At 35.0% G+C, this 115343-nt stretch carries 124 protein-coding genes, 1 pseudogene and 1 riboswitch (2 of these 126 only partly in view); of the genes and pseudogenes, 94 read left to right on the top strand and 31 right to left on the bottom strand.

Annotated features, from left to right (window positions below; translation table 11 throughout):
• The 3 genes from opp3b to R8749_RS08560 form a co-directional block, all read left to right on the top strand.
• On the top strand, positions 1 to 479 hold the 3' portion of the coding sequence (gene opp3b / locus R8749_RS08570) for an oligopeptide ABC transporter permease (RefSeq protein ID WP_317695979.1). The gene continues 466 nt to the left of window position 1, outside the view; the window shows 479 of its 945 coding nt (coding positions 467–945); the start codon falls outside the window, past its left edge; it ends in the stop codon at positions 477 to 479.
• The gene (locus R8749_RS08565; protein ID WP_317695976.1) at positions 469 to 1455 is read left to right on the top strand and encodes an ABC transporter permease; all 987 of its coding nucleotides are present in this window, start codon (positions 469 to 471) and stop codon (positions 1453 to 1455) included. Before opp3b ends, R8749_RS08565 begins: the two co-directional genes overlap by 11 nt.
• A 125-nt stretch (positions 1456 to 1580) precedes the next feature.
• A complete protein-coding gene (locus R8749_RS08560; protein ID WP_317695974.1) occupies positions 1581 to 2657 on the top strand; it encodes an Mbeg1-like protein in 1077 nt (358 codons plus the stop codon).
• A 7-nt stretch (positions 2658 to 2664) separates the two neighbouring features.
• Here R8749_RS08560 and R8749_RS08555 read toward each other — a convergent pair whose 3' ends face one another.
• A complete protein-coding gene (locus tag R8749_RS08555) occupies positions 2665 to 3906 on the bottom strand; it encodes an MFS transporter (RefSeq protein WP_317695972.1) in 1242 nt (413 codons plus the stop codon).
• Positions 3907 to 4335: 429 nt separating this feature from the next.
• Here R8749_RS08555 and R8749_RS08550 point away from each other — a divergent pair, with 429 nt between their 5' ends.
• Positions 4336 to 4494: a hypothetical protein gene (locus R8749_RS08550; protein ID WP_317695970.1), complete on the top strand. Its 159-nt coding sequence runs from the start codon at positions 4336 to 4338 to the stop codon at positions 4492 to 4494.
• A complete protein-coding gene (locus R8749_RS08545) occupies positions 4484 to 4930 on the top strand; it encodes an Rgg family transcriptional regulator (protein WP_331678449.1) in 447 nt (148 codons plus the stop codon). Before R8749_RS08550 ends, R8749_RS08545 begins: the two co-directional genes overlap by 11 nt.
• Before the next feature lie 61 nt (positions 4931 to 4991).
• On the opposite strand, the gene R8749_RS08540 is transcribed toward R8749_RS08545, so the two are convergent.
• The 3 genes from R8749_RS08540 to R8749_RS08530 all read right to left on the bottom strand — a co-directional run bounded on the left by R8749_RS08540 (position 4992) and on the right by R8749_RS08530 (position 7541).
• On the bottom strand, positions 4992 to 5276 hold the full coding sequence (locus R8749_RS08540) for an AbrB family transcriptional regulator (protein WP_317695966.1): 285 nt from the start codon (positions 5274 to 5276) through the stop codon (positions 4992 to 4994).
• Between the two features lie 287 nt (positions 5277 to 5563).
• Entirely contained in the window at positions 5564 to 6466 is a 903-nt protein-coding gene (gene murQ / locus R8749_RS08535) for an N-acetylmuramic acid 6-phosphate etherase (protein WP_317695964.1), read from the bottom strand.
• Positions 6467 to 6488: 22 nt separating this feature from the next.
• Positions 6489 to 7541: a MupG family TIM beta-alpha barrel fold protein gene (locus R8749_RS08530; RefSeq protein ID WP_317695962.1), complete on the bottom strand. Its 1053-nt coding sequence runs from the start codon at positions 7539 to 7541 to the stop codon at positions 6489 to 6491.
• A gap of 208 nt (positions 7542 to 7749) precedes the next feature.
• Here R8749_RS08530 and R8749_RS08525 point away from each other — a divergent pair, with 208 nt between their 5' ends.
• From R8749_RS08525 to R8749_RS08500, 6 genes are all read left to right on the top strand, one after another.
• Positions 7750 to 8625 (top strand): MurR/RpiR family transcriptional regulator, encoded by an 876-nt coding sequence (locus R8749_RS08525; RefSeq protein ID WP_317695960.1) that lies wholly within the window; start codon positions 7750 to 7752, stop codon positions 8623 to 8625.
• A 13-nt stretch (positions 8626 to 8638) separates the two neighbouring features.
• A complete protein-coding gene (locus tag R8749_RS08520) occupies positions 8639 to 10615 on the top strand; it encodes a glucose PTS transporter subunit IIA (RefSeq protein WP_317695958.1) in 1977 nt (658 codons plus the stop codon).
• A 170-nt stretch (positions 10616 to 10785) separates the two neighbouring features.
• Entirely contained in the window at positions 10786 to 11646 is an 861-nt protein-coding gene (locus R8749_RS08515; protein ID WP_317695956.1) for a helix-turn-helix domain-containing protein, read from the top strand.
• A gap of 115 nt (positions 11647 to 11761) precedes the next feature.
• Positions 11762 to 12028, top strand: coding sequence for a hypothetical protein (locus R8749_RS08510; protein WP_317695954.1), 267 nt, complete (start codon positions 11762 to 11764; stop codon positions 12026 to 12028).
• Positions 12025 to 12372 carry a type II toxin-antitoxin system PemK/MazF family toxin gene (locus R8749_RS08505; RefSeq protein WP_317695951.1) on the top strand — a complete coding sequence of 116 codons (348 nt, stop codon included), beginning with the start codon at positions 12025 to 12027 and terminating at the stop codon, positions 12370 to 12372. Before R8749_RS08510 ends, R8749_RS08505 begins: the two co-directional genes overlap by 4 nt.
• 286 nt (positions 12373 to 12658) lie before the next feature.
• A complete protein-coding gene (locus R8749_RS08500; RefSeq protein WP_317695950.1) occupies positions 12659 to 13360 on the top strand; it encodes a hypothetical protein in 702 nt (233 codons plus the stop codon).
• A 46-nt stretch (positions 13361 to 13406) separates the two neighbouring features.
• On the opposite strand, the gene R8749_RS08495 is transcribed toward R8749_RS08500, so the two are convergent.
• Positions 13407 to 13676, bottom strand: a complete 270-nt coding sequence (locus R8749_RS08495) for a type II toxin-antitoxin system Phd/YefM family antitoxin (protein ID WP_317695948.1) — start codon at positions 13674 to 13676, stop codon at positions 13407 to 13409.
• Positions 13677 to 13790: 114 nt separating this feature from the next.
• Between R8749_RS08495 and R8749_RS08490 the strand changes: the two genes are divergently transcribed.
• Positions 13791 to 14069, top strand: coding sequence for a hypothetical protein (locus R8749_RS08490; RefSeq protein WP_317695946.1), 279 nt, complete (start codon positions 13791 to 13793; stop codon positions 14067 to 14069).
• A 61-nt stretch (positions 14070 to 14130) separates the two neighbouring features.
• On the opposite strand, the gene R8749_RS08485 is transcribed toward R8749_RS08490, so the two are convergent.
• On the bottom strand, positions 14131 to 14871 hold the full coding sequence (locus R8749_RS08485; protein WP_317695944.1) for an alpha/beta fold hydrolase: 741 nt from the start codon (positions 14869 to 14871) through the stop codon (positions 14131 to 14133).
• 140 nt (positions 14872 to 15011) lie between these two features.
• On the opposite strand from R8749_RS08485, the gene R8749_RS08480 reads away from it, so the two are divergent.
• The 15 genes from R8749_RS08480 (at position 15012) to R8749_RS08410 (ending at position 29899) form a co-directional block, all read left to right on the top strand.
• Entirely contained in the window at positions 15012 to 16250 is a 1239-nt protein-coding gene (locus R8749_RS08480; protein WP_317695942.1) for a Fic family protein, read from the top strand.
• A gap of 26 nt (positions 16251 to 16276) precedes the next feature.
• A complete protein-coding gene (locus R8749_RS08475) occupies positions 16277 to 16408 on the top strand; it encodes a hypothetical protein (protein WP_317695940.1) in 132 nt (43 codons plus the stop codon).
• Between the two features lie 446 nt (positions 16409 to 16854).
• Positions 16855 to 17529: a PBECR4 domain-containing protein gene (locus tag R8749_RS08470; protein WP_317695938.1), complete on the top strand. Its 675-nt coding sequence runs from the start codon at positions 16855 to 16857 to the stop codon at positions 17527 to 17529.
• 227 nt (positions 17530 to 17756) lie between these two features.
• Positions 17757 to 18302, top strand: a complete 546-nt coding sequence (locus R8749_RS08465) for an RNA polymerase sigma factor (RefSeq protein WP_317695935.1) — start codon at positions 17757 to 17759, stop codon at positions 18300 to 18302.
• A complete protein-coding gene (locus R8749_RS08460; protein ID WP_317695932.1) occupies positions 18299 to 19681 on the top strand; it encodes a hypothetical protein in 1383 nt (460 codons plus the stop codon). Before R8749_RS08465 ends, R8749_RS08460 begins: the two co-directional genes overlap by 4 nt.
• A 137-nt stretch (positions 19682 to 19818) precedes the next feature.
• Complete coding sequence (locus tag R8749_RS08455) at positions 19819 to 20370, top strand: RNA polymerase sigma factor (protein WP_317695930.1); 552 nt, start codon at positions 19819 to 19821, stop codon at positions 20368 to 20370.
• Positions 20367 to 21896 carry a hypothetical protein gene (locus R8749_RS08450; RefSeq protein WP_317695927.1) on the top strand — a complete coding sequence of 510 codons (1530 nt, stop codon included), beginning with the start codon at positions 20367 to 20369 and terminating at the stop codon, positions 21894 to 21896. Before R8749_RS08455 ends, R8749_RS08450 begins: the two co-directional genes overlap by 4 nt.
• 233 nt (positions 21897 to 22129) lie before the next feature.
• Positions 22130 to 22717, top strand: coding sequence for a hypothetical protein (locus R8749_RS08445; protein ID WP_317695924.1), 588 nt, complete (start codon positions 22130 to 22132; stop codon positions 22715 to 22717).
• A 9-nt stretch (positions 22718 to 22726) separates the two neighbouring features.
• Positions 22727 to 23464: a hypothetical protein gene (locus tag R8749_RS08440; protein ID WP_317695922.1), complete on the top strand. Its 738-nt coding sequence runs from the start codon at positions 22727 to 22729 to the stop codon at positions 23462 to 23464.
• Positions 23465 to 23477: 13 nt separating this feature from the next.
• On the top strand, positions 23478 to 24170 hold the full coding sequence (locus R8749_RS08435; RefSeq protein WP_317695920.1) for a hypothetical protein: 693 nt from the start codon (positions 23478 to 23480) through the stop codon (positions 24168 to 24170).
• Positions 24171 to 24178: 8 nt separating this feature from the next.
• On the top strand, positions 24179 to 24895 hold the full coding sequence (locus tag R8749_RS08430; protein ID WP_317695918.1) for a hypothetical protein: 717 nt from the start codon (positions 24179 to 24181) through the stop codon (positions 24893 to 24895).
• A 133-nt stretch (positions 24896 to 25028) separates the two neighbouring features.
• Positions 25029 to 26597 (top strand): ATP-binding cassette domain-containing protein, encoded by a 1569-nt coding sequence (locus R8749_RS08425; RefSeq protein ID WP_317695916.1) that lies wholly within the window; start codon positions 25029 to 25031, stop codon positions 26595 to 26597.
• Between the two features lie 74 nt (positions 26598 to 26671).
• Positions 26672 to 27925 carry a hypothetical protein gene (locus R8749_RS08420; protein WP_317695914.1) on the top strand — a complete coding sequence of 418 codons (1254 nt, stop codon included), beginning with the start codon at positions 26672 to 26674 and terminating at the stop codon, positions 27923 to 27925.
• 11 nt (positions 27926 to 27936) lie between these two features.
• Positions 27937 to 28818 (top strand): ABC transporter ATP-binding protein, encoded by an 882-nt coding sequence (locus R8749_RS08415; protein ID WP_317695912.1) that lies wholly within the window; start codon positions 27937 to 27939, stop codon positions 28816 to 28818.
• A complete protein-coding gene (locus R8749_RS08410) occupies positions 28799 to 29899 on the top strand; it encodes a hypothetical protein (protein WP_317695910.1) in 1101 nt (366 codons plus the stop codon). The genes R8749_RS08415 and R8749_RS08410 overlap by 20 nt, the downstream gene beginning before the upstream one ends.
• Positions 29900 to 29908: 9 nt before the next feature.
• Here R8749_RS08410 and R8749_RS08405 read toward each other — a convergent pair whose 3' ends face one another.
• Entirely contained in the window at positions 29909 to 30658 is a 750-nt protein-coding gene (locus tag R8749_RS08405) for a hypothetical protein (protein WP_317695909.1), read from the bottom strand.
• Positions 30659 to 30898: 240 nt separating this feature from the next.
• On the opposite strand from R8749_RS08405, the gene R8749_RS08400 reads away from it, so the two are divergent.
• The 5 genes from R8749_RS08400 (at position 30899) to R8749_RS08380 (ending at position 34124) form a co-directional block, all read left to right on the top strand.
• The gene (locus tag R8749_RS08400; RefSeq protein ID WP_317695907.1) at positions 30899 to 31564 is read left to right on the top strand and encodes a response regulator transcription factor; all 666 of its coding nucleotides are present in this window, start codon (positions 30899 to 30901) and stop codon (positions 31562 to 31564) included.
• Positions 31546 to 32832, top strand: a complete 1287-nt coding sequence (locus R8749_RS08395) for a sensor histidine kinase (RefSeq protein ID WP_317695904.1) — start codon at positions 31546 to 31548, stop codon at positions 32830 to 32832. The genes R8749_RS08400 and R8749_RS08395 overlap by 19 nt, the downstream gene beginning before the upstream one ends.
• A gap of 64 nt (positions 32833 to 32896) precedes the next feature.
• Complete coding sequence (locus tag R8749_RS08390; RefSeq protein WP_317695902.1) at positions 32897 to 33436, top strand: DUF2975 domain-containing protein; 540 nt, start codon at positions 32897 to 32899, stop codon at positions 33434 to 33436.
• Positions 33437 to 33449: 13 nt separating this feature from the next.
• Entirely contained in the window at positions 33450 to 33650 is a 201-nt protein-coding gene (locus R8749_RS08385; RefSeq protein WP_317695900.1) for a helix-turn-helix domain-containing protein, read from the top strand.
• Positions 33651 to 33713: 63 nt separating this feature from the next.
• Positions 33714 to 34124 carry a YxeA family protein gene (locus R8749_RS08380; RefSeq protein WP_317695898.1) on the top strand — a complete coding sequence of 137 codons (411 nt, stop codon included), beginning with the start codon at positions 33714 to 33716 and terminating at the stop codon, positions 34122 to 34124.
• Positions 34125 to 34316: 192 nt separating this feature from the next.
• Here R8749_RS08380 and R8749_RS08375 read toward each other — a convergent pair whose 3' ends face one another.
• A complete protein-coding gene (locus R8749_RS08375; RefSeq protein WP_317695896.1) occupies positions 34317 to 34913 on the bottom strand; it encodes a type IV toxin-antitoxin system AbiEi family antitoxin domain-containing protein in 597 nt (198 codons plus the stop codon).
• A 181-nt stretch (positions 34914 to 35094) separates the two neighbouring features.
• Here R8749_RS08375 and mazE point away from each other — a divergent pair, with 181 nt between their 5' ends.
• From mazE to R8749_RS08350, 5 genes are all read left to right on the top strand, one after another.
• Positions 35095 to 35346, top strand: coding sequence for a type II toxin-antitoxin system PemI/MazE family antitoxin (gene mazE, locus R8749_RS08370; protein WP_317695895.1), 252 nt, complete (start codon positions 35095 to 35097; stop codon positions 35344 to 35346).
• Positions 35346 to 35528, top strand: a complete 183-nt coding sequence (locus R8749_RS08365; RefSeq protein WP_317698550.1) for a type II toxin-antitoxin system PemK/MazF family toxin — start codon at positions 35346 to 35348, stop codon at positions 35526 to 35528. The genes mazE and R8749_RS08365 overlap by 1 nt, the downstream gene beginning before the upstream one ends.
• A 210-nt stretch (positions 35529 to 35738) precedes the next feature.
• Positions 35739 to 36323 (top strand): hypothetical protein, encoded by a 585-nt coding sequence (locus tag R8749_RS08360; RefSeq protein WP_317695893.1) that lies wholly within the window; start codon positions 35739 to 35741, stop codon positions 36321 to 36323.
• A 296-nt stretch (positions 36324 to 36619) separates the two neighbouring features.
• The gene (locus tag R8749_RS08355) at positions 36620 to 36739 is read left to right on the top strand and encodes a recombinase family protein (RefSeq protein ID WP_317695891.1); all 120 of its coding nucleotides are present in this window, start codon (positions 36620 to 36622) and stop codon (positions 36737 to 36739) included.
• A 29-nt stretch (positions 36740 to 36768) separates the two neighbouring features.
• Positions 36769 to 36975 carry a recombinase family protein gene (locus tag R8749_RS08350; protein WP_317698548.1) on the top strand — a complete coding sequence of 69 codons (207 nt, stop codon included), beginning with the start codon at positions 36769 to 36771 and terminating at the stop codon, positions 36973 to 36975.
• Positions 36976 to 36999: 24 nt separating this feature from the next.
• Here R8749_RS08350 and aroD read toward each other — a convergent pair whose 3' ends face one another.
• The 8 genes from aroD to R8749_RS08310 are packed head-to-tail and all read right to left on the bottom strand — an operon-like array spanning position 37000 to position 44435.
• A complete protein-coding gene (gene aroD / locus R8749_RS08345; RefSeq protein WP_317695888.1) occupies positions 37000 to 37767 on the bottom strand; it encodes a type I 3-dehydroquinate dehydratase in 768 nt (255 codons plus the stop codon).
• Between the two features lie 2 nt (positions 37768 to 37769).
• Positions 37770 to 38645: a shikimate dehydrogenase gene (locus tag R8749_RS08340; protein WP_317695885.1), complete on the bottom strand. Its 876-nt coding sequence runs from the start codon at positions 38643 to 38645 to the stop codon at positions 37770 to 37772.
• Positions 38645 to 39154 carry a shikimate kinase gene (locus R8749_RS08335; RefSeq protein ID WP_317695883.1) on the bottom strand — a complete coding sequence of 170 codons (510 nt, stop codon included), beginning with the start codon at positions 39152 to 39154 and terminating at the stop codon, positions 38645 to 38647. The genes R8749_RS08340 and R8749_RS08335 overlap by 1 nt, the downstream gene beginning before the upstream one ends.
• Position 39155: 1 nt before the next feature.
• A complete protein-coding gene (locus tag R8749_RS08330; RefSeq protein ID WP_317695880.1) occupies positions 39156 to 40250 on the bottom strand; it encodes a prephenate dehydrogenase in 1095 nt (364 codons plus the stop codon).
• Positions 40234 to 41535 carry a 3-phosphoshikimate 1-carboxyvinyltransferase gene (aroA, locus tag R8749_RS08325; RefSeq protein WP_317695877.1) on the bottom strand — a complete coding sequence of 434 codons (1302 nt, stop codon included), beginning with the start codon at positions 41533 to 41535 and terminating at the stop codon, positions 40234 to 40236. Before aroA ends, R8749_RS08330 begins: the two co-directional genes overlap by 17 nt.
• Positions 41536 to 41543: 8 nt before the next feature.
• Entirely contained in the window at positions 41544 to 42071 is a 528-nt protein-coding gene (locus R8749_RS08320) for an amino acid biosynthesis protein (protein WP_317695875.1), read from the bottom strand.
• A gap of 10 nt (positions 42072 to 42081) precedes the next feature.
• Entirely contained in the window at positions 42082 to 43248 is a 1167-nt protein-coding gene (aroC, locus tag R8749_RS08315) for a chorismate synthase (protein WP_317695873.1), read from the bottom strand.
• A gap of 2 nt (positions 43249 to 43250) precedes the next feature.
• Complete coding sequence (locus R8749_RS08310; protein ID WP_317695871.1) at positions 43251 to 44435, bottom strand: MFS transporter; 1185 nt, start codon at positions 44433 to 44435, stop codon at positions 43251 to 43253.
• Between the two features lie 436 nt (positions 44436 to 44871).
• Here R8749_RS08310 and R8749_RS08305 point away from each other — a divergent pair, with 436 nt between their 5' ends.
• The 8 genes from R8749_RS08305 (at position 44872) to lepA (ending at position 51071) form a co-directional block, all read left to right on the top strand.
• On the top strand, positions 44872 to 45474 hold the full coding sequence (locus R8749_RS08305) for a hypothetical protein (protein ID WP_317695869.1): 603 nt from the start codon (positions 44872 to 44874) through the stop codon (positions 45472 to 45474).
• 44 nt (positions 45475 to 45518) lie between these two features.
• The gene (locus R8749_RS08300) at positions 45519 to 46286 is read left to right on the top strand and encodes a sensor histidine kinase (RefSeq protein ID WP_317695867.1); all 768 of its coding nucleotides are present in this window, start codon (positions 45519 to 45521) and stop codon (positions 46284 to 46286) included.
• Between the two features lie 3 nt (positions 46287 to 46289).
• Positions 46290 to 46853, top strand: coding sequence for a response regulator (locus R8749_RS08295; protein ID WP_317695865.1), 564 nt, complete (start codon positions 46290 to 46292; stop codon positions 46851 to 46853).
• Positions 46854 to 46876: 23 nt separating this feature from the next.
• Positions 46877 to 47026, top strand: a complete 150-nt coding sequence (locus R8749_RS08290; RefSeq protein ID WP_317698547.1) for a LytTR family transcriptional regulator DNA-binding domain-containing protein — start codon at positions 46877 to 46879, stop codon at positions 47024 to 47026.
• A gap of 101 nt (positions 47027 to 47127) precedes the next feature.
• Entirely contained in the window at positions 47128 to 47919 is a 792-nt protein-coding gene (locus tag R8749_RS08285; protein ID WP_317695863.1) for a hypothetical protein, read from the top strand.
• A gap of 76 nt (positions 47920 to 47995) precedes the next feature.
• The gene (locus R8749_RS08280) at positions 47996 to 48505 is read left to right on the top strand and encodes a hypothetical protein (RefSeq protein WP_317695861.1); all 510 of its coding nucleotides are present in this window, start codon (positions 47996 to 47998) and stop codon (positions 48503 to 48505) included.
• Between the two features lie 113 nt (positions 48506 to 48618).
• Complete coding sequence (locus R8749_RS08275; RefSeq protein WP_317695859.1) at positions 48619 to 49272, top strand: TetR/AcrR family transcriptional regulator; 654 nt, start codon at positions 48619 to 48621, stop codon at positions 49270 to 49272.
• Positions 49273 to 49274: 2 nt separating this feature from the next.
• The gene (gene lepA, locus R8749_RS08270) at positions 49275 to 51071 is read left to right on the top strand and encodes a translation elongation factor 4 (protein ID WP_317695856.1); all 1797 of its coding nucleotides are present in this window, start codon (positions 49275 to 49277) and stop codon (positions 51069 to 51071) included.
• Between the two features lie 186 nt (positions 51072 to 51257).
• On the opposite strand, the gene R8749_RS10905 is transcribed toward lepA, so the two are convergent.
• Positions 51258 to 51329, bottom strand: a complete 72-nt coding sequence (locus R8749_RS10905; RefSeq protein ID WP_486684824.1) for a putative holin-like toxin — start codon at positions 51327 to 51329, stop codon at positions 51258 to 51260.
• A 253-nt stretch (positions 51330 to 51582) separates the two neighbouring features.
• Between R8749_RS10905 and R8749_RS08265 the strand changes: the two genes are divergently transcribed.
• Together R8749_RS08265 and R8749_RS08260 are read left to right on the top strand one after the other, a co-directional pair.
• Entirely contained in the window at positions 51583 to 51747 is a 165-nt protein-coding gene (locus tag R8749_RS08265) for a hypothetical protein (protein WP_317695852.1), read from the top strand.
• Positions 51713 to 55000: a BspA family leucine-rich repeat surface protein gene (locus R8749_RS08260; RefSeq protein ID WP_317695850.1), complete on the top strand. Its 3288-nt coding sequence runs from the start codon at positions 51713 to 51715 to the stop codon at positions 54998 to 55000. Before R8749_RS08265 ends, R8749_RS08260 begins: the two co-directional genes overlap by 35 nt.
• Positions 55001 to 55151: 151 nt before the next feature.
• Here R8749_RS08260 and R8749_RS10845 read toward each other — a convergent pair whose 3' ends face one another.
• Positions 55152 to 55232 carry a putative holin-like toxin gene (locus tag R8749_RS10845; protein ID WP_425613229.1) on the bottom strand — a complete coding sequence of 27 codons (81 nt, stop codon included), beginning with the start codon at positions 55230 to 55232 and terminating at the stop codon, positions 55152 to 55154.
• 187 nt (positions 55233 to 55419) lie between these two features.
• Here R8749_RS10845 and R8749_RS08255 point away from each other — a divergent pair, with 187 nt between their 5' ends.
• Complete coding sequence (locus tag R8749_RS08255; RefSeq protein ID WP_317695847.1) at positions 55420 to 55764, top strand: winged helix-turn-helix transcriptional regulator; 345 nt, start codon at positions 55420 to 55422, stop codon at positions 55762 to 55764.
• A gap of 14 nt (positions 55765 to 55778) precedes the next feature.
• Here R8749_RS08255 and R8749_RS08250 read toward each other — a convergent pair.
• A pseudogene (locus R8749_RS08250) lies at positions 55779 to 56671 on the bottom strand (glycine betaine ABC transporter substrate-binding protein).
• A gap of 146 nt (positions 56672 to 56817) precedes the next feature.
• Between R8749_RS08250 and R8749_RS08245 the strand changes: the two are divergent.
• From R8749_RS08245 to R8749_RS08230, 4 genes are read left to right on the top strand one after another with little or no spacing between them, the layout of a single operon-like run.
• Positions 56818 to 57441 carry an ABC transporter permease gene (locus R8749_RS08245; protein ID WP_425613191.1) on the top strand — a complete coding sequence of 208 codons (624 nt, stop codon included), beginning with the start codon at positions 56818 to 56820 and terminating at the stop codon, positions 57439 to 57441.
• Entirely contained in the window at positions 57434 to 58201 is a 768-nt protein-coding gene (locus R8749_RS08240) for an ABC transporter ATP-binding protein (RefSeq protein WP_317695845.1), read from the top strand. Before R8749_RS08245 ends, R8749_RS08240 begins: the two co-directional genes overlap by 8 nt.
• Positions 58198 to 58827, top strand: a complete 630-nt coding sequence (locus tag R8749_RS08235; RefSeq protein ID WP_317695843.1) for an ABC transporter permease — start codon at positions 58198 to 58200, stop codon at positions 58825 to 58827. The genes R8749_RS08240 and R8749_RS08235 overlap by 4 nt, the downstream gene beginning before the upstream one ends.
• Positions 58824 to 59777, top strand: coding sequence for a zinc-binding dehydrogenase (locus tag R8749_RS08230; protein ID WP_317695841.1), 954 nt, complete (start codon positions 58824 to 58826; stop codon positions 59775 to 59777). Before R8749_RS08235 ends, R8749_RS08230 begins: the two co-directional genes overlap by 4 nt.
• On the opposite strand, the gene R8749_RS08225 is transcribed toward R8749_RS08230, so the two are convergent.
• Positions 59766 to 60236, bottom strand: coding sequence for a YbhB/YbcL family Raf kinase inhibitor-like protein (locus tag R8749_RS08225; RefSeq protein WP_317695840.1), 471 nt, complete (start codon positions 60234 to 60236; stop codon positions 59766 to 59768). The two genes, R8749_RS08230 and R8749_RS08225, sit on opposite strands and share 12 nt — an antisense overlap.
• Positions 60237 to 60358: 122 nt before the next feature.
• Here R8749_RS08225 and R8749_RS08220 point away from each other — a divergent pair, with 122 nt between their 5' ends.
• From R8749_RS08220 to R8749_RS08205, 4 genes are all read left to right on the top strand, one after another.
• A complete protein-coding gene (locus R8749_RS08220) occupies positions 60359 to 61111 on the top strand; it encodes an ABC transporter ATP-binding protein (protein ID WP_317695838.1) in 753 nt (250 codons plus the stop codon).
• Positions 61112 to 61123: 12 nt separating this feature from the next.
• Entirely contained in the window at positions 61124 to 62932 is a 1809-nt protein-coding gene (locus R8749_RS08215) for an FtsX-like permease family protein (protein ID WP_317695836.1), read from the top strand.
• Between the two features lie 122 nt (positions 62933 to 63054).
• Positions 63055 to 63735, top strand: a complete 681-nt coding sequence (locus R8749_RS08210; RefSeq protein WP_317695834.1) for an ABC transporter ATP-binding protein — start codon at positions 63055 to 63057, stop codon at positions 63733 to 63735.
• Complete coding sequence (locus R8749_RS08205; RefSeq protein WP_317695832.1) at positions 63735 to 65000, top strand: ABC transporter permease; 1266 nt, start codon at positions 63735 to 63737, stop codon at positions 64998 to 65000. The genes R8749_RS08210 and R8749_RS08205 overlap by 1 nt, the downstream gene beginning before the upstream one ends.
• Before the next feature lie 39 nt (positions 65001 to 65039).
• On the opposite strand, the gene R8749_RS08200 is transcribed toward R8749_RS08205, so the two are convergent.
• The 5 genes from R8749_RS08200 to R8749_RS08180 form a co-directional block, all read right to left on the bottom strand.
• Complete coding sequence (locus R8749_RS08200; RefSeq protein ID WP_317695830.1) at positions 65040 to 67328, bottom strand: ABC transporter permease; 2289 nt, start codon at positions 67326 to 67328, stop codon at positions 65040 to 65042.
• An 8-nt stretch (positions 67329 to 67336) separates the two neighbouring features.
• The gene (locus tag R8749_RS08195; protein WP_317695828.1) at positions 67337 to 68047 is read right to left on the bottom strand and encodes an ABC transporter ATP-binding protein; all 711 of its coding nucleotides are present in this window, start codon (positions 68045 to 68047) and stop codon (positions 67337 to 67339) included.
• A complete protein-coding gene (locus R8749_RS08190) occupies positions 68044 to 68649 on the bottom strand; it encodes a TetR/AcrR family transcriptional regulator (RefSeq protein ID WP_317695826.1) in 606 nt (201 codons plus the stop codon). The genes R8749_RS08195 and R8749_RS08190 overlap by 4 nt, the downstream gene beginning before the upstream one ends.
• A gap of 451 nt (positions 68650 to 69100) precedes the next feature.
• Positions 69101 to 69652 (bottom strand): DUF6994 family protein, encoded by a 552-nt coding sequence (locus tag R8749_RS08185; protein ID WP_317695824.1) that lies wholly within the window; start codon positions 69650 to 69652, stop codon positions 69101 to 69103.
• A 139-nt stretch (positions 69653 to 69791) separates the two neighbouring features.
• Positions 69792 to 70523 (bottom strand): CPBP family intramembrane glutamic endopeptidase, encoded by a 732-nt coding sequence (locus R8749_RS08180; protein ID WP_317695822.1) that lies wholly within the window; start codon positions 70521 to 70523, stop codon positions 69792 to 69794.
• Positions 70524 to 71263: 740 nt separating this feature from the next.
• Between R8749_RS08180 and R8749_RS08175 the strand changes: the two genes are divergently transcribed.
• From R8749_RS08175 to R8749_RS08155, 5 genes are all read left to right on the top strand, one after another.
• Positions 71264 to 72358, top strand: coding sequence for a sensor histidine kinase (locus R8749_RS08175; protein WP_317695820.1), 1095 nt, complete (start codon positions 71264 to 71266; stop codon positions 72356 to 72358).
• A 237-nt stretch (positions 72359 to 72595) separates the two neighbouring features.
• Complete coding sequence (locus R8749_RS08170) at positions 72596 to 73327, top strand: response regulator transcription factor (protein WP_317695818.1); 732 nt, start codon at positions 72596 to 72598, stop codon at positions 73325 to 73327.
• Positions 73328 to 73337: 10 nt separating this feature from the next.
• Positions 73338 to 73970, top strand: coding sequence for a CPBP family intramembrane glutamic endopeptidase (locus tag R8749_RS08165; protein WP_317695816.1), 633 nt, complete (start codon positions 73338 to 73340; stop codon positions 73968 to 73970).
• Between the two features lie 3 nt (positions 73971 to 73973).
• Positions 73974 to 74567 carry a CPBP family intramembrane glutamic endopeptidase gene (locus tag R8749_RS08160; protein ID WP_317695814.1) on the top strand — a complete coding sequence of 198 codons (594 nt, stop codon included), beginning with the start codon at positions 73974 to 73976 and terminating at the stop codon, positions 74565 to 74567.
• Between the two features lie 474 nt (positions 74568 to 75041).
• Positions 75042 to 76370 carry a sensor histidine kinase gene (locus R8749_RS08155; RefSeq protein ID WP_317695812.1) on the top strand — a complete coding sequence of 443 codons (1329 nt, stop codon included), beginning with the start codon at positions 75042 to 75044 and terminating at the stop codon, positions 76368 to 76370.
• Between the two features lie 256 nt (positions 76371 to 76626).
• Here the strand turns inward: R8749_RS08155 and R8749_RS08150 are convergent, their stop codons facing one another.
• The gene (locus R8749_RS08150; protein ID WP_317698545.1) at positions 76627 to 77280 is read right to left on the bottom strand and encodes an HAD family hydrolase; all 654 of its coding nucleotides are present in this window, start codon (positions 77278 to 77280) and stop codon (positions 76627 to 76629) included.
• Between the two features lie 743 nt (positions 77281 to 78023).
• On the opposite strand from R8749_RS08150, the gene R8749_RS08145 reads away from it, so the two are divergent.
• The 13 genes from R8749_RS08145 to R8749_RS08085 all read left to right on the top strand — a co-directional run bounded on the left by R8749_RS08145 (position 78024) and on the right by R8749_RS08085 (position 92785).
• Entirely contained in the window at positions 78024 to 78518 is a 495-nt protein-coding gene (locus R8749_RS08145) for a PTS sugar transporter subunit IIB (RefSeq protein ID WP_317695810.1), read from the top strand.
• The gene (locus R8749_RS08140) at positions 78518 to 79303 is read left to right on the top strand and encodes a PTS mannose/fructose/sorbose/N-acetylgalactosamine transporter subunit IIC (RefSeq protein ID WP_317695808.1); all 786 of its coding nucleotides are present in this window, start codon (positions 78518 to 78520) and stop codon (positions 79301 to 79303) included. Before R8749_RS08145 ends, R8749_RS08140 begins: the two co-directional genes overlap by 1 nt.
• On the top strand, positions 79296 to 80132 hold the full coding sequence (locus R8749_RS08135) for a PTS system mannose/fructose/sorbose family transporter subunit IID (protein ID WP_317695806.1): 837 nt from the start codon (positions 79296 to 79298) through the stop codon (positions 80130 to 80132). Before R8749_RS08140 ends, R8749_RS08135 begins: the two co-directional genes overlap by 8 nt.
• A gap of 14 nt (positions 80133 to 80146) precedes the next feature.
• Positions 80147 to 80566: a PTS sugar transporter subunit IIA gene (locus R8749_RS08130; RefSeq protein WP_317695804.1), complete on the top strand. Its 420-nt coding sequence runs from the start codon at positions 80147 to 80149 to the stop codon at positions 80564 to 80566.
• The gene (locus tag R8749_RS08125; protein ID WP_317695802.1) at positions 80559 to 82229 is read left to right on the top strand and encodes a glycoside hydrolase family 13 protein; all 1671 of its coding nucleotides are present in this window, start codon (positions 80559 to 80561) and stop codon (positions 82227 to 82229) included. The genes R8749_RS08130 and R8749_RS08125 overlap by 8 nt, the downstream gene beginning before the upstream one ends.
• Positions 82222 to 83226, top strand: a complete 1005-nt coding sequence (locus tag R8749_RS08120) for a LacI family DNA-binding transcriptional regulator (protein WP_317695801.1) — start codon at positions 82222 to 82224, stop codon at positions 83224 to 83226. Before R8749_RS08125 ends, R8749_RS08120 begins: the two co-directional genes overlap by 8 nt.
• Before the next feature lie 30 nt (positions 83227 to 83256).
• Entirely contained in the window at positions 83257 to 85299 is a 2043-nt protein-coding gene (locus tag R8749_RS08115; protein WP_317695800.1) for a glycoside hydrolase family 31 protein, read from the top strand.
• A gap of 71 nt (positions 85300 to 85370) precedes the next feature.
• Positions 85371 to 85539: riboswitch (M-box (ykoK) riboswitch) on the top strand.
• A 107-nt stretch (positions 85540 to 85646) separates the two neighbouring features.
• Entirely contained in the window at positions 85647 to 88292 is a 2646-nt protein-coding gene (gene mgtA / locus R8749_RS08110) for a magnesium-translocating P-type ATPase (RefSeq protein WP_317695798.1), read from the top strand.
• A 12-nt stretch (positions 88293 to 88304) separates the two neighbouring features.
• Complete coding sequence (locus R8749_RS08105) at positions 88305 to 88493, top strand: hypothetical protein (RefSeq protein ID WP_317695796.1); 189 nt, start codon at positions 88305 to 88307, stop codon at positions 88491 to 88493.
• Positions 88494 to 88640: 147 nt separating this feature from the next.
• Positions 88641 to 89303, top strand: coding sequence for a flavodoxin (locus R8749_RS08100; protein WP_317695794.1), 663 nt, complete (start codon positions 88641 to 88643; stop codon positions 89301 to 89303).
• Between the two features lie 9 nt (positions 89304 to 89312).
• On the top strand, positions 89313 to 90593 hold the full coding sequence (locus R8749_RS08095) for an FAD-binding oxidoreductase (protein ID WP_317695792.1): 1281 nt from the start codon (positions 89313 to 89315) through the stop codon (positions 90591 to 90593).
• A 29-nt stretch (positions 90594 to 90622) separates the two neighbouring features.
• A complete protein-coding gene (locus R8749_RS08090; RefSeq protein ID WP_317695790.1) occupies positions 90623 to 91597 on the top strand; it encodes a cyclophilin-like fold protein in 975 nt (324 codons plus the stop codon).
• Between the two features lie 15 nt (positions 91598 to 91612).
• Positions 91613 to 92785: an MFS transporter gene (locus tag R8749_RS08085; protein WP_317695788.1), complete on the top strand. Its 1173-nt coding sequence runs from the start codon at positions 91613 to 91615 to the stop codon at positions 92783 to 92785.
• On the opposite strand, the gene R8749_RS08080 is transcribed toward R8749_RS08085, so the two are convergent.
• Positions 92786 to 93661, bottom strand: a complete 876-nt coding sequence (locus R8749_RS08080; protein ID WP_317695786.1) for a LysR family transcriptional regulator — start codon at positions 93659 to 93661, stop codon at positions 92786 to 92788.
• 260 nt (positions 93662 to 93921) lie between these two features.
• On the opposite strand from R8749_RS08080, the gene R8749_RS08075 reads away from it, so the two are divergent.
• The 3 genes from R8749_RS08075 (at position 93922) to R8749_RS08065 (ending at position 94798) form a co-directional block, all read left to right on the top strand.
• The gene (locus R8749_RS08075) at positions 93922 to 94191 is read left to right on the top strand and encodes a hypothetical protein (RefSeq protein WP_317695784.1); all 270 of its coding nucleotides are present in this window, start codon (positions 93922 to 93924) and stop codon (positions 94189 to 94191) included.
• 11 nt (positions 94192 to 94202) lie between these two features.
• Positions 94203 to 94508: a hypothetical protein gene (locus tag R8749_RS08070; protein ID WP_317695782.1), complete on the top strand. Its 306-nt coding sequence runs from the start codon at positions 94203 to 94205 to the stop codon at positions 94506 to 94508.
• Between the two features lie 92 nt (positions 94509 to 94600).
• A complete protein-coding gene (locus R8749_RS08065; protein ID WP_317695780.1) occupies positions 94601 to 94798 on the top strand; it encodes a hypothetical protein in 198 nt (65 codons plus the stop codon).
• A 100-nt stretch (positions 94799 to 94898) separates the two neighbouring features.
• On the opposite strand, the gene R8749_RS08060 is transcribed toward R8749_RS08065, so the two are convergent.
• On the bottom strand, positions 94899 to 95543 hold the full coding sequence (locus R8749_RS08060) for a ribulose-phosphate 3-epimerase (RefSeq protein WP_317695778.1): 645 nt from the start codon (positions 95541 to 95543) through the stop codon (positions 94899 to 94901).
• A gap of 176 nt (positions 95544 to 95719) precedes the next feature.
• Between R8749_RS08060 and R8749_RS08055 the strand changes: the two genes are divergently transcribed.
• The 15 genes from R8749_RS08055 (at position 95720) to cas2e (ending at position 111100) form a co-directional block, all read left to right on the top strand.
• On the top strand, positions 95720 to 96178 hold the full coding sequence (locus tag R8749_RS08055) for a PTS sugar transporter subunit IIA (RefSeq protein WP_317695776.1): 459 nt from the start codon (positions 95720 to 95722) through the stop codon (positions 96176 to 96178).
• 19 nt (positions 96179 to 96197) lie between these two features.
• Entirely contained in the window at positions 96198 to 97544 is a 1347-nt protein-coding gene (locus R8749_RS08050) for a PTS galactitol transporter subunit IIC (protein ID WP_317695774.1), read from the top strand.
• A gap of 2 nt (positions 97545 to 97546) precedes the next feature.
• Complete coding sequence (locus tag R8749_RS08045; protein WP_317695773.1) at positions 97547 to 97837, top strand: PTS sugar transporter subunit IIB; 291 nt, start codon at positions 97547 to 97549, stop codon at positions 97835 to 97837.
• The gene (locus R8749_RS08040) at positions 97834 to 98358 is read left to right on the top strand and encodes a YjbQ family protein (protein WP_317698544.1); all 525 of its coding nucleotides are present in this window, start codon (positions 97834 to 97836) and stop codon (positions 98356 to 98358) included. The genes R8749_RS08045 and R8749_RS08040 overlap by 4 nt, the downstream gene beginning before the upstream one ends.
• Entirely contained in the window at positions 98351 to 98947 is a 597-nt protein-coding gene (locus R8749_RS08035) for a KpsF/GutQ family sugar-phosphate isomerase (RefSeq protein WP_317695771.1), read from the top strand. Before R8749_RS08040 ends, R8749_RS08035 begins: the two co-directional genes overlap by 8 nt.
• Positions 98940 to 99482 (top strand): 6-phospho-3-hexuloisomerase, encoded by a 543-nt coding sequence (gene hxlB, locus R8749_RS08030; protein ID WP_317695768.1) that lies wholly within the window; start codon positions 98940 to 98942, stop codon positions 99480 to 99482. The genes R8749_RS08035 and hxlB overlap by 8 nt, the downstream gene beginning before the upstream one ends.
• Before the next feature lie 15 nt (positions 99483 to 99497).
• Positions 99498 to 101342, top strand: coding sequence for a BglG family transcription antiterminator (locus R8749_RS08025; RefSeq protein WP_317695766.1), 1845 nt, complete (start codon positions 99498 to 99500; stop codon positions 101340 to 101342).
• Between the two features lie 388 nt (positions 101343 to 101730).
• Complete coding sequence (cas3, locus tag R8749_RS08020) at positions 101731 to 104487, top strand: CRISPR-associated helicase Cas3' (protein ID WP_317695763.1); 2757 nt, start codon at positions 101731 to 101733, stop codon at positions 104485 to 104487.
• Positions 104480 to 106168 (top strand): type I-E CRISPR-associated protein Cse1/CasA, encoded by a 1689-nt coding sequence (locus R8749_RS08015; RefSeq protein ID WP_317695760.1) that lies wholly within the window; start codon positions 104480 to 104482, stop codon positions 106166 to 106168. The genes cas3 and R8749_RS08015 overlap by 8 nt, the downstream gene beginning before the upstream one ends.
• Positions 106169 to 106176: 8 nt before the next feature.
• Positions 106177 to 106824: a type I-E CRISPR-associated protein Cse2/CasB gene (gene casB, locus R8749_RS08010; protein ID WP_317695757.1), complete on the top strand. Its 648-nt coding sequence runs from the start codon at positions 106177 to 106179 to the stop codon at positions 106822 to 106824.
• Entirely contained in the window at positions 106817 to 107911 is a 1095-nt protein-coding gene (gene cas7e / locus R8749_RS08005; RefSeq protein WP_317695754.1) for a type I-E CRISPR-associated protein Cas7/Cse4/CasC, read from the top strand. The genes casB and cas7e overlap by 8 nt, the downstream gene beginning before the upstream one ends.
• Positions 107892 to 108608: a type I-E CRISPR-associated protein Cas5/CasD gene (gene cas5e, locus R8749_RS08000; RefSeq protein WP_317695751.1), complete on the top strand. Its 717-nt coding sequence runs from the start codon at positions 107892 to 107894 to the stop codon at positions 108606 to 108608. The genes cas7e and cas5e overlap by 20 nt, the downstream gene beginning before the upstream one ends.
• Before the next feature lie 11 nt (positions 108609 to 108619).
• Positions 108620 to 109270, top strand: coding sequence for a type I-E CRISPR-associated protein Cas6/Cse3/CasE (cas6e, locus tag R8749_RS07995; protein WP_317695749.1), 651 nt, complete (start codon positions 108620 to 108622; stop codon positions 109268 to 109270).
• Position 109271: 1 nt separating this feature from the next.
• Positions 109272 to 110219, top strand: a complete 948-nt coding sequence (cas1e, locus tag R8749_RS07990) for a type I-E CRISPR-associated endonuclease Cas1e (RefSeq protein ID WP_317695747.1) — start codon at positions 109272 to 109274, stop codon at positions 110217 to 110219.
• Positions 110219 to 111100, top strand: a complete 882-nt coding sequence (gene cas2e, locus R8749_RS07985; RefSeq protein ID WP_317695744.1) for a type I-E CRISPR-associated endoribonuclease Cas2e — start codon at positions 110219 to 110221, stop codon at positions 111098 to 111100. Before cas1e ends, cas2e begins: the two co-directional genes overlap by 1 nt.
• Before the next feature lie 748 nt (positions 111101 to 111848).
• Here the strand turns inward: cas2e and R8749_RS07980 are convergent.
• Positions 111849 to 112142, bottom strand: a complete 294-nt coding sequence (locus tag R8749_RS07980) for a MazG nucleotide pyrophosphohydrolase domain-containing protein (protein WP_317695742.1) — start codon at positions 112140 to 112142, stop codon at positions 111849 to 111851.
• A 770-nt stretch (positions 112143 to 112912) separates the two neighbouring features.
• Between R8749_RS07980 and R8749_RS07975 the strand changes: the two genes are divergently transcribed.
• Positions 112913 to 113170, top strand: a complete 258-nt coding sequence (locus tag R8749_RS07975; RefSeq protein ID WP_317695740.1) for a helix-turn-helix domain-containing protein — start codon at positions 112913 to 112915, stop codon at positions 113168 to 113170.
• Between the two features lie 249 nt (positions 113171 to 113419).
• On the opposite strand, the gene R8749_RS07970 is transcribed toward R8749_RS07975, so the two are convergent.
• Positions 113420 to 114064, bottom strand: a complete 645-nt coding sequence (locus tag R8749_RS07970) for a putative bacteriocin export ABC transporter (protein WP_317695738.1) — start codon at positions 114062 to 114064, stop codon at positions 113420 to 113422.
• A 12-nt stretch (positions 114065 to 114076) separates the two neighbouring features.
• Positions 114077 to 114403, bottom strand: a complete 327-nt coding sequence (locus tag R8749_RS07965; RefSeq protein ID WP_317695736.1) for a hypothetical protein — start codon at positions 114401 to 114403, stop codon at positions 114077 to 114079.
• 620 nt (positions 114404 to 115023) lie between these two features.
• Here R8749_RS07965 and R8749_RS07960 point away from each other — a divergent pair.
• On the top strand, positions 115024 to 115343 hold the beginning of the coding sequence (locus tag R8749_RS07960) for a sensor histidine kinase (protein WP_317695733.1). It continues 727 nt past the right edge of the window; the window shows 320 of its 1047 coding nt (coding positions 1–320); it begins with the start codon at positions 115024 to 115026; its stop codon lies beyond the right edge, outside the window.

The following is a 115343-nucleotide window of genomic DNA, read 5'->3' as shown; positions in this document are numbered from 1 at the left end:
TTAAAATGAAAATATTTCCAATTGCTTTATGGGAGGGTTGGCGCTCAAGCGTTTTGCCATCGTTAGCATTAGCAGTTTCACCGCTCGCTCATATTGCTCGGTTTACTCGAACTGAAATGGTTGATGTTTTAAAAAGTGACTACCTTGAATTAGCGGTTGCAAAAGGTGATAGCAACTGGCAGGTCGTGACAAAACATGCGCTTAGAAATTCGTTGATTCCAGTAATAACAATCATCGGGCCATTAACTGCCAATATCCTAACAGGCTCAATGGTGGTAGAAAATATCTTTTCGATTCCCGGGATCGGGGAACAATTCGTTAAATCAATTATGACCAATGATTATCCGACGATAATGGGGCTAACCATTTTGTATTCTGTAATATTTATGAGTATGCTGCTGATCACAGATGTTCTTTATTCGCTTGCAGATCCACGGATACGATTAGGTGATACAGGAGGAATCGAAAGTGTCGGATAAGAAAATAAATGCAGAAGATTTTTCTTTTGCTTCATTTGACCAAAACATTCCTTCTTCAACGACATCCTTTTCAAGGATAAAACAAAATAAAGGAGCACTTATTGCTCTGATAGTTTTAGTAATAATGATCTGCTTGGCTTTTGCAGCACCCATTATTTCTCCTCGTGATCCGAATCAGCAAAATCCTGACAATTCCAATTTACCACCCAGAATTGCAGGCGTTAATATTCCGGGGTTTCGAGGAAAAATGAAAAATGCAAATGGCAAGGTAGTTGATGCATACAAAGAAAATAAAATACCCAAGAACAGAACTTACATTTTAGGAACTGACTATCTGGGTCGTGATCTATTTGCTCGAATTCTTTATGGTACAAGATTATCTTTAATAATTGCTTTTTTAGCGGCACTTGTTGATCTGGCGATCGGTCTGCCTTATGGAATTATTTCCGGTTGGTTGGGTGGAACTGTTGATATCGTTTTACAGCGACTGATTGAAATTATTTCAGCAGTTCCTAAAATGATTATTGCTATTTTATTGATGTTAGTTTTGAAACCGGGACTAAGTTCAATAATTCTATCGATTGTTTTTACCGGCTGGATTCCGATGGCACGATTGATTCGTGGTCAGACGCTTCATTTAAGGCAGCAGGAGTACCTGCAGGCTGCTCTAACTATGGGAATCTCGCCGCTTCGACTTACTTTTAAACATCTGATTCCTAATCTTTCTTCAACGATTATTATTCAAACGATGTTCTCAATTCCGAGTGCAATTTTCTTTGAAGCATTTCTAAGCTTTATTGGAATCGGTATTCCTGCACCAAATGCTTCTTTAGGGACACTTTTGTCAGACGGGCAGAAGGCTTTTCGTTTCCTTCCTTATCAGATGTGGGAGCCAGCTTTGGTGTTGTGTGTGTTAATGCTGGCATTCAATTTTGCTGCTGATGGTTTAAGAGATATTTTTGACCCGAAAGTGTAATATAAACATTTTTTATCGATTATTTTTAAAAAGTAGAAAATTATTTATAATTATTCTTTAATTTTTTTCATGATCAGAAAATTTGTGTGACAATAGATTTAATCATTCTTGAGGACGCATGTAAAATGTCAAATATTATTTCTTACCTTACAAGTTATGGAGATAAAACTTTTGTTGATGAACCGTTTAATGAATTAGATGCTGCAATTTTATCGCAGATATCGTATTTAGATTTTACTCAGTTTACGAAAAATGAATTTTCGCAGTTCTCTGATTTAAAAGGTCAGGAAGATTTAATTAAAGCGGCAGCTGAAGATACCTGGTTTCCAGTTGACAGCGAACAATTGGTATCTGATGTTGCTGGGAGTAAAAGGTATGGTCAGATTTCGTGGTCTGATTACCTTAATTTGGTGAATAAAAAAACTGAGCAGCAGTTCTCGGCAATAACTTTTCAATTAAGTCCAGATTTGTATTTTTTGGCTTTTGGAGGAACAGACTCTTCAATTCTTGGGCTTAAAGAAGATCTCAATATGTCTTATCAAAAGACCGTGCCTTCGCAGATATCGGGTTTGAAATATTTTAAAAAAATCAGTCAAAAGTATTCAGGTACATTTTTTCTTGGCGGGCATTCTAAAGGCGGCAACGTTGCAGTTTATGCAGGGGTACACGCTGAAGAAGAGCTTCAACAACTCATTGAAAAGATTTTTAATTTTGACGGTCCGGGTTTTGGCAAGGATAAAAGTTCGATTAAAATTAATGATAAAATTTTCAAGTTTATCCCGCAGTCTTCAATTGTAGGAAGGCTGCTTGATCCGGATAATAAATTTCAAGTTGTTAAAAGCGATGCGAAAGGATTTCGACAGCATAACTTATTCACTTGGCAAGTAACAGGCAGGAGTTTCGTTAGACTTGATGCGCCGGATGAGTTTTCTCAGTATGTAAGTGGTGCGACAAGTGAAATTGTGGATTTGATCGAGGATGACAACAAAGAGATCTTTATCAATGCGCTTTATGAACTGATAACTTCCACTGATAGCACTTCAATGACAGAATTAAAGAAAAATTGGTTTTCCAAAGCCATTTCGGTCTTGAACAATCTTAAAGATGTCGATCCAGAATTAAGGAAGGTTCTATTAAAAACAACAAAAAATTTAGCGGTAATTTCTTTTAAATCCACCCAAATTCTTTTTAAACGAAAATAAAGAAGCATTAAATGGCTTCTTTTTTTTGGCGAAGTAGATTTAAAGTAATTAATAAAATGATGCAGGCAGTAAACAGTACAGCATATAGCGCATAGTTAATATTAAAGATGCCTGAGATAGTGGTAAAAATTGTGGTCATGATCGGGGTAATGATTAATAAAATTGTATTTAGAAGTCCAATTGATGACGAGAGGATGGTTCGATCAACAGTAGTTACTAACCATTGAGTTAATTTTGGATTAATTGTTCCGACAGTCACTCCTAAAACAAATAGAACGGGCATAATAAAGAAAATATTTTTTAATAGAACGACGATTGCAGTAATAATACAAATTACACTAGCTACTACTGATAGCATGATGAGGGAAGTCTTTTTAAATACTTGAGGGCCAACGATACTCCCGAGAGCCATGCCGCAAGCAAGAGTTGCACCGATTAAGGCAATTGTAAAACTATAATTAAAAACAATCATCGTTTTGCGGCTGCCGGCTGTAACTATTGAGATTAAGGGTTCAATACTGCCAAGAATTCCATTTAGAAGGGCAAGGGTTAAGACCGTGGTCATTAATCCTTTGGCCTTTTTTACTTGTTTAAAAGCGTCAAGCATGGTGGAAAAATAGCCCTGTTGGTTTATCGTAGGCTGTTCGGTGATAGCTATATCTTTTTTGGTTTGAAGTCCCACGAGTCCAAAGAGCATTCCTGCTGCAAGGAATGTAAAGGCGTTAACAATTGCAAGGGATGAATAGGACATGAACAAAAGTAATCCTGAGCCAACGAATTGGGCAATCATCGAGATAATTTGATTAACCCCGCCGGTAAAACCGTTGGCCTCAGCTACTTCGTCAACTCCGACGATGTTTACAATTACGGGAGTTTGTAAACCGCCAGAATAAGAACCAATTAAATCTGAGATGAAGTTGATAACAATGACAATCATGACTAAGTTCCAGCCATTGATGTTTTGAGCAAATAAGATTCCAACTGTCAGGTATAAAAGAAATCTGATGACGGCGAATAAGACTAAATTCTTAAATTTGTTTTTGGTTCGATCGGCAAGATACCCACCAACGCTATCAAGAATTTTCGGAATTGATTCAGAGATGGCAATTAGTGATAACGCAAGCGAGTAGTTTTTTAACTTGCTGGCGTAGGTCATTAAAGCTAGATAAAACAAGATATCTCCAGCACTTGATAACATACTGGCTAAAGAAAATTTGCGAAAGTTTTTGTTTTTAATGAAGATATTCATGATTTTGTTCTCCTTCAGCCATTTTTATAAATACTTTGGAAAAATGCGATTAGACTTTATCATTTCGGCTCTTAATTGAGACTCGCGATAACTGTGATAACAGAAGTGACCATGAAATGGGTTTTGATTCAAACGTTTTTTAAAAGGGGCTTTTGCAAAAATATTCATAATTTAATTCCTCCGTGTATAATTAATTGATGTAATTATTAAATCGCGAATGAATGTTGGTCGGCAGAAAATGGCGTATTCGACAATTGGGAGGAAATATGACGATTGGCGAACTGTTAAAAAAGTATCGAATTTAAAATGTTAAGACCCAAGGAGAGTGGGCAAAAGACGTCGTAAGTCCTTCTTATTATGCAAAAGTTGAGAAGAATCAGCATCGCATAACAGCCTGAGGATCTGCTGGAAATTCTTCGTAAAAATGACGTGTTAGTACTCGGATTTTTTAGTGAACTGAATTATGAAGATAAAAAAGATCAAGATGATAATGAGGTCATTCAACATTTGATTGCTGAAGCGACTTATCGGCATGATGTTAAAGAGCTGAAGAAAATTAAAAGAATGGTTGAAGAGAGTGATATATAGCCACGATATCTTACTATTGCTGATTAAGATTTATGTTTCTGAGATGGATGAAAGTACCGAAAAGTTATCAGAAGCTGAGAAAGCTGAAATTAAAGAGAAAATTTTTAACTATTCAGGACTTGATACAACGAGCCTTGGGTTATATGCCAATTGCATGAGTATTTATGATTTAGAAGACAATCTGATTATTTCAAAAAGAATTATTAAGAAATTTAAGGATAATCAAGATTTAAAGATTCAAGAAGCTTTACTGACAATAATCGATAACCTCCTGTCTTCATGTATTGAAAACAAAAGAGAAGATGAAGCATCAGTTTTTATTCAATTCGCAGATCAAATTAAAACTCGGCAGGAGCTTCTTTTTGTGAAGAAATGCTTTTTTGTAATGAAAAAATTGATTGATTATCACAGAACTGGTGGATCCCGCAGACTTTGAACTTTGTGAAAGAGAAGTTAGTGATTTTGAATTATTGGGAATGAACGATTTTGGAAAAGATTTAAAAAAATTTATTTTTGAAAACAAATAAAAAGAACCCATATGTGTTTTCTGGGTTCTTTTTGTTCTCTAAATCAGTCATTAATTCGCCGTGATATTGGTAAAACTGATTGATAAATTTATCAATGTCATTTTCCTTGCTGAATGTTATTGATTTCCCATCAGCTGATATTTCCTTTTTTAATAAGGTGTTTTCGTAAAGGCCTAATAGTTTACAGTCTTTTTCACTGATTCTTAAATACAAAGAATCTCCTATTTTAAATGGCTTGATTATTTTTTCAGTCATTTTTAGTTAACCTCCGTACCACAATTTTATCGTTTTATAACTACGTAGGGAATATGAGGTTACGAAGAAAACAAGTTGTAATTTGTTTTACAATTTACATGTTGACAGCACTTAAAAAAATATATTATTATTTTGTGAAAGTCGGGTGTTTCCCTACCGTGAATGGGAACTTTAAAAGTCGGGTGTTTCCCTACCGTGAATGGGAGCTTTAAAAGTCAGGTGTTTCCCTACCGAAAATGGGAACTTTAAAAGGAGGCTGGTGACATAAAGTCACAGCCTCTATTTGTTTATTTTCCAAGCGCTTTTCGAATGAATCCATTCGCAACAGTAAGTTCTTTTTTTGCTTCTTTAGCACTTACTTGGTTAAGAATCATCACAATCGCAACTTTGACAGAATTGTTTGATTCCTTGAGGGCTGATTCAGCTGTCTTTTCATCGACACCAGTGACGGTGATAATCATTTTCTTAGCTCTTTCAACTAATTTTTCATTAGTAGGTCGAACATCAACCATTAGGTTTCCGTAGGTTTTGCCGATTCTAACCATGGAAGCCGTTGACAGCATATTTAAAACTAACTTTTGACTTGTTCCTGCTTTTAATCTAGTTGAGCCTGACAAAACTTCGGGTCCAGCAACGACTTCAATACCGACTTCTGCGTGTTTGCTGATTTCGGAATTGTGGTTGCAAGATAGGGCAATAGTCCCTGCGTTAATTTCTTTTGCATATTCAAGCCCCCCAATTACGTATGGAGTTCGACCGCTGGCAGCAATCCCCACAACGGTGTCATTTTCAGTTAATTGATGATCAATTAAGTCTTGTCTTCCAAGATCTATATCGTCTTCGGCACCTTCTACCGCAATGGTCATTGCTTTCATGCCACCGGCAATTAAACCTTGAACCATTTCAGGTTCCGTGCCAAATGTTGGAACGCATTCAGCAGCGTCTAGTACCCCTAAGCGACCGCTAGTACCAGCACCGATATAAAATAGTCTTCCGCCAGCGTTAAACCCTTTAACGATTAAATCAACAGCTTGTGCTATTTCAGGTAAAACATTTTGAATAGCTTTTGGTACGTTTTGATCTTCTTCGTTCATTATTGTAACAATTTCAAGAGCTGACATTTTGTCCAATTCAGATGTTTTCGGGTTACTTTTTTCGGTTGATAAACTTTCTAATTTTTTGAGATCCAATTTTAAAATATCCTTTCAAATGTTAATTTTCAACTAATTTGACTGCTTGGTTGGGTTTGAAAACATCTAATAAATTCAAGTCCTCTTTTACAACCTGGCCAACTACATTAACTGTTTTATCAGCTGGCAGATCATTTTTGATAAACTGAAGTTCACCTTCGTAACGTTTAGCATCGATATTATCAATAGTAATACTTCCTCGAGATCGATTTTGAGGCATGGCGTCGGGAGTAACAGTCCCTTCCTTAAGATTTCTTCCTTCAATAATTCTAATTGCATCACGAGCAAGGTCTGGTCTTTGATGTAAAACTTGTCCGAAATAAGTTGGAACTACATCACAGCATTTTACATTTAAAAGAATCGTATCATGTTTTGTGTATGCTTCAAATTGTTTGAGGGAAGCATCACTTAAAGATTCGTCTCCAATATATACTTTACTGATACCTTGATTCAGCATTTTAATCGCTGGTGCAAGCGGCCGTTGATATCGATCACTTTCTAAAGTTGGGAGAGTGGAAAAAACTGGACCACGCAGTTTACCATCACCTGGGACGAAAGCCATTACTTGAAGATCATGTTGAATTAACCATCGATTACGATCTATAAACCATTTTTGGTCAAGACCAGTATTTTTGCGAGGATAAAAATTATGCCATGCCTCAATATTATTAAAATCGGCATCATTCTTCCTTAATATTTCAAAGTCATTTTCGCTAATAGTACTGGCGTTTAAAGCAATTTTAATATTTTTTGATAATTCTGCGACTTCTTCCATCGAAAATCCATCATCAAGCCGTAATTGAGATATACCATAATCTAATAAGTTCGATAAATCATCTATGTTAAATTCGAGCCTTTTTAGTGCAGATTGAGAAATATCAACGGTTAACAAAAGATCATTTTCTTGGCAGATGTTACCCAAAGTAAAAAGTCTTTTTAATAAATATTGTGGATCATCTTCTGGTAAATTAAGCGAGGAAAAAACTCCTTTAAATCCGGCATCAGTCATCTCTTTAATTCTAGTTTTAACTTCAGTATCTATTTCTTGGTGCAAATAAATTGAAAATCCAAGCATGTATGTAAACTCCATTCAATATTTTAAAACAAAATAGCGCTTGACTGAAAACCCTTTCTCTTGTATAGTTTACCTGTAATGAAATGGTATTTCAAGTTTTTTATTAATTTGACGATATATTTTTTCATAAAATAAATGATAATAGCATGAAACAAGTTTTAATAAGGGGTGATATTGGTATAAATATGAGAGATTATGAGGCGCTTAGATGAGTGTTAAAGGAAATATTGAAAGTGTAAAAAATGATCTAACAGATCAAGAGCTTAAAATTGCAAATTATGTTTTAGAAAATCCCAATTTGATTCTAGAAATGAATGTTCAACAGCTTTCGAATGCTGCTGGTACTAGTGCAGCAACGGTAAGCCGTTTTGTAAAGAGTTTAAATTTTAGTGGATATAATGAATTGAAATTACAATTATCGGCAGATTTAAGCAATCGAGACATTGACAAAGCTTTATATTCAGATATTAAAGCTAATGAGAGCCTTTCGGTAATTAAAGAGAAGTTATTAAACAACTCTAAACGTTCACTAGAAGAGACTGTTGCTCAGATTAATGATCATGAGGTAAATCAGATTGTTTCATTAATTCATCAATCAAAACAAATACTGCTTTTTGGGGTTGGAGCATCATTTTTAACTGCTAAAAATATCGGTCAGAAATGGACCCGCATTGGGTATGCTTGCGTGGTTAGTGATGATCTAAACCAATTGCTGCCATTAATTGTAACAAGCAAAAAAAGTGATCACGACAGTGTATTATGGGTGATTTCTAATAGTGGAGAATCACCAGAAGTCATTTTGGCTGCAAAATTTGCAAAAGAAGCTGGTGTGACGGTGATTACAACCACTAAATTAGGAGCAAATACTTTGAACTCTCTGGGTGATTTTAATATTCAGACTTCGCAGCCAATGGAAGCTGATTTTAGAATTGCAGCAACTCAGTCTTTGCATACGCAATTTATGCTGGTTGATATTATTTATTATTCATTTGTCAGCAAGTATTATGAGCAGTCAAATGAAAGATTGAAAAAATCCAGAAAAGTTATTCAAAAGTACAAAAAAGCAATGCGTAAAGGTTTTTAGAAGGAGGAAAATAATGGCGGAAGATAAGTATTTAGCTATCAGTAAAGGTATTTACGATCATATTGGTGGACCAGACAACGTTGAAAAGTTGATTCACTGTATGACGCGAGTACGAATTACAATTAGAGATTATTCAAAAGTTGATATGGAAGGACTTAAACAAGTTCCTGGAGTATTGGGTGTTGTTAAAGAAGATACGCTTCAAGTAATTGTTGGACCAGGTGTTGTCGATAAAGTATCCAAAGCAATGGTCGACCAAGTGGGAGTTGAGTTAGGAGAACCGTTTCCTACAACTTTCGATGGTAAAAGTGCAGTAGAAGCAAAAGCAGCCCAAGTTCATGCAGAACAAAAAGCTAAGTTGAAGCAGACGTGGTGGAGAGCGGCCTTAAAACATATTAGTGCAGTATTTATTCCGTTGATTCCAGCTTTTGTTGGGGCCGGCCTTATATCAGGGATTGCAGGAATATTGAGCAATATGCAGGTGGCTGGAACTATTGGTGCCAGCTGGACTACTGCAATCACAGTTTTAAAAGTTATTAATGGCGGTTTGTTTACCTATTTAAACATTTATGTCGGTATTAATACAGCTAAAGAATTTGGGGCAACACCAGGTTTGGGAGGAATTGTCGCTGGATTAATTTATCTCCCGGGAGTAGTTCCTCCTGTTACGCTGCCAAATATTTTTACAGGTAAACCATTAGTTGCAGGTTCAGGTGGTGTTTTAGGAGTTTTGTTTGCGGTCTGGATTTTGTCTTATGTTGAAAAATGGTTCCATAAAGTCATTCCAGATGCCATTGATATTATTTTTACGCCATTTTTGAGCCTTTTAATCATGGGCTGCTTTACAATTTTCTTAATCATGCCGGCTGCCGGATGGCTTTCTGGTTCATTAGTTGGCGGAATTAATTGGGTTTTGAAAATTGGCGGAGCATTCGCCGGATTCATCTTGGGAACTGTATTTCTTCCAATGGTAATGTTGGGACTTCATCAGATCTTAACCCCAATTCATTTGGAAATGATTAAAACAATGGGTTACACTCCTTTGCTTCCAATACTAGCAATGGCTGGTGCGGGACAGGTTGGTTCTGCAATCGCACTTTGGGTTCGCTGCCGCAAGAATCAGCAGTTAACAGGCATGATTAAAGGAGCATTACCTGTTGGAATTTTAGGAGTAGGTGAACCGCTTATATATGGAGTTTCTCTCCCATTAGGCCGACCATTCATCACTGCATGTTTTGGCGGAGGTATCGGTGGAGCTGTCATTGGAGCATTTCATGTTGGGGCAACTTCAATTGGACCTTCAGGAGTTGCCTTGATCCCATTAATTGCTAATGGTAAATGGCTGAGCTACGTTTTTGGATTATTAGCAGCATATGCAGGAGGATTTGTTTTAACTTACTTCTTTGGAACTCCGAAAACAGCAATGGTTGCCAAAGATGTTAATGGCAACCTTCTTGATATGCCAACTGATAGTTCTAGTGAACAGACACAATCACTTAATGATGTTATGAATGCAGCACCCGTTTCTAAAGCTGTTACACCGTTAGTCGCTCCTGTTTCTGGTAAATTGATTCAGTTAGAAGAGGTTAAAGATGACGTGTTCTCTCAAAAAATGTTAGGCGATGGTTTTGCGGTTGAACCGACAATGGAAACAATTGTAGCACCTGCAAGCGGAACAATTATTACGATTACTGATACAAAGCATGCTTTTACTTTAAAGACTGATACAGGTCTCGAAATTTTGGTTCATTTAGGAATCGATACAGTAGAACTTGGCGGCAAACCTTTTAGCTTTGACGTTCAAGCAGGTAAGCACGTTGAAGCTGGACAGCAGTTGGGAATCATGGATCTTAAACAAATTTCTGAGGCATCTAAAGAAGCAACAGTTATTACTGCGGTAACTAATATGGATGCAATTGAAAAAGTTTCTGAATTTAACGATCATGAAATTTCCGAAGGCGATAAAGTCTTAGACGTCACTAATCGTTAAGACTAAAAATACGTTAGAAAATTTTAATTTTGAGAAAAACTTAGTTAATCGTCGTAGCTAATAACAATTGCTCGAACTGCTTTGTAGTGGTTCGGGTTTTTTTTCTTAAAAATCACTTTGAGCCCTCAAAAACTTAATATATACTTATTTTAATAAAAATTGGAGAAACTATGACGATTGGTGAATTGTTAAAGCAGTATCGGATTTCAAAACTTAGAACACAAAAAGAATGGGCTAATGGTGTTGTTAGTCCTTCTTATTATGCAAAAGTCGAGAAGAATCAGCATCGCATCACGGCCGAAGATTTAGTTGAGATCCTTCGAAAAAATAATGTTTCAATCATCGATTTTTTTAAAGAATACAATTATCAAGATCAAAAGCATCATGATATTAAAACAAAAATAGATAATATTATTATTGAGGCTTATTATCACGGAGATGCCAGAGAGCTTAAAAAAATTCAGAAAATTTTTGTTGAGGGAGATGATCCCAATCGTGATGAACAAATTCTGATGATTAAAGTTTTTATTGCGTTATTAGATAATAATCCCAACGAATTAACGGAAGCCGACAAAACTGCTTTAAAAGAGAAAATTTTCAATGCAGCAGATTTTGATCAAACTAAACTAGAACTTTACTGTAATTGTATGTACTTTTATGATCTTGACAGTAATCTTATTTTAGCGAAAAAGATGGTTGAAAAATTTAAAGACAACCCTGATAAAAATATTCAAGAAGCAGTGTTAGGAATCATTTGCAATTTATTGAGTTTTTGTATTAAAGACAAAAGGGAAAGTGAAACAAGTCTTTTTATTGAAGCAGCTGACCAAATTACAACTAAACCACAGTTGTTTTTCTACAAAAATGTTGTATTAGTGTATAAAAGTTTGATCGAATACCATAAAACTCATGAGGCAAAAGATCTGGCTGTCTGCAAAATGGCGATCGATTATTTTTCATTGTTAGGCATGCCGGAGTTTAGTAATAGCATGCGAGATGATTTATTGAAAGACGAGTTAGTTGAGAGATGATATGATCCATTTTTTACTTAATCAGGATTTGAACTGATAAATTTAATTGAAATTTTGCTGATCGTAATCTTGATTTCGCTGATATATACTTGTATTTACGGACGGAGGCAAAAAAATGGAAAAAAATGAAAGAATTTTGGGAGAATTTTCTACGCGTCAAACTGGTAATTCTGTAGTTTTAACGGTTCCTAAAAAAGCTCAAATTCCAGCCGGTAGAAAATACATTTTATTTTTAAAAAAAGATGGGACGCTTGAATATCGTACTGCTGAAAATAATCCTTGGCTTAATGGAGAATTTGCTGATATTGATTTTAAAAAAGAAATGGCGGATGTCGGTAATTATGGGGTTGAAAAGCCGCGTGGTAAGGAGATAATTGATTGATATTTCCTAATCAAGGGGATTTAATTTATATTGATGCCGAGCCACATGCTGGTCGTGAAGAGGGTGGTCATAATGGGAATATTAGAAGACTAATGGTCGTACTTTCTAATAAAGGATATAATAAATCAACCGGAATGGTTGTTGGAATGATGGTAACTTCAAAGTTCAAAAATGATCAACGACTTTATTTGCCTATTTCAAACAATCAACCCCAAATAAAAGGATCTATTATTACCTATCAAATTCCAAATTTTGATTATCAAGCTCGACACGGAAAAATAATTGGTCAAGTCAGTCAAGATCTTTTAAGTGAGTTAATCTTCAGAGCTAAAAATATTTTTTAATAAAAATTAAAAGCTGGTTGATCGTTATTCATTCAATTTTTTTGCGAAAAGATGGTAATTGACATATAGGTAGGGTTTAAATCACTTTAAGTCAATGCTAACGAACAAGCTATAATAATTCAATTAAAATCCTGAACATAATCCTTAGGATAATTTAATGAGTACAGAATGCAAAAGACATGGATACCTGCAAAATGGCGATCGATTACTTTTCGCTGTTAGGCATGCCGGAGTTGAGCAAAATTATGCGAGATGATTTATTGAAAGACGAGTTAGAAACATAATTATGTATCGCAGAAAAAAAGAAGAAAAACATTTCCCTTATACTTCAATATCGATAACTTTGATTTTTATATTAGTCGTTCTGATCTTATTTTTAACAATAAAATTATTGAAAACTCAAAATCAGCAAGCTGATGACAAAATTAAACAAGAAGAAAGCTCGTTTAGTCAAAAAGAGGATTCAATAAGCAGGGATAAGTCGTCAGCAGAGACTGAAAAGAAGGAAACTGAATCAAAAAGTCATACTAAAGCAGAAGAAAACGATCAGTCCACGGTGGAAGTAACTGATCTTGAGCAATTTGATTATTTAAATGGCAAATATGATCTATTCGGGCATCCCTATACAATTAATTTTCAGCAAAGATCCGTCATTATCCAAGGATTTGAGGAACAAATTTATGACTCAATTGATAAAGTTCTGAAACACCCTGACGGGAGCCTTGTTATTAATATTCATGGTAAAGAAGATAGTCAACAGGATAATGGAAAAATAATAAAGTATCGAAGCCTTTTACTAGCTCCTGCCGGGATTAAAGTTAAAGAGAATTGGCAAACAAAAGAAAATATTGATGATAATTCAGATACTGGTGTCAGCAGGTTAGCCGTTGCAGAATCAAATGATAATGGCAAATCGTTTGAAATGACGCCAGCTTATCAGGCATTTGAAAATAATGATTCTGATAAGATATACATTTTAAAGAAGTAAGTTGAATAATTAAGTAAAATCAGATTTAAATGTTCCATTATTTAAATTAGTCCCAATATTTATCGTTTGATTGAACGATTTCATCATCAGGTAAGAACCCTCGTTTGATTAATTGATCTTTTGGAATCGCGTAGTCAAGAGATTCTTCTTTAGCTCTTAGAGCAGTTTCAATGTAATTCATTTTTTGTTGTGAAATGACAGTAACTGAGCGTCCTTTGGATCGAGAAACATATAAGGTTTCATCTTGATCGCTCACTTTGTCTAGGTATTTATTGGTATGCTTTTTAAAGTCGTTTTGAGTTAATCTTAATGTCATTTTCACCTCCATGATTTATAACTTATATAATTCTATTATATTTTTACATTGTATAGCTATATCAAAGATAACATATACGTTAATGTGTTTAGGTATGAAACGGAGGTGGCAACTATGTCAACATCAAAAATTGAAATTAGTCTAGAAGATCAGGAAAAACGAGATCTAGAAAAAAATGCGAAAGCAATTGGACTTAGTGTATCAGAAGCAATTAAAATGATGATTACCCAATTTAATAATAGTTATCCGATTAATCGTGACGTCATGGTTCTCCCATATGAGATTGAAAAATCTATGTTGATTGCTAAAGCAGAGGAATTTGGTTTAATTGAAGATTCCAGTGAAGAGATTGATGATATTAACACATTAAAGCATCGGTGGTTAAATAATTAAACTGCAGCTGGAAAGATAAAGAACCTAATATGGTTCCGTAGAAGAAAGAGTAATACAAATTCTATTTGTAGGACCGTTTTAAATCCTGCACATATTCTTCTGGATAATTTAAAGAGTATTGACCGTGGTAGAGTCCTTCTTTAACTTCTAAAGTGCTGTGAGGCAACATCTCGTGCAGAATATTCGCGGAGCGTTTCATCGCCCCGTTTTCTTTTGCTCCAACGATAATTCGTGTTTTAACCTGACAATCTTTAAGGGTTGGGTCAGCTTGAAAACTCGTATTTGCCTTTAAAAAAGAAATCATGTTTTCCTTAGTGATTAGGCAAGTATCCCGATAATATTCAGGATAAAAATGCTCATTCATCTTAAGGCTTTTAAATTGGAGTTTAGAAAACCACTCTTTTTGAATTAATCCGTAACTAAGATTAATGGCAAAAGGCATCATGGCGTTAGTTATTTTAGATGGGATCAGATTGGCGCTTTCAATGATTGCGTATTGGCAAATATCACTTCTTAAACAAAGAATTTCAACTAAAATCTGCGCGCCCAGCGATAGTCCACCAATGAGCAAGACTTGACCTTGGTAGTTTTGATCAATAAAGTTAATAATTCTTTGAGCGTTTGCCTGGATGCTTTGAAAATTATGGTCGCTTCCAGCGTGTCCATCAAGAATCGGTAAAATCACATGGTATTTTTGCGCCAAAATCTCGGCTTCTTCCCTAAAATTCCACCAAGAAAGTCCTCCGCCATGAAGCAGAATTATTACGTTCGGATTGTCCCTGCCAAATTCAACGATCTTCATCATGTACCTCGTTTGCATCTTTTATTTATTTTAGCATTTAATAATTTTTGTAGAAATTGCTTTTTTTAATAAATAGAAGTAGTATTTCCGTTAGTAAGATTCAAAAAATATCCGTTTTTAATAAATTAAGAGGCGCAATAATGGAAAAGTACCATGGATTAAAAAGTTATTACTACAAATATAGAGATCCTGCAGATTATCAAGCACTGGTCGAAAAACGACAAGATAATGAATTGGCAATGCACACGGGACTCATAATGTCGCCTTTAGTCAGAGAATTTCGCAACCATGTACAATACGAGATCTTTTTGCTGCCAGCACCACAGATTTTAAAATTATCAGAAGAAATTTATTCAATTTCTTTAGATATTGAAATCCGATTAAAGCAATTAACTGAATTTGCTCAAGATCAGCTTTTTTATAACAGTTTAATCGAAGAACTTTACAGTACCAATGATATTGAAGGGGTTAGAAGCTCAAGGCAGGAAATCAGCGATACTGTTGATCGTCTGAAAAGAAATGATGTCGGAAGCGTAAGATTTGCGGGATTAGTGAAGCTGTATGAGAACTTTCAAAAGGAAAAGTACAGCTCCATTCATAATGTTAAAGACTTTAGAGAAATCTGGAATGAGTTAGTCAGTTCTGAAGTAGCGCCAGAAGATCAGCCAGACGGCGAACTTTTTAGAAAATCAGCGGTGAAAATCGTTTCAGGAGATAAGATCATTCATCGGGGAGATGAAGATGAACAGGCGATTATTACCGATCTCAATCGGTTGATTGCCGAAATGAATAATGAAGATTTACCCTATCTTCCCAAGTGTTTTCTGGCTCATTATTACTTTGAGTACATTCATACATTTTATGATGGTAATGGGCGGGTCGGCAGGTTTATTGTCTGTGCTTATCTCGCGAGAAAACTAGACCGGATGTCAGCAATTCAATTTTCTACTTCAATTGCTAAGCAGCGTCAGTCGTACTACAAGGCATTCAATGAAATGAGTAATCAGTACAATCAGGGTGAAGGCACCAACTTTGTAATTAGTATGATGAAGTTACTAAAAGCAGGACAGATTGATGTCATTGAACAACTTGATGAAGGGATCCATCTGCTTCACAAGTCTCGTAAGGTGCTCGATCAACATAATTTAACTGAAATCAATAAAGAAATTTTATTTGTCTTGTGCCAAAAAGAAATATTTGGTCGCCGGTTGAGCGCGATTACAGATTCAGATCTCAGTATGATGTTTAACTTAACTCGCTATAAGCTCAATAAAATGTTAGATGATTTAGTTCAGCAGGGCTTGATTGAAGTTAAAAAAACTAATCCCAAAACGCACGTCTTAACCAAGAAGATTATTGAAGAGATCTTCTTTTATTGAATAAAAATTAGAGGAGTGTGATTACAATGTCAGATAAAACATTGATGGATAGTATTAATGAATTAAAAAAGTTTGCAAAAGGTGAGAGATCAAAAGTAATAGTTCATAGTATTTCTTTTGATTCTGCACCCGAATTTTCCTCTTCAGATAAAAAATAATTTATTGTAAATTACAGAAATAAAAATATCCCTTAAGTTTATTTCAACTTTTGGTGTTACAGGTTTTTTAAATTTATTCTTATTTAACGAGATTATATCGTAATTAACACAACATCTTTGTTCCAAATTTACACATATTACAACGTAAAGTATGTACATTAGGAATAAAAATAGGTATACTTCAATAGGTGAAAAATCACTTTCTCATTGATAATTATGAAAACTCATGCTATTATAATGTCGAAAGAAACGTACTTTCTTTTAGTTGATCAAGCAACTTAAAAACCAGATATATTAAGCTGGGCATATCCCAGATAGTTGGCTGACAACAGAAAAATCAGATATATTATGCTAGGCATATCCTAGATGGTTGGCTGGCAACAGAAAAACTTGGTTAAAACCGGTAGCTTACTAGTTATCGGTTTTTTCTTTGGAAGGACACTTAAATGACTAAAGAATCGTTGCTCAGTAATGATCGTGATTATCATAAAATAACACTTTCGGAAACAAATTCTTTTAAAAAATATCTTCCCAGTATCCAAAAAGCTCTACGCGATACTAAAGACCATTTTATTGGAAAAGTTAAAATTTATATTTATGTGGTAAATGATAGAGAAATATGTTCTTTACCAATCACTTTTCAAAGTAGGCATTTCATGCACTTATGTGGCGTGAAGTATTCTACAGGTCCTAGGGGATTTATTAAGGATTTAGAAAGAAAAAAATTAAACTTACAAAATTTATATTTAAAAGAAGATGGCAGCACTTTTCAGAAATTAGAAGTTATAGACAAAATTAACTTGCTTGATACTTTGGATACAGCAGTATCTATTGGAAATAGTATGGCCAGAATTCATTACAATAGTTTGTTAAGGACTAAAGCTAATATTTTGGGTATAGCTGTTGATAATGATAGTAATGGCGTTAATTTTCCGTTATCTTTATTAAACTTATCAGTTATAGATACACTTACATCATTTAAGGTAGTTGCCATATTAGAAGAAAATAAAAGCACTCATGTAAAAAAATGTTTGCAAAAAGATAAAAACTGTAATAATAAAATAAATGAGTACATTGATCAACTATTAGACGTGTCTCAAAAAATGAGGCGTGACATATAATCCTCTTGAAAAACGAAAATCGTTCATTTCAAGAGGATTATTCTATTTTGACTTGTCAAATTAAGCGCAACACCTCATTATGAAAGATCTCAGATAGTGTTTTTATTTGTCCCATTCTGCCATGTTAAATTAGGATCTGGAAAATAAAATTCTACGTTTTTTTTTTGCTCAAAATTAAGAGTTTTTATTTCTAATCTTGTATTTATTAGTGAAAGGAAGGTGAGAGAATGGATGACCAACAAATTGCATCAGCGGTTAAAAACAAAGACGAAGCGGTTTTCGACGATGTAGTAAATCAATATTCCAAACTGCTGTGGGTGATTGCTTTTTCCATCATTGGAAAACAGACCAGCGAATCTGATGTTGAAGAATTGGTCAGTGATGTTTTCTGGCGATTTTGGCAGTACCCGGAAAAATATGACCCCAGCCGTGGTTCACTAAAAAATTATTTATCATTACTAACAAGAAGTATGGCGATCAATAAATTACAAGTAAAGCACGATCCGATTGAATCGGACCAAGACTTTATTTTAGAAAATTTACCAGATCACACAGAAACTAATCAAACTTTTTGGCATTTGTTATTTACAGCAATTGAATCGCTATCTGAGCCCACTAAAAGAATCTGCTTTGAACGATTTTTTCTGGAATTAAAACCAGCAGCGATCAGCGAGAATTTAGAGCTAAACGTGACAGAAATCAACAATCGTCTATATCAAGGGAAGAAAAAACTTAAGCCAATTTTACAAAAATTGATGGAGGAGGAATTATGAAAAATGTTGAACAGCCAGTGACTAAATTATCAGATCAAGAACTAGATAAACTGATCGAAGAAATGGACACCTCTTTTAATTCAAAGAACCAAAAAAACATTCACGATCGTCTACATAAAAAAATGCACAAACGTCCAATATCGCTTCCACGAGCGACCAAATGGTTAGTTGCGGCAGCTGCGTTAGTCATCTTAGTCCCTGGAACAGCATTAGCTGCAAATGGACTTTGGGAAGCAGTGACCCATAAAGATGGCTTCTTGACGACTCTGGTGTTTAAAAATGGCTCGCAGGATAATAGTCATTACAAAGTGAATTATGGGTATTTACCAAGTAATTTAAAACCGATGGCGCATACGGACGGGCTCAAATACTACGATCCGAAAGATGAAGATTATTCATTATCGACGGTTTTTTATAAACCAAAAAATGATGCAAAATTGCAAGTGCCAAACTCTGGTAAAACGACCAAAAAAATCATTAATAATAATGTTGTTTACTTTGTAGATCATGCTGGCGGAGATGGAGAAAGTTCTAATGTTTTTGTTGCATTTGAAAAAGAACATCGAATAGTTCAATTATATTTTGGACCAAAAGTAACCAAAGAAAGTATTGAAAAAATTGTTGGTGGTCTATCGTTGAAGGCAACTTCGGCAAAACTTGCAACATTTGAGTCTCCGGCAAATGAATCACACACTTCTAACGATAATGTTAAGTCCCAGACTTTGCGAGCTGATAGTTCAACAATTAAGCAGTTTAAAACCAGTTTCACTCAAGAAGTGGGTGAGAAGGATCAAATAAAGATTGAACCTTTAAGTGTTAACGTTGGTAACGAAATTTCTAAAGAATTTGATTTGAAAAAAGATGTTAATATCATTGATGAAAAGTTTTTGGATCGGATAATTGCCGATAAAGGAGTGCTCAAACCATTTGAGGGAGAGGTCCATAAACGTGGTGATGGGAAAAATACTATTGATCGTAAGATCAAGAATGTAACAGTCCAGCCGAAGTTTTATGAAGTTACTGTTAAAATCACTAATGATTCATCTAAACCAATTTCACATTACGACTTCAATGCTCCTCGTCTATATTTATTAGAACCAAAGGGAAATAATTTAGTTTTAGACATGGATGTTTACACTTCTCCTTATAATAATTTTGAGAACTATCCAAATTATGTATTACCGCGTGGAATTGGGTCAGGACAGAAAGATTATAATAAATCATCTGGAACGATTGAGCCGCATACAAGTAAAACTTTTAAATATGGATATGTTGTAATTAATCCAATGGATTACAAGCCGTTTTTACAGTTTGATTCAGCAGGACGTGCCCCTGATGATCTGAATTCTAATCAATATCGATGGTTGAAATTACCTTAACAAGATTTACCAGACAAAAAAGTCTGGTATTTTTTTATGAATTTTTAAGTATTTCTGGTAAATTTTGTGTATATATAGCGAAAAAGAGGTGCACTCATTTTTCAAGCTTGTAAAAATAAATCAGAAGGATTAATTCCATGAATGACCAAGAGATTGCGGCGGCCGTAAGTAATCGAGATGAGTCAGTCTTTAATGATTTGGTAACGAAGTATTCTAAGCTATTGTGGGCAGTGGCTTATTCAGTGATGGGACAAACTGCTAGTTCTTTTGATGTTAAAGAAATAGTCAGTGATGTATTTTGGCGCTTTTGGCAGCACCCCGAAAAATACATAGAAACGCGTGGCTCGTTAAAAAATTATCTAGCTTTGATGACTAAAAGTTTAGCGTTAAATAAAATCAGAGATCAAAAAGATCCAACTGAAACTGATGAATTTATTTGGGAGATGATTCCAGCACCAAAAGCTGATAACGATTTAATCTGGCAGACCTTATTTACTGCAATTGAAACATTAAAGGAACCAACGAAGAGAATTTGTTTTGAGCGCTTCTTTATGGAACTAAAACCTGCTGTCATCAGTAAGAATTTGAATTTAAGTCTTAATGAAGTCAACAATCGTCTCTATCAGGGCAAAAAGAAAATTAAACCAATTATGCAGCAATTGATGGAAAGGGAGGACTTACTGCGATGAATGAAAAGTCAAACTTTGAACTTCCATTAACTAAATTGAATGACCAACAATTAGATGAATTTTTGCAAGAGATTAATCAGCCGTTTTCAAATCAGGATCAACAGCAGATTCAAGCGAGCGTACAAAGTAAAATTCAGCCGAAGCGGGGATTTAAACTTAAGCGCTGGTTTATCTTAGCAGCAACTATCCTTCTAGTAATTACGGGAGCAACTTTTGTTAAAAACAATTATTTAGTTAAAAAGCCAGTAGCTCAAGTCGTAAAAAAGAAGCCAAAGACTCCGCTTGAAAAAGCAAAAGCACGGGCAGCACGGAACAAAATTGTCTACGAGCAAGAACTAAAAGGTCTTAGCCACATAAATTCAAGTACGAAGAGGAAAGAAAGAACTTCAAGTAATAATGATAATTCGTTGACCGCCGTTTCAATGGCAGTCGTTTCAATCCGATTTGATTACTTTAAAGGCTTAATCACGAAGACGAGTTTTGCATCGGAAAACAATCAACCCATGACGATTTATCAAGTTTTTGTTGAAAAAGTTTATGATGGTGACCCGTCCGACGAAGGAAAAACGGTTACAATTAAAACCTCGGGAGGCAAGCTGAATAATTCAATTGTCCAAATTAACGGGTATGATCCTGCGGTACCGGGCACCGAAGTTGTTGTTAAGATCCCAGAGTATGCCAATAGTGAGAAATTCACGGTGGAGGATCGCAGCATTTTCTATCGCACTCCCAATGCCAAACAATTTACGCTGCATCGTCCCGCTGATTTAGGCTTGTCCGAAAAACAAATTGATCAAAATGAAGAGAAGAAGATTAATCAGATGGTGAAACGGGGAGTTACCCCCGCCAGAACTAAATATCTCGCAGTTTTGACGAGAGCTCGGAAATCTGGTCTAAAGCAAGCACTTGAAATGGATAAGACACCGCAACAAACTTATAATAAGGCGTCAGAAATAAGGATTAGCAGCTTTAAGAATTTTGCGGAGATGGACCAGAAATCATCAGCGACTGTTGCAGGAGTAGTTACAGCTTGGACGAAGGTACCCAATGCAAAAAACACCGCAGTCACGATTCTTTCAATTTACGTATACCGAGGTTTAACCGCCAAAAGTAAGCATTTAGCAGGCAAAACGATTTACGTGTACCAACAAGGTGGTTACATCACTCGGAGAAATCTGTTAAATGGAATGAGCAGCGCTTTATCTGAACAACAGTTAAATCAAGAAATCTTCTCTGAACGCTTAGATTTTCGGGTTGCACGGATCGGGACCGAAGTCGTCTTGAATCTCAGTAAAGTAAGTAAGCACTCGATGCCTAAAGGTGAAAAAGTCATTGATCGAGCCAAAAGCTACTCACTGCGAGAGGGAGAAAAGAGCATGTGGGTTAAAAATGAAGGCGGTCAATATAAACTCGTAAATGAAAATTATATTGAAGGTCAACAAGCGCAAGAATTGCCAGTGAAAACCAATTCAGCAGGCGATCAAGAAATTACCGCTGAGATTAATCGCTTGATTGCAAAGGAGTGAAATGATGAAAGCAACTAAAAAGCTCACTGTAAGTTTGATTTTACCGATTCTATTTTTAGGAGGCTGGTGCCCAACAATCGAAAGCCGATCAGACCTCAAAGGTTGTTAAAAAAGCCCCGACTAAAGAAGAAATTCTAGCAGGTAAGCTTAATGATGCTAAGGCGGAAGCCAAAAAGAATCGACCTAAATTTGAAGAGGATTTAAAAGGGGTCACGCGTCAAGGCGGCGGATTAATGAAAGAAGACGTTTGTGGAATTTCAATGCCCCCAGATAAAAAGATTTCAATGATTACTTTTCGGGGCCTGATTACAAATACAAGTTATACCGTTGACGATACTTTACCTAGAACGCATTATCGAGTTTTTATCGAAAAAGTTTATGATGGCGATCGATCTAAAGAAGGAACATTTTCAAATATTGAAGCTGAAGGCGGTAAAATTAAAAATTCAGTTTATTATAGAGATTTACAAGAAAAAAGTTTTATTCCCCAAAATGAAAAATTAACACCTGCTCAGTTAAATCAGTATACGTTGGTTCAAAGCAATTCTTATGACCCTTCTGCACCGGGCGATGAAATAATTTTGACGATGCCAGTTAACAAGTTAGCAAAATGTTTCGGTGTTGGACCCCTTTCCAATGTTTTTTATCGTCAAAAAGGGCAACAGAAGTTTTTACTGCATCACTATCAGCTTAGAAAAAATGAAACCTCGCAAGGAAGAATTAATTCCTATAAGAAGATGAGAGAAGAAGATCAAAAATCTGAAAATTCCGTAAATGAAATGGTCAAGACAGGAATATTTCCCAAAAATGGGATCGATTAAGGAGAAAAGATGAACATCAAAAAAATAATTAAGGGTGCACTAGTTATTGCTGCTTCTTCAGTTGTCCTTACCGGCTGTAATCAACAAAAAGATTCTTCAAAGTCGAGCAGTGTCATTTCACGGTCAAAGGTCTCTAAATCTAAAAGCACGAGGGATCTGAAACAAGAAAAGTATGATGAGGCTGTTAAGGATAAAATCAAAGCGGGTACTTATTCATACGTGAAACTTAAGGAGTTATACGCTGGGCGGCCGATTCATGAGCTTAAAACCTCAGTAGGTAATTTTACAATTTATGAACCCGAATTATATGGAATTGCTGCTCCAAAGAATTCCAAAAAAGATCTTATAGGATTTAAGTTTCTTTTTGATTATCGAAATAATACGAATCAGGCGCAAAACGGAATTAAAGCACTTGAATCAATTTTAAAAATAAAGAAATTGGTGCTAGGTAAACATGATTTTGCAGTTAACCAACTTCAGGTTCATCTAGTTACCGAACCATATCGCGGGATGGATGAAAATCATAAAATATCTGAAACTGGACGAGTGGCAAACAATGAATATCTAACGCCAGTACAAGGAATGGGAAAATACATAATTAGTTTTGTTACTAAAACGCCGTCTTTTAAAGGTAAAAATAAGCTTGATCCGACTAAAGATCATGTCTTACTCCAATTTTTGGCTGATCCTAAGAGTAAAGTAGAACTTAAAACCATTAACTTGCCAATTGGAATGCGAATTGATTAAGTGAGGGCACTAAATGAAAAATCACCTTAAAGTTGGGACTGTGATTCTGATCGCTACAATTTTTCTTGCCGGATGCAATCAAAAAGAAACAGGTTCTAGTGATGCGGCAGCTAAAGCTAAAAGTTCGAAGTTAGCCAAACAAAAGAAATATGATGAAGGGATACAGGCAAAAGTCCAAAACGGCACGTATTCATTTGCGAAAACCCAAGACTGGATTCATCCCTATCACATGAAAACATCCGCTGGAATTTTCAGTTTGGCTGAACCAGAAATCACATTTTCCACTGATTCAACGGGCAAGAAATTAACAGAGCAAGGTTTTCAGGTCAGTTTTGTTTATAAAAACACCACGAAAAAACCACAAGATGGAATTAAGGTTTTGCAATCGTTGATGAAAGTGCAGGAACTTAAAATTCTCGGTACTAAAAGCTCAGCGTCAAGGATTAATTTTTATCGAGTAACTGCTCCATATAATGGAATGGATCAAAATGTTCATGATTCTCAAGTAAGAGAAATCGCCAATAATGGGAAAATGACTCAGCCCGGAGAAACAATAAATCAAATTGTTGGAGTTATTGAACCAGTCAAGAAGCCTCGCTCACATTTCATGAACCCGATGCAGGCAAGGGTAACATTCTATGCCGATCCGAAAAGTAAAGTCGAGCTTAAAACGACGAAAATGAATATCGTTTTGCGTTTTGATTAGGAGAATTTGTGAAAAAAGCTAAACTATTATGGGGTATTTTGATAAGTTGTCTGGCAGTTTTGGCGTTAGCAGTCGGAGTTAATATCTATGAGTCGAAATCAAAAGTGCCTGCAGCAAAAGAAATAACGAAGTCAAAATCTTCAAGCAAAATAGTAATTAATCAGGCAAAAAAGAATTACTATCATGAGCCAATTCAAAAAGCGGGCGTTGCAGAATCCCGTATTAATTACCCGATGACATTTTCTGAGATGTTAAAAGAAAGTGATCTTGTAATTCAAGGAACTGTTACTGATTTGACCGATAATACTGAATATCAATCGGAAACACCGGTGCTTCCTTTTACGATGGCAAAAGTTTATATCAATAAGGTTTTAGCTGGCAATCGGAATTTGTTGAATAAATATATTAATCTTCGCTTTTTGGGCGGGAATCTTGCTAATAAAAAGACGTCTGAAGTTCAGACAATCGAATACATCAATTCACCGTTACTTAGAGTTGGTCAAAAGGTAGCTCTGGTATTGAAGAAGTCGCAAGGAAAAGAAAAATATTATCAGTCAATTGTTGGAGGCAAAAGCATCTTTATTGCTAACAGTAAAGGACAGTATTTGCGGACTGCTGAACCCAAGCCAACAGGTGGAGGAGGAGGATCTCAACCTCAAAATACTTCTGAATTAGATGATGATGCTTTGATGAATCAGAAGATTAATGATCTAATTCACCGCTGAAGCCGAGAGAAATCTTGGCTTTTTAACTATGGTTTATGTTAAAGTATAAAACAACACTTAATTTATTTAGAAATAATTTATTATTAAAATTTCATAGTTATCAGTCTTGGGATTTTAGAAATGGCAAAACAAGATGATTTACAAATATTATTCCCGTTTTAAATTTATCCTGCTTAATATATTTGGATTGATCTCAAGTGCTGAAGGCATAGTGCTTGCTTTTATGGTGGGTAACTTAACAGATATTGCAACTAAAGGAACATATCAATCAATTCCTAGAGTTATTACGATTACTCTGGTAGCTTTTTTAATTACGTTTGCTTCACAGTTAATGTTTAATTACTTGAAAACAGATGCGATTAAAACAACTAATACTTATTTGCGTTCCAAAGTTCTTAAAGGCATGCTTAACGCAACGACTGAGGATAATGCAGAAGCACTAGGATTTTTAACCAACGATTTCAAATTACTCGAAACTAATCGTTTTGGGGCTGAAATTTCTATTTTCATTAATCTTTATACGATGATTCTGGCTTTAGGCTATGGGATTTATCTTAATTGGCTGATTACAATAATTTTTATTATTGGTTCTTGTATTCCAATGATTGTTTCCAGCATTTTTCAAAAACCGATTCAAAAATCTTCTGAGAATTGGTCAAAAGCAAACACTAAATATGTTAATCAAACTAAGAATTTTCTAGCAGGGACTGATACTTTTCGGCTTTATCAAAAGCAGGATCAAGCAGTAGCTAGAAATTCTAAAACGATCAATGTTTTAGAAAATACTTTGGGTAAAATGAATCTGATAAACTTGAATGTTAATTCAGCGGTCATGTTTGTAGCGTATATTTCGACATTTTTACTGCCGTTTTTAATTGGGATTTTATTAATCTTAAAAGGATTTACGACAATTGGCGCTTTGTTTGGAATTGTTCAGTTATCCAACTCGTTTGTTAATCCAATTTTAACGGTCTTAAATGAGAGAAATAATCTTTCGACGACTAAAAATATCGTTAGAAAGGTCAATGAGTATTTAACTCAGGCAGATCAGTTAGAAGATTCTTCAGTAACAGATTTTAAAAAATTGTTGGTCAATGATTTAACTTTAAAACGAAAAGATCAAGTGTTGGCAGCAGGCATTAATCTTGAAATTGAATCAGGCGAAAAAGTTGCAGTTATTGGTCCTTCCGGTTCAGGGAAGTCCACCTTAATGCAGTTTTTAATGGCAGGCAAATATGGAGAAACTCAAGTAATCGAACTTAACGGAACTGTTCAAAATCCGGGAACTTTCAGTTCGATTTTTGCTTACGCCAGTCAAAAGCCAATCATATTTGCCGATAATTTATGGTTTAACCTAACATTAGGTTCTGATATTTCAAAAGAAGAAGTTAATCAGATTTGTGAGAAGCTTGATTTAAGCGAAATTGTGAAATCTAAAGGCTATGATTATTCTTTGGGAGATAACGCAGATCAGCTCTCTGGCGGCCAGTTAGCTCGAATTGAATTAGCACGAGCCATTTTAGCTCATCGGCCAGTTTTATTGTTAGATGAAATTAATGCATCGCTTGACCGCCAGACGGATCATGACATTCATCAATATCTATATGATTCAACCCTAACTTTTATTGAAGTCATTCATCACTATGAACCAGCCGATTTGAAAAAATATGACCGAGTAATCGATCTTGGCTCTAATCTTTAAGATCTCTTTTACGAAGAGATCTTATTTTTATGCTAAAATTACGAAATAACACTTATAGCCAATAAGGATTGACGATGAATACCTTCTTAAACAAAGCTGAACAGATCCCAAATAAGTTATTTTTGCTGGTTGCGATTGTTTTTTCGATCGGTTTATTTTTGCTCTTTACATCCGTTAAAGAGAGGAAAATTAACAATCTCTATTTAACGTCCTTTCGCTTTACCAAGAAAGACAAAGAAAAGGTTTTAGCAGAAGATCGCTCTTATAAATATAAGTCAAAAGAAATTCGTGATTGGGATTTGAAGAAGGATGAAGAAGAATCAGATTATTTTATCAAAAAATATCAGTCGCTCAAGTCGGACAATCAGGAAATATTTCTGAAAGCGGAAAAAGAATCTCTTATCGATAGCAAGTTTGTGGAACATACGTCGTTTAATAATCTCGATCTGCCTAGTTATAACTTGGGCAAAAAGACAGTCAACAACTATCTTATTAAACATCATGAGCGCTTGGAATCACTCAACTACAGCACCGATAGTGCAATATTTACGATGAATGTTTTGGAATTTTTAAATACGCCGTTATTTTTTCTGCTATTGTTTTTGTTGTTTCCGATCAGTTATTTCAAAAAGTTTGAAGATGGAAGAATCAGGCTAATTTTAACTCAGCCTGCACCCCGTATTAAGATAGTAGTAGAAGATTATTATTTGTATCTGAAAAACTTGCTCACAGTTTTGGGTTTAACGGTTGCGATCTCTTTTATGACTTCATTTGCCATTAGCCGCAAGTGTAGCTTGTTGTATCCCGTCCGATTAACACTACTTGGAACGTCACAAATTGTCCCGATTTATCTATATCTATTAATATTGTTAATCGCCTTCTTTTTTGTCGGCACTTTTATTTATTTTATGATCTATTTCTTAGTTTTAATTTCCAAAAAAGTAATGGCGGCAGTCTTTTTAGCAATTTTTATTTGTGTAGGTTGGAATGTCTTGGTCGTTAATAATTCGCAAACCCTTGACGCAGTTAATCCAATGAGTTATCTCAATGTTGAAAAATTATGTAAGAATATTAAAAGTACAGATCATATCGAAGATATTCTTGAGAGCCAATATATAAATTCTCGAACAGAAAAAGTTTCTACCGTTCCACCAGCAGCAGTTCCGTTTAATGGTAACGTGATGGAAAATCCTTACTATTATGCCAACCAGTCATTGGCTAAGAAAACTCAAAGTATTGATCTAGTGCTTTTGCCATTCATCTTGCTCTTGTATTCGTTAATTTTATTTGCAGTTTGTACATTTCTTATTTACCGGTTTGAGGTATAGAAAGGAATTCGATGATTTTAGAATTAAAAGACCTTACAAAATCTTTTAAAAAGCAATTGGTGCTCGATGGAATTAATCTATCAATTGAAGAGCCACGGCTGATTGCTTTGGTTGCTCCTAACGGCTCTGGCAAAACAACTTTGTTAAATATCATTTGTAATCTGGAGCGCCCTGATACAGGTTCAGTTAAAATCGAAGGGGTCACTAATCATATGCAGGAAATTTTTTATGATGTGACTTACATGCAGGACAACAGTGTTTTGTATACTGAATTGACAGGGATGGATCATATTAAATTTGTGCAGGCGGCACATAATTTAAGTGATGAACGAGTGGAAGAAGTACTCACTGATCTTAAAATGAATTATTACATGAACAAAAAAGTTCAAAACTATTCGCTTGGAATGAAGCAGCATTTGCTTTTTGCGATGGTGATTTTGCCTAAACCGAAGCTGTTATTAATGGACGAGCCTTTAAACGGGTTAGATCCAGCAAGCGTTGCTCGAGTGAGAGAAACATTAAAAGATTTATTCAAAGCGGGTACGACGATTTTATTTTCTTCGCATAACCTTGATCAGATTGATAAGCTGACAGATGACATTTACTTTTTAAAAAATAAACAGTTAGTTTCATGTAAAGAGATTATCGATCAGTCGATTAACACCTATACGGTAGTTGTTAATGATATTGAAGAATTTGCTGACAAGATCAAACAGCCGATCGAAATTGAAACAGCGCATAAAGGTAAGATTAAGTGCAGCAGTGAAGAAATGGCGGAGATTATTAGGCTCACAGGTTCTGACGTTTTAGATTACGAGAAAGAACTGCCTCCTTTAGAACAGCTTTATTTCGATTTATTTGAGGATTATCGTGATGGCTACAATTACGTTTGAGCTTAAGAAGTTTTTCGCCAACACCAAAAATTTGGTTTTAATTGGCTTGGTCGTGTTAGTGACGATACTTTTTTGTGTACAACAAAATAGCCAAATGGCTTCGGACTACCAGAAAAAAGCTCAAGAATATGATGATATTTATAATGGCTTAATCGGACAATCAAGTTCTGCGGGTAAAGAAAAAGCTGATCCAGAATTATTGCCGTATTTCAGCCGTGCGATTACGGCAGTCGAAAAAGAAGTAGATGGAATCAATACGCATAATTGGCGCAAAGCACTTAAACAAGAGAATATTCTAATCGACCAAGTTATGAAAATTGACCAAACAGAACCGACAGGGATTTCTTGGGCGACAAAAAAGGCACAAGATAAAAATAAGTTTTACTTGAGCCACGATATTAAACCAGACAGCAGCGTTTACGGTGTGTCGGCATTGTATTTCATGCGGCAGATTAGTCCGTTTGTTTTTTCAGTTTATGGCTTTTTGTTCTTTGTCTTTCTGTTTTATGATCTTTTTATCAGAGAGGTCGAAAGAAATAATAAATCTTGGCTGAAAACTCTGCCGTTTTTGTATCAAAAAATCGAACTAAGCAAATTAATTGTCGGACTACTATTAATGATTATTACGACTTTTGTTGTTATCTTAGCTGCTTTTCTAACGGGATTAGTATTAACTGGACATCTGGGAAGTTTAAATTATCCAATGAAGTTCACGTATCGTGGTTCGACTTTGGCTAGTCTACCATTTTATCAATATTGTCTATTATCTTGGATGCTTCTTTTTGTCGGGGTGTTTATATTTCTTCTGATCGTTTTAGGTTTATCCAAACTAAGATTGAAGTCGGAGAAGGTGTTATTAGTAGGAGTGATTGGATCGGTTGTCATTTCTCAAGTCTCTAAGATGCTTCGCACTTATTCTTTTATAAATAGTCAGGATACAGTGATTAAGATTTTTAAACATAACTCAGTTAATCAGGCCTTTGTGATTTTAGGCGGAGTTTCCCTTCTAATAATTTTGATTTTGCTTCTTAGCCGTAAATTATTAGAATCAAAAAAACCAGCCAAATCAATTAAGATTTAGGCTGGCTGTTTAGTGATGATGGTCGTCGTCATTATTATGATCGTGATGATCTTCATCTTGATTGTTATTTTCATGGTAAGGCTCGATCTTCCAAGTAACTTTATGACCATTTTGATCTTCAGTATTCCAAGAATGAAATTCAGCTGCACCATTGTTCATTTGATAAGGAATTTTAAGTGCTCCGATTGTGATCGTAGAATCGGATGTTTGATAGTTTTCATTTTTTTGTTGGTTGTTACCGTTTACGCCATTTTGAGTGACAGTTGAAGAATCGATAAAATGCAGAATCGTAATGTTGTCCTTCACAAAATTCTGTGGTGCTTTGTTGGTATGAGCCGCCTGATTGGCATTGATTCCATCATAAAGAAATGGAACTACTTTGTACGTTTTGCCAATAAGAAACTTCTTAATCTGCTCAGCATTATTGGAAGTTTTATTTTCAGTTGGTTTTGAACTTTGTTCCACTTTTGAACTTTCAGAAGAACTAGATTCACTAACTTTGCTTTTAGATGACGCTGTAGAACTACTTGAACTGGATTCAACAGCTGTGTTTTGAGACTTTCCTTTTTGTCCTTCTTCGTAAATGAATCCACCGATAATTACAACTGCAATGACGGCGACTATTGCAATTAGGAAATTTCGCTGCCGAATCGCCCGAATTCTTAAGAAATCATCCTCCCAACTCGGGTCATCCCTACGTTCTTTATAAAACTCATATGTATGAAGCGAACCATTTCGGCTGCGATACTTTTTTGACAAACGAACTTTCCTCCTAATAAATAATCTATTTAATTCTACACTATCCCAGTTGCTTTAATACGTCAAAAAAGTAAGGGACAAATTTTCTGATCGATTCCAAGTTTTAGTAGATGCAAAAATATGAAATTCACTGTTTTATTCGTAATCAAGCTGCTCATCTTCCGCTAGATATTTTATTCGGATAATCAGCAGCTTTTTATTATATTATTAAGACAGGTCCTAGTAAATGAAAGAATAGATATGGAAAAAATATTAGTAGTTGATGATGAGCCTTCAATTTTGCGGCTGTTAAAAACAAGTTTAGAAAAAGATGGCTACTTAGTCGATACAGCTCAAAGTTTAGCTTCGTTAAATTTTAATCAATTAAGTTCTTACAATTTAATGATTTTAGATGTAATGATGCCTGGGATTAGTGGATTTGAATTCGTGCAGAAGCATCGTGAAGAATTGGATTGCCCGATTATTTTTTTAACTGCCAAAAATCAGGAAGCCGACATTCTATTGGGTCTTGGTCTTGGAGCAGATGATTATATTGTAAAGCCATTTCGTTCAAGAGAGTTAAGAGCAAGGGTTAAAGCTCATCTTCGCCGAGAAGAAAGACCTCATCGGCACGTTTTCAAAGCAGGGGATTTTACTTTCGACTTAAATAAAAAGGTCATGTTTTATCGAAATCAAAAAGTGTCTTTGACAAAAGGAGAGTATGCAATTTGTGAATTTTTGGCAAAAAATAAAGGGTTTGTATTCTCCAAAGATCAAATTTATGAACAGGTTTTCGGAATTGAAAGTGATGGTGACAGCAATTCCATCGTAACGCATATAAAGAATATTCGTCAGAAACTTTCAGTGCAGAATTGTCCAATTCAAACTTCGTGGGGTGTTGGTTATTTATGGCAAAGCGGCAATTAACTTTAAATCGAGTTTTAATTCAATTTATTTTATCTCTTATTGGTTCGGTTGTTTTCGTTGTGATTTTAAATTTGTTTCTATTCTATTCAGGTCTTAAATTAAATCTGTTTAGTAACGCTAATCAGGCAGAGATTCGCGCAAATCAGACAATTCAGAAAATTAATCGTGCGGAGCGCTTTTCAGATCAAATGATTTCTGATGATCTAAATTATGCAGTTTTTAATAATCATAAATTAGAGAAAACTAATTTAAATTCTCAATTGTTAACAGAAGCATCTAAATATGAAAAAGATTCTGCGACTAAAGTTCCCAATTATTTCTTAATCACGAAAAAAGGCTCAAGAACAATAATTTTGTATTATAAAATTCAAGCAGCATATACTAATCGCTCATTAAATCGTTGGCTATTGCCGCCTGAGATGCTGCAGCTATTAATAACGGCTTTAATGTTTATTGCCGCTTGTTTAATAAATGTTCGCCTTTTTGCCCGTAAAATAAAAAAGCAGCTAATTCCTCTTGAAGCAGCAATTACTCAAATTGAAAATCAGAACCTTGATTTCGACGTTGGCTCAGCTTCAATTAAAGAGATTAACCAAGTGCTGCAGTCAATTGAGACGATGAAAAATTCGCTCAAAGAATCATTAATCAGTCAGTGGAATGCTGAGGCTGAAGAACGCAGCAAGATTGCCGCTTTGTCTCATGATTTAAGAACGCCACTTACGGTAATTTTAGGAAATGCAGAGCTGTTAAAAGAAGATGATTTAACTGAAGATCAGATTAATGAGCTTGATGATTTAATCGCAAGTGCAGAGATCATTGAACAAGATTTAAATCAGTTAATTTTACTAGCCAAAAATAAGCAGGCAGCTAAAAAGCAAGACATCGTTTCTTTAACAGATTTTATGAATAAAGTTTTAGGAGAAATCACCCCTTTAACTAAGTTAAAGAAAATAGATTTTAAAATAAATAGAGTAGTCCAAGATGCAAGTGTACCAAAGGAAATGCGTCAGGTAATCGTCAATATTATTAGTAACGCAGTGGATTTCTGTCCGATAAATGGCGTAATTAAATTTTCAGTGATAAAAGAATCAGACGAGCTGCAGTTTGTAATTGAAGATAGCGGATCAAAGGAAGAAGAACGCTTAAATCCTAATCACTTTGGCATGGGTTTAGAGATAGCAAAAAGCATTGTAAAGAAACATCACGGCAAGATTATTTTCGGACGCTCACAAGATTTAGGCGGTCGAAAAGTTATTATTTCTTTATAATTAATTGTTGTTTGACAAAAATAAATTATCGTTTTACAATAAAAATTAAAAAAAGGAATATGACATGAATAAAAAAATTAATTCGATTTTACTATCCTTTCTTGAAATCGTGACGTATATTTTTTCTGGAATATTTGCCATTGCAACTGTTGGATTGATAGTTATTGGACTAGAAAAAATTTTCAGAGTAGGGACTTTATATAAGGAGTTTATATCGGACTTTATATCAAAATCTGTGGATCCAGGCATAAAATCCACTTCTATGTTTTCGGTCCTCGTGTTGTTGATTTCTATTTTGGTATCCATTATTATTTTTTTCGAAATTACAGTTTTTATCAGGAGAATCGTTAAGAATCTTAAACATGAGATTTATTTTAATTTTGATAACCTCAAAAATATTAGATGGATTATGTATTCAGCAGCTTTCTTTCTAATTCTTGATGTCTTATCCAAAATAGTATTTGATATAGTTCATTTGAATATCTTTTACACTTCATGGTCGGAGATATTTGTTTCTGCCTTAGTGTTTCTAGGTATTTATGTAATTTACCTAGTATTCAAGCGAGGAGTGGAACTGCAAGAAGATTCTGATAGTTTAATTTAATGGAGCAAAATTAATGATTGAAATAACGCTCGACATGGAAATGCTCAAGAAAAAAATGAGCTCAAAGGAATTAGCTCAATTAATTGATATCACGCCAGCTAATCTATCAATTTTAAAAAATGGCAAAGCTAAAGGGATTCGTTTCAGTACTTTAGAAAAAATCTGTGAAGCACTAGATTGCCAGCCGGGAGATATTATTAAATACGTTAAATAATTTATAGATCTTTATTATTTCTTCAGAATTAACGCTTAAAGTTTTAATTAGGAGGCGTTAGAAATGAAGAAAACAGTACAAGTTATAATTATCTCGCTCGTTTTAATTATTGTAGTTTTGTTTGGCTTGGGACAGGTTACTAAGAATAACGATTCCACTTGGGCTTATATTGCTGACATGCTTAATCCGGTAGTTACCAAACAAACCGTCTATGCAAAAATCCCGACTAAAGAGTCTGGGAGTTATAAAGACAGTACTGATGGCAAAATTGATTACACTTATAAGATAGAAACCTACGATAATAAAGGACATCGGCGAAAGATTAGTCTTACTTCATTTGGTAACAAGTTAGAAAATAAAGAAGACAATTATTTGAAAATTGTGATAAAAGGACAGTACGTTAAAGGATTTGAAACAATTTCTGTTAATGACGTTCCTGCAAAAGCATTGGAATATTTAAAGAGGCTGAAATGATGCGTGAACCCAAAAGTTGCAATAAACTTGAGGGGAATTTTGATGGCATTCTTCAGTATATGATCTTACCGTATCCATATCCATATTATCCAAGAAATCCTCGAAAAAAATCCTATTGTACTTGAAGTGCCTCACAATTGTTAGTATTTGTCTAACAATTGTGAGGCACTTCATTATCTTTAAAATCTAAGTTCACAATAGAACGCTCATATAATTCATGATCTCGTCTTTAACATTAAAAATTTCAGCGAAATCTAATAAAGAGCGTAAATCTCTTCCTTCCATCTGAACGTAGCTGTTCATTGCCTGTTTAATTGTTTCGGGATCTGACCTAATTCTTAAAATATCACACAACGTTCTCTCAACTGAATATGTGTTAACCCAATGCCCTCCTGGACTCTGGATTTTTGTTATACCCAGTTGGTATAAGTCATTTCTTTGCCTGAAAATCTTTAATGGAACATTTAATTTCTGACTATAAGAATAAGATAAAGGAAAATTCATTTCATATCTGCTGGGAGTTCGATCAATCATTCCATATAAAAATAAAGCATTATCTCTAAAATAAACACCTTTAGAAAAACGGTATTGAAGAGCAGCAAAATCATCACCAAGTTCGATTGGGTCGATATAAACTCCTGGCATCAATTTTTCAATTTGGTTTAGTTTGTTCATTCTCGAAAGAGTTATTGTCGAAACGCCGATATTTTTTGCCTGCTCGTAGGTTATTTGTCCGCCATTGTTTCTAAGAAATTCTAGGACCTTATCTGACTGCTTCAAATTACCCACCTTTCTGTTGCTATTTTATACAAACGATAGATTATTTGTATAAAATAGCAACAATTATCACCATATTCGACATAAGAAATATGTTAAAGATATTTAATTAAAAATTTTGTCATGACTCGTAATAGCTTGTAAAATTGGTATAACTAGTTCAATTTGTAAAAGAATGTATGGAGGTAAAACTATGCAGATGGCTATAGACAATGTGAAAGTTAGAAAGCAAGGAAATTCTTTATCTATCAACTTGACTAAAAAATTAAATCTTAAGGAAGGGCAAGAGTTGTATTTATATAGAAATAAATTAGGTTTTATCACTTTAGTGCCCAAGCTACCTAATTTATATAAAACGGCAACGAAAGAAGAGCTAGAAAACATGGACCCCGATGGACTGGCTAAAAGTACACCAATTACAGAAAGCAATTTAAATGTTGATTAATAATTTTAGAGAGATATATAATAGAGATCACGTTTGATCCTAGTCGTGGAGATGAAATTAAAAAAAGAAGACCAGCATTAATCGTTAGTAACGATGAGTATAATAAAGGTCGCCGCCAATCAACTTTATGCCCAATAACATCAACTAAAAAAGAGGGATTCTACCTTGTTTTGTACATTTAAATATTTTATAATAGAAGAGTAAAGAAAAAGATGAGTGGTTGAAACGTCTAAGCCACATTAAAAAACTAAGCGACGTGTTGAGTGGTTGAAACGTCTAAGCCACATTAAAAAACTAAGCGACGAGATGAATCTTTAAACTAAGGTATTTTCTTCTGAATTATTTTTTCAGTTGTAAATACCTTTTTTTTGTTTAAGAATTAGGGATAATGCATGCCAATTAAAAAATTTTTATATACGATAGACGTAAAACAAGTGCTTAAAGATAATAATATATTTCTTGAAGCTGATAACAAAAACATTATTCAAAAAGACAACCGCCCTTACTACGTGTCTGTCCCTCTGACGAGCAAACATTTCGCTTTTATACCGATACGAACAAATCTAAGACACAACTTTGGTTATATCACTAAAAGACATAACCAAGGAAAAAGTGGTTTAGATTACACAAAATCCTTAATTATTGAAAAAAATAAGCTCTCAAGTTATTTGGTAAAAGAATCAGGTATTTCTTTATCAGAAGCTAAAGTTATTCAATCCGACCAAAGCATTATTCATAAAAAATACCAAAAATTCATTTTCGAAACTTTTATCCCAGTTTTTGAAAGGGGTAACGAGCATAGAACACCCATTGAAAAAAGACTGGTTTCCTTTTCTAGTTTACAGTATTTTGAAAAAACACTTCTACAAGTTAAACAAGAAAGAAATGAAGACAAGGAGCAATTGAAACAAGAATTATTGCAAAAAGCAGAACCCCAGCTTGAAGATACACTAACTCCAGATAATTCAACCTCATAAACGGAAACGGGGTATCAACCTAGTGAGAAAAACTTTAGTGCACCCGAACTGGAAAATAGTGAAAGAACCACTGATGGTGAGCAAGCTGATAACGGTGGATATGTCAATCAGAACCTCAAAACGCCATCTCCGGATACCACCGTTCCAAATACTGAAGCAAAGACAAATAATTTAGACAGCCCATTACAAGATTACTTTTAGAAAATCGTTGTTGTTTTGGGTATATCCTTGTTGTCACTTTGATCTAGTAATAAAATCAACGCATGAGAAGTGATGGTATAGTGGTGAATTAGAATTTGAAAATCGGATATATTAGAGTTAGCTCTAAAGATCAAAATCTAGATCACCAAATTGAGCAACTTGAAAAAGAAGAATGTGAGAAAATTTTTACTGAAAATAAATCTGGTTCTCATTAAAACTTAGTCAATAGAAAACATTTGCTGAAATTTTGAGATACTTGCGTGATGGTGATGAAATTGTTGTAAGCAGTTTGGATCGCTTGAGCGGTTCTACTGAAGACATTGAGAATATAATGGGAAAAATTAGAGATCGTGGAGCAACTCTTACTATTCTAAATCTACCGACTTTTAAGGGCATTGAACCGTATTCCTTTGGTGGTGCGAGGACTAGTATCTCCTACTCGATCGTCTAAATTAACACTAAAAAAGCCCTCAATTCAATGAGGGTCTAGCTGTAAATCTATTAAATCTTGTCGTAAATGTTCAATTGGGATTTGACCGGGAGCAGATGCAGCCCCGACAGTTGCAAAAGTTACAGTTGAACCAAAGACTTCTCCTGCAATGCGGGAAACTTTACCAATATCCCCCATGGACATGGTAATCAGAGGACGATTAGCGATCTTTGACGCTTCCTGTGTTGCGGTCATTAGTGTTAAAACATCAGCTAAAGACTCAGGCATAACAGCAATTTTTGCTGCGTCGGCTCCAAATTCAATCATGTCTAAAAGTCGTTGTTTGATATCTTTGGCGCTTGGAGTTTTAACAAAATCATGATTGCTCATTATTACAATAACATTGTCTTGATGGGCAAGCTGCACGATTTGTTTTACAATATCGTCTTGATAAAATCGTTCGATATCAATGGCATCAGTGAACTTACCTTGTAAAACGCTTTGACAAATATCGGCGTAATCCTCTACGTGAGCTAGTTCTATCTGTCCGCCTTCGTTTTTAGTTCTAAAAGTTGTAAGAAGTGCGATATCGCCAATAGTTTGGCGCAATTCTTGACCGACAGATTGTAACGCACTGAAATTCATTACTTGTTCAAAATAATCAATGCGCCACTCAATTAAATCTGGTTGAGTATCTTTTGCTTTTGCAGCTTGGGTAATGATTTCTTCTTTATTAGTACCAATAATCGGCACTGCAATTTTCGGTCGTCCAACTCCTAAAGTAATATTTCTGATTCTTGTTGTTCCTGACACGATTATTCCTCGCTAAATAATAAATCACGGATATACTCAACGGGCATTTCTTGATTAGTCCAAAGTTTGAAGGCTTCGGCGCCTTGTTCCAGCATCATCGAAAGCCCATTATAGACATGTTTCACGCCTGCATCTTGAGCGATATTCATTAATTTAGTAGTTCTTGGAGCATAGACGGTATCGTAGACAATCATATCTTTTTTAAACCAACTTGGATCATTAACCAGACTCTGATCTTCTAAAGGTTTCATTCCAACACCGGTTGAATCGCAATAAATTGCACAGTCTTGAATTTCATTTTTAAAATCATCTTGGTCTTCTAATTCATGGAGAGTGGCTTTACAATTAGTATTTTCATTAATTATATCGACATTACGCTTAGCGTTTTCCCATAAATCATCGTGCCGATTAAAAATAGAAATTTCTTTGACGCCATCAATTGCTGCTTGAATGGCAATTGCAGTTCCAGCCCCGCCGCCTCCAGCAAGGGTCATTTTTTCACCAATAATATCTAAATTTTCATCTTTTAAAGCCTGCATAAAACCAGTACCGTCAGTAACATAACCAGTTAGCGTTCCGTGATCGTTTACGATTGTATTAACCGCTCCGACCATTTCGGCGGCTGGATCAAGTTTATCCAATAAGGGAATAACCTTTTGTTTATTGGGCATTGAGATATTTGATCCCCGCATATCAAGAGTACGTATAGCATCAATTGCCTGCGGTAGGTTATCGTTAGTTATTTCAAAAGCTAAATATGCATAGTTGAGTCCCAGTTTAGCAAAAGCATTGTTGTGCATAGTAGGTGACATGGAGTGTCTAATGGGATATGCCATTAATCCAATTAAAATTGTGTGTCCGTCGATTCGTTCGTTCATTATAGGTCCTTTCTGAGTAACCAGTCTTTAATTTGCAGCATAATCTGCAGCGGTGTTAAGCAATCCGTTTTGATAGTTAAATCAGCGATTTTTTCGTATTGTTCAGATCGCTGATTTTTTAGTTTTAATAGTCCTTCTTGATCTAAGTCTTTAATTAATGGTCTGCTGGTATCATTTTTTAGATGGTTTATCGTAGCTTGATTGCTGGTTTCCAGCCAAATAATTGGAGCTTTATTAGCTAATAACATTGATACATTAGCAGAAATAGTTGGTGTACCTCCGCCGGTCGATAAAATTCCGGGGAGTTTTAAAGCTTTGCTTAGAATTTGCTGCTCCAGTTTGCGAAAATAAGCCTCACCATGTTTTGCAAAAATTTCTGAAATTGATTCTCCTGCTTCTTCGACGATTAAGTTGTCCAAATCAATATGCTTAGTTTTCAATTGTTCAGCAAGTAATTGACCAACGGTCGTTTTACCGCTTCCCATGAATCCAATCAAAATAGCTTTCATTTTAGTTCCTCCTGATAACTTGGTATCCTGCTTTTTGTAAAATTGAATCTGCTCTTTTTTGAGTGGCTAGATCGCCGAATGTTAACTGCAGAACTCCATCAATTTCTTCACGCATTTCTAGAATATTAATATTAATTAAACTTAGATTTTCTTCAGCTAAAATTTTAGTAATTTTGGCAATGGCTCCCGCTCGATCAGGAATGTTTAAGAATAAATCAAAGAAATTAGGCAAACTACCCATTTGATCTGGGCCTAAATGATCGCGAGTAACTTTGGCAGCAGCAAAAAAGTTTTTAATAATTGTTAGGTTCTTGTCAGCTAAAGCTTCTTTTAACTCTGAAAGCTCATTAATATAATCTTCCAGTTGATTAATAAGAATCGGAGAATTAGAAGATAAAATATCAGTCCACATTTGTGGATCTGAACTTGCAATGCGAGTGATGCTTTTAAATCCTCCAGCAGCTAATCTTAAACCAAGCGGGAATTCTGCAAGGGTTACTTGAGTTTCATTTACCAGAGCTGCTGCGACAATATGCGGTAGATGACTGATCTGTCCGACAATTTGGTCATGTTCCTTAGAATCAATAATTAGCCATTTCACATGAGCAGCAGTGAGTAATTCCTGTAACATATCAACAGTTTTTTTAGGTGCGTGCCCTGGAACTAAAAAGTAAAAAGCATTTTCAAACAAATTAGCTCTGCCAGCAATGGCACCCGATTTATGTGATCCTGCCATTGGATGACCGCCAATAAAAGTTATTCCTTTTTGCTGAAGGGGTAACGCAGCATCCATGATTTTGTCTTTAGTGCTGCCGACATCAGTGACGATAACATTGGGTTTAAGTGGAAGTTCAGCTAAAACTGCTAAATCTTTAATGATGGTTTGAACGGGGCAGGCTAAAATAATGACATCAGCTTTTTGGGCAGTTTCGTTAAAGTTATCGGTTATTCCGTCTACAACTCCATGGCGTAAAGCGTAATTTAAGCTGTCTTGATTAAGATCCATGCCAATTAAATTAGCAGCCGGATGATCTTCTTTAATTGCGAGAGCTAATGAACTGCCAATTAATCCCATTCCTTTAATTAGAATCTGCATCTTCAATCTCCTTTAGATCGTCGAAAAATTGAGGATAAGAAATACTAATGGCATCTTCATTTTCTAAAGTAAGAGGTTCTTTTACTCTCAACGCTGCAATGGCTAACATCATTCCAATCCGATGGTCACCGTGACTATCTAATTTTGAATCTTGAATCTGCCAATCATCTCGACCATCAATAATAAATCCGTCTGTAAGCTCAGTAATTTTAATGCCTAGTTTTTGTAATTCAGTGACAATAGTTGAGATACGATCGGTTTCTTTTACTCTTAATTCAAGAGCTCCCGTAACTTCACTCACGCCGTTTGCAGCAGCTGCTAAAAGGGCAACTAATGGTAATTCATCAATTACGTCTGGGATATCTTTGGAAGTGATTTTAATTGGTTTTAACTGTGCACTTTCAATTTCTAGATCGGCTGTTGGCTCGCCGTCTGATTGAGAACGATTAATGATCTTAACTTTTCCGCCCATTTTTTCTAAAATCTTTAATAAACCAGTACGCGTGGGATTAATTCCGACATTTAAAATTGTGATTTTAGAGTTAGGGATAATACTGGCGGCGGTAATAAAGAATGCAGCCGAAGACATGTCACCTGGAATAGTTAAATCCTGTCCGACTAGATGAGGATGAGGTTCGACTGTAATCGTGTATCCGTCATCACTTGTAGTTATGTTAGCTCCAAATTTATTAAGTAAGCGTTCAGTATGATCGCGGGTCGGCAAGAATTCTTTAATGGTACTTTTTTCATCTGCCTGTAAGGCTGCAAAAATTAGGGCACTCTTAACTTGGGCGCTTGCAACCGTCATTTGGTAATCAATTGAGTGTAACTTCTGGCCAGTGATGGTCATTGGTAAATGTCCGTCAGTTAATTCAATTTTGGCGCCCATCTGCTGAAGGGGCGTCTGGACTCTCCCCATGGGTCTTTTGCTTAGTGAGGAGTCACCGATTAAAGTGGAATTAAATGATTGTCCGGCTAAGAGGCCTGCTAGAAGTCGAGTTGCAGTGCCTGCGTTTCCCATGTCTAAACTTTTGGTTGGTCTTTTTAATCCAGTTAATCCCTGACCTTCGATTGTAAGGAAATCATTTTTGCGGGTAATGGGGACCCCGAGGTCTTTTAGCGCATTTAAAGTCGATAAGCAGTCATCGGCTGCTAAAAAGTGATGCAGTTGGGTCGTGCCGTCACTTATGGCTCCGAGAATTAGTCCGCGGTGAGAAATGCTTTTATCACCGGGAACACTAATTTGTCCGTGAAGACCATTTTTAGAAAAAGATTTTAATTTCATAATTTCACCTAATTAATTTGATATAAACACCACACCATTGAGGGGGAAAAACTTTTAATAATAGTTTCTTTGGCGGTTAGTTTAATGTTTTTGGTATTCGTTAAGACATATGCAGCTTTATTTTTCTGATAAGCTTGGTACGCCAGATATTTACTAGGGGTAGTTATAACTGATACGTCTTTAATTGTGTGTTTCAAAAGTTGGGCGGTTGCTGCATGAGTATATCCAATTTTATTTGCTGCATTAATCCTTTTGACCACAACTAAAGGATCTAGCTTGGTGATAAAAGAAGTAATTAAGTTCATTTGATCCAGCAAGGTATAATGAACGTCACCCCAGCTTGCGTGTAAGCTCTTTGATTTAAAAGCTGTTGGAATGATTAAATACTCTTTTGAATAGTCTGCCAAGTTAGTGAGGATCTCTTCAAAACTTTTATGGCAGATAATTTGGGCAAGATTATTTTGATAGTGGGAATTATAGTCAGCTGCTGCTGCATAGCTATCAGTATCACTTGGACCTAAGGTATGGACATTCATTTTAATCTCCTTAGTATCGAAGCAATTCTTCCCGATAATTGTGGAGTTCTTTTTCTAGACGATCTAAGTTGCTTGCCTCAAAAGTTGCGGTAATAGCTTTCGCAATTTCAATTGCAACCACACTTTCGACTACAATCGAGGCTGGCACGATTGCCGTAGTATCTGATCGTTCAACTTGAGCTTTTTGCTTTTCTTTAGTTTTGATGTCCACAGTTTGCAGCGGTTTATAAAGAGTTGGGATTGGTTTCATTGCTGCTTTGATAACAAGCGGCATACTGTTAGTCATGCCGCCTTCAAAACCTCCGAGATGATTGGTTATCCGACTCCAGCCGGTATCAGGATTCCAATCAATTTCGTCCATGACTTGGCTGCCGGGTTTGCCAGCAGCAGCAAAGCCATCGCCGATTTCAACACCTTTCATCGCATTGATTCCCATAACCGCTCCAGCTAATTGACCGTCTAGTTTTGTATCCCAACTAATATAGCTTCCTAAACCTGCAGGTACGTTTTCGACAACGACCTTAATAATTCCACCAAGAGTGTCGCCGTCTTTTTTTGCCTGTAAGATTGAATTGTGAATTTGTTCAACAAAATTCGAGTCTAAAATTCGGAGGTCATTTTGTTCAATTGCGTTGTTAATTTCTTGAACAGATAAATCTTGGTCTGGAATCTTATTTGCGCCGATTTGTTGAACATAGCCAATCAAATTAATATCAAGCTGGGCTAATAATTGCTTGCAGATTTGTCCCAGTGCGACCCGCATTGCTGTTTCACGGGCAGAAGAACGTTCTAAGACATTTCTTAGATCACTTTGACCATATTTCATACCACCGACCAAATCAGCATGTCCAGGTCTCGGACGAGTAATTTGGCGTAAAGTATTACTTTGGGTCGCTGGACTAATGGGATCCATAATTTGACTCCAATGGGAATAGTCCCGATTTTGAATTGTTAAAGAGATTGGACTTCCAAGAGTAACATCATGACGGACACCACCAGTGATTTCTACTGAATCGTGTTCAATCTTTTGGCGGTCTCCTCGGCCAAACCCACCCTGCCGAGCAGCTAAAGCATCATTAATTTCTTTAATGTCTAATTTCAAACCAGCCGGAATCCCAGTGATAATGCCAGTTAATTGCGGACCGTGAGATTCTCCAGCAGTAACGTAATTAATCATATTTATTGCTCCTTTTGTAAATTAGTTTTGGAAGTTGTAAGTGCCCAGTGGGTAAGACCGGTAAATATTACCCCAGCGATCCCGATTATTAAATCAAAACGCATGGCACTTGCTGTACTTTGTTTTGACAGCCATCCGGTAATAATCGGAATTGAAAATGAAGCCAGACTGCCGAAGGTAAAGTAGACTCCTGTAATGCGACCTTTGACATGAGGATAGAGTTTGATAAAAAGGTTAAGTCCCATTTGCAGTACTCCGCCGGCAGCAGAAAATCCAAAAGCAAAAGCTGCCAGCATGGAAATAATAGCAATTGGACTGTAACAAACGATGGCTAATGCCAGCAAGGACATGATATTAAGCATTAATAACAGTTTGTTTTCAGGAATGCCTTTGCGTAGTAAAAGGAAAATTATAATAACTCCCGTAATTGAACCGATACTGTATAAAGATAAGAGCCAATGAGATAAAGACATACTAAAGTTAAAAGTTTTCCTAACGAAAAGAGTAATCCACTGGGTGTATAAAATCATCAGGGCCATTGCTGTATATCCGTAGCCCATCAAACTGACGGAAACTATTATTTTTTTTGTGCCAGTTAGTTCTTGACTGGCAGATTCAGTTTCAACATCGTCTTGATTGCGGGGCGGGAACTTTTGGCGATTTAAGAAAACAAAATTGAAAACTAAAATTACTGCTGCAATCATGAATGACCAACCATACCAGAGCTTATTAGATTCAAGGTTCGCAACTACCAATGGTAGGATAAATTCACCGCATGAGACAAAAGCTTTTATTAGAACATTAGCGGAACCTTGAGGACTTCCCATCTCGATAAAAGTAGTATAAGTACCTGAATCAAGAGCAGAGTTAGCAATTCCTGCTAAGATGGACAGCATGTAAGCCACTTGGATATTTTTTACAAAAGCCATTCCGACAAAAAAGATAAAGTAACTGAGCATCCCAACGTTGACGAAAATTTTCCGTCCAAAGTGGTCAGATAAGTTACCCAGGATAAAGTAAGCGACCAGCCGACCGATTCCAACGCCTGAAACGACGTAAGATACTGTAGCAATGGGGGTCTGCCAATGATTACTTAAGGCCTGCATATTTTGCGTTAGGATAATTAATCCAAAGCCATGGATGAAATAGTTTAGGTATAAACTAAGCGATAGTTGACGTTTATTCATATTCTCTCCTTAAAAATAATAAAAAAAACCAGCTAGACTGTTGTAATCTAACTGGTTTTTAAGCTAATGATGATATGGCTCAAGCTAGATCACATTGTGTCTAGCTGGTGGATCAAAATGACTCTGCTCAGACACGGACAATTTCTGGCGTCCGTATCCAATAAGAATTACGGACGCTAGCTAAAATAAGCAAAGCCATAATAGTAATCTTTATTTAAAATGCAGCGTGTCATAATGATTCCCTTTCGTTTATTGAATGGTTACATTAAATCATAATCATTTATCTGCGTCAACAGTAATTTTTAAATATGCCGCTGTAAATAACCTTGTTCACATTAATTACGCAAATATTTACGTTTGAGATTAATAAATTTTTTTTTATTTTTCCAATGCTAAGATGAAATCATAAAATTAATTGTTTAAAAGGAAGAAATTTATGTTAAGTAATAAATTGATGTCTACGTTTGTGTTGAATTTCATTTTGTCGTTTTTCTTACAAGCGTCTTTCATATTAAGTATAGTTATTTCTGTATTTGTCTATGCGGTAGTACATTCGAGTTTTCTCTTGAAAGATTCTCACAACAAAAAGCACGGTTTTAAAAATTTTATTATGATTGCTGCCAGTATAATTGGAATCCCCGTTTTTCTTTTGTGGCTAATTATTTCATGGATTTATCAAAAGCTGCGATATAAAAAGATTGATTATCAATACATGAGTAATCGTATCTTGATGATCCTTGTAATCCAGATTTGTTCCACTGTTTCATCGGTGTGTGCTCAGATTTTTTTGCCATTGTTTAATAAAATTCCAAATGGTTTGGGTTCTTTATTTTTAGGCATCTTTACAGTTGTGTTAATGATTTCACTTTTAATAATTAGTATTAAGCTGCTTAATAAGTATCGTGAAAAAATAATGTTTTTTGTTCAAAATATTAAAGAGGTTAATTTGGAATCTAGAACCTTTAGTTTCTTAGCTTTTTTAATTTTTGCAATTTCTTTTATCCAAATCTTTGGAACAATTTTCAGTATTAATTTTTAAAAACAATAAATATAAATCTCGATTCTAGTAAGTTTGTAGGTTTGATGAATATTATCAACTATTTAGTGTTGGGCATCTTCGCAATTTTTATAATTTTAACTTTCTTTGTAATTGTGTCATTCGTGCGAGCATTTAATTATCGAAGAGATACTGAAATAAAATTTGCGCAAAATAAGCAATTAAAAGACTACCTTGATAATATTGAACAGCAATATCAAGAACTACGTCATTTTAAACATGATTATAAAAATATGCTTTTGGCTCTGGAAGGTTTTGTAAAAGAGGGAGACCATAAACAATTTAAAGAGTACTATGAGCAGTTAGTTAGGGAGCAGCCTAGTCAAAGTGAATTAGAAGATCAGTCAATTAGTAACATTAATTATTTAAAAAACGAACCGATTAGAGGATTAATCATTGAAAAATTTTTCTATGCTAGAAAGTTGGGAATTAATTTAGAGCTGGAAATTACAGAATCGATTGAAATCAAAAATCACGATATTTTATCAATTGTTAGAGTAATTGGAATATTGTTAGATAACGCAATTGAACAGGCAACAAAAGAAGAGAATAAATTAGTAATTTGTGCTTTAATTAAATCAAACGATCAAATTGTGATTACAGTTGATAACTTTGTTAATGATCTAGAAGATCTAAGCCAGATTTCTCAAAGTGGCTATACCACTAAGTCGGGGCATTCAGGCTTTGGGTTAAATAACGTTGATAAAATTGTAAAGCAGAATGAAAATTTGTTTTTCGAAACGGAAGTTGTAAAACAGCATTTCCAAGCAACATTAATGATTACAGGAGAATAAGATTTGTTTCCAATATATTTGTTGGAAGATGATTCCAAACAGCGAGCTAATTTTGCAGCAATAATTAAAAATACAATTATGATTCATGACCTCGCAATGGGCTTAATTTGTGAAACTGATAATTCGCAAACGTTGATGAATTTTGTTGATCAAACTCATCAGGGTTTGTTTTTTCTGGATATGCAAATCGGCAAACAAAAAGATGAGGGGCTTAGTACGGCAATGAAGATTCGTGAGCAGATTGTAGGAGCTCAAATAGTTTTTATTACAACTCATGATGAACTTTCAATTTTGACCCTTGAGCGCAAAGTATCCCCTCTAGACTACATTTTAAAGGATAAAGGGCTTGATAATATTAAGCAAAACATCATTGAAGATATTTTAAAGGTGAATGATCTTTTGAAATCTGATGAATACAAAAGAGAAAATATGTTTAATTATCACATTGGAACGCAATATTACAGCATTCCAATTTCTGAAATCATCTATTTGAGTACGTCAAAACTAAATCCGCATCGTGTGACGTTAATTACTAAGACAAAAAGACCGAATTTATCGGCAATTTGAACGATTTAGAAGAGAAGTATCCAATGCTTTTTCGCAGTGATCGAAGTTATTTGGTTAATTTAGATCAGCTTGAACATTTCGATAACCATAAACGCGAGCTGTATTTTAATAACGGGAGTGTCGCCTACGCATCGATTAGAAAATCTTGGGAGTTAATCAAGATATTAAAATAGCTTTTAACGTTCATGACGGAAAAACTAACGTTTAATCGAATTTGATATTTTGGTAAAAAAACAAACTATAATATTTCTATCTTAAAAGTGGAGAAAATGTGATGGACGTAAGAATAAAAGACTTAATTTTTTCAAGTATCGAAATCTTGGTGTTAACTGGGATTAACGAATTTATGCTTTATAAATTTATAAAAGCAAAATCTAAATCAAAATTAATAGCAGGATTACTTCAATTAATTATTGGGGCCGCATTAATTGTTGCGTTATGGTTGAATAAATCAACTTATATGTCAATAACTCCTGTACTTATATTGATGTTAGTCGGTTTTGGAGGGTATCTATTTTTCAGGCATCATAATGTTCAAAATATAAAATCAGAAAAACTTGGATTCTACTACCTTATTTCAGTAGCCTCACTAATAATTGTTAATACATTTTTGAGTGATATCTTTGTTTATCAGACACCTTCGTTTCGATCTTCAACAAAACAATCCATTCCTTTAACAATAGGAATCTTAATTTTTATTGGTGTCTATGAATTCGTTGTTCGTCGTTATCTTCTAAATACGGAAAAAGTGAAGAAAATTGTTGGCATTTATGTTTTATTGATTGGAGCACTTTTCATTGCATGTATTTGGTTGGGGAACACGACAACTTCTTCTAATATAATGTTATCTTCAATACCAATAACTTTATTGCTTTATAGATATTTGGGGGTTAAAATACCAGCTAAAGCTCAAGCTTATAATGGTTTGCTAATTCTTGTGGCAATGATAGCAATAGAATGTACAGGACCTTTTATTCCGTTTTTTGTAGCCTTTGATATAGCTATATTTGCGGTTGTTGTTTATTATTTTATCAAAGCAAAGAAAGAATCCAGTCAGACAAACTAAAACTCGATTTTTAGTTAAATAAGTTATTTCTAATCTATTTAGTGTTATCATTGATAGTAGATGGAGGTAATTTATAATGAAAAAAGAAAAAGTCTCATGGCTTACCAATTTGATTTATTTTATTTTAGTTCCGGTATCGCAAATAATTGTATATATTTTTAGCAGTAAGTCATTGGGTGAAATCACTAACTTATTGGCTATTAAAGAAAAATTAGGGCTCTCGACGGAACAATTTAAAAATTTTCAATTAGGATTAGCAGCTTTGGTTTCAATTATTACCTTTTTAGTTCTCTTCATAATTGATTGGCTATTGCTTAAACTTTTGTCTTCAAGGTCAAGTACGCAGGCACTATTTATGTCATTAGTTCTAGGGATTGTTATCAGTAATCTATTGGGAATTATTATTCCTAATACCTTAGATTTGAAAATTACTCAAGGAATTATGGCGTTAATTCAACTTTTAATCGTGATGTTTACTTATTCTAAATTAAGTAAGAAATATGGAGGAAGACATGATCGCACAGGGACCATTATTTTGGGAATAACAAGTCTTGCCTTAGGTATCATCCCTTACTTTATTCACTAAATTAAAACCAGCTTCGGCTGGTTATTTTTTTGCTTTTAATTTGACGTTATTTTGTCAACGATTTATAATGCTTTATGGTTAAATTGACCGCCGGTCATTTTCGGGAGATAAAGATGTACGCTCAAAGTGAAAAACAAAAAGAAATTAAAACTCAGCAGATTGCGGACGCTGCTTTAGAACTTTTTCAAAATCAAACATATTTTGAAATTTCAATGAATCAAATTGCACAATTAGCGCATGTGGCAAAAGGGACATTGTTTAATTATTATCCTAACAAAGAAAGTATTTTTATGGATCTTTTACTTCATGGATATCAGGAATATTTTTTATCAGCGCATCAACTTTTTGAAGAACGTGAAATTTCTAGTTTACAGGAATTAAGATGTTTTTTATTAGATTTAACCGATGAATTAATCCAAAATCGACCAGTAGTTGTTCGTTTAAATGCTCTAAGAGGTCAAGTGCTCGAAAAAGATAGTATTAAAGAACAGACTGCGCGTGGAAGACAAAAATTATATGAAATTACGCAGAGCCTTAATCAGATGATTGCTGATAAGATTCCAAATTTTAATTCAAACGAAGTTAACGAACTTTTTTTTGCTCAAAGTGCAATTATTAGCGGTTTAATGAATTTAGTAGGGTTAGATCAATTTAATCATCAACAGTTATCTTTAACGATGACCGATTTTCATATTGATTTAAATCAACAAGCGAGAAAGATGTTTGACGACTACCTGCAGGGCGTATTTATAAGAAAGGAAAATTAATAGTGGAGCCAAAATATATTCGTAATTTTTCAATTATTGCTCATATTGATCATGGGAAGTCAACTTTAGCTGATCGGATTATGGAGTTGACCAATACGATCGATGAACGAGAAGAAAAAGCGCAACTTTTGGATGATTTAAAGGTTGAACAGGAACACGGAGTTACTGTTAAATCACGCACGGTGCGAAATGTTTACCAAGCAGAAGATGGACATCAGTATGAATATAATTTTATTGATACGCCAGGGCACGTTGATTTTTCTTATGAAGTATCTAAAAGTCTTGCTGCAAGTGACGGAGCTATTTTATTAGTTGATGCGACCCAAGGAGTTCAAGCTCAAACCGTGGCAAATTATCGCTTAGCTAAAAAGAATCACTTGGCAATTATTCCCGTGATTAATAAGGTTGATATGCCTTCAGCTGACGTTGAAGAAACTGAAGAACAAATTATACAGTTAGATGATAGTTTGGCAGAAGAAGAGATCTTAAAAATATCTGCTAAAACCGGGCAGGGAGTAAAAGAAGTTCTAGAAGCAATTAGAACTAGAATTCCAGCTCCTAAAGGTGATTTAAAAAAGCCGCTTAAAGCTCTGGTTTTTGATTATTTGTATAATCCTTTTCTAGGAATTATTGCTTATGTGAGAATTTTTGATGGACAGTTAAAATCTGAGGATCAAGCCCTTTTAATGGCCAAAAAGATCAGTTTTCAAGCTCATGAAATTGGCTTTTTTACCCCTGAAATGAAAACAACCAATCAGTTGTCTGTCGGAGACGTTGGATATGTAGTGACAGGATTAAAAGACCCACAATCAGTTCGGGTGGGTGATACTTTAACGCTCAAAAATAACTCTGCTGAAAATGCTCTTTCGGGATACGAAGCAGCACAATCAGTAGTATTTGCGGGATTTTATCCGAAAAACAATGATTATCCAGAATTAAAAAACTCTTTGGCAAAATTAGCACTTAATGATCCATCATTTCATTATCGAGAAGAAGTATCTGATGCATTGGGGCCAGGATTTCGTTGTGGATTTCTTGGCATGTTTCACCTGCAGATTATTCAAGAACGACTGAAAAATGAATATGGTCTTGAAGTTTTAACCACTGCTCCCAACGTAACTTATCGCATTCATCTAAAGAAAAATAATGAAGTTAAGGAGATCACGAATCCAACTCAGTTTCCATATTTTAACGATATTGATTACGTTGAAGAACCAATGGTTAATGCAACGATCGAAGTGCCTAATGAATTACTCAGTCCAGTTATGAAGTTAGCCGATCAGCATAAAGGACTCTTAGTTGATATGGATTCTAAGGCGAAAAATACCGAACTTCTTTATCAAATTCCGGTTTCAGAGGTAGCGTATCAATTCTTTAATGAGCTGAAATCGGTATCTCATGGATATGCAACTTTAGATACTGAAGATGCTGGTTATCAAAAAGCTGATGTGGTGAAAGTTGAAGTTAATATTAATTATTCGCCAATCGATGCTTTATCGTTTATTGTGCATCGGGAAGATGCAGGGCGCTTAACGCAAGATTTGGTTCATAAACTTAAATACTCAGTTCCAAGAACTCTTTATCCGATGCCAGTACAGGCAGTTGTTGAAGGAAAGGCACTTGCTAGAGTTGATGTTCCGCCGCTTAGGAAAAATGCCGCAGTTTCAGGCGGAAAAAAGAGTGTTTCGAAAAAGCAAGATTTACTGAGACGGCAAAGCATTAATAAGCGCCAAGCAGTAAAGAATAACGTAGCTTTATCCCAAGAAGTTTTTAATTCAATTTTAGAATTGAAGCAATGATTAAAGGCGATGACGTAGTTTGAATTATTACCGTATACGGTATATAATTTAAGCATAAAAAGAGCTGGTGTTGGAGCACCAGCTCAATGTAAGCCGCTTTAAAGGCGGTGACAGTTATTATAGAAAAATGTAATCCATCCTATAACCTTGTCAAAGTTGAATAGGGTGGTTTTTTGTTACTTTTCGTTATGTTTCAAGATGGTTGCTGAAAGCCAAGCCAAATGAAATCATCAACGAGATAGCTTGAAAAACAGTCAAGCTGACTGCGAATCCTTTCTAATAAGATTGTTCCGTATTTCCATACAGCACCACCTCCTTGGAAATTCATGCAGCCACCGCCCATAAAACTTCTAACTTTTTAAGTATAACAAAGAGAACAGATGTTCAGCAACTGTCTAAGCAGTTGCTTTTTTGTTTATTTTTTTTACAAAAAATAAATATAATTTCTATAAGCTATTTGATATACTAACGATAAATATTTACGCTTTAAGATCAGAAAGAGGAGATGACCATGAAATTAGTCAAGAAGTTGGGCTATATTGCAGTACTACTAAGTGGAATTTTAGTTTTGACTTTTGCGTTGAACTTTAAACAGCAGAGTAAAGCAGCAGATTTTCCAACGAATATAGCGATTGAAAATAATGGTAGCGATTTCAGGGGGGGGGCATTTAGCTAACCCTGTTAAATCTGTTTGGGGGGATCCGCTGCAACAGAAATCATTAATTCAACCAAGAAGCGGGTTAAGCCCGATCAATATTGGGTCAGGCGACAGCCAAAATTTCTTTGCGACGGTTGGTTCTGCTGTTGCAAAAGTCAATGATGATGGTACTTGGGATACAATATTAATTAACGAACCAATATCATGGCAGGTTGGAGCAGTAACTCTTAACTCAACAGTCGATATGAGTCAAGATTTTAACTTTAGTTGGGATCTAAAGATTGATCGACCAAGTTGGACTTATCTGTGTGATGGATTAGGTTTTTCTTTACATCCGTTATATAGACCAGGTGATAAAATAGTCGATTCTCTTGAAAAAATTGACTATATTTTACCATCAATTTTCGGACGTCATTCTGACGGATCATCTGTTACCAGTTCAAGTGACTTAGACATTGGTCAGAATTTGCATTCAATTGGATATAGTGGAAGCCAATTGGGAATTAGTGATTTAATGAATGCCATTGCCTTTAAAATTGATACATATCTCGATGGGAGTAATTTAGTAGGCTTAAATTATATTCCCGGCACTCCCTATGGCAGCTCTCAGCATGCCTATAATGGAGTTTTAGAACCTGATGATCGTTTTGCTTCAGGGTCACCTGAACAAATTGATAATAGTTATGGAGCTTTTATATCTACAGATAGCAATGGTTATTCTGGGAAGTCACAATATTCTGCTCCTTTAAATGGCTATCCGTTAACGTCTAAAAATGATTCTTTTGGCAATGTAAGTGGTACATCTATGAAAGTTGTTGATAATAGTTGGCATCCAATGTCAATATCTTATTCTGCATCTACGTATACTTTAAAGGTAGTAATTGGCGATCCTGCTACTAGCGGGGCAGTTTGGAATAAAATTTTAACCACTGGAGAGAGAAGGGTTCTAAGGGATCGAAAAAATTGGGCGTTTTCAATTTTGGGTGCAACTGGTTTAGGTGTTGAAGGGAATACAATCAAAAATGTCCGAGGAACTTTTACCCCAGGTGACCCGGTAATTACAACTCGTTATGTTGATGAAAATGGTAATAATTTGCAGCCTGTTAAGTCAACAATTTTATCAGATTGGCAGGTTCAACATCCCGGGTCAACTCAATTCGTGGATACCAGCAGTCCGGCGATAATTGTAAAAAATGGAAAAACCTATCGTCGAGCTCAAGTTAACGGGACCTTCTTTGATAATGGGACTCGGCTTAATAAACGTCTTGGAACTCCCGGCAGCGGGGGAACAGTTACTAATTCAGGCAATAATACAACGGTAACTACTGACTTTAGCGGAGTTACCTTTGTGAATTACGTCTATCGGCAGGAATTACCTGCTAACAGCACCGATGTTACAGCAGATCTTCAGATGAGTGTTAATAGTGGAGCCTTTTTGAAAACTGCTTCCATCAGACCAGGAGATAATATTGCTTTTAAATATACAGCGAAGAATAATGTGATTCCGATTTGGTCCAAGGTCACAGCAGTTCAATCATTAGGTGGTTTGTTTACCCCGGTTGGTTCTTTGCCAGTAGATGTCACTCAAAAGGCTGGACTTCTTTATGTTCCTTTAAAGCTTGGCAGTACCAATGATTTAAAACTAGGTGAGACGGGAAATAATACCGTTACAATGAAATACAATGGGGCTAATAATGCGCAATTGACTGCCGATGATGCAGGTCAAATTACAATAACAAATACTCCGGTGAGTCCCAATGCAGCTCCGTTAACGAAGATAGTTTCAAAGGTTTCTATTTATGATCAATCCAACCAACTAATTGATGAAAATGGTGATCCAGTCTTTGGTTCATATTTTTATAACTCAAGTAATAATCAAGCGCCACTGTCTAGCACAGATCCAGTGTATAATACCGGAAACTATGCACCAGTCACTGACTCAGTGACGTTAAATGATCAAGGGTGGTGGTACCTTGATCCAATCACCAAAGTGCTGACGATCTATCCTCATGAACTAAATGGAGCACTTGATACTGCCGGTCAGTCGGTTTGGCCGTGGCATGGACAGGCAGCGGAGATTACAAAAGTAGTAATCAAACCAGGAGTAACCGCAAGGGGCTCACTGCATAATCTATTTACGGACCTCACAAACGCGACGGCGGTTGAAGGTCTTGATGCTCTGAATACATCCGATGTTACCGATATGAATGCGATGTTTTCTCATTGTCAGAGCTTAACGAGTCTTGATGTGAGTCATTTCAACACCGCTAATGTTACAGATATGAACAGTATGTTTAACTACTGTACGAGCTTAAACAGTCTAAATGTCAGCAGTTTTGGTACGAATAAAGTAACTAGTATGCGGGGAATGTTTCAGGCCTGCACGAATATTACAGAATTAGATCTAAGTAACTTTAACACGGGTCTGGTACAGGATTTCAGCTTCATGTTCAATGAGATGCATGGGCTCAAAAAGTTAAATGTAACAAGCTTTAATACAACAAGTGCAACAGACATGACAGTGATGTTTGCCCATATGAATGTATTGCCAAATTTAGACCTCAGCAGCTTCAATACGAGTAATGTTACTACAATGACTTCAATGTTTGAGGGAAGTCCCAAACTGTGGCAGTTAACTCTTGGAGGGAGTACGAAGTTAGCTAGTGACAATGGCTTAACAGATCCCGCATTACAAACGGAGATCAGTGATGCAGGAGTAACGTATTACGTCACAAATCCTCAGTGGCGGGAGGTTGGGAATGGCACGGTACATGAACCTGCAGGGAACGCAAAGACGGCGGCGCAGATTGCCGCTGAATCACAGACCGCAACAGCTACGAGAACTTACGTGTGGGATCAGGTTGGGAAACAGACGATCACTGCAACAAACGGCATAGACTTTGGATCACATCAAGCACCATTGCAGCATGAGGAGTATAACAGCAGTTCCCAGAGCTTTAACTTAACCGATAACCGGAATGTAAGAAATGGGAAGAGGTGGCAGATTACCGCCGAAGTTTCAAAACAATTTGAATTGAATACTGATTCTACGAAGAAGATTATAGGCAACCCACTGTATTATCATAGCGGTGGGGTAACAACAAATCTCACTTCAACTGCACAAGCTGTGTATAACGGCACAGCGGGAACGGGTTATCAAGATACATTATCGATTCCCTGGGAGCTAAGTTTTAAGGCTAAGCCAAGTGATATTCCAGCTCCTGGTCAATATAAAGCAACTGTGACGTACACTTTAGTTAATATACCTTGAACGATTATCAATTGCGTTATATAATTTAAGTATAAAAAGAGCCGGTGCGTCAACACCAGCTCGATGTAAGCCGCTTTAAAGGCGGTGGCAATAATAGAATTAGATTAACCCATCCTATAACTAGCCAAAGTTGAATAGGACGGGTTTTTTGTTACTTTTCGTTGTGTTTCAAGATGGCTGCAACAAGCAAGCCAAATGAAATCATTAACGAGATAGCTTGAAAAACAGTCAAGCTGACTGCGAATCCTTTCTAAAAGATCGTTCCGTATTTCCATACGACACCACCTCTTTAGAAATTCATGCAGCAGAACATATGCTTTAGTGAATGTGCCTTAACGTTTGCAAAATATTCATCCTTATTTTGTTTTATAAATACATGTTACAATTTGAATATAACATGTTTTAATTGAGGAATTGCGATGTTAAAAAAAGAAGAATTGCCAGTTTGTCCAGTTGCCACAACGGTTGATTTAATTGGTAATAAATGGAAACTTTTGATTTTAAGAGAGTTACTAAAGGGGACTTGTCGTTTTAATCAACTGAATCGGGCAATTGATGGAATTAGTCAAAAAGTTTTAACCGAGAACTTAAGACAAATGGAAAATGACGGAATTGTAAATAGAATAGTTTATGCGCAAGTTCCTCCAAAAGTTGAGTATTCATTAAGTGATTTAGGAAATTCTCTCAGACCAATTATTGATGCGATGAGTGACTGGGGAACTAATTATCTGCAGGAAAATCAAAACGAAAAAAAAGAGGACTGATAAATGTCCTTTTTTTATTTGATTGATTTATAAAAATTCTTGGCAACTTTCTGATAACTTTTTCCATGAGAATCAACATCGGCATTTAAACGAATTATTGTTTTTGTGGTTAACTTTTTGTTGATCTTATTTAACAGTCCTTTAACTTTAGGATGTAACTTTAGAGTTTTTATGCGAATTACCGGCACAATATTATATGACGGCCAAAAATTTCGATCATCTTTTAAAACGGTGTATTCCTTAGAATTTGCAAGTTGGCCTTCTGTAGTGTAGGCAGGAGTTGCGTCTGCTTTATTGCTTTTTAATATTTGATATTTCAAACTGTTATCATAAACGGCAGTTGATTTAAACTTGAATTTGCCATATTTCTTTTCTAATCCAAGCAAGCCATCTTCTCGTTGATCAAATTCCCCTGGGAAGCAAAGCGAATTTTGGTGGAATTTTTTTGAAGGTCACTAATGGTTTTTATCTGATATTTTTTTGCAACATTAGTTTTGATTGCGATTCCCTGAGAGTCGTTAGCAAAAGCATAATTCAGAGTCGTTAACTTACCGCCAGCTTCGTAATGTTTATGAACCGTGGCTGCCTCTTTCTGCGGATTAGTTTCTAAAGCCAGTTTAAAAATGGATAGCAAAGCAGTTCCGGTATATTCTGGATATAAATCGATTTTTCCTTTCTGAATCGATTCAGGAATTATTGAACTGGCAATATTAGGAACCCTTTCGACTTTTAAACCGTGGTCTTCAAGGGCTAAGGCATATATTTCACTAACAATGAGGTTTTCTGTAAAATCTTTTGAACCAATTTTAATGGGTGAATCTTGCTGGGAAGTAGATCGGCATCCGTATAGAAAAAAAAGCATCCCAGTCATGATTCCTACTAGTATTAATTTCTTTTTCAAATTCATTTCCTCCGGGAAGCATTATAGATCGACTGATCACGAGGATAAAAGTACGCACTTTTTTGTAAGTATGTGATAAAAAGGTGCGTTCTTATATTTCTTTAAGAAAAAAATTATACTGAATAAATCTTATTACTAAAGGGAGAGAACGATTGTTTGTTCAGATCATAAAATATTTTCAAATGAATCAGCTACAATACTTTGATTATTTGATTCAGCATCTTCAAATAAGTTTTATGTCACTACTAATTACAGTAGTGATTGGAGTTCCTTTTGGAGTATTTTGCGCTAAACATCAATTGCTCGCAGAATCGTTAATTATTATGTCGCAATTATTGAGGATAATACCAAGTTTAGCAGTGTTATTTATTCTAATTCCATTTTTGGGTACTGGCATAGTTCCAGCTTTAATTGCTTTGGTAGCTCTTGGTCTACCTTCAGTATTCATCAATACGGTTTTAGGTTTTAAAGAGGTTCCGCCAATTATGATTGAGGTTGGAACAGGGATGGGGATGTCGTCTTCGCAGCTGTGGAAAAAAGTAGAGTTTCCCTTTGCGCTACCTTTTATTCTCAATGGAGTCAAAATCTCATTAGTTGAGATTATCGCTAGTACCACCCTTGCTGCATATATTGGGGCAGGAGGTTTAGGAACGTTAATTTTTACTGGATTAGGTTTATATCGAACGGATCTTTTGCTGATTGGTGGTGGGTCAGTTGCAATTTTATCTTTAATAAGTATGACGATATTTGATTGGGTGATAAAACATTATGTATAATGTTGCAATTAAATTTGAAGGGGTAACAAAGACTTTTCAAAATAGAAAAATAATTGACAATCTGTCCTTTGAAGTTATAGCAGGTAAATTCATTACAATTTTAGGAACCTCCGGTTCTGGCAAAACGACAATCTTAAAGATGATTAATGGATTGCTTGAACCAGATGAAGGTCGAGTCAAGGTCAATGGGTATGACATTAAAAAAGTAAACATAATTAATTTACGGAGAAATATTGGCTATGTTGTTCAGGAAATTGGCTTATTTCCCCAAATGACGGTAGAACAGAATATTTCAGTAGTGCCAGAATTGTTAGGCTGGCAGAAAAGAGAGATAGCAGACCAAGTTAACCTTCTAATGAAAATGATTAAACTGCCAATGGATAAATATCGCGACCGATATCCCAAACAGCTGTCCGGCGGACAACAGCAGAGAGTTGGAGTGGCTAGAGCATTAGCGGCAAATCCAAAAATAATGTTATTTGATGAACCATTTGGCGCAGTTGATGCAATTACCCGTAATGACCTCCAAAAAGAAATTAAAAAAATTCATCAAGAACTGGAACCCAAAACATTTATTTTTGTTACCCATGATATTCATGAAGCTCTTTATTTAGGTGATCAAGTTATGATTGTGGATCAAGGAAAAATTAGCCAGTTTGACACTCCAAGAAATATTGTACAAAATCCGAAATCGGAATTTATTAAACGTTTATTAGACACTATTTATCAAGAAGATGCACTTTGGAGTTCTCTGAAATGATTAAATATTGGAATAATTATCATGATTTATTGTTGCAGGCAATTTGTGAGCACTTAGAATTGGTAATAATCGCATTAGCACTTTCCTTTATTAGTGCAATTTTAATCATTACGATTTTTGTTAACCGGGCAAAGAGCCTAAATCGACTTGTATACTTCTTTTCGGCGCTATATTCGGTTCCCAGCTATGCTTTTTTTGCTCTTTTAATACCGATCAGCGGCTTAGGAAAAATAACGGCAATTATCGTTTTGACGCTTTATAGCGAATATATTCTGCTTCGAAATTTTTCAACAGGTATTAATAAAATCGAAACTGTTATTATTGAAACAGCAATTGGACTTGGAATGACAGAAAAACAAGTTTTATTTAAAATTCAATTACCACTTGCAGCCAAGTCTATCTTTAGTGGAATTAGAGTTGCCCTAACTTCAGTTATTAGTATTGCGACCATTGCTGCATCTATTAATGCTGGCGGGATCGGAACAATTTTATTTGATGGATTAAGAACACAGAATATTTTTGCAATTATTTGGGGTTTGATTTTAACGATTATATTATGTTTGGCTTTAACCACGTTTTTAAAGATTATTGAAAAAATCAGTTTAAGAACTTTAGGAGAAAAATGAAAGCAGTAGTAATTTACGAGGCCGGCGGGCCAGAAAATCTAATTTATCAAGATGTACATACACCAGAGTTAAAACCAGGCTGGTCTTTAGTAAAAGTAAAGGGCTTTGGTGTCAATCATTCAGAGCTTTTCACTCGTCAAGGAAAATCTCCAACAGTGAAATTTCCCAAAATATTAGGAATTGAATGCGTTGGCTTGATTGCAAAATCCACTGATGTTCGTCGCTTGCCAATTGGTACAAAAGTAATCTCGTTGATGGGCGAGATGGGAAGAGATTTTAACGGGAGTTATGCTGAATATGTATTATTACCGAATAATCAGATATATCCAATTGAAACACGACTATCATGGGAAAAATTAGCAACTTTGCCAGAAACTTACTACACTGCCTTTGGATCATTAAATAATTTAAAAATTGAAGAGGACGATCGAGTTTTGGTTCGTGGAGCAACAAGCGGTGTTGGTATTGCATTTATCAACTTACTCAAAAGCAAATTTTCTCAGTTAAAAGTCGATGGAACGAGTCGTAGTTTTAAAAAAGAACAGCTATTAAATGTCGGTTACAATCATGTGATTTTAGATCAAGAAGGAGAATTACAGACAGATCGTTCTTATGACAAAATCTTAGAATTGGTTGGTCCTGCAACAATCAAAGATAGTTTCTGCCATTTGAATGAAGGTGGTATTTTATGTAGTACAGGTCAACTCGGTGGTCAGTGGTACTTAGATAATTTTGATCCAATTATGGATCTTAAGTCCAATAGCTACTTAACCAGTTTTTATTCAGGAAATGTTTCGGCAGAAAAAATTAATCAGCTTCTAACTTATGTTTCTGACTATCGAGTTAAGTTAAAACCAGAGAAAATTTTTTCATTAAAAGATATTAGAAAGGCCCACGAATACCTTGAAGGCCATCATAGTTTTGGTAAAGTAATCGTTTTATTCAAATAATCCGGTTAATTCACTTTTTTGAAGTAAATGAGGTTCACTTTCTTTGAGAAAATCTTTTTTACGAGCACTTGGTTTCAATTCAAGTTCGCAATCAAGAATGTAAATTGTGAAACGATAAGCGTGCTGTTTTCCGCGTGGCGGTTTAGGACCTGCATAGTGATGACGTCCATATGCAACTCCTTGCTTAGCATTTCCTAGTTCAGGAAGGATTTTACCAGCAGGGATATGTTCTGGAATGCGATCTTGAACAGGCAGATTCCAAATTAACCAATGGTTGAAGGTTTTAAAAATAGGATGTTTGATGTCGTCTAAAGTAATCGCAATTGTTTGAGCGTTCACTGCAACATTGTGAAGAATAAATTCAGGGGAAAAGTCCTCGCCTCGGCCTGTATATCTAAGAGGAAATGTTGCTCCTTCTGTTAAATCAGGACATTCGAAAGTAAATTCATTATTGCTCATGATTAATCCTTTCTTATTTGAGTTTAATTTTAACAGTTATTTCCAACCTTACAAAACTGTTAGTTTAGAACCCAACTTTTCCTGCTAGAATTCATTTGAAATCAATTCAGGAGGCAAAGTTCATGACAAACGTTGTGGAAGTCAAAGAAGTTAAGAAAATTTATGGTAAAGCTCGTGAGGAACAAACGACTGCGCTTAAAGACGTCAGCTTTCAGGTTGAAAAGGGCGAGTTCATTGGAATTATGGGAGCCTCAGGATCTGGAAAGTCGACGTTATTAAACATTTTATCAACGCTTGATCGGCCAACTTCAGGTCAGGTGCAGATTAATGGTCATGACGTTACCAGTCTTAAAGGAAATGCGCTGGCAGACTTTCGGGCCCATCAGATAGGTTTTATTTTTCAAGATTTTAATCTTTTAGAAAACCTCACATCCGAAGAAAATATTGCATTACCGTTATCGTTACAAGGCGTGAGCCCACGTCAAATTAAGGCGATGGTTAAAATGATTGCTCAAAAATTATCAATCGAAGAAATTCTTCCGAAATATCCAACTGAAATCTCAGGCGGTCAGAAACAGCGAGTGGCCGCTGCACGGGCTCTTGTGACAAAGCCTGCAATTCTTTTTGGTGATGAACCAACAGGAGCACTTGATTCTAACAGTGCTCGGGAGTTATTAACCACAATGTCTAGTCTTAATATTCAAGATCAGATTTCGATTCTACTAGTTACGCACGATCCGTTTTCTGCGAGCTTTTGTAAAAGAATACTTTTCATTAAAGATGGCGTAATCTTTCGCGAGTTAAAGCGTAATCAACAAGATCGAGAATTGTTTTACCACCAGATTCTTGATGAACTCGGAACATTTAACGATTAGGGGGATAGGACATTGAGTTTTAAATTAGCAATAAGCGGCATCAAAAGCCGATTAAAAGATTATCTCGTTTTATTTTCCGGCTTAATGATCTCGGCAGCAATTTTTTACATGTTTCAATCGCTTGCTTCTAACCATGAATTTTTAAAATCAAACACTTCTCTGCAAATGATTGTCTTTATCTTTTATTTTGGAGCCGTCCTTCTAGGTATTATCACAGTAGTTTATATTAACTACGCGAATTCATTTCTCCTGGCAATGCGGCAAAAAGTATATGCAATGTATATGATGCTAGGAGCAAAATCACGCAAAATTGCGCAGCTGATTTTCCTTGAAACTTTAACGATCGGACTCTTTGCAGTTGCAGTGGGCATTATTTTAGGACTTGGTTTAACCCAAGTGGTTAGTAAAGTCTTGATTAATCAGATGGATTTGGCGGTGACCCATTTTACGCCGTGGAATCTTTCGGCAATCCTTGTGACGTTTGTTTTCTTCATGGTTGTGTTTGGATTAATGGCGCTGCGCAATGCCGGCAAATTAGTTCGCCTGCCAATTTTAAAATTATTGAACCAAGCAAAGACGCCAACACGGCTTAAGAAAAATAAAGTTTTGTGGTTTATTGAAGTAATTGCCGGAATCGGACTTTTGGCAATAGGCTACTGGTCGATGTTTGAATTGACGAAATTACAGTTAAAAGGGCTTGGGATCGCAATTATTACAATTGTTCTTGGCAGCTACTTTGTCTTTGATGCGCTGTTTTTAGCGATCATCCAAATTCTAAGAAACAATGATAAATTTAGATTAAAAGGTCTGCACATTTTTACCTTGGGGCAGCTAAGTTTTCGAGTTCGTGATTTAACCAGGCTTTTAGCAATGATCTCAATTTTATTTGCTCTTGCTTTAGGTGCAATTACGGTTGGGTTAAGTTTTCATCAAGAAGCAGACGATATGACCAACATGACTTCCCATTACGATTTAGTAATGCACGATCCGACGACAAAAGAACAAAAGCAGATCCGCAAATTGAATGTAACGGACACGAGCGTTTATCGTTATAAAGTTGTAGGCAATAAGGTTTATTGGAATGCCGATGATTTCAATCGTAAACCTTATTATGATGTTGAGCCTAATGGGACTTATCATCCGGTTAAGCATCCTCATGTTACTGGCGAAGAGATGCTTAAAAATCCAGACAGGTGGCTCCAAACCGTATCACTTTATTTACCAGCAAAATCAATGCAGGCTAAAGGGACATTTTTGACAGATGGAAAGTATCAGAAAATTAAAGGCAGTGAAACGAAACTCAGCCTTTACGTTTTCAAAGATTTTATGAAAGAAAAAAGTCAGTTAAAATCTTTAGTTGAATCAAATTCTAAAAAAATTCAGCTGCCCAATATGATTAATGATTCCACACAAAAGTATAACGTTTATCAAGTGTTTAACGGGATGTTTTCGGGATTTGAGTTTATGGGATTATTCTTAGGAATTGCATTTCTTGCAATGTTAGCTTCAATCTTGATGTTCAAAATCCTCTCCAGTGCGGCAAGTGACACTAAGCGTTATCAGATGTTAGACAAAATTGGTACTAGGAAGAAAGTGCTTCAGCGTTCAATTAAAGCAGAACTCGGTGTCCTCTTCCTCATGCCTGGAATTCTCGGAATCATTCATGTTCTGTTTGGACTTCAAATGTTTAAAGTAACCAAACTTTTGGAACGTCCATATGGGAATCTCCTAGTGCCGTTCACGATCTTTTTAGTGCTTTATGGGTTGTATTATTTGATCACGGAGCTGCTATATCGAGGTCTCGTCCTTCCTAAGAAATAATAGAGCTTTCGTCCAAATTATAAATAACGTTAAACCGTCTAAAATGAACGTTAAAAATTAAACCGATCGAACTGGCGATAATTGTGTTAATTTAAAGCTACAAGAAAGGAAAGAGGGACAAGATGAGTTTATTAACAGTTGAAAAGGTCACCCGATCTTACGGCAAAGGAGAGTCGAAGTTCGAAGCTTTAAAAGGCGTTAGCCTTGATATTGATAAAGGCGAATCAGTAGCCATTGTTGGCAAAAGTGGTTCCGGCAAATCGACTTTAATGCATATTATGGCTTTACTTGATCAGCCAACTAGTGGCGAGATTAAACTAAATGAACGATCAACTAAAGATATTCGAGCCAAAGAGCTTAATAGCATTCGCAATAAAACTTTTGGTTTTGTTTTCCAGCAGTTTTTCTTAAATGCCAAAGACACAGTTTTGGAAAATGTGATGTTGCCTTTAAAAATTAGCGGAATTACTGGGCGCAAGCGACAAGAAATGGCGCTAAAGGCAATTGATGCGGTCGGCTTAAGCGAGAAGAAAAATAATCGGGCAAGTGATTTATCAGGTGGTCAGAAGCAGCGGGTCTGTATTGCTAGAGCGCTGGTTAACAATCCTAATATTATTTTTGCAGATGAGCCAACGGGCAATTTAGATTCCCAAACCGGGGAAAAAATTGAAGATATTCTTTTTGACCTGCATCGAAATAAACAGATAACTTTAATTATCGTAACTCATGATGATGATTTGGCTGCTAAATGTGAGCGACAGATTCAAATCAGAGACGGTGAAGTTGTAAAGGAGCTGGCATAATGAAAATTTTTGATATTCTCCATTCGGCTAGTGCAAACCTTTGGCACAACAAGAGCCGGACAATTTTAACGGTGATTGCGATTATGATCGGGGCAATGACGATTGCTTTGACGGTTGGGGTCAATTCGGGAGTGAACGATTACGTCTCCAAGCAGGTGGCAAACGTTGGGGACAAGGGATTAGTGATGATTATCCCTTCTTCAAGCGCTGGGAGCAACGACAAAATTCAAAAATACGATCCTAATCGGGGTAACGCCAATGAACAAGAAAGTATTACGCCCAGCAAGATGAAGCGTTTAAAAGAAATGAGTGAATTGAAGAATGTTCAAGGAGTTCAAGATACAAGTATTGACTATATTCAGAGTTCTAATTCAGCTAAGTATGTTTTTCAAGCTTCTTCGCCAATTGGAATTAACGTTGACCTAAAAGCTGGGAGGCAAGCGGCTAAAAAAGGTCAGCAAAATGAAGTAGTGCTGGCAGGGGATTACGTTAAAGCACTTGGATTTAAATCTGCGAAACAAGCGATTGGTCAAAAGGTCAAAATCGCAGTTTCGTCAAAAGCTACTAATCGTCAATCGATCATCGACGCCAAAGTTGTTGGGGTAAGAAACGTTAGCATTGTTCAAGGGAACCAATCAATTATTAGTCAATCGCTAGCCGATCAAGTTTCTGAGCACAATCTGGCAGGATTACCGCAGAAGATGCAGCAAAATTATGTTGGTGCGACGGCTTTGATTAAAAATCCGACAGACGATAATATCGCAAAAGTCAAAAATAACCTTAAGAAGAAAGGCTATCAAGCGCAAACTTTTCAAGATCAGATTGGTCAGCTAAGGCAAGTGGTTAATGCGATTACGGGAGTTTTGATTTTGTTTGGGGCAATCGCCCTTTTAGCGGCAAGCTTTGGCGTAATCAACACACTTTATATGTCAGTTAGAGATCGGACAAGAGAGATTGGATTAATGAAGGCATTAGGTCTTGGTCGAGGCAAGGTGTTCTCAATCTTTAGCTGTGAATCGATTTTAATTGGTTTAATTGGTTCAATTCTCGGAATTATCGTTGCGATTCTTGTCGGCAGCGGACTAAATTCTGCAGCTTCCAATAGTTTTCTTAAAGGTTTACCAGGTTTTACCTTGATCAAATTTACGTTTCCTTCCATTTGTATGATTATAATTTTGATCATGTTTATTGCGTTCTTGGCGGGAACTTTACCAGCTCGTAGAGCATCGAAGCTGGATCCAATCACCGCTTTGCGTTATGAATAAATATATTTAAAAAAGGCATCGCTGCCTTTTTTTGTGTCTTTACTCAAACCCGTTGAGCGCAGAAAGTGGATCAATTGTTTTGATTTTGCGACTTAGAAAACTACTGGTTAAAAGCAGGAAAATAAAAATTAGAATAATCGAAATTGGAAAGCTGGTGATTTCAAGATTTGCCGGGAATGACACCTCGTCAGAAGCGATTGCATTACCCAAAATGTTATACATCAAAGGGCTGATTATTGAACCGATAATTGTGGAAAGAACTACTAAAATGGCGTTCTCACCGAAAATTAATTTGTCGATATCAAAGCTACTTAAACCTAAAACTTTCTCGGTTGCGATATCTCTTTTGCGCTCTGAAATATTAATTGAACTGATATTATAAATCACAGCGAAAAGTAGCATTGCTGCAATGATCACAATCATTAAAAGAATTGAATTAACCGAAGCTGAAGCATTGCGGTAATTTTCTGCTTGTTTATTTTTAGAGATCACATCTTTTACTAGCGGATTGTCATTTAGTTTCTTCGTCTCAGCGTTAATGTTTCGTGCTTTAATCAACTGACTTTGAATGGGAACAGTTAGATTTTTGGTGTTTAGATACTCGTAAGTGGTATAGAAACCCTGGCTGGTATAACTAGGATAGATACCTTGAACGACTGTTTTCAATTGTTTGTATTCATTGTTGAGAAATAGCTTAAGATTAACGCTGCTCCCTTTAGTTAGCCGAAGTTTTTGGGCTAATTTTTTTGAAACATAAACTCCTGGAAGGCTGGTAAATGGCAATGCTTTATTGCGGGCAGAAATTAAACGAATGGATTTGGAATTTTCGTTAATAATCTGGAGATGGGTATCGAGATCTTTAATTTTAGTTGGAACAACCGAATAATGATCGACAAAAGTCACTGAGGAATCATCTTGAATTTTTAAATTAACAGAATTTACGTTGGCGCTGAGGTCATAGTTTCTTTGGTCAATAAATTCTGACTTCTCAATTTGGTTTAAAGCAAACTTCAAGCCAAACGAGGAAATTAAGATTGTGACGCAAAAGGCGAGAGCAATCATGCTAAGGCCAAATTTTGCCTTGCCACTAGCGATATTGCGAACTAGTAATTTGGTTTTGAACGATAAGTTTTGCCAGATGGCGGGAATTTTTGTTAAAAAAATCCGAGCGTTGACTTTACTAACATCAGGGTGCATCGCATTTGCCGCAGTTTCATTTAATAATTTATTTGCATTTAACAATAAGGCGATTAATTCGACGAAAATAATTGTTATTAAAGATAAGAAAATAAATCCCGTCGGATTTGTAAATTTAATTTCTGGAAAATCAAAAAGAATTGCGAGAGCTGATTTGATGATTTGAGGGAAAATTGTAGTTCCAATAATAGATCCGATAATTGAACCGACGAGCGCCGTCAGAATTCCTGGCAAAAATAGATCCATTAAAATGATGTTTTTAGAAATCCCAAGCGTTTTAAAAATGGCAAGGTCAGTTTTCTTGTTTGCGACTATTTTAGAGTAGCTGATTAAAGTGATCGCAATAGTTAGGATCATGAAAACACCAGAAATCGCAATTGAAATATTTTTGATCGTTGTCAACTTACTTTGAATCATTTTATAACTCATGAGGTCGGTTCTTTTAATCACATAGGCATTTTGATTAATGTGATGAATTTGTTTCGTTAACTGATCTATTTCTGCATTATTGTTGATCTTTACCGTTAGTAAGTTGCTTGGAAGTCCAATCCGTTTAAAAGTTTGCTTTGGGACAATGGCAAATCCATATTTTTGATGATTAGGGACGGGTTCGGAGATATTCTCTGTCAGGTATAAATATTTGGGACTTTGAATTGTACCGGAAATCTTGGCTTTGATTTTAATCCCGTTGATGGTAAGCCGGATGTTGTCTCCCAGTTTGAGTTTGTTTTTGTTGAAGTATAAATGATCAATAGCAATTTCATTTTTCTTGGGATAACGCCCAGATTTAAAAGTAAGTTTGTTAATTTGATCTCTGGGTGAAGTTCCCTCAATTATTAATTTGTTGTCGTTAGTGGTTGCTTGATAACTATAATTTTGATTGCTTTCTTTAATTGATGATAAATTTTGAATTTTTTTTACTTGATTTGGAGATAAAACACCCGCAATTTCGAGATCTTCTAAACGGGCTTGATCATAGTAATCATTGAAAGAACGGGTTAAATCAATAGCCGATTTAGAAAATCCGATAAAGCAAGCAACTCCAATAGTGACAATAATAATTAACGAAATAAGTTGAGCACCATCTTCTTTGAATGCCTCACGGCGGAATTTTTTTAATAAATATTTCATTGCTCCACCTACCATTGCAAATCTTCGACTGGAACTTTGTGCCGATTTAGATAAACTTTTTCAATTTTGCCGTCTTTGACTTGAATCACTTTGTCAGCCATGTTTGCAAAGACTGAATTATGAGTAATAATAACGACAGTTTTTCTTTCATTTTGGTTGAAGTCAGCCAACAAGCGCAAAACCTCCTTACTGGTTTTGAAGTCTAGTGCGCCCGTGGGTTCATCGCATAATAGTAAGAGGGGATTCTTTGCGATAGCTCTGGCAATTGCAATGCGTTGCTGTTGACCGCCCGAAAGTTCATTTGGAAATGAATCGAATTTATTTTCTAAACCAATATTTCGTAATATTTTCCTTGGATTCAGCGGATTTTTTGCAAAACTACTTGAGAATTCGACGTTTTCCAGAGCGGTTAAGTTGGAAATCAAGTTATAAAATTGAAAAACAAATCCAATTTCATTTCTGCGATACTTTGAGAGTAGTTTCTCGGAATAACTACTGATGATTTTGTTGTTTACTTTGATTGTTCCTGATGAAGCAGTATCCATTCCGCCCAACAAGTTTAAGAGTGTGGTTTTACCAGCGCCACTGGCTCCCACGATCACAACCAACTCACCTTCATCAATATCGAAATTAAGATTGTTAGCTGCATATAATTTTGCGGTTCCACTTTGGTAAATTTTACAAACCGAGTGCATTTCAATTAAATGGTTTGTGGTCATGATGTTGTTTCCTCCTGTTCGATAAAAATACTGTCAACTAACAGATTGATCATAATTTGGACGGAATCGTCGTAATTCTTTCCGTAATCATTTTTGTTGAGGGCTGAAGAAAGAATGATCTGGTTAATGATCGTAATGTTTTCAGCTGAATAAACAGATTTTAGTTTTAAAATTTTCAAAATTTCACTTAAGTCAGTGAGATCTTTTTGCTGCAGTTGTTCTTTAGCTTCACTTCCGAGGCGACTAAAAACTCTTTCGTATTCAACATTTGACAAATGCTTAAGCCACGGATATTCGCTAATCGTTCTCACTAAATACATAATTAAATTCTTCAGCCGATCTTTAGGAGAACGTTGATCTTCCTGAGCAATTTTCATCGATTCGTTAATCATGTCATCTTGCAATTGATTGAAAACAGCGGCAAACAATTCATCTTTTGATTTGAAAAAGTGGTAAAAAGAACCTTTGGCGATTCCAACTTGATTTGCCAAATCTTCGACGCTGATGGCACTGAAACTTTTGGTATTTAGTTCGGTCACGAAGACCTTGACTAATCGCTCTTTCAAATCTTTTTTTTCTTGTTCGGTAAAACCTCGACTCATAATAACCTCCAATTTATTTTTTATGACTCAAAAATCTATTTTGGTCATAGGGTCACGAGAAGTGTAAAATAAATAGTTTGACTTGTCAAACTAAAATGCAGAGGAATTTTTAACTTAAAAATGACCTTTTTGGTTTAAGCTTTTCCGGCGCCGTTGCTAATTTATTAATAACCGGCCGTAAGAAATTTTCATTGACGAAAGAGTTCAACTGTTCGGAATTTCCGAACAGTTGCCTCCAGTGGAAAAACCTATAATATGACTAATTTATGATGTGAGATAAGAATTTGGCACTGCTTGAACTAAAAGCATAAGTTATTTTGTTTTAAGTTAACAATGAAGCCAGGGTTAAGTATAATCTTCGGATCTCACGAGAAGTAGGTGCCAGACTAACAAAGTCCTAGAATCTGTGAAAGTCAGATCTAGGACTTTTGTTGAGTGAGAGGTTGATAGTTTAAGGTTTGTTAAAAAAGCCCTTTTGATTTAAGTCCAATAAATTCGCTAAATAGATGTTAATAGTTTTTTGAATTTCTGGTGCCGTTGCTAATTTGTTAATCACTTTCGTTGGGCCAGCTGCAAGATCTATTACTTCGTAATTTTCATTGACGAAAGAGTTCAATTGCATTTGATCGATGAATTTAGGAAAGTCATGATTAAATTGGTCGAGCCAAATTTTGGTGGTGCCGTTTTCGTAAGCTTTCTGCATCGGCGTGGCAGAACCGTTGAAATGGCATTTCAAATCAAATAACAAATAGTCAAATCGATCTTTATAAATAGCGTAACGATAGGTGTTAATTGTTGGCGGGCGATGCCGCGGCCAAATGAAATGTAGATTTAGATTGCCACGAATTTGTTCATAATCTTGAATCCAATCATTGAAGTCGGGATGGTAATCCATTAACTGCTTTCTTCCGCATATCACATCTGCCGACAGACTAATGTTCTGGTCGACTAAGCAATATTTGCCAATCTGTAGGTGAAATTTTGCGCTCAGTTCTTGATACAAAGTGTTGTCCGTCCCGTCACAATCAAGGCACAGTTGATTGTAAAGAACCTCAATAAATTTTGGGTCATTTTGCTTTAGGTATTGGTAAAAGTCACTTTGATAAAAATTCTTGAGCCGTTCAATGTTGGAGCGATATTCTTTAATATTTCTCGCCCCGCACAAAATAAAGATAAATAACCACCGAACAGATCACGAAGATGACGATTTCAATTGTAGTTGCGAGGTCGACCTTGGTAACACTAAATTGAGCGGCACTCATTGCAATTAAATCTATTACAAAGTGGGCAAAGATGGGCAACAAGATATTATCAGACACTTGATAAAGAAGGCTAAAGAACATCCCGCAGATAAATGCAAAAACACATTGAATTCCAAGAGTATAGGCGAGGCTCTGTCCAGAAAGATTATTGAGGTGGGCGGCTGCGAAAATCAAAGAACTAACAACTGACGCCCAGAGAAATCCGTGACGCTGATTTTGGAAAATCCGGGTTAGCGGGACAAAAATAATTCCCCGAAATAGAATTTCTTCATAAATTCCCACGACAATCACGGTTACTAAAATTTGAAACGTGAAGTTAGAGAATAGTTGGTCGTGATTCGTAATTAAAGAAAGCAAAATAATTGCCAGCATGATTTCAATAGATTTTTTGGGTTCGGCAATCTTGTTGAAAATCGAAAGTTTCATAAAAAAACGTAAGAAAATAATAATGAAAATACTAATGCAAAGTTCTCTTATGTTTTGTTCATTTTGGGGGTCGGCTTTCAAAAGAACCTGAGCGATGAAGCCACCGCTGACCGAACCCAAAATATAGCTGATGATGATACTTAAGACACTTTTTCCGAGAATTACACAATTTTCTTTATTAAACATTTTTTCCTCCAATGTCAAAAATTATATCATAGGGGAGGTCGATCTCGCCCCTGAATTAGGCACAAACTTATTGACGATAATCAGCGGATTCTTAACGTTAAAAAAATTGTGCGCTTTTGTCCCAGAATTTTTGTATTATTTTTTGGGGCGAATATTCAAACCGTTAAATTAAGGAGCATTAAATCAATGATCAAATTTCTTGTATGGATAATATTTATTTTTTTATTTGGTTGGCAGATTCTCTCAGATCTTCAATTAGTAAAGGTAGTTCCCTTCATTGAAGCGAATCAGTTGATTTTTGTAGCTCTGTTTTTGTTGGTTAGATCAGAGATATGGAGGTTTGGCGATGATTATCACCGAAAAAAAGGTTTTTAAATTTTGTATGATCTCATTTTTTATTATAGATATTCCGTTTCTTGGTTATGGCTTCTTTACACATAAAAGTAGTTCAGAAATGATTCATGATCTCATGAATTTTGGATGTATTGTAACGTTGTATTTCTTTGTAAATAAAAGTTGGAAAAATTGATTTAGATAGGAGCGAAAATAAAAAAAATATCGGACGTTTTTAGAAAAAAAGAAGTAATGTTTATAATCGTTGCTTCGATATTGGTTGGTTTTATATGTGGAATCCTTACCGGATTAAATTACGTGAGTCGCTTAAAATAAAGAACCATCCGAACAGAGTGAAGATATTTCAAGCAAAATTGTTTTATTTATTGTTATGAGAGGGATCGATTTTGACTTCAGTAAGTTTGCTGACAAATTTTATAGATGATATGACTATTTGCTTTTTGATATTCTTTGTTACTAATTTTTTAAATAAAGACGCTAAAAGGCATGCTATTGTAGGTGATATGTTGGTGGCTATTGTTGTCGGGATCTTCGGACTGATGTTTCAAAGTCTTAACTTGATAATTTGGGTTCTCAGTAGCATCGTTTATCAAAAATTGAGGTATCATCAGCTAAATTACGAGTTTTTGAATCGGAGATTATTCGCAATCGTTCTCTCTTATTTATCGATAATGATATCTGATGGAATTGAAACTTTTGGTCGCTTCATGCTCAGAAAATATAACATCATTAATATATCTAATGATGTTGGTGCATATTTCTACATTATTTTATATATCATAATAACTGTTGTATCAGCTATTACTTTAAAAAGGTCAGAAATTTATAGTAATTTACAAGAAAAAATCGCAGATTTAGAAATAAGTAGCACCATTTTTAGAATCTTGTTCTTCTTAGTGATTTCATTTGTGACGATTTTACTAATTAGTCAGATAGCTCGGATAACTGCTGTAATTCAAATCCCCTTAATTTTGATTTTTTCCATTTTCATCGGATTAACCCTAATTGAGCTGTTTACTTATATTAAATCCTATAGCTATAAGCGAGATGCTGAAATGCAAGTTGTTCAAAATCAGCAATTGAAGGATTACCTTAATAGTATCGAACAGCAGTACCAGGATATTCGGCGTTTTAAGCACGATTATAATAATATGCTTCTTGCGTTGGAAGAGTTTACTAAAAAAGATAATCAAAAGCAGTTTCAAGAATACTATCAAGAATTGGTGAAAGAAAAACCAATTAAAGATGATCTCCAAAAGCTCACAATTAGTCACATCGATAATCTGCAAAATGAACCACTTAAAGGTTTAATTATCCAAAAATTTTTTACCGCGCAAAAAACGGGAGTTGATCTGCAAATTGAGATCGATGACCCAATAAAGATCAACAATACCGATATCTTACCAATCGTGAGAATTTTGGGTATTTTACTTGATAATGCCATTGAACATTTTGTTGAAAAAAAAGAAAAGGAAGTTTAATGTGCGTTTATTAAGTCGTCAGACCTAATTGAAGTCACAGTTTCCAATCGGGCACCAAACCTGAAAAACATCGATCAACTCTTTCAAAATGGGTATACAACAAAAGCTCATCATCTCGGTTTTGGCTTAGCTAATGTTAAAGAACTGGTTAATAAAAATAAATCACTACTTTTAGAAAATTCCTTAGATGAGGGGATTTTAAAAATCACATTAATAATTATGACAGGAGAATAATGAATGTATCCAGTTTACATTTTAGAAGATAACCTCGAACAAAGAGAAGCCTATGTAACTGCAGTTAAAAATTCTATTATGATTAATGATTTGTCGATGGAATTGATTTGTGCAACTGATAATCCTGCTACTTTAATTTCCTCTATTAAACAAGACCACCAAGGATTATTTTTCTTGGATATGGAAATTAATGGAGTGAAAGTTGGGGGCTTACAAACGGCAGTTAATATCCGCAATAAGATTCCTGGCGCTCACATCGTTTTTATAACTACTCATGAAGAACTTTCACTTCTGACTTTAGAGCGAAAAGTTGCGCCGCTCGACTACATTTCAAAGAGTCATGGGCTTGATTATATTAAACAAAGCATCATGGCTGATATGTTAAAAGTTGAACAGTTAATTAAATCTGAGAAATACAAAAAAGAAAATATTTTCACTTATCGGATTGGTAATCACTTTTTTTCTGTTCCGTTGTCCGAACTAGTTTATTTAACGACTTCCAATTCTGGTCGGGTAACAGTTCGGACTTTAACGAAAGATGCCGAATTTTTCGGAAATTTAAATGAGCTATCTCAGAAATATCCGATGCTGTACCGTTGCGATAAAAGTTACTTAGTCAATTTAGATTTATTAGAAAGTTTTGATAACTCCAATCGCGAGTTACATTTTAGAGGTGGCAGTGTTGCATATGCTTCTTTTAGAAAGGCACGCGAGTTGGCAAAAATTTTAAAATAGGAGAATATAAATGAAAAATGCATCTACGACCAAAAACAAAAAATTAAAGCAATTAGTATTTCCCCTACTATTTGGGGTTGTATTACCGCAATTAACGGCTGCAACGATAGTAAATTTTTCGAATTTTAAATATTCATTGCCAGTTTTGTACGTTTTGTCGGCATTGTTCTTGTTAGGAACCGTGAAGTATTGTCTGAGTAACGGATATCTATCGCATTTTTCTTTGAAAAAAGTTTTTAAAGGAATTATGGGAGGAGTTCTAATGTTAGGCTTTGGTCTAGTGTTTAGTTTATTAGCTTCTAAAGTTGGGGTTGACGCTCCAGATGGACTAGCAGATATTTATAAACATATGAATATAATGTTTTTATTCTTGACCCTTTTTGGTCCCATTTGGGAAGAAGTAATATTCAGAGGCATTATTAATGACCGTTTTTTTGGTAACTCGCCATTCGGAATTGTCATTTCTTCCATTTTATTTTCATTGTATCACGGAATTTTTTCTTTATTTCTTGTTTTGTATTTCGGAGCGGGGGTAATATTTAGTCTCGCAAATCGAAATGAAGATGATATCACAGCCTCGATTGTTGCCCATATTTTTTATAACACCGGAATTGTAGTGCTAGGTCTAGTAATGGGCGGTTGATTGATGAAAACAAAAAGTGAAAGAAATACCGGTATTATATTTTCAATTGGGTTTGGTGTTATTTTGCCTCAAATGATTTTACCACTTGTAGAAAGTTTAAAAATCAATTTACTGACCCCTCTCTGGTACATTTTTATAGTACTGTTTTCTATAAAAACATATAGTTATTGCAAACAAAATGAATACATCAAGATATCAAAAAGAAAAATTGCATTTGGATTTTTGTTGGGGATATTTTTAATTGGATTAGAATGGATCTTTTTGTCGATTTTTCCTAACACTTCAGGATCAACAGTTAATTTACATATGTTGTATTTAGAATTTCCTTTAATGTGCTTTCTGGGTCCGATTTGGGAGGAAATAATTTTCAGAGGCATTTTAATTGAGAAAATTCCAGGCAATTCATTTGTAAAAATTTTAATTACTTCGATTTTGTTCAGTTTGTTTCATGGCTATATGTCAATTGTGCTTTTATTTTATTTTATCGTAGGAGTGTTTTTTGGTTTGGCAAACCGGAATGAGAATGATTTGTCCACCTCAATAATTGCTCATATAGTTGTGAACACTGTAGTAGTTATTATAAATTTGATTATCTAAACACCATTATAAAATTTTTAAGTCTGCTGCTGTGTAGTTTGATTAACATCTTACATATAAGCTTGGTATTTCAAACGTATAGATCGGTTATAGTATTGATACCGAATTTTTATTCGAATCAGCGAGTTCTCTTTACCATTATTAGTTCTATGCAAATGCAGATAAGCCCTTAAGCAATTTCATAAGTTACGTTAAAAAGCATAAAATGTACGTTAAATATAATTTGGTTTATTGCGGGATTTGGCTGTTAAAATCATTTTCATAAACAAATTAATCCCTGACCAAGGGAAAAAGGAGAAAATCAAAATGTTAAAAAAGCTCACAGAACAACAGTTAGAAGAAATTAAAGGTGGAAAAACTTTTACGCAATTAACTTGGTTTAGAGACCGTAAAAGTGGAAAATATTGGTGGTGGTTTTAAGTGAAAACATTTTAAATGATTTAATTATGATAGTTATTGGGAGGCGATAAAGCTTTGACAACAATAAGTGTTCAGACCAATTTTATAGATAATATAGCTTTTGCTTATTTAATGATCTGGTTAACTCAATTTTTAAAGGAAAACTTAAAAAAGAGGGATTTTATAAATGATATCCTGGGCGCACTTATTGTTGGAGGGTTGGGTTTTATTTTTCGAAGCTTTAATCTGGTAGTCTGGGTTTTTAGTACTTTGATTTATCAAAAGTTAAGGTATCATCAGTTGGATTATGAATTTTTAAATCGACGATTATTTGCCATTATTCTTTCAAGTGTATCAGTAATGATCTCTGATGGCGTGGAATCTATTATTCGCATGCTGATTACAAAATATGACATCATTAAAATATCGAATGATTTTGGTACCTACGTCTACATTATCCTATATATCTTGATCGCAGTAGTATTTGTTATTTTACTTAAACGGACAGGTATTTACAAAGATATTGAACAAAAAATTATGGATTTAGAAATAAGCCGCACCATTTTTAGAATCTTATTCTTTTTAGTGATTTCAATTGTAACAATTTTACTAATCAGTCAGATAGCCCAGATAACCGCCTTGATTCAAGTTCCACTTACCATGATATTTTTCATTTTCATCGGGTTAACCTTAATTGAGTTGTTTGCCTTTATTAAATCTTATAGTTATAAGAAAGACGCTGAAACTCAGATTGTTCAAAATCAGCAATTAAAGGAATATCTCAATAATATCGAGCAGCAGTACCAGGATATCCGACGTTTTAAGCACGATTACAATAATATGCTTCTTGCGTTGGAAGAGTTCACCAAAAAAGATAATCAAAAGCAATTTAAAGAATACTATCAAGAATTGGTGAAAGAAAAACCAGTTAATGATGATGTTCAAAGACTTTCGATTAGTCATATTGATAGTCTACAAAATGAACCGCTCAAAGGTTTAATTATCCAAAAATTCTTTGCTGCACAAAGAGTGGGAGTTGATCTACAAATTGAAATTGATGATCAAATAAATATCATGAATACTGATATTTTGCCAATAGTTAGAATTTTAGGAATTTTACTTGATAACGCCATTGAGCATTCTGCTGAAGAAAAAGAAAAGGAAGTTGAATGTGCGTTTATTAAGTCGTCGGACTTAATTGAAGTCATGGTTTCCAATCGGGCACCAAACCTGAAAAACATCGATCAACTCTTTCAAAATGGATATACAACTAAGGTTAATCATACCGGTTTTGGCTTAGCTAACGTTAAAGAACTTCTTGATAAAAATAAATCATTACTTTTAGAAAATTCCTTAAATGAAGGGATTTTAAAAATCACATTAATAATTATGACAGGAGAATAATGAATGTATCCAGTTTACATTTTAGAAGATAACTTGGGTTTTCCGCTGAAAAAAGTTTTTAGATGAGTTATGTGTAGAGTTCTGACCTTTGGTTTTGGTCTAATTTTAGCTTCTTATTTTGTATTTCATGGTGGGTGTAATATTTAGTCTTACAAATCGTAATGAATATAACATGACAGCCTCAACTCTTGCCCATGTTTTTATAATACCGAAACTGTAGTGTTTAGTTTTATACTGTAAGCTTTTCTATTAAACATTACTCGTTTGAATATTGTTTAACGTAGTCGAGAACTTCTAACATATTCTTTGCACACACATCTGCATTAGATTGGTCTATCTTCATCCGGGTCTCTTGATACGCAATAGTCTTAATTCCTGCATTTTTAGCAGCAGTGATGCCGTAATAAGAATCTTCTACTGTGAGACATTCGTCAGCAGCAAGGTTTAATTCGTTTAATGTTTTTAAATAAATCTCAGGGTTAGGTTTACTTTGCTGTAAAGCTTCCCCACTGTTGATCACATCGAAGTAATCTTTTATTTGACAAGCTTCTAAAACTTCTAAAATATGTTGTCGAGTTGATGAAGATGCAACTGCTAACGATAATTTATGCTCTTTAGCGTAGTCTAAAATAAATAAGATATCTTTTCGAAATAAGCTTTGATAGTCAATATTCTTGTATTGCTTTTCAGAGAAGCGATCAAATTCACGTTCAACTTCTTTAATTGACAATTTGTCGTCCAAAAATTTTTGCAATAAGCGATATAAATCTTCGTAAGATTTTCCAACCAATTGTAAGAAATCTTTATCAGAAAAATTATGATTTGGATTGAACTCAGCGATAAATGCTTTTTGAATTTGAAAATCATGATATTCGGTATCTACGATAACTCCGTCCATGTCAAATATTATTCCTTTTAAATTAATGACCTCATCCTCCTCATAACAAAGAAACCGATTTCAAAAATAGTTAAGTTCAGAATAACATAATAGACAAAGTTAAAAAAGATAATCAGCGAACTATAAGAATAACAAATGACTCTATGTATTCTTAGACTATTATTCATGGGTTAAACATGTAAGTTTCAAACAAAAAGAGAAGCACCTATTAGCTTCTCTTTAATGAGACTAAACCATTTTTAAGCAAGTGTTTTAATCTCGACTCAAAAAAATAAAATTCATAAACATAAACTGTAATATATAAATATACTCCTGTTCGTTTAATTGTCCCAATATTTTGGATTTCTTCCACCTTGGTCCGTAACATGTAACATCAAAAGTAAATATTTGACTTGTGTTAACTTTACTTCCTGGAATTAGAATGGATTAATCGTTACTTAAATCACTCTATTTGAATGAGACGATTTTTACCAATCCATCAGGATCCTTATTCTTTAACCCTTGTTTTGTTTCTGTTTATACATGTGACGGATGGAATCTTTCAAATCTTCTATCCACTGCCAATTGTATAATTTGTTTTAAAACATGGTCATCGTAATGAGAAAATTAAAAAATAAATATAAAGGGTTTACATTCCTTTTAAAAAAACATATAATTCGTTTGTTAATTAAAACGTTTCATTTTTAAATTTTCCTTTAAAATTAATAATGATAGCGTTTTAAAATATAATAAGTGAAACGTTTTAAGGAGGAAATATGTCTGTTGTTTTAGCAAGGATAGATCAGAGATTAATTCATGGGATAACGGTTAATCAGTGGAATCGGGTCTTACATCCAAAAAGATTTATGGTTGTTGACGATCTTATTAGTCAAGATGAAATGGTTAAATCTAGTATGAGGATGAGCAAACCGGCGGGTACAGGAATGTCAATTATTGATTGTGAAACAGCTATTAATAATTTTAAAAGCGGAAAATACGATTCTCATTCAGTATTTTTAATTTGTAAGGAACCTATTACGATTTTAAGACTAATTCAAGGTGGTGTAGAAATTCCTGAAGTAAATGTAGGTGCTTTATTTGAAGAAGAAGGAAGAGTTCCTTTTACTAAAAGAGTAGCGTTAAACGAAGAAGAGATTAAAGATTTGAAACAAATCAGTGCAGCAGGAATTCCAGTTTTTTTCCAATATACTCCAGATGATGATGAACGAATAAGTTTTGAAGATGTTCTTAAAAAGAAAGGTGAAAAATAATGCCTACATTCTTACAAAATATACTCATAATTATGTTAGCTGCCTATATGGCTTGGGATAACGGGACAGGTAATCAAATTACTGGAAATTGGCCAGTAATTATTGGATTACTAGTTGGTTTAATCATGGGAGACATGGGAACAGGGTTGTCAATTGGTGGAACCCTGCAGCTAATGTCATTAGGTGTCGCAGCAATCGGAGGATCTTCGATTCCTGAATATGGAGTTGCTACTATTGTAAGTGTCTTTTTAGCAATAAGAACCGGGGCGAGCACAGGAACGGCTATAGCAGTCGGTCTACCAGTTGGAATGTTAACAATGCAATTAGATATTATTGTAAAAATTGTTAATAATTTCTTTGCTCATTGGTCTCAAAGAATGTTGCATGAAAAGAAATTTGACAAAATGGATCCCATTTTTTATTTGACAGTTGCTTGTTGGATGCTTAAATATGTGATTCCAATTATGCTGGTAGTTTTATTTGGAACGCCAATCGTTAAAATGATTTTGCATGTTATTCCAGCATGGTTTACAAATGGGTTAACTATAGCTGGTGGAATGCTGCCAGTTGTTGGTATTGGTATGTTATTAAGATTTATGCCAGTAAAGAAATACCTCACATACTTAATTTTAGGTTTTGTTGCAGCAGCGTATGTTAAAATTCCGATTTTAGGCATTGCATTAATTGGTGGTGCAGCGGCTTATGCCATTTATAAAAATAATTCTCAAAATTTAGTTAAATCAGATTTACAGCAAGAAGTTGAAGGAGATGATTTTGATGAGTAAAGATACGACAGTTAATCCTACAGAAACAAATAAGTTAACGGTAAAAGAACGTAAAAACATGTTTCATCGATGGATCTTTTTTTCTGGATTAGGATATAATTTCGAAACCCAGCAAGCTCCTTCAGTTGCTTTTTCTATGCGTAAAGCTTTGAGAAAAATTTATCCGAACGACGATGATTATATTAAATCAATGGATAATCAGTATAAATATTTTAATGTAACTCCTCAGATGGGAAATATAATTTTAGGAGCAAGTCTGGCAATGGAGGAAAAAGATGGTATTAAGTCTTTAAATGCAGTTCAGGCGTTAAAAACTTCTTTAATGGGTCCATTTTCTGGTGTAGGAGATTCTGTTTTTTGGATTTTATTACCAACGATAATGGGATCAATTGCTGGATATATGGCACTACAAAAGAATGCCATTGGTGCCATAATCTGGATGTTGATTTATGTAGCGTTATATTGGGTTAAGATGTGGCTGTTTAATATTGGATATACATCTGGAACCAAGTTAGTAACAACGTTAGGAGCAAAAATTAACATATTTACTGATGCAATTTCAGTAATGGGTTTAATGGTAGTTGGTTCGTTAATTTCTACTGTAGTTAAAGTATATGTCCCATTAAAATTCCAAACGGGTAAAGTTGCATTGTCATTACAAACAGGCGTTTTAGACAAAATTATGCCTGGTTTATTGCCAGTGTGCATTGCTTGGGCAGTTTATTATCTGTTGGGTAAAAAATCATGGACGCCAACAAAAATAATTTTGCTAATTATTGCAGTTTGTTTATTAGGATCTTTAACAGGCGTTTTAGGAATCGCTAAATAAAAGGAGAATATTATATGAAACGTCATTACGTTATTGCTTCACATACAAAATTAGCAGCAGGAATGGCAGATACATTAAAATTTTTTGTTACAAAAGATATAGATTTAATTGTTTTAACCGCTTATGTAGATAATAAACCAATTGATGCTCAGGTTAAAAATATTTTTTCTAATATTTCAGCTGAAGATGAGATAATTATTCTAACTGATATTATGGGAGGATCGGTTAATCAACAATTCTTTTCTTATATTTATCGTCCGCATACCCATGTTATTTCTGGAGTTAATTTACCGTTGGTGATGGCAATTGTGATGGAACCGACTGATGATTATTTAATTCCTGAGAGAATACGCCAAATTATTGATGAGGCTAAGCAACAACTCGTTTACGTTAATGATAGGGCTCAAGAAAATGCGGGTGATGAGGATGAATGATTGGAAGAAAAGAGGAATAATATACGAAATTTATCCACAAAGTTTTAAAGATACAAATGGTGATGGAATTGGTGATCTTAAAGGGATAATTGAAAAGTTACCATATATTAAAAAGTTGGGTGCTAACATCGTCTGGTTAACACCGATCTACCAATCTCCATTGATTGATAATGGTTACGATATAAGCGATTATACAAAAATTAATCCAATTTATGGAACGATGGATGATTTTAACCGTTTAATTGAATTATGCCATGAGAAAGAAATTAAATTAGTAATGGACTTGGTAGTTAACCATACCTCAGATCAAGCTAAATGGTTTCAAGAGTCCAAAAAAAGCCGTAACAATAAATATAGTGATTACTATATTTGGCGTGATCCAAAAAGTGATGGTTCTGCCCCTAGTAATTTAGGATCAGCGTTTGGTGGCTCTGCATGGGAATATGTCAAAGAAAGGGGACAATACTACTTACATTTATTTGCAAAAAAACAGCCTGATTTAAATTGGGAATCTACAGAAATGCGCCAATCTTTGTATGATATGATGAAATTTTGGCTGGATAAGGGTGTAGATGGATTTAGATTAGATTCGATTAGTTTAATTTCTAAGCCAAATGTATTTGATGACGTACCTATTGAAGATAACAAAAATTATGGAGCTTATTATTATGGTTCATCGAACGGTACGTCTTTGCATGAATATTTACAAGAAATGAATAGAGAAGTTTTTAGCAAGTATGATGTTATAACGATTGGCGAAACACCACATACGACTCCAAAACAGGCTCAAAAATATATAAATTTGGAAAAGCCAGAATTAGATATGGTTTTACAATTTGAACATATGCACGTAGATTATGGAGAATATGGTCGTTATTCAGATTTAAGGTTTAAGTTAAGTGATCTCAGAAATTCTTTAGTCAAATGGCAAAATTCTTTAACTTGGAATACTAATTATTTAGGTAATCATGATCAGCCACGTTTGGTATCAAGATTTGGTGATGATGATAAATATCGGATAGAATCGGCTAAAATGCTGGCAATGATAACAATGCTTCAAAAAGGAACTCCGATGATTTTTCAAGGCGATGAAATTGGAATGACTAATGTGGCTTTTGAGAGTTTAAATCAGTTTAAAGATATTGAAGCATACAATACGTATGAATTTTTAGTTAAAAAAGGACTAAATAAGGATATTGCTTTAAAAATTGTAAAAAATAAATCTAGAGATAATTCTCGAACTCCCATGCAGTGGAATAATGAAAAAAACGCTGGTTTTTCTACGGCTAATCCATGGATTAAGATTAACAATAATTATGATAAAATTAATGTCAATGAGACATTACGTGATGAGGATTCGATTTACTCTTTTTATCAAAAACTTATAAAGATAAGAACTAAATTAAAAGTAGCAATTGATGGAGATTTTAATTTAATATCCGCTGATGACTCATCAGTATTTGCTTATACCAGAATTCTAAAAGATAGACAGATGTTGGTTATCGGATCTTTTTCTAATAAGAAAGTCAAATTTGAGATACCAAACAACATTAGAAATAAAGAGAGTAAGAGAATTTTATCTAACTATGACGATTCTCCGCAAAATCTATCTGACATTATATATTTGCGACCATATGAAGGGATAGTATTTGATAATGGTTAATATGAAAGATGTTGCTAAAGAAGCGGGTGTTTCTTTAGGAACAGTTTCTAACTATTTAAATCAAAAAAAATTAAAACCAGAAACCGAAAAAAGAATAAAAAAGGCAATTAAAAAACTCCATTATGTGAGAAATAATGCTGCTCGGGATTTAAGAAAAAATAATTCTAGTTATGTAGTTTTTGTTCTTCCAACTGTATGGACTCCCTTTTTTTCTGAATTAACTTTTTGGATTCAAAAAGATCTTGATCAAATTGGATATAAAACTATACTCTGTTTGTCTGAGAATCAGTACGAACAGGAAAAAGGTTTTGTTGATATGGCAGAAGAGCAGAGAGTTGCAGGTATAATATCTGTTTCATATTCCAATATTACTAGTCATGTTCATTCAGGCATTCCACTTGTTTCAATTGAGAAGGAGGATACGGGACTGTTTTCGCTAATTTCTTCGGATAATTATTCAGGCGGTGAATTAGCTGCATCTGAATTAAAGAAACGTGGAGCATCCAAATATTTCTTTGTGGGTTCTGATAATGAATCATTAAAAGCGATGACCGCACGAAAGTCTGGTTTTGTTGATTTTTGTAATAGAAATCATCTTGAATACTTATTATATAAAATTTCCTCAACTAGTAACGAGCCAAAATTTAACGATCAACTATCTAATGTTACAAAAAAATTAATCGATTATAGTAAAACTTGTGATAATTTGGGAGTATTTGCTTATACGGATGAGGTAGCATTTAAGTTGTATCTAAAGATTTTGGATCAAGGAATTAAAGTTCCAGATAAAATTCAAATTATAGGATTTGATGGTTGGAAGTTATCAAAAGATCAATCATTAGACTTATCATCCATTAGACAACCAATTAAAGATATTGCAAAGAATGCTGTGAGAGAGTTAGATTCTCAAATTAAAGGGAAATCATTTGATAAAACTCCACGGATTATGCTGCCGGTATCTTTTTACTCTGGAAAGACTACTCGAGAAGTCGATTAAAAGTTTATATAGGAGACATTTAATTTGTTTGTGAAATCAAAAAATCTTTATTTAGAGTGGCGTAACGATGATCGAGTTTTACAAGTAATACCTTGGGGAGAGGGATTACGAGTTAGAGAAACAAAAAATAAATTTTCTGAAAATAACTGGGCACTTACAGAAGATGTAGATGTTGATGATTTTGAACTTAAATATAGTGATGATGTAAGTTACATTAGAAATGGATCTGTGAAAGCTACAGTAGATCATTTTGGTAAAATTGTTTTTTACGATCTAAATGAACACCTATTGTTAGAAGAATACTGGCGGATTAGAAGACATTCTTTGCCAAATCAACAAGATCAAAATGATTTTATTGATTCAAATATGGTAAACCAATTTGTCAGCGCGCTAAAAGTTGAGGGACGTGAATTAACTCCGAAAACAGGTGGAGATTATTTCGCCACGGTTAGATTTGAAAGTCAAGATAATGAACATATATATGGAATGGGTCAGTATCAACAAAGTCAATTAGATTTAAAATATTGTACTTTAGAATTGGCCCAAAGAAACTCTCAAACTACGGTTCCTTTTATGATGTCTAGTAAAGGGTACGGGTTTTTATGGAATAATCCAGCTATCGGGAGAGTAACTTTTGCAAAAAATATTACCGAATGGACAGCAATAGATACAAACGAAATAGATTATTGGATTTGTTGTGGTCAGACTCCTAAAGAAATAACTGAGAAGTATGTTCAAGTAACTGGGCGTCCTTCGATGATGCCTGATTATGGATTAGGTTTATGGCAAAGTAAGATGCGATATCAGACTCAGGAAGAATTGTTAGAAGTTGCCCGGAGTTATTACAATCAAAATATTCCTTTATCTGTAATTGTTATTGATTTTTTTCACTGGACTAAACAGGGCGATTTTAAATTTGATTCCAAGTATTGGCCTGATCCAGAATCAATGGTCGGAGAATTAAAATCAATGGGAATTGAATTAATGGTTTCAGTTTGGCCAAATATTGATGAGCGATCCGAAAATTATGATGAAATGTTAGAAAAAGGATATTTAATTCGATCGGATAAAGGGTCAAGGGTTTCGATGAAGTTTCAAGGTAACTCAATTTTTTTTGATGCTACCAATTTCGAAGCAAGGAATTATGTTTGGAGTAAGGTAAAAAATCATTATTACAAATATGGAATCAAAATTTTTTGGCTTGATGAAGCTGAACCTGAATATTCTCCGTATGATTTTGATTTATATCGATTAAAAATTGGTCGTAACACATCTGTTGGAAATATTTATCCTAAAATGTTGGCAAAAGGATTTTTCGAGAACATGAAAAATGAAGGTCAAGATAAAGTCGTTAACTTAATTCGTTCTGCTTGGGCAGGCAGCCAAAAATATGGTGCTTTGGTTTGGAGTGGAGATATTGATTCAAGTTTTCGTTCTTTACGCAATCAATATCAAGCAGGGTTAAACATGGGTATTGCTGGTATTCCTTGGTGGACAACTGATATTGGTGGATTTCATGGGGGTGTGATTGATGATCCAAAGTTTAAAGAGTGTTTAATTCGTTGGTTTGAATATGCAACATTTTGTCCAGTCTTAAGAATGCATGGTGATCGTGAACCGCATGAAAATCCATTGGATTCTTCAAGTGTTGCCAGCGGTGCGGCTAATGAAGTGTGGTCTTATGGGGAAGAAACCTTAAACATTTTACGAAAATTTATTACTATTCGTGAAAATATTAAGCCTTATATTAAAGACCTTTACCAGGAAGCTCACCGTTATGGGTACCCGTTAATTAGAACTCTTTACTATGAATTTCCTAAAGATACCAATTCAGTTAATGTATCTGATGAGCATATGTTTGGAAGCGACATTTTAGTAGCACCAATTTTTGATTTTGGGATTCGCAAACGAGATGTTTATCTTCCGACATTTTCAGAATGGATAAATATTTGGACGAAAGAAGAATTTTCTGGTGGTCAAGTAATTGAAGTTGATGCCCCTTTAGATCGAATACCGATTTTTGTTAAGAAGGATGCAGAATTATCAAGAAAATTAAACTTATTCACGATATAATTTTAGAAAATTAAATTTTTTTATTTTTGTTGACATTCAATATTTAGCGTGTTAATCTTGCCAAGTTGAACGATTTAATTAAATATACGAGGCTCCTACACGGACATAAGCTGCTGTACAGAAACGTTGCGAAACGCCAATGTATAGGACAGAAATAACCGAACGAAGGTTATTTCCCAAGTAGCTAATGACTGACGTCTTTACGCCGGGTAGTGCTAAAATAAAAGATTTATTTTAGGGGGCCGCGATTTATTCGCGGCATTTTTTTATCTAATGCCGTACCCTAGTCGCGGCTATTATTATTTGTAGGAACCTCCTTAGACTCAACTGTCAGGAGGTTTTTTATTATGTACGAAACAAAAGATTACATCAAGATTGCTCAACAAACACCAAAAACGGTGCTGCAAATTTTTGATTCACAACTTAGTGGATTAAAAAAACAAGATTTGAATGAACAGCGGGAAAAGTATGGCAGCAACAAAATTAATTACCAGCGGAAAACCCCGCTTTCAATTCAATTTTTCCAAGCATTTATTACTCCATTTACAATTGTCCTTGCAATTTTAGGGCTGATCTCCTTTTGCACCGATTATTTATGGTCGGCGCCTGCCGATCGAGATTTAACTGGAACCATTATTATTTCAATCATGGTTCTAACCAGTGGGATTATGACTCTAATTCAGTCTGTTAAATCAAATAATGCTGCAGATAAGCTTCAGTCAATGGTTAAAGTTACCACCGGAGTGTACCGTGATGGCTACCTGCAAGAGATCCCTTTAGATGACCTAGTAGTGGGAGACATTGTGAAACTGGCTGCGGGGGACATGATTCCAGCAGATTTACGCTTATTGCAAGTGCGAGATCTTTTTATTTCTCAAGCAGCATTGACAGGGGAAAGTTATCCCGTTGAAAAGCATGCCGAATACGAAGCAAGTAAATATGAAAACATTACTGATAGTCCCACTCTTGCATTTATGGGAAGTAATGTTGTGAGCGGTACTGCAATGGGGATGGTAATCGCTGTAGGTAAAGAGACCCGTTTTGGTCAGGTAACGCAAAGTATCACTAACAACAAGCCAACCCCAACGAATTTTGATTTAGGCATCAGTCAAACTTCGTGGCTACTGATCCGTTTTATGGCAGTAATGGCACCGATTGTCTGCGTTTTAAATGGACTAACCAAAGGAGATTGGGGTCAAGCTCTACTGTTTGGTTTATCCACAGCCGTTGGTTTAACGCCTGAGATGCTGCCAGTAATTGTAACGACTAATCTGGTGCGCGGGGCACTAAGAATGTCTAAAAGCGGAACAATTGTAAAAAATATTAATTCAATTCAGAATTTTGGCGCAATGGACGTTCTCTGCACTGATAAAACGGGGACTTTAACGCAAGACAAAATTATTTTGGAATATCATTACAACGTGAATCATCAAGAAGAAGACCAAGTCTTGAAATATGCGTATCTAAACAGCAGATTTCAGACGGGACTCAATAATTTAATGGATAAGGCCGTCATTAAAGCGGCTGAACGTGAACTTTCGATTGATGATGATTGGTATGAAAAAGTTGATGAACTGCCGTTTGATTTTTCAAGGCGCCGGATGAGTACCATTGTAGAAGAAGCTGACGGAAAGATTGAAATGATTACTAAAGGTGCAATTGAAGAAATGCTTGAGGTCTCTGATTTTGTAAGGTCAAAAGGAAAAGATGAACCATTAACTGATGCGTGGAAAGATCAAATTTTGACTCAAGTGGCAGATCTCAATCAGGATGGATTGCGAGTACTCGGTTTAGCTATAAAAAATTATCCGACGCCGAGCGTTGGTGATGAACTATCAGTTGCAGATGAATCTGAAATGATCTTTCTAGGGTACTTAGCATTTCTCGATCCGCCTAAGAGCACGGCTGCTAAATCGATTCAAGCCTTAAAAGATCATGGTACTGATGTAAAGATTATTACAGGTGACAGTTTACTGGTCACCAAAGCAGTATGTCGCAACATTAATTTTGATGCTGACAACGTGTTGACGGGAGCTAAAATTCAAAATTTAACGGACCAAGAATTAGCTGAGGCAGTTGAAGTTAATAATGTTTTTGTCAAAGTCTCTCCTGAACAAAAGGCTCAAATTGTTAAGACTCTGCGCAACAATAATCACGTCGTCGGATTTTTAGGCGATGGGATTAATGATGCACCTTCCATGAAATCTGCCGATGTTGGAATTTCGGTCGATACAGCGGTTGATATTGCTAAACAATCGGCTTCAATTGTCCTGCTGCAAAAAGATTTGATGATTTTGGAGCAAGGAGTTGTTGGCGGAAGACAAACATTTGGCAATATTATGAAATATATTAAGGCAACTTGTTCTTCTAATTTTGGTAATGTATTTTCAGTTTTATGCGCCAGTGCGTTTTTGCCATTTTTACCAATGCAGCCGATGCAGCTGTTGTTATTGAATTTAATTTACGATTTATCATGCTTGTCGATTCCTTGGGATCATATGGATCAGGAATATTTAAGAGTTCCGCGTAAGTGGGAAGCCAAAAGTATCTCCAGTTTTATGAAATATATTGGACCGACAAGTTCAGTCTTTGATATTACGACTTATATTGCAATGTATTGGGTGATTTGTCCTGCGGTTCTTGGTCAGTTTTTCCCTGCAACTGCAGGAGCTGGACGCCAAGAATTTATTCAGCTATTCAACAGTGGGTGGTTTGTTGAATCGCTTTGGACTCAGACGTTAGTAATTCATGTTTTACGAACTGAAAAGATTCCGTTTATTCAAAGCCGAGCTTCTGGCATTGTCACTTTGGTAACCTCAATCGCCCTCTTGTTTGGTTCAGTTCTCCCGTTTACGAACATTGGTCGCCATTTACAGTTGACAGCGTTACCCGTAAGTTTTTGGTTTCTGCTGGCAGCTACCTGTGTTGCATACATTGTGCTTGTGACGTTTGTAAAGAATTGGTATATCAAGAAAACAGGTTCACTATTGTAGGAGGTAGTTAGTATGAAAAGAAAAATAATTCGTTATCCAGTTCAGGCATCGATTGCCCTAACTTGGATTTTATTAGGAATTGCGTGGATTATGCGTCATCAAGGACTCCCGGCAATCTTATTTTTAGGAGCAGGAGCCCTGATGTTGGTCGATGCAGTAACGGATGTTTTTAAAAAATTGAATAATTTATCCGACAACTAATTAAACATAACTCATCTAATTAAGGATGAGTTTTTTTTGATTAAAAGTATAACAATTGGTTATATTTTGCTAGTACATATAAGTATTTGATTGAGGTAAGGCATCCTCGCATAATAAATATTAGAAGAATTTTGAAAGGGGGAAGTTTTGAAAAGAAAAATTGCTTTAATTAGCGGACTATTAGTTTTGTTAATAGGAATCTTTAGTCTCGATTTCATCCGCAGTCACGAACATCAAAAAGTTACTACCAGTCCCGTAGTTGTTACCAAAAAGGGTCAAAATAATAAAAAACTTGGTCAAAAAGGGAAAGTACTAATTGTTTTCTTTTCACGATCTGGCACCAATTACCCCGGCGTGACTTTGAAAATTGGACATACTCAGCGAATCGCTAATGAAATTGCACAAGTCACCAAAGGTGAAAAGTTTGAAATTAGAACTGCTAAAGCTTATCCCAAAAATTATGAGGCAACAGTCAATCAGGCAGAAAATGAACAGCAGCGTAATGCAAGACCCAAAATTGTAGGTCCTTTACCCAAAATTTCTAAGTATTCAACAATTTTTTTAGGTTATCCCATCTGGTGGGGTGATATTCCCATGCCTGTCCGGAGTTTTATGGATGCAGTTGATTTAAATCATAAAAGCGTTATTCCGTTTTCAACTAATGAAGGTTCTGGTTGGGGAGATTCGCTTGAAACACTAAAGCAGCAATATCCACAGGCAGATTTTCGGGGAGGTTTTGAAATTCAGGGACAAAAAGCTGATAACGCGCAAAAACAAATTGATTCTTGGCTGCACAGCTTAGGTTATTAGGAGTATTAAATGTTAAAAAAACATCCAGTTGCGTTGGAATTAGTTTGGTTTATTTGCCTAATTTTATTTCCACTGCCATTAATTCTTCTTTTAAATACCGAGATGTCAACGACAACTGGCACTCAGATTTTAATTATTGATAGCGGGCTGGTGGCGTACAGTTGGTGGTTAGCGGAAGTGCTGTTATCAACGCGCCCTCGATGGTTAGATCGCTTGATTGGTCTGCCTTCATTATATTTTGTGCATTCATTACTAGGGGCTGGCTCTTTAATCTTAGCCTTTGTTCATCACCAATTTATGACCTCAATGGGTTATTGGATCCAACTTACTGGAAATATTGCATGGTATTTGCTTATTTTTGGAATTATATACGCCAGCATCTTTCTATCAGGTTGGTTTGTCGATCGTTTTCGCTGGGCAGCTCAGTTAAAGCAAAAATTCGAAAAGGTGTTCAAACATCAATTATCAATTTGGCTTCATCGTTTAAATTTGATTGTCATTATTGCAATTTGGCTGCACGTTCATCTTATTGGTCGAATTAATTTCCATCTTGGTTTCATGTTGGTTTTTGATACTTATACCGTTTTGACGCTTGCTTGTTACTTGTGGAAAAAATGGATCTTAGAAATGAATTATTGGCAGGGAAAACTAGTAGAAAATGCGTCCTTAAGTTCTCAAACTCGGCGGCTTGTAATCGATTTTGGATCTAATAAACCACCGTTTAAAGCAGGAGATTATTTCTTTTTTATATTTAAAGATATTTCAACTGAGGCTCACCCGTTCTCAATTTCAAATTCTCAACCTGATCAATCTGATCAAGTAGTTTTGACGGTCCGCGAATTAGGAGATTATACTCGCAAGCTTTCGGCTTTGAAACTTGGCAGTCCAGTTAAAGCTGAAGGACCATTTGGACGTTTTGATGCAATTGTAAAAAGCAGCGACGAACCACTCGTATTAATCGGAATGGGGACAGGTGTTGCTCCACTTTTAAATATAGCTGCTAAGTACTATCAAACTCGTTCTATTTCACTTATTTGGACGGTCACTAACGAGCAGGAAATGTATTTTGATTCTTATTTTAAAGATTTAGAGCAAAAAGGCTGTAAGTATCACGTTCAAGTTGGCAGATTAAAGCCCGATCAACTTACCGCAATAGTTAGCAAGTCTGAAGTAAAATCTGCTCGCTTTCTAGTAGTTGGCGGAGCTAGATCGGTTATTAATGTTGAAAAAATGCTTAGAAAAATTGGAGTTCAAAGAAAAAACATTTTTGATGAAAGGTTAACGATGTAAAACAGACAGATGAAAAATCTAAAGAAAGATTGACAATTATTGTTGCTCTAATGGTTGGTTTATTGATTACTGCTTGTACAGTTCAATCAAATAAACATCCAGAGAGTTCAAATGTTAGTAGAGTGCATCATTCTAAACCAAAGAAGACACTTTTAATTTATTATTCACTTACCAAGAATACTGCCCGTTTAGCTAATACAATCGGTAAGCAACCGGGAATTGAATCAGTTGAAATTAAAACTAAAAAATCTTATCCAACGACTGATAATGATCAAGTTAATAAATTAGTGAAAGAAAAGCAGAATAAGCATCAATTTGATCAGTTAAAAAGAGTTCCTAAAAATTTAAATCAATATCAAAAGATTATAATCGGGTTCCCAATTTGGAGTAATGATATGGCTTATCCCATGCAGTCGTTTCTTGCTCAAAATAAAGAAACTTTAAGTCATAAAGTTATTGTTCCATTTACTACGAGTTCGATGGCAGAAGCAAGTGCAATTAGAAATACAGAAGCAACAATTCGTCGCTTGGTACCCGGGGTAAATTTACAAAAAGGTTTGAATTTAGCTTCTAGTGACCTCGATTCCAAACGGATTACGAGTTGGATTAATCAGACGGTTTTAAAAACGCCTTCTAAAAAAACAGCCATCACAATTAGGACTGGTTCTGAAGTTTTTAAAGGATATTTAAATAATTCAGCTGCAGCAAAAGATTTCGCTAAACATTTACCCCAAAAATTAAATGTCAAAAATTTTGCGACCGGATATCCAGAAAAATATGCAAAGCTGCCTTTTAAATTGAGATTAAATGACACGAAAGGTGATGATCCGGGTAAAGGGGACCTTGATTATAATTCTAAAAATCAAAGTTTGTTTTTCTACCATGGACGAGTAGGTAAATTTCAAGAATTACATCGCATTGGGCACATCAATGATAGTAAATATATTAATTTTGTTAGCAGTCACCAAGAACCTTTTGAAGCTCAAATTGAATTGAGCAACTAAAATAAGGAAGATTATATGGAATTATCAAAAAACAGAAAAAATTTATTAGTTTTAATATTAGCTTTAGGAACATTTGGAGTAACAAATACTGAGATGGGAATTATGGGCATCCTGCCAATTATTTCTCGCCAGTATAATGTAAGCATTGCTACGGCTGGTGGTCTAGTTAGCTACTTTGCCTTAATTATTGCAATTTGCGGTCCTTTTTTACCGGCATTGTTAGCCCGCTTTAATAAGAAAAAAATCATGCTGCTGGCAATTGGATTATTCGTTGTCAGCTGCCTTGCTTCGGCGTTTATCACGGATTTTAAATTGTTATTATTAGCCCGATTATTACCAGCATTTTTACATCCCGTTTTTGTTTCATACGCCATGTCTACGGCAGCCCTAATAGCTGATAACAATGCAGAATCCTCACGCTTTGTCTCACGCGTCTTTATGGGAGTTTCTGCCGGAATGGTTTTAGGGGTTCCTCTTGCTAATTTAATCGCTAGTTTAGGAAGCTTTCGATTAGTGATGCTGACTTTTGCGGCGATTAATACCTTGATTTTGATCGCTTGTGCAGTCTATTTGATTTCCATTAAAGATCAAAATACCCAAAGTTTTAAAGCGCAAATGAAGGCGTTGATTCAGCCGCAGACCTTGATTGGAATCGTCACAATTATCTGTTTAAATGGAGCCGTGTTTGGATTTTACAGTTATTTATCTGACTTTTTAGAAAAAGTTAGTTTATTGTCAGCAGTCGTAATCAGCGCTCTATTGTTAGTGTATGGTTTGGCTAATGTTTTAGGAAACGGACTTGCCGGGAGCCTTTTAGCAAGTAACCCGCATAAAGTATTAGTGGATTTGCCGATTGTGATGTTAGTGCCCTATTTAATAATTTATTTTTTAAATCAGAATTTATTTTTAAGTTTCATCTTAATTTTAATTATGGGGACATTTGCGGGAATTGATCAGAATTTAAACCAGTACATTATGAATGATGCTTTGAAAGAAAGTCCCGATTTAGCCAACGGCTTGTTTATTACGGGCGCTAATTTAGGAACAACGTTTGGCTCAATGATTGCCGGGAAATTTATTACTACGTGGGGAACTAAAAGCTCATTGTTGGCGACCGAAATACTTTTAGTGATAGCTATTGTTATCATTATGTTGAATCCCTATTTCAAGAAAAAGAAGAATTCTTGATTATTTACCTAATGACTCTTTGACTTGTTTTAAAAATACTTTTCCCACGTTCGATAAAGTAGTACTGCGACTCCAAATTAAGCTACTTTGGGCGGTTTGCCGCGGATTAAGCGGAATAAATTTTAAATTGCTGCCCCTGGTATTAATAATTCCATTGAAAGCCAGAGCCGCCCCCATTCCAGCAGCAACTAAAAGTGAAGCATTATACAATAGATTGTAAGTGGCAATGATCTTGTAATGAGCTTGACTGGTACCCAACCAATCTTTTAGCAGAGTTTCAACTCCTCGCTGCTGGGAGATAATTAATTCAAGATTGTTAAAATCAGGCGGATTAAGATGCTTTTTTTTAGCTAAAGGAGAATCATTTCGCACTAAAAGCCCCCATTCAACATCACCTGGAAGACTGATAAATTCAAATTTTTGTTTGTCATTGGGTTCCATTACAACCCCAAAATCAAACAATCCAGTTAATAAATTTTTTTGAACTTCGTCAGCGTTATTACTAACTAAATTGACTTTAATTCTCGGATATAAAGATCTCATCGACTTGATAACTTCTATTATTGACATTATTGTCTGAGATTCACCGCTTCCGATAGTAAGAGTTCCTGTCAGTTCTCCCGGATTTTGAAGATTGTCCTCGGTCTTGTTGACTAATGATAAAATTTGACGTGCTTGATTTGCAAGGTATTCGCCGCTTTCAGTTAATTCGATTTGGCGGCCGCCTCGATCAAATAAAGTGATTCCTAATTCTTCTTCGAGCTCTCTAAGTTGACGTGAGACATTGGGTTGAGACACGTGTAATTTTTGTGAAGCACGACTGATATTTTTTTCTTCTACGACAGCTAAGAAGTATTGTAAGACACGAATTTCCATCCCGATCTCCTAATTTGTTAATTAAGCTAATTATAAATGATTATAAATTAAGGTACCAATGAGGTTTAATTCCAATAATCATTCTTTAGCCTGATTCAACTAAGACAATAATTTGATTTAATTGTATTGTAATGATGAATTTACGTAAAACGTGAACGCAATTAATAAACGTTAATGCGTTAAAAAGTTCAATTAAGGTAATTTTATCCATTGTTTAACAAAGCAGATTTATAATTTATTCAATTAAAGAGGGATCTAAAATGAAAAAGATGAAGTTTCAGGTCTTACTAGAGAAACACCCGACGAAGTATACGCCAATTATGAAATTTTATTATTGGCTGATTTTTCCTTTGATAACAGCTGATCTGTCAGTAATAATGTCTTTTTTAAATTCCGATTTATCTGCTTGGAATGATTTAATGAAGCTAATCAGTGGATTTTATCTTTTATTGTACTTAGTCACATTGGCCTTAGATTTAAACTTAAGGCAAAAAGAAGGACCTGAATATAGATATTGGAATTTCCTTTAATGGAGTGTTGAATGAGAAGAAATTTTTATCAAAAAATTATTGAAAAATATCCTACTAAATATACGGCGATTAGAATTTTTAACCACCGTTTTTTAGATCCTGTATTTGTAATTGCAGTCGTAATTACGTTGGCAGCTTGTTTTTTGAAGTTTTTGGCCGGATGGAATATTCTCGCAGAAGTTTGCATAGGAATTTATTTGGTTTTCGACATGGTGATAATGGCTCTTGATAACAAAGAAAGAAAAAAGGGAGATCCCCGCGGCCAGTACTGGAATTATGTTGATAATTCTTTAAATGAAAACAGTCCAGAACGATAATCTATTAAAAGTTAACGTTAAAAAAATATTGCCACTGTGAAGTTGAAAAGGCGATATGATAAGGCCTATCAAAGCACTAGGAGAAAATTAAGATGGTAAAATATTTTTGGCCAATGTTTTTCGTAGATTTAATTGTTACCTTTTTGATGTTGAAATCTTTTAATATTCCAGCTCAAAATTATTTAGCAGATTTTCTAATTTATATCGCATTTGCGGTTGTTTGGACGGTTGTTCTTCTGTTGGTAAGCAGCAAATTTAGAAATCTGATGTTTAGAACAAAGTCAGAATAAAGCAAAACGCTCTGATCCTTTTTGGATGCAGGGCGTTTTTTTTTGGCTAGAGCATGGTCACAAATAGTCATTGTTAATAATGTTTTTTGAAAAACATTTTTTAAATATTTTTTAATTTTAGAATTTGCTTTTCAACATTATCTTTAAAGATAAATGAACCCGAAACAGCTACGTCGAGTCCAGTATCAATCAATCCTTTAATATTACGATCATCAATGCTTCCGTCAGCCTCTATTAAATAGTTATAATTATTTTTTTGTCGTAATTCATTTAGCAAATTCACTCTTTCAAGAGTAGAGTCTATAAATTTTGCGCCACTAGTTCCAGGATCGACTGACATAACTAGTACTTGGTCAACAATATTAAGAACAGGAATTATTGTAGAAACTGGGGTATCAGGATTAATAATAACTTCGGCCTTTTTATGCAAACTTTTAATTGTCGTTAAAGCGCGATGAATGTGAGGTGTTGCTTCAACGTGAATTCCAATTACTTCTGTTGTTGGTAATGAGTAGTTATTGATTAATAGCTCTGGATTTTCAACCATCATATGAATATCCAAAGGAATATCTGAAAAACTACTTATTTCTTTAACTATTCCTTCTCCAAAGTCTATTTCTGGTACGAAGTGTCCGTCCATTACATCAATGTGTAAAAAATCTATGTCTGCATGAGAAAACTCATTTAATATTTTTTCTAGGTTAATTTTGGGTCCACTGTGTAGCGATGCTGCTATTTTAATCATATAAAAATTACTCCTTTAAAACATTTTTAAATAAAAATTGATTTGAACGCAAAAAAAGATTTGCACAGTTAAGGTGAAAAATATGTCTCAAATTTTTTCACCTTAGCGTGCAATTTTTATTTTTTTAAATTTGAAGAAAGCGTTTAATATTTAGCTATCAAGAAAGGTGGAGAGGAATGTTTTTTGATAAAAAGATAATCAATCTTGAAGTAGATGTTCAGAGTAGTACAGAAATAATTACTAAATTAGCAAATGAATTAGAAAGCAAAAACATTGTAAAAGATAGCTACTTAGAGCATGTATTGGCACGAGAGGAAGAATTTCCTACGGCTTTAGACCTTGGGGATGGAGTAGGAGTTGCTATTCCTCATACTGATTCGGAGTATGTGAATACATCACAAATCGCACTGGCAACTTTGAAACAGCCAGTTTCTTTTAAAAGCATGGTAAACAAAGATTTAGATGTCAAAGTTATTCTAGTTTTCATGATTGCAATGAGTAAGCCTCACGAACAGTCACAGCTTTTGAGTAATTTAATGACATTTTGTCAAAATAAAAAAGCAGTCAAAGAACTATTAGCGGTTTCAAATGCTAATGATGCGTACGAGATTTTAAATAAATATGATTTAAATTAAAGGAGAGAAAAAGATGTTTATGCAAGCTATACATTGGTTCCTAAATTTGGGCTCAACGGTTGGAATTCCGATCATTATTATGATTTTGGGTTTGATTGTGGGATTAAAACCATCTAAAGCACTTATTTCTGGTTTGACTCTAAGTGCAGGATTTATCGGAATGAATATGGTTGTCAATATGATGGCAACAAACTTACAACCAGCAATAAAATTAATGGTTTCACGTTATCACTTATCATTAAGTATTATGGATGTTGGATGTGGCGTTGGAGGGCCACTTGCTTTTTCAAGTTCTTTAGGTGTTCTAGCAATTCCAATCACGATATTAATTAATTTAGTTTTTGTATGGATCGGATTGACCAGAACTCTTAATGTTGATATTTGGAATTTATGGCAGCCAACGTTTATTGGGTTATTAGTTTGGGCAGTTTCTGGCAACTATGTTTATGGAATTATCGCTCTTTGTGGTGGTTTTTTACTCGAACTGCTTTTAGCTGATTTAATGCAGCCGATCACAGAGGATTTTTATAATTTACCAGGTATTGCTGTAACTCACACAATGGCTTTATCAGCAACAGTTTTGGCAGTGCCTTTAAACTGGCTATTTGATCGAATTCCAGGTTTTAATAAACTTGATGCGAGTCCAGAAAAAATTCAAAAACGTTTTGGAGTATTTGGTGACCCACTCGTAATTGGATTCATTGTTGGAGTTGGTATTGGTTTATTAGCAGGTTTTGACGTTGCCGGTGTCTTACAACTTGGTGTTGAAATGGGTGCAACTTTGAAAATTATGCCAAAAATGATTTCAATGTTTATGGAAAGTTTGACTCCTATTTCATCTGCCACCCAAGAATTTACCAAAAAGCATTTACGTGGCAAAAAAGTAAATATAGGAATGGATGCCGCCTTAACTGTTGGACATCCAGCTGTAATTGCTACTAGTGTTTTGATGATTCCAATATCACTATTCTTAGCAACGATTTTACCAGGCAATAAGGTACTTCCGCTGGGAGATTTAACTCTTTACGTTTATGTATTTACATTATTAGTTGGAGCCTTTAAAGGCAATATTATTAGAAGTTTAATTGGTGCAATAATATATTCAATTCCAATGCTGTACTTATCTACTTGGCTATCTCCATTTGTTATGAAGAGTTTCAAATTGGCTAACTATAGCATCAACACAAAGGGTGCATTTTCATTTGAACTATCGGGTTTGTGGACAAATTCAATATTTGCTTGGATGACTCAGAAATTAGGGATTATTGGTTTAGTTATTTTGATAGTTATAATAATCGGACTTTTATATTACTTAAATATAATCAAAAAATATAATTCAGGAAAAGGTTTAGAAGAGGGTAAATAATTATGAAAAAAATGTTAATTATGTGTGGTGCAGGGCATGCTACTTCAACTATTGTTCATGCTAAAGTTAACGATTGGATTGAGAAAAATGGTTTTGACAACCAAGTAGAGATTATACAGTCTGCTGTTGGTCAAGAAGTAGATAATATTCAAAATGGTAATTATGACATCGTTATTTCAACCACTATTGTCCCTGATTCTATCAAGGATAAAGTTATTAATGGAGTGGCGTTGTTGACAGGCGTTGGAACTGATCAAGTTTGGGAACAAGTGAAGGCAGAATTAGAAGCATGAGTTTTTATTTAGAGAAATTAGAGCTAGAAACGGTAGAGGGAAGACCTTCTTATCATATGATTACTGATAAGGTAAAGGAAATTGTTAAGAGCAGTGATATCAAGAATGGTATTTGTTTAGTTCAAACTACACATACAACTTGTTCTGTATATTTTGATGAATACATGCACGACAAAAACTACTATGAAGACGACTTTTTACAGGTGGACTTAAACAATGTTCTAGAAAAGGTTGTACCTCGTCAAACTTCAGAGAATTATCCTTATTTAAGTCCAGGTCCTGAGCACATTGCCTATGGAATGAAAAAAACGGATCCAAATTATCCCGCTCTTAAATGGTCAATGCTAAATACAGATGGACACTTAAGGTCAGACTTGTTAGGGTCAAGTGTGTCTCTGGGTATCTATCATAAAGAACTTCTACTTGGTTCTGTTGGTCAAATTTTCTTTGTTGATTTTGATCAAACTCGTACACGAAAAAGGGAAGTAGAAGTTGTAATTTTAGGAGATAAAGATGAGTAGTTATTCTGAGCTTTTTAGAGCAGAAGGCGAAGAAATCAGCAAATTAGGTGAGACCATTGATGCTAATCAGATTGACCAGCTATTAGCTATGATCGGTGATAATAGGCATAATATTTTTGTAACAGGCTGTGGTACATCTGCAATGGCAGCAAGAAAAATTGTGCATACCTTGAACGTAATCGGTCTTGCAGCATTTTATTTGAATCCATCGGACGCCGTTCATGGAGGATTGGGTCAAATTAGAAATGATGACGTTGTAATTTTTATCTCAAAGGGTGGTTCTACAAAAGAATTAACAAGTTTTGTAAATAACTGTATCGATAAGAAAGCAAAAATTATTGCAATAACAGAGAATACTGATTCAATTTTAGCCAAAGATGCAGATTTAGTAGTTTGTATTAAGGTTGATCGGGAGCTGGATGAGTTTAATATGCTCGCGACAAATAGTACATTAGCTGTTATTTCCTTGTTTGATGTAGTAGCAACGGTGATAATGAAAAAGGAAAACTTTACTAAGGAAAACTTCTTAATGAATCATCCGTCTGGTAAAGTCGGACAGCAGTTAGCGGAAGATGTTAAACATGACTAATGAATATATTCAAATTTGTACTGAACTTAGTGGAGTCAGTAGCAATTTAACTGACGAAAAAGCAAATGAAGTTTTAAAATTAATTTTTAATTCCAACAAAATCTTTTTATCTGGCGAAGGCAGAAGCGGCTTGATGGTTAAAGCTTTTGCAAATCGTTTAACTCAGATGGGTTTGAATGTTCACGTAGTAACTGAAATTACTGCACCTGCTATTGGATCTGAAGATTTGTTGATTTTTAACACAGCCAGTGGTAAATCAGAGTTTTTAATTTCTCAAGCAAAAAGTGCGATTAAAGTTGGTGCAAAACTTGTAACCTTTACTGCAAATAAAGATTCAGTGTTAAGTCAAAAAAGTGATGCGGTAATTGTTATTGATGCGCAGACGAAAGATGAGGAACAAGGTTCACTCCAACCTATGGGTAGTTTATATGAGCAAACCTCTTTACTAGTTTTTGATAGTTTGATGCTTCGTGCATTGAACATGGGTTTGGTCACAAATACGAAGTTACGTTCTACACACTCTAATCTAGAGTAGTAAAGGGGTATAAACATGAGTGGCAACAGAGATTTGCTAGATTTTTTACGACAAAATAATGAATCGTGGATCACTGCCAAAACTCTTGCAATGACACTTGGAATATCAGAACGAACTGTGAAAAGTAAAATTGCGCAGTTACGTACGAATGGAATAGATATTAAAAGTGGTCCCAAAGGTTATAAAATAAAGAACAATACTGAAATAAATGGGTTAAAGGATTATCTGCCAAATAATTCTAGCCAGAGAAGTTCTTGGCTCATTAGAAGGTTAATGAAATCAAAGAACGCAGTTAATATTTATGATTTGTCTGGTCAACTATATATTAATGAGGTAGAGCTTCGTAAAGAACTAAAAAGTTTGGAGCAAGAATTTTCAAACTTTAATTTAAACTTGATACGTGAGGGCGATTTTTACCGTGTAGAGGGTAAAGAAGAAAATAAAAGGAAATTTTTATCTTCTATTATTTATCATGAATTAAATGGAACTCTTTTGAATGAAAATTTAATTCAAAAATATTTCCCGGATGTTAATGTTAAAGTTGTTAGCTTTGTTTTGAGACAAAGCATTACTAAAGCTCATGTAAAAATAGATTCTTTTAATTTTAGCAATATTTTATTACATCTTGTAATCATGATTGATCGATCAGATAAGTCGAAAAGACATCCTGATACAGAAAAAGTTAATGATAATTTAGTCAAACTTATTATTATTGGATTGAATGACAATATTGATTATTCTCTGTCTGAGTACGATATAAATCAATTAGAGACAATGTTTGAACTATTACTTGGTGAACGGAAAGTAGAACTTCCGGAAAGCTCTCAAATAAATAAATTATTCGAAAGAATAGTTTTATTTGTCCGTAAAACTTATGATTTAGATCTAGATGAAGAATTATTTAAAAAAAGATTTTTGCCTCACTTATTAAGATTGATTGACAGATTTAAAAATAACAACATTGTTCATAATCCATTAGCTAAAAATATCAAAAATTCATCCCCAACGATTTATGAGTGTGCAACATTAATTGCATATGAAATAAAGAATTTCTTGGGTATTTTGGTTAGCGAAGAAGAAATTGCTTTTATTGCCCTGCATGTCGGTAATATTGTTACAGAACAGGTTAGAAATGAAAACAAAGTAATTTGTCAATTGTTTATGTTAGATTATCATGGTAATTCAAAAACGACCATTGATGCTTTGGATAAGAAGTTTAGTAATGATATGGTTTTATTAAACGCTATTTCTGACGAAACTGATATTCTAGACGAAACTCAATTAGTGATCGTCGCAAATTCAAAACAAATTATTAAGAATCATCATTTTGTACAGATTTCTAGCTTTCTTTTGCCTAACGATATTAATAAGATTCAAAAGGCACTTAAACAGATCAAAGATATGACCTTGTCTAACGAATTAAAGATAGGGCTTGATAAATTCACATCTGAAATAAATTTTGTCAGAGATAATCGAAGTCGATCTGCTCAAGAAGTTATTCACTACGTCTCTGAGCAATTTTTTAAAGAAAAAATTGTAGGGTCTGAATTTGAGGATAAAATTCTAGAAAGAGAAAAGCTTTCAAGTACTGCCTTTGGTCTTGTTGCAATACCACATACAATAGATTACGATGCAAAAAAGAGCCAATGGTTTATCTACATTAATTCAAAGGGAGTTAAATGGGGAAATCAAAGGGTATACGTAATTATCGTACTGGCTTCAAGTCAAAAGGATGAGAAAAAATTCCGCAAAGTTTTTGATGAACTGTCTGAAGTAATTATAAATGATAATAAAGTGTCAAAATTAACAGCATGTAAAACATATCAAGAATTTGTGGATGAAATTGTAAAAATTGAATAGCAATGATACTCGAATTAATATTTTAAAAATGGGGTTGAAAATTTAAGGGGAAAGAATTAATCTTCTAATGAGCATTATCCAATTTTTTGTAAGTGTGATTTTATAAAATAAATTGGAGAGTCTATATTTTTATTCCTTGCATGAGCGAGGGTGATCCTTATAAAATGATTTGGATTGTGGTTTTCCCCGCATAGGCGGGGGGTAATTGACAGAGATTTAATTGTCAGTTAGTACTTAAAAAAAGTTAGTAGTAAATAAAAACTGCTAACTTTTTTGTATTACTGAATTTAATTGATGAAAAATCTAAAATAAAAAACTTGCTTTTTATTTTTAATTATAATATGTTATAGATTGTAAAAGGATAAACGATTTATAAAAAGGAGAGATTTTGGAAAAAGGTAAAGAAATAAGTTTAAAATCAAAAAGCCTTTGGGCAAAAAAAAGAACTGAAGATGGAGTATGGCTTTGGTTGCCTTTAATGGCACACTTAATTGATACTGAAAATACGATTGGCTGGCTTTTGAACCATTGGTTAAGTGAAGGAACAAAAAGTTGGTTGATTGAGGGTATTGGTAATGAAGATGAATTAAGGAAATTAGTAAAGTTTTTGGGTATCATTCATGATATTGGTAAAGCAACTCCTGCATTTCAAACCATTCCTTCATACAACGGCGATAGAGAACTAGATAACGAATTGGTTGATAAGTTAGTTCAGTCAAAATTTGTCGATTTGGATCAGATTAGTTTGTCATCTCCTAGAAAATCACCACATGCAATGGCTGGTGAAGCAATATTGGAAGACCTAGGTGTGCCTGAATCAATCGGATCAATTATCGGAGGGCATCATGGTGATGCTGGAGAAAATCCTCCATATAATCAAATCAATGATTATAGAGCTAATTATTATCAACACGATAAAGATCCTAGATCTGACAATAATGTTCCAGAAGTATGTAAGATTTGGCGAAACGTTCAGAAAGAAATTTTTGAATACGGATTAAGTCAAGCTGGGTACCAGTCGGTAAAAGATATACCTGATATTAATCAATCACGAGCTGTGGTTTTAGAAGGTCTTTTAATTACAGCCGACTGGTTTGCTTCAAGTGAATTCTTAGGAAGTGATCGAAGTAAGAAGCTGTTTCCGTTGATTTCTCTTGATGAAACTTTTGATGATATTGATTTACAAGCCCGTTTTGAGAATGCAATTGAAACTTGGAATATTGGAGAAAATTGGGAACCAAAAAAGGTGAGTCTTGATGAAGATCCTTACCAAAAACGTTGGGGTTTTAATGCACGACCAGTGCAAAGAGTTATCACAGAAACTATTGATCAAGCAAATGATCCTGGAATGGTAATCATTGAAGCGCCGATGGGATTAGGAAAAACTGAAATTTCTCTAGTAGCTACAGAGCAATTAGCTTATGCCACTAAACGTAGTGGCTTGTTTTGGGGATTGCCCACCCAAGCCACAAGCAACGCGATGTTCAACAGGGTGCTTAGCTGGTTAGAAACGTTAGCCAAAGATCAAAACGAAAACTTCCCAGTCAAATTGCTGCACGGGAAAGCTCAATTCAATTCTGATTACGAAAATCTACCAAATGCCAGTAATATCGAAGATACAGGCGCTGTAGTTGTTAATGATTGGTTTTCTGGGAAGAAATCGACGTTAGCTAATTTCACGGTCGGTACGATTGATATGCTTTTGCTGATGGCACTTAAACAGAAACATTTGTTTTTGAGACATCTAGGTTTTAGTGGAAAAGTTGTCGTTATTGACGAGGTGCATGCTTACGATTCCTATATGAGTCAATATTTGTACATGGCAATTGAATGGCTTGGAGCATATCGGGTTCCTATGGTGATTTTGTCAGCAACGTTACCAAAAGAAAAACGGCAAGAGTTAATTGCAAGCTACTACCGCGGAAAATACAGAAAATCATTGGACTTAAATGAAGATTGGGCTAAAGCACAAGCCTATCCTTTGTTGACTGTTTTAGATGGAACTGAGGTCAAGCAAGTAACGCATTTCGAAGGACATTCAGATCAAAAACCAGTAACGCTTGAAATTGAGCGAATTAACTTAGAAGATGAAGAATTGGTTCATTCTATCTTATCGGAAATTGCTAAAGGTGGGGTTGCAGGAGTGATTGTTAATACTGTTAAAAGAGCTCAAGCACTGGCTGAACTCGTTGATAAAGAAGATGTTGAATTGATTCTTCTACATTCAGCATTTTTAGCCCCTGAACGAACCAAAATTGAAAAATATTTGCAATCTAAAATTGGCAAAAATGCAGTAAGACCTAAAAAAATGGTTGTGATTGGAACGCAAGTCCTTGAACAATCGCTAGATATAGATTTCGATGTTCTTTATACCGATATTTCTCCGATGGATTTACTTTTGCAGCGAGCTGGAAGGTTGCATCGTCATGCGATTAAACGACCTGACAAGTTCAAAGATCCTAAATTATATGTGATGGGTATTGAATCTATGGGTAACTACGGAGCAGGAAATGAAGCTGTTTATGAAAAATATTTGCTGATGAAAACCGATTATTATCTAGGTGATCAGATTAAATTGCCCCATGACATATCTAATCTGGTGCAGGCTGTATATGACCGAGAAAATGATCCTGAAGTAGAAGGGCTTGAAGAAGCAAAAGATGAGTTTGAAACTGATCTCACGGACTCCGAGCGTAAGGCAAAAGTATTTCGGGTGAAACGACCGTCTAAAAGAAATAATTTACATGGTTGGTTGGGTGACGCACACAGTAAAGTTGACGATCAGAAAGCACAAGCAGCAGTTCGTGATATTAAAGAAACAATCGAAGTAATTTTATTGCAAGAGAAGAAAGGTCAGACTTTTCTACTTGATGGTAGAGATACTAATAAGTGTTTGGATAAAGAAATTGCAGAACAAATTATTCGGTTGCCTGCTGCAGTTTATTATGATGTAGATAAAATTATTGATGCTTTAGAAACGTCGACTAGGAAATATTTTCCAAGATGGGATTCTAGTAAGTGGTTAAAAGGAGAATTAGCAGTCAAATTAGATGAAGACTTTAATACTACAATTAATCAGTCATGGAATTTGAACTATTCGCCCAAGTTTGGGCTGAAATTAACAAAGAAGGAGAGCAATGAATAATCAACAATTCAACTTGATCACTGATCCCTGGATTAAAGTGGTTGATGGTGATTCCAAAACTTGTGAAGTATCGTTAATCGATTTTTTCGAAAAAGCCAGTAACTATCGTCAATTAGCAGGAGAAATGCGGTCTCAAGATCTTGCGATAGTGAGATTTTTACTAGCAATTTTACACACGGTTTATTCACGGTTTAGTAATGAGAACAAACCTTACGAATGGCTTGAGATTGATCCAGATAATTTTCAGGTCTTAAATTCATCTACTGATTACGATGAAGAGGATTTATTAGATACTTGGGAAAATTTATTCCAAGGAGGTGAATTTTCCACAATAGTAGTTGACTATCTAAAGCACAACCAAGAAAGTTTTAACATGTTTGGTGAACATCCATTTTACCAAGTATCAAGAGCAGATTATGATTCGCTGGTCCTTGAAAAGTACAAAATTGAAAAAGGGACAGGTACGGTTGCGATAAAGCAGATGAACCGTCAAATTTCAGAAAGTAATAATACGCCAGATCTTTTTTCCCCCAAAATATCTGATTTTAAAAATGAATTAGATATGCCGGAATTGGTCCGCTGGCTGATCTCATACCAAAATTATACCGGTGTAACAGATAAGGCAAAAGTTGAAACTTCAGAAAAGTTTTCGACGCCTTCAGGTTGGCTCTATAAGTTAAATCCAGTTTATGTACAAGGTAAAAATTTATTCGAGACATTGATGTTGAACTTGGTTTTCGATTACGACGATGAGTATCATATAGAACGTCCAATTTGGGAATGCTCTGACATCAAGAAATATGTAGAATGGCGTAAGAAAGAATTGTTGCCAGATAATCGTGCTTCTCTGTATACCGCTTGGTCTCGCCTAATTCACATCAAATGGTCATCTGACGGAGTTCCGACAATTTACAGTGCCGGAGTCCCAATGTATAGTTCAGATAATGCTTTTGATATTGAGCCAATGTCTATTTGGAAGAAAAAATCTAAAAAAGAGCCTGATATCTATGTTCCAGCAGTTAAAAACAAGGACTATATGGACATCGCAATGTGGCGTAATTTTGGAGATTACGTAAATCCGAATAAATCAAATGAAATTCATCGACCTGGGATTGTTAAATGGTTGAGTCGACTTAAAGGAGATGGGATTCTCAATCGATCCTTACCAATATCTTTAGTTTCAGTTGCACTAGTTAGTGATGGGAATGCTACATCTCAATCGCCTTTTGCAGAAATATCTGATGATTTGACAATGAGACTTGATGTAATCTTTGATGATAATTCAGATTTTTGGCCTCGACGAATTGAGGATACAATCGATTTAACCCAAGATGTTTCCAAAAGCTATTGGAAATTTTCTGATAATTTATCCAAAATTCGGCATCTTGATTCGAAAGAATTTAACAAAAAGCAAATGAGTAAATTTTATGATCGATTAAACGTTCCGTTTAAAGAGTGGTTAGCTTCGTTATCAGATCAGGATGATCGAGATGAAAAAATTAATAAATGGAAAAAAACATTGTGGAATATCGTTAATTCTGAGGCCAAAGATTTTATGAAAAATAGCAGTCCTCGTGATATTACGGGGGTTGAAGAGGACAACAATAAGTCTCTTAATATTTTTATTGCAAGGAATCGTTTGTTAGGCAGCGTAGCGAACAAGTTAGGAATAAAAAGGTGACAGAAATTATGAAACAAAATGAAATTAAAAATGTAACTGGTTCGATTATACACATATTACATGGGACTGCTAGTTACCGAGGAGTTTTGGCTAGCATTCGTGGAGCAGCAAGTTTTAATAGCCCTCGTGCTCAACCTGCGTGGCCTATTATAATGAAAGCGTTACGAGAGGATTTATTAGGAAGAAATGGTCAACCATCATACGCTGAAAATGCAGTTTATTCTGCTTTGAGAATGTATGCAATTCATCAGCAGGGCAGTGATGAATTCGTTTATGGACCAATTGACTATAAAGATGACTCAAACTCTGAATCTGAGATCAAGGACGATGAGAAACCAGAACCTGGAATTGAGATTTTTACGGCATTAGGTGAATTAAGACATAACGAAGATTTAGAAGTAGCTTTGGATCGGCGGGTTCGCCAAACGTTGTCTACGACTGATATTAATAGTGTAGTTAACTCACTAAACCATTTGGTGGGTATTATTAAATCAAAAAAACTAAAGATTAAAATTGATTATGCAAAATTGGCTCAAGATCTTTACTGGTTTCAAATGAGTTATGAATCGGCAAACTCAGTTCGATTATCCTGGGGTCAACAATATTATGGAAATGTTGCTAAAAAAGCAGAAGAAAAAGGAGAAAAAAATGACTAATAAAAACAATCTTTACTTGGACATCAATGTATTACAAGCTGTACCATCATCTAATATTAACCGTGACGATACAGGGGCACCAAAAACTGCATTATATGGAGGGGTTATCAGATCACGTGTATCTTCTCAAAGCTGGAAGCGGGCAATGAGACATGCGTTGAATGATAAAAATTTAGGTTCTGGATTAAGAACAGTAAAGTTGGCTCAATTATTAAAAGAGAAAATCATGTCATTGGATTCTTCTCTATCTGAGAGTGATGCCGATAATAAAGTTAAAGAAGTATTCAAAAGTACGGGCATTAAACAAAAAAAGGAAGATACGGCTGCATTGCTTTTAGTGAGTCAAGGACAAGTCGAAAAGATTGCCCAATACTTGCTTGATCATGAAGAAATAGATAAAAAAGAACTTAAAGAAATCTTCAATGGTAATCAGTCAGTAGACTTAGCTTTATTTGGACGGATGGTTGCCGATAATCCAGAACTAAATGTTGAAGGGTCATCTCAAGTTGCTCACGCCATTTCGACTCATGAAGTAGTACCAGAATTTGATTATTTTACAGCTCTAGATGATCTTCAAAAAGAGGATACAACTGGTGCAACGATGTTAGGTTCGATTGAGTACAACTCCTCAACCTTATATCGTTACGCAAATTTAAACTTCCCAGAGTTGGTTCATAACTTAGGAGCTGAAACGGCAGTTGAAGGAGCGGTTGAATTTATCAAATCATTTGTACTGTCAATGCCAACAGGTAAACAAAATACTTTCGCTAATAAAACTCTTCCTAACTACGTAATGATTTCATTTAGAACTGATACGCCAGTTAATTTGGTTTCAGCTTTTGAAGAACCAGTTAAATCAAATCGTGGATATGTCAAACCTTCAATTAAAAAACTTGAAAAAGAATATCAAAATACTTTGAAGATGGTGGATACACCGATTAAAACTTTGATACTATCAATGGAAGAGATTGAAAGAGACAAAGATAGTATTTTGAAGGACGATCAAGTAACAGATTTAAATGAGTTACTCAGTAAAGTATCAGAAGAACTTCAGCAAGTGGTCCAAAATGAAAACGATAACGATTAAATTAACTGGCCCTCTTCAGTCATTTGGTAATGAAGCAACATTTAATCAGCGAACTACGAGTCTTCATCCTTCCAAAAGTGCAGTTATTGGCATGATTGCTGCAGCATTTGGATACCAACGAGATGACGAAAAAATCACAGATTTAAATAGTCTTGATTTTGCAGTCAGAATTGATCAACCTGGTCGAGTTTTTACTGAATTTCAAACGGTTGAGTGGAAAAAAGACACCCGAAAACTGACTTATCGCGGTCTCATTCAAGATGCAGTATTTGTGGTAGCGATCGGGAATGAGAACGATTCGTTAATCGATGAAATAAAATTTGCTCTTAGACATCCTGTCTATCAACTGTTTTTAGGACGACGCGCAAACGTACCAGCAGGAGTTTTACAAATTGAAGAGTTTTCAGGGATAAATCCAGTTCAAGTTTTAAAGGATTTTCCTTGGCAAGCGAGCAAGTGGTATCAAAAATCAAAATCTAATGATCAAACTGTTAAGGTTGAGTTATTGGCTGATACAAAGTTACTTACTGGAGAAAAATATTTTATGGTAAAAGATGGTGTCGGATCGTTTAGTCAGAAGAATCGATTTTTCAACTATCGTCCAGTAGAGAGAGCCAGAAACGGGATTGACTTAATCAACCCCGCGTATGAAGAAAAAGATCAATCGACAGATCACGACGCTTTAGATGCGCTGTAGGAAGGAATAAGATGTATTTATCCAGGGTAGAAATCGATTTAAATAATCGTCAGAAAACCAAAGATTTAATCCACTTGGGAGCATATCATAACTGGGTTGAGCAAAGTTTTCCCGAAGCAATTCAAGAGAAATCAAGGCCAAGAAATTTATGGCGGATTGACACTTTGAAAGATAAGACATATTTGATCGTTTTGAGCAACGACAAGCCTGATCCTTCGTGCTTTTCAAGGTATGGAGTCGAAGGGACGGAAGTTAGTAAATCTTATGATCAGTTTTTAAATTCATTAACAAAAGGTCAACATTTACGATTTCGCTTAACTGCAAATCCAACTTATTCAGTTATAACGCCAGGTGAAAAACGAGGTAAAGTTTATCCTCATATTACAATTAGACAACAAAAAGAATGGCTGATAAAGAAATCTACAACAGCAGGTTTTCAGATTTTAAAAAATGATGAAGGTGATTATTCATTTAATATTGTTAGTCGAGATCAAGCCACTTTAAGGCATACTGGAAATAAAACCGTCAGATTGAGCCGAGTATCATATGAAGGGCTTATTGAAATCACCGATATAGATAAATTTAAAGATACTTTGATCCATGGTGTTGGTCGTGAGAAGGCCTATGGAATGGGTTTGATGACAGTAATTCCGGTTAAATAACATGAAGCCAAAATTTGGTGCGAAAAAACCAGAGCTTTCTGAATTGGGAAGAATTAAGGATCGGATTACTTTTCTATATTTAGAACATGCTAAATTAAATCGACAAGATAGTGCCATTGTTGTTGCCGATAGTAAAGGTACCGTATTTGTACCAGCAGGAATTATTAGCGTTCTTTTCCTTGGACCAGGAGTTGATATCACGCATCGTGCAATGGAATTAATCGGTGATGCAGGCGTGAGTGTCGTATGGGTTGGTGAAAGAGGAGTGCGTCACTATGCGCACGGTCGGCCACTGAGCCATTCATCTGCACTGATTGAAAAACAAGCACTTTTGGTATCAAATACTCGTTCAAGAATATCTGTTGCTAGAAAAATGTATCAGATGAGATTTCCCAATGAAGATGTCACTGGTTTAACTATGCAGGAACTGCGCGGGAAAGAGGGTGCTAGAATTCGGCAAGTTTATCGCGAGCAATCACGATTGACGAATGTTCCTTGGACTAAGCGTGAATATAATCATGATGACTTTGATTCAGGGACGCCGGTTAATAAAGCTTTAACTGCAGCACACCAGGCTTTGTATGGTCTAAGTTATAGCGTTATTGTTGCATCGGGTGCGTCACCTGCTCTTGGTTTTGTGCATACAGGACACGATTTATCATTTGTATATGATTTTGCTGATCTGTATAAGGCCGAATTTTCAATTCCAACTGCCTTTAAAATGGCTGCCGAGTTTGAAGAAGATAAGGATATCGGTTCTCGAACGAGATTGGCAATGCGAGACAAGTTTGTTGATGGAAAGATAATGATCCGAATGGTTCAAGACTTAAAATTTTTACTAGAAGTTGAAGATGAACAGGATGTAGAGATCCTTGGCCTGTGGGATGATAAAATCGGTCTGCAAAAATTCGGCGTTCAGTATTCAATATATGAGGAAAACGAAATTTAATGATCGTTATTACTTTAACAAAAGTTCCTCGTTCTTTAAGAGGAGACTTAACCAAATGGTGTCAAGAAATCCAGACTGGCGTTTATGTTGGAAATGTTAGTGCTAGAATTCGAGATCAATTGTGGGATCGAATTATGCGAGATGTTGGCAATGGTCAGGCGACGATGGTTTTCAATGCTCAAAACGAGTTCGGTTATCAAATTCGAACCACGAGAATTGACTATGAAGTTGTAGATTTTGACGGTATTCCGTTAGTAAAACGATTAAATAGGGTAGAAGGACCTGTAAAGCATGGATTTAGCAATGCTGCCAAATGGAGGAAAGCCAAAAAGTTCACTCAAAAACGGGTCCTATCTGATAATACAATTAGCTTTATATCGCTTGATGTTGAAACCACAGGTTTAGATGTTAGTAAAGATCAGATAATTTCCATTGGTGCAGTTAAAAAGAGTGCTGATGGGGTTAAAGAGAAATTCTACGAGTTTATTAAATCCGACAAAAAAATACCTGAAAACATTACGAAATTGACAGGTATTACGAATTCAATTTTAGAAAATGAAGGCGTTGAATTGTCTGAGGCATTATTAAAGTTAAAAGAATTTGTGGAAGACACGCCGATCGTTGGGTATAATCTGTCGTTTGATGACAAGTTCATCTCGATGGCGTTTAGAAATCTAAATGAATCAGATTTGTCAAATAAATTAATTGATTTGATGCCCGTTGTCAAAAAGAAGAATAAATTCTTAGACGATTATAGGTTAGGGACAGTTTTAGAGAAATATGAGATTGAAAATTTAAAACCTCATGAGTCGTTATCTGATGCTGATGCAACTATGAAGCTGGCAGAGAAACTCATAAAAAATGGTGATTTGGAGATTTAGGAACGTTGATTTGGTGGGATTTATTTAGTGTGTTCCCCGCATCCGCGGGGGTGATCCTTAGAAAAAGAAGAAATTTTGAAGGGTATCCAGGTGTTCCCCGCATCCGCGGGGGTGATCCTATATAACTAAGTTTAAAGACATTAAAACTAAGGTGTTCCCCGCATCCGCGGGGGTGATCCCCAACCGTGCATGCTTTCGGTGTTGAGAACCCAGTGTTCCCCGCATCCGCGGGGGTGATCCTCGGCTCAAAGCACGAGGAATTACTAACAATTAGTGTTCCCCGCATCCGCGGGGGTGATCCCATCGGAACGTTCATATCAAAACCGGCGGTTGAGTGTTCCCCGCATCCGCGGGGGTGATCCTGACGACCCAGATTTTAGAGGTTCTACCTTGCCGTGTTCCCCGCATCCGCGGGGGTGATCCTCGATAAAGTCAAAGAAAATGGGAAAACTGCTAGTGTTCCCCGCACTCGCGGGGGTGATCCCAGCCAACCCCCAACTCCTAAAATTTGGACAGTATTCCCTGCATGCGCAGGGGTGATCTTTACTTCTATAAAGGTAAACGACAATTTGGCTTTAAAGTAAGTTCAGTAGAAAAAAGTGATTTGATTATATGGTACAAAAACATAAATAAACAAAATAAAAACAGCAACATTAGTACTGCCCACATTTTGTGTTTTAATTATCCCCAAAACTATTAATGTACCTTACTGGTTTTTCGTCAAAAAGAGCTATAGATATTGCTTATATTACACGCTCTTAATGCCGTTCTTATAAACTCTTTTTTCGTTTATTTCCATTTTTTTAACTATATTTTGTCCTAAATCACTATCAAGAATTTCTGAAATTCCCAATAAAAATATTGCAACATCTGCTAATTCATCATTTATATTTTCTTTATCTTGCTTACGCCATGCTTCAAAAAGTTCGTTAACTTCGCCATGTAATCTAAGTAGTTCGAGTTTAACATCTGTCGTATTAAAACCGTGTTTCTTTTTATTTTCTATAACATCTTTTTGAAGCTTTTTAGTATCTATTATCATTTTACGTTTCTCCAAATCTTCATTTAAAGATTAATCCTAGTTGATCTTTAAATATAAAATTCTATGAGAGCACATTAACTCCGACTTCATTGCCAGAGCACAATTGAGCTGTGCGTAGTAATTTTGAAACGAATAGCAGTGTTTTGATAGCTCTCGTCATGTTCTTTCTTCCAGTTTAAGACTCGGAGCTTGAATTGACCATATAATTTTGACGTGTGGGGTGAATTTCTAAGTTCTTTATCCTAAAGCGTTGCCAAAGTAGAATAGTTATTTTTGTCACATGATTTATGCTACAGATCAAACCAAGCTCTTGTAATTTTTGTTCGATAATCATAGTTTTGAGTCAATTCTAAAGAAGAATTTATTGAAATGCTGCAGAAATTAGCCAGCAATTTGTCAAAAGAAACTAAAAATCTAGGATATAATACCTATATGATTGATTCATGAACTACGATTCAGTTTGAATCTTATACAAGAAAAAGTGGAAAAAACAAATTTCAAGATTGGTACAAACTATACCAATTAATGATCGAGCAAGATTGATGAGTATTATTACCAAAACTGAATCAAGAGGTTTACTTGTTGTCAAAGATTACTAGATAAAAATTTATATGAATTAAGATGTAGTGCTGCAAGTAATAGTTACAGAGCAATTTACTTTCAAGCTGTATAAAACAGGTATATTATCACTCATGGATTTACTCAAAAACTCAGAAGACACCACGTTCAGAAACTATTAACGCAAAAAAATCGAAAGGAGTTTATAGATAATGAAAATCGATAGTCTACTAAATGAAGAACTAAAAAATCCTGAATTTGCTAAAAAATTTCAAATCGAGAGCAAAAAATTAAGTGCAGCACTCGCACTATATGATGCAAGAGAAGAAGCTGGATTAACCCAAACTGAATTAGCTGAACAAGCTAATACAACTCAAGCGACAATTTCACGGATTGAACAAGGAGATAATATTTCCATTGATAAACTATCGTCAATCGCCAATGCTTTAGGAAAAAAAATTAAAAATTGAATTTGAATAAAAGGTTAGTTTTACAGTGCTTCATAATTGTTAGATAAATACTAACGATTGTGGGGCTTTTTTTATGACTAAATATTCTGTTTGAAATTATTGACGACAAAATGGCGACAAAAACGAGTTAATCCTTTGGTACAAAAGGAAGGGATTATTCCCCTCACTCGCGGCGATTATCCCACAAACGCAAATTGAAGAAATTATGAAATGTTGTGCTCCCCGCACTTATAGGAGTGAACCCATTTCCTATAAAACATTGTTTGTTAATTGATTAATCTGCACAATTTCGTCAAGTCTCCTATAAACATTAGGAGAATGAGTAGCAATAATAATTAACTTGTTTTTCTGTTTTAACTGTAAAATTAAATCGATAATTTCGTTGCTATTTTTTTCATCTAAAGAGGCTGTTGGTTCATCGGCTAAAACAATAGGAGAATCTTTCAAAATAGTTTTAGCAATGGCAACTCTTTGAGACTCTCCTCCAGATAGAGAATAAATTTTCCGATTTAAATCTAAGCTTAAGTTAACTTGCTCTAGAGCATTATTCATTTGTTTAAGTTTTTCGTTAGAGTTTATCTTTTTTCCGATAAAAGCGAGATCTAAATTATTTTTAATTGATTCATTATCAATTAATCCAAAATTTTGAAACAAATAACTGATATAAGATTTAAAATAGTCCTTTTCTTTAATCTTTTTTAAGGGGGACTGTTCAATATATACTTCGCCACTAACGGGATTCTCAAGCTTGCCGATAATATTTAATAAAGTGGTTTTTCCTGATCCAGAGGGACCAATTAAAGCGTAAGATTTACCTTTATCAAATTGAAAATCAAAATTTTGAAAGATCGTTTTATCAGGAAATCTCTTGGTTATATTTTTTAGTTTGATCATTTTATTCTCCTTTTAGATATAAAATATTGGATTTCTTATTTTTTTCTGAAGTGGTAAAACATTTGGCAATTTACCTTTTCCAATTGGGATAAAAGTGTTTTCCAATGTTCCTTGGTAATTGTTTTTTGAATAAACAATTCTTTGTGCAATAAGAGAATTTGTTTCCCTTGCAATTTTTGTTAAATCTGTTTTGATGTTCACATTTGATCTTTCCACTGAAACAATTTGTTTATATCCGTCAAAAATTTCGCTTTGATGGGCATTTACGAAAATTAAACCAATAACTGCAATAAAAATAATTGTTACAATGGCTAATAGCTTTTTAAAAGTGTTATACATTTGTCACCTCGATTTTAGGTTGAGAGTTTGACATCAAAATTACATTGATGTGTTACAAATGATAACAAGAAAATATAATCTTAAATCTAACAGTTTTGTAAGGTAAAAGCCCCAAACTTCCCGTTCACGTAATACCTGAATGGAGATTTTTTACATTGACGTGCAAAATCAGCTCATTGACGTAAACTTAAATCTCAAAACATCAAACATCTGTCATAATTAAAGGGTGTTTCTACATGGTAAACTAAAACAAAAAGGAACCATAAGTCGTGCCATTTTTATTAATAGATTTTTCTCTACTTATTAGTATTATTACGCTTGAGCTGAACATTTTCTTGTTTTTCGATAAGATATTCAGTAGAAAAAATAAGATTTTGCTTTTCTTTGTCAACCTAGTGATATGTTGTATTTTCTTTTTAATCTCTAGTTATCAAGGCAATGTGTTTATTATTGACTCAAGACAATATCTGATCATAACTGCAGTTGTTATTTATTGTTTTTACTTAATTTTGGGTCGTCGACAAGTAGAGTTTGTCCCCATGCTTTTATTTTTCTTGATCGAAAATGGTTTTATTCAAACCTTGTACACCTTATTGACAATGGCGGGCTCAGTTAGTCAGATGAAATATAAAATTATGTTTGAATATTTTTTTCCTTTTTTAAACTTAATTATTCAAATTGTACTAACCTTTGTTTTACGAAAAAAATTTCGATCGGATATTTATCTGCTGTTTAACTCTAAAGTGAAAAGGATTGTAGCGGTATTACTTTTGATTTTAATTTGTGTGATGCAATTTCCCGGAGCATCAATGGGATCTCAGAATGCTGTTATTTTTAAGGAAAATTCAAAAAATAATGCCTTTAAGAATGCGAAGTTTAAAGATCAAAAGGAATTTAAAGTCCACTTTAATCCAAAAAACTTTAATCAATTTAACTTTGT

Source organism: Xylocopilactobacillus apis, assembly GCF_033095965.1.
Taxonomy (GTDB): Bacteria; Bacillota; Bacilli; order Lactobacillales; family Lactobacillaceae; genus Xylocopilactobacillus; species Xylocopilactobacillus apis.
The sequence above is the reverse complement of the archived record's forward strand: the minus strand, read 5'-3'. Positions and strand labels throughout refer to the sequence as shown.

What these genes read in the sequence shown, in the direction of transcription:
- R8749_RS08120 (WP_317695801.1), top strand. Translation starts at nt 82,222, where the DNA reads ATGGTTAATATGAAAGATGTTGCTAAAGAAGCGGGTGTTTCTTTAGGA.
- R8749_RS08455 (WP_317695930.1), top strand. Translation starts at nt 19,819, where the DNA reads ATGAATGACCAAGAGATTGCGGCGGCCGTAAGTAATCGAGATGAGTCA.
- R8749_RS08095 (WP_317695792.1), top strand. Translation starts at nt 89,313, where the DNA reads ATGTTAAAAAAACATCCAGTTGCGTTGGAATTAGTTTGGTTTATTTGC.
- R8749_RS08195 (WP_317695828.1), bottom strand. Translation starts at nt 68,047, where the DNA reads ATGACCACAAACCATTTAATTGAAATGCACTCGGTTTGTAAAATTTAC.
- R8749_RS08335 (WP_317695883.1), bottom strand. Translation starts at nt 39,154, where the DNA reads ATGAAAGCTATTTTGATTGGATTCATGGGAAGCGGTAAAACGACCGTT.
- R8749_RS08200 (WP_317695830.1), bottom strand. Translation starts at nt 67,328, where the DNA reads ATGAAATATTTATTAAAAAAATTCCGCCGTGAGGCATTCAAAGAAGAT.
- R8749_RS08360 (WP_317695893.1), top strand. Translation starts at nt 35,739, where the DNA reads ATGCCAATTAAAAAATTTTTATATACGATAGACGTAAAACAAGTGCTT.
- R8749_RS08480 (WP_317695942.1), top strand. Translation starts at nt 15,012, where the DNA reads ATGGAAAAGTACCATGGATTAAAAAGTTATTACTACAAATATAGAGAT.
- R8749_RS08210 (WP_317695834.1), top strand. Translation starts at nt 63,055, where the DNA reads ATGAGTTTATTAACAGTTGAAAAGGTCACCCGATCTTACGGCAAAGGA.
- R8749_RS08460 (WP_317695932.1), top strand. Translation starts at nt 18,299, where the DNA reads ATGAAAAATGTTGAACAGCCAGTGACTAAATTATCAGATCAAGAACTA.
- R8749_RS07970 (WP_317695738.1), bottom strand. Translation starts at nt 114,064, where the DNA reads ATGATCAAACTAAAAAATATAACCAAGAGATTTCCTGATAAAACGATC.
- R8749_RS08400 (WP_317695907.1), top strand. Translation starts at nt 30,899, where the DNA reads ATGGAAAAAATATTAGTAGTTGATGATGAGCCTTCAATTTTGCGGCTG.
- R8749_RS08285 (WP_317695863.1), top strand. Translation starts at nt 47,128, where the DNA reads ATGGACGTAAGAATAAAAGACTTAATTTTTTCAAGTATCGAAATCTTG.
- hxlB (WP_317695768.1), top strand. Translation starts at nt 98,940, where the DNA reads ATGACTAATGAATATATTCAAATTTGTACTGAACTTAGTGGAGTCAGT.
- R8749_RS08190 (WP_317695826.1), bottom strand. Translation starts at nt 68,649, where the DNA reads ATGAGTCGAGGTTTTACCGAACAAGAAAAAAAAGATTTGAAAGAGCGA.
- R8749_RS08240 (WP_317695845.1), top strand. Translation starts at nt 57,434, where the DNA reads ATGTATAATGTTGCAATTAAATTTGAAGGGGTAACAAAGACTTTTCAA.
- R8749_RS08450 (WP_317695927.1), top strand. Translation starts at nt 20,367, where the DNA reads ATGAATGAAAAGTCAAACTTTGAACTTCCATTAACTAAATTGAATGAC.
- R8749_RS08235 (WP_317695843.1), top strand. Translation starts at nt 58,198, where the DNA reads ATGATTAAATATTGGAATAATTATCATGATTTATTGTTGCAGGCAATT.
- R8749_RS08275 (WP_317695859.1), top strand. Translation starts at nt 48,619, where the DNA reads ATGTACGCTCAAAGTGAAAAACAAAAAGAAATTAAAACTCAGCAGATT.
- R8749_RS08490 (WP_317695946.1), top strand. Translation starts at nt 13,791, where the DNA reads ATGTCAACATCAAAAATTGAAATTAGTCTAGAAGATCAGGAAAAACGA.
- R8749_RS08280 (WP_317695861.1), top strand. Translation starts at nt 47,996, where the DNA reads ATGAAAAAAGAAAAAGTCTCATGGCTTACCAATTTGATTTATTTTATT.
- R8749_RS08105 (WP_317695796.1), top strand. Translation starts at nt 88,305, where the DNA reads ATGAAAAGAAAAATAATTCGTTATCCAGTTCAGGCATCGATTGCCCTA.
- R8749_RS08170 (WP_317695818.1), top strand. Translation starts at nt 72,596, where the DNA reads ATGTATCCAGTTTACATTTTAGAAGATAACCTCGAACAAAGAGAAGCC.
- R8749_RS08385 (WP_317695900.1), top strand. Translation starts at nt 33,450, where the DNA reads ATGATTGAAATAACGCTCGACATGGAAATGCTCAAGAAAAAAATGAGC.
- R8749_RS08065 (WP_317695780.1), top strand. Translation starts at nt 94,601, where the DNA reads ATGGTAAAATATTTTTGGCCAATGTTTTTCGTAGATTTAATTGTTACC.
- R8749_RS08220 (WP_317695838.1), top strand. Translation starts at nt 60,359, where the DNA reads ATGACAAACGTTGTGGAAGTCAAAGAAGTTAAGAAAATTTATGGTAAA.
- R8749_RS08070 (WP_317695782.1), top strand. Translation starts at nt 94,203, where the DNA reads ATGAGAAGAAATTTTTATCAAAAAATTATTGAAAAATATCCTACTAAA.
- R8749_RS07980 (WP_317695742.1), bottom strand. Translation starts at nt 112,142, where the DNA reads ATGATAATAGATACTAAAAAGCTTCAAAAAGATGTTATAGAAAATAAA.
- R8749_RS08225 (WP_317695840.1), bottom strand. Translation starts at nt 60,236, where the DNA reads ATGAGCAATAATGAATTTACTTTCGAATGTCCTGATTTAACAGAAGGA.
- R8749_RS08140 (WP_317695808.1), top strand. Translation starts at nt 78,518, where the DNA reads ATGCCTACATTCTTACAAAATATACTCATAATTATGTTAGCTGCCTAT.
- R8749_RS08555 (WP_317695972.1), bottom strand. Translation starts at nt 3,906, where the DNA reads ATGAATATCTTCATTAAAAACAAAAACTTTCGCAAATTTTCTTTAGCC.
- R8749_RS08160 (WP_317695814.1), top strand. Translation starts at nt 73,974, where the DNA reads ATGAAAACAAAAAGTGAAAGAAATACCGGTATTATATTTTCAATTGGG.
- R8749_RS08290 (WP_317698547.1), top strand. Translation starts at nt 46,877, where the DNA reads ATGCTTTTTCGCAGTGATCGAAGTTATTTGGTTAATTTAGATCAGCTT.
- R8749_RS08485 (WP_317695944.1), bottom strand. Translation starts at nt 14,871, where the DNA reads ATGAAGATCGTTGAATTTGGCAGGGACAATCCGAACGTAATAATTCTG.
- R8749_RS08255 (WP_317695847.1), top strand. Translation starts at nt 55,420, where the DNA reads ATGTTAAAAAAAGAAGAATTGCCAGTTTGTCCAGTTGCCACAACGGTT.
- R8749_RS08080 (WP_317695786.1), bottom strand. Translation starts at nt 93,661, where the DNA reads ATGGAAATTCGTGTCTTACAATACTTCTTAGCTGTCGTAGAAGAAAAA.
- R8749_RS08165 (WP_317695816.1), top strand. Translation starts at nt 73,338, where the DNA reads ATGAAAAATGCATCTACGACCAAAAACAAAAAATTAAAGCAATTAGTA.
- cas7e (WP_317695754.1), top strand. Translation starts at nt 106,817, where the DNA reads ATGACTAATAAAAACAATCTTTACTTGGACATCAATGTATTACAAGCT.
- R8749_RS08125 (WP_317695802.1), top strand. Translation starts at nt 80,559, where the DNA reads ATGAATGATTGGAAGAAAAGAGGAATAATATACGAAATTTATCCACAA.
- R8749_RS08495 (WP_317695948.1), bottom strand. Translation starts at nt 13,676, where the DNA reads ATGACATTAAGATTAACTCAAAACGACTTTAAAAAGCATACCAATAAA.
- R8749_RS08060 (WP_317695778.1), bottom strand. Translation starts at nt 95,543, where the DNA reads ATGATTAAAATAGCAGCATCGCTACACAGTGGACCCAAAATTAACCTA.
- R8749_RS08425 (WP_317695916.1), top strand. Translation starts at nt 25,029, where the DNA reads ATGATTTACAAATATTATTCCCGTTTTAAATTTATCCTGCTTAATATA.
- R8749_RS08390 (WP_317695902.1), top strand. Translation starts at nt 32,897, where the DNA reads ATGAATAAAAAAATTAATTCGATTTTACTATCCTTTCTTGAAATCGTG.
- R8749_RS08500 (WP_317695950.1), top strand. Translation starts at nt 12,659, where the DNA reads ATGTATCGCAGAAAAAAAGAAGAAAAACATTTCCCTTATACTTCAATA.
- R8749_RS08475 (WP_317695940.1), top strand. Translation starts at nt 16,277, where the DNA reads ATGTCAGATAAAACATTGATGGATAGTATTAATGAATTAAAAAAGTTT.
- R8749_RS08050 (WP_317695774.1), top strand. Translation starts at nt 96,198, where the DNA reads ATGCAAGCTATACATTGGTTCCTAAATTTGGGCTCAACGGTTGGAATT.
- R8749_RS08520 (WP_317695958.1), top strand. Translation starts at nt 8,639, where the DNA reads ATGGCGGAAGATAAGTATTTAGCTATCAGTAAAGGTATTTACGATCAT.
- R8749_RS08410 (WP_317695910.1), top strand. Translation starts at nt 28,799, where the DNA reads ATGGCTACAATTACGTTTGAGCTTAAGAAGTTTTTCGCCAACACCAAA.
- R8749_RS08045 (WP_317695773.1), top strand. Translation starts at nt 97,547, where the DNA reads ATGAAAAAAATGTTAATTATGTGTGGTGCAGGGCATGCTACTTCAACT.
- R8749_RS08515 (WP_317695956.1), top strand. Translation starts at nt 10,786, where the DNA reads ATGACGATTGGTGAATTGTTAAAGCAGTATCGGATTTCAAAACTTAGA.
- R8749_RS08310 (WP_317695871.1), bottom strand. Translation starts at nt 44,435, where the DNA reads ATGAATAAACGTCAACTATCGCTTAGTTTATACCTAAACTATTTCATC.
- R8749_RS08395 (WP_317695904.1), top strand. Translation starts at nt 31,546, where the DNA reads ATGGCAAAGCGGCAATTAACTTTAAATCGAGTTTTAATTCAATTTATT.
- casB (WP_317695757.1), top strand. Translation starts at nt 106,177, where the DNA reads ATGAAACAAAATGAAATTAAAAATGTAACTGGTTCGATTATACACATA.
- R8749_RS08320 (WP_317695875.1), bottom strand. Translation starts at nt 42,071, where the DNA reads ATGAATGTCCATACCTTAGGTCCAAGTGATACTGATAGCTATGCAGCA.
- R8749_RS08205 (WP_317695832.1), top strand. Translation starts at nt 63,735, where the DNA reads ATGAAAATTTTTGATATTCTCCATTCGGCTAGTGCAAACCTTTGGCAC.
- R8749_RS08525 (WP_317695960.1), top strand. Translation starts at nt 7,750, where the DNA reads ATGAGTGTTAAAGGAAATATTGAAAGTGTAAAAAATGATCTAACAGAT.
- R8749_RS08015 (WP_317695760.1), top strand. Translation starts at nt 104,480, where the DNA reads ATGAATAATCAACAATTCAACTTGATCACTGATCCCTGGATTAAAGTG.
- R8749_RS08330 (WP_317695880.1), bottom strand. Translation starts at nt 40,250, where the DNA reads ATGCAGATTCTAATTAAAGGAATGGGATTAATTGGCAGTTCATTAGCT.
- R8749_RS08300 (WP_317695867.1), top strand. Translation starts at nt 45,519, where the DNA reads ATGAATATTATCAACTATTTAGTGTTGGGCATCTTCGCAATTTTTATA.
- R8749_RS08435 (WP_317695920.1), top strand. Translation starts at nt 23,478, where the DNA reads ATGAAAAATCACCTTAAAGTTGGGACTGTGATTCTGATCGCTACAATT.
- cas2e (WP_317695744.1), top strand. Translation starts at nt 110,219, where the DNA reads ATGATCGTTATTACTTTAACAAAAGTTCCTCGTTCTTTAAGAGGAGAC.
- R8749_RS08420 (WP_317695914.1), top strand. Translation starts at nt 26,672, where the DNA reads ATGAATACCTTCTTAAACAAAGCTGAACAGATCCCAAATAAGTTATTT.
- R8749_RS08560 (WP_317695974.1), top strand. Translation starts at nt 1,581, where the DNA reads ATGTCAAATATTATTTCTTACCTTACAAGTTATGGAGATAAAACTTTT.
- R8749_RS08305 (WP_317695869.1), top strand. Translation starts at nt 44,872, where the DNA reads ATGTTAAGTAATAAATTGATGTCTACGTTTGTGTTGAATTTCATTTTG.
- R8749_RS08085 (WP_317695788.1), top strand. Translation starts at nt 91,613, where the DNA reads ATGGAATTATCAAAAAACAGAAAAAATTTATTAGTTTTAATATTAGCT.
- mgtA (WP_317695798.1), top strand. Translation starts at nt 85,647, where the DNA reads ATGTACGAAACAAAAGATTACATCAAGATTGCTCAACAAACACCAAAA.
- aroA (WP_317695877.1), bottom strand. Translation starts at nt 41,535, where the DNA reads ATGAAATTAAAATCTTTTTCTAAAAATGGTCTTCACGGACAAATTAGT.
- R8749_RS08055 (WP_317695776.1), top strand. Translation starts at nt 95,720, where the DNA reads ATGTTTTTTGATAAAAAGATAATCAATCTTGAAGTAGATGTTCAGAGT.
- R8749_RS08530 (WP_317695962.1), bottom strand. Translation starts at nt 7,541, where the DNA reads ATGCTTGGATTTTCAATTTATTTGCACCAAGAAATAGATACTGAAGTT.
- R8749_RS08440 (WP_317695922.1), top strand. Translation starts at nt 22,727, where the DNA reads ATGAACATCAAAAAAATAATTAAGGGTGCACTAGTTATTGCTGCTTCT.
- R8749_RS08445 (WP_317695924.1), top strand. Translation starts at nt 22,130, where the DNA reads ATGAAAGAAGACGTTTGTGGAATTTCAATGCCCCCAGATAAAAAGATT.
- R8749_RS08260 (WP_317695850.1), top strand. Translation starts at nt 51,713, where the DNA reads ATGGTAGCGATTTCAGGGGGGGGGCATTTAGCTAACCCTGTTAAATCT.
- R8749_RS08380 (WP_317695898.1), top strand. Translation starts at nt 33,714, where the DNA reads ATGAAGAAAACAGTACAAGTTATAATTATCTCGCTCGTTTTAATTATT.
- R8749_RS08035 (WP_317695771.1), top strand. Translation starts at nt 98,351, where the DNA reads ATGAGTAGTTATTCTGAGCTTTTTAGAGCAGAAGGCGAAGAAATCAGC.
- R8749_RS08135 (WP_317695806.1), top strand. Translation starts at nt 79,296, where the DNA reads ATGAGTAAAGATACGACAGTTAATCCTACAGAAACAAATAAGTTAACG.
- cas6e (WP_317695749.1), top strand. Translation starts at nt 108,620, where the DNA reads ATGTATTTATCCAGGGTAGAAATCGATTTAAATAATCGTCAGAAAACC.
- R8749_RS08470 (WP_317695938.1), top strand. Translation starts at nt 16,855, where the DNA reads ATGACTAAAGAATCGTTGCTCAGTAATGATCGTGATTATCATAAAATA.
- aroC (WP_317695873.1), bottom strand. Translation starts at nt 43,248, where the DNA reads ATGATTAATTACGTTACTGCTGGAGAATCTCACGGTCCGCAATTAACT.
- R8749_RS08265 (WP_317695852.1), top strand. Translation starts at nt 51,583, where the DNA reads ATGAAATTAGTCAAGAAGTTGGGCTATATTGCAGTACTACTAAGTGGA.
- R8749_RS08180 (WP_317695822.1), bottom strand. Translation starts at nt 70,523, where the DNA reads ATGTTTAATAAAGAAAATTGTGTAATTCTCGGAAAAAGTGTCTTAAGT.
- R8749_RS08415 (WP_317695912.1), top strand. Translation starts at nt 27,937, where the DNA reads ATGATTTTAGAATTAAAAGACCTTACAAAATCTTTTAAAAAGCAATTG.
- R8749_RS08040 (WP_317698544.1), top strand. Translation starts at nt 97,834, where the DNA reads ATGAGTTTTTATTTAGAGAAATTAGAGCTAGAAACGGTAGAGGGAAGA.
- R8749_RS07975 (WP_317695740.1), top strand. Translation starts at nt 112,913, where the DNA reads ATGAAAATCGATAGTCTACTAAATGAAGAACTAAAAAATCCTGAATTT.
- R8749_RS08230 (WP_317695841.1), top strand. Translation starts at nt 58,824, where the DNA reads ATGAAAGCAGTAGTAATTTACGAGGCCGGCGGGCCAGAAAATCTAATT.
- R8749_RS08510 (WP_317695954.1), top strand. Translation starts at nt 11,762, where the DNA reads ATGGAAAAAAATGAAAGAATTTTGGGAGAATTTTCTACGCGTCAAACT.
- R8749_RS08130 (WP_317695804.1), top strand. Translation starts at nt 80,147, where the DNA reads ATGAAACGTCATTACGTTATTGCTTCACATACAAAATTAGCAGCAGGA.
- mazE (WP_317695895.1), top strand. Translation starts at nt 35,095, where the DNA reads ATGCAGATGGCTATAGACAATGTGAAAGTTAGAAAGCAAGGAAATTCT.
- R8749_RS08540 (WP_317695966.1), bottom strand. Translation starts at nt 5,276, where the DNA reads ATGACTGAAAAAATAATCAAGCCATTTAAAATAGGAGATTCTTTGTAT.
- R8749_RS08465 (WP_317695935.1), top strand. Translation starts at nt 17,757, where the DNA reads ATGGATGACCAACAAATTGCATCAGCGGTTAAAAACAAAGACGAAGCG.
- R8749_RS08025 (WP_317695766.1), top strand. Translation starts at nt 99,498, where the DNA reads ATGAGTGGCAACAGAGATTTGCTAGATTTTTTACGACAAAATAATGAA.
- R8749_RS08340 (WP_317695885.1), bottom strand. Translation starts at nt 38,645, where the DNA reads ATGAACGAACGAATCGACGGACACACAATTTTAATTGGATTAATGGCA.
- cas1e (WP_317695747.1), top strand. Translation starts at nt 109,272, where the DNA reads ATGAAGCCAAAATTTGGTGCGAAAAAACCAGAGCTTTCTGAATTGGGA.
- R8749_RS07965 (WP_317695736.1), bottom strand. Translation starts at nt 114,403, where the DNA reads ATGTATAACACTTTTAAAAAGCTATTAGCCATTGTAACAATTATTTTT.
- cas5e (WP_317695751.1), top strand. Translation starts at nt 107,892, where the DNA reads ATGAAAACGATAACGATTAAATTAACTGGCCCTCTTCAGTCATTTGGT.
- R8749_RS08145 (WP_317695810.1), top strand. Translation starts at nt 78,024, where the DNA reads ATGTCTGTTGTTTTAGCAAGGATAGATCAGAGATTAATTCATGGGATA.
- R8749_RS08075 (WP_317695784.1), top strand. Translation starts at nt 93,922, where the DNA reads ATGAAAAAGATGAAGTTTCAGGTCTTACTAGAGAAACACCCGACGAAG.